Annotated in this window: 99 protein-coding genes (2 of these 99 running past the window's edge); 52 read left to right on the top strand and 47 right to left on the bottom strand. The window is 68.0% G+C overall.

What is annotated here, in order from left to right; all coding sequences use genetic code 11:
• From ACZ5V4_RS14505 to ACZ5V4_RS14490, 4 genes are all read left to right on the top strand, one after another.
• On the top strand, window positions 1-2,819 hold the 3' portion of the coding sequence (locus tag ACZ5V4_RS14505; protein ID WP_464315578.1) for a UvrD-helicase domain-containing protein. Its footprint begins 367 nt before the window's first position; 2,819 of the gene's 3,186 nt are visible here — the last part of the coding sequence; the start codon falls outside the window, past its left edge; the stop codon is at window positions 2,817-2,819.
• Between the two features lie 82 nt (window positions 2,820-2,901).
• Window positions 2,902-3,651, top strand: coding sequence for an N-acyl homoserine lactonase family protein (locus ACZ5V4_RS14500; RefSeq protein WP_464315577.1), 750 nt, complete (start codon window positions 2,902-2,904; stop codon window positions 3,649-3,651).
• A gap of 156 nt (window positions 3,652-3,807) precedes the next feature.
• On the top strand, window positions 3,808-4,821 hold the full coding sequence (locus tag ACZ5V4_RS14495; RefSeq protein WP_464315576.1) for a transporter substrate-binding domain-containing protein: 1,014 nt from the start codon (window positions 3,808-3,810) through the stop codon (window positions 4,819-4,821).
• 73 nt (window positions 4,822-4,894) lie between these two features.
• On the top strand, window positions 4,895-6,232 hold the full coding sequence (locus tag ACZ5V4_RS14490) for an ArsB/NhaD family transporter (RefSeq protein WP_464315575.1): 1,338 nt from the start codon (window positions 4,895-4,897) through the stop codon (window positions 6,230-6,232).
• Window positions 6,233-6,236: 4 nt separating this feature from the next.
• Here ACZ5V4_RS14490 and ACZ5V4_RS14485 read toward each other — a convergent pair whose 3' ends face one another.
• The 4 genes from ACZ5V4_RS14485 to ACZ5V4_RS14470 all read right to left on the bottom strand — a co-directional run bounded on the left by ACZ5V4_RS14485 (window position 6,237) and on the right by ACZ5V4_RS14470 (window position 12,530).
• Complete coding sequence (locus ACZ5V4_RS14485) at window positions 6,237-7,952, bottom strand: FAD-dependent oxidoreductase (protein ID WP_464315574.1); 1,716 nt, start codon at window positions 7,950-7,952, stop codon at window positions 6,237-6,239.
• A 136-nt stretch (window positions 7,953-8,088) separates the two neighbouring features.
• A complete protein-coding gene (locus tag ACZ5V4_RS14480) occupies window positions 8,089-8,820 on the bottom strand; it encodes a DUF1194 domain-containing protein (RefSeq protein WP_464315573.1) in 732 nt (243 codons plus the stop codon).
• A 241-nt stretch (window positions 8,821-9,061) separates the two neighbouring features.
• Window positions 9,062-9,430, bottom strand: coding sequence for a response regulator (locus ACZ5V4_RS14475; protein ID WP_464315572.1), 369 nt, complete (start codon window positions 9,428-9,430; stop codon window positions 9,062-9,064).
• Between the two features lie 250 nt (window positions 9,431-9,680).
• On the bottom strand, window positions 9,681-12,530 hold the full coding sequence (locus ACZ5V4_RS14470; protein ID WP_464315571.1) for an EAL domain-containing protein: 2,850 nt from the start codon (window positions 12,528-12,530) through the stop codon (window positions 9,681-9,683).
• A gap of 243 nt (window positions 12,531-12,773) precedes the next feature.
• On the opposite strand from ACZ5V4_RS14470, the gene ACZ5V4_RS14465 reads away from it, so the two are divergent.
• Window positions 12,774-13,985, top strand: a complete 1,212-nt coding sequence (locus ACZ5V4_RS14465) for a methyltransferase domain-containing protein (protein ID WP_464315570.1) — start codon at window positions 12,774-12,776, stop codon at window positions 13,983-13,985.
• Between the two features lie 134 nt (window positions 13,986-14,119).
• On the opposite strand, the gene ACZ5V4_RS14460 is transcribed toward ACZ5V4_RS14465, so the two are convergent.
• The 13 genes from ACZ5V4_RS14460 to treS form a co-directional block, all read right to left on the bottom strand.
• On the bottom strand, window positions 14,120-14,650 hold the full coding sequence (locus ACZ5V4_RS14460; protein ID WP_464315569.1) for a bacterioferritin: 531 nt from the start codon (window positions 14,648-14,650) through the stop codon (window positions 14,120-14,122).
• A 624-nt stretch (window positions 14,651-15,274) separates the two neighbouring features.
• Window positions 15,275-16,303, bottom strand: coding sequence for an SDR family oxidoreductase (locus ACZ5V4_RS14455; protein ID WP_464315568.1), 1,029 nt, complete (start codon window positions 16,301-16,303; stop codon window positions 15,275-15,277).
• 170 nt (window positions 16,304-16,473) lie between these two features.
• Window positions 16,474-16,956 carry an asparaginase domain-containing protein gene (locus ACZ5V4_RS14450; protein WP_464315567.1) on the bottom strand — a complete coding sequence of 161 codons (483 nt, stop codon included), beginning with the start codon at window positions 16,954-16,956 and terminating at the stop codon, window positions 16,474-16,476.
• Complete coding sequence (locus ACZ5V4_RS14445) at window positions 16,953-18,470, bottom strand: aspartate ammonia-lyase (protein ID WP_464315566.1); 1,518 nt, start codon at window positions 18,468-18,470, stop codon at window positions 16,953-16,955. Before ACZ5V4_RS14445 ends, ACZ5V4_RS14450 begins: the two co-directional genes overlap by 4 nt.
• Window positions 18,471-18,537: 67 nt before the next feature.
• Entirely contained in the window at window positions 18,538-19,242 is a 705-nt protein-coding gene (locus ACZ5V4_RS14440; RefSeq protein ID WP_464315565.1) for an ABC transporter ATP-binding protein, read from the bottom strand.
• The gene (locus ACZ5V4_RS14435; protein ID WP_464315564.1) at window positions 19,235-20,020 is read right to left on the bottom strand and encodes an ABC transporter ATP-binding protein; all 786 of its coding nucleotides are present in this window, start codon (window positions 20,018-20,020) and stop codon (window positions 19,235-19,237) included. The genes ACZ5V4_RS14440 and ACZ5V4_RS14435 overlap by 8 nt, the downstream gene beginning before the upstream one ends.
• Complete coding sequence (locus tag ACZ5V4_RS14430; RefSeq protein WP_464315563.1) at window positions 20,017-21,060, bottom strand: branched-chain amino acid ABC transporter permease; 1,044 nt, start codon at window positions 21,058-21,060, stop codon at window positions 20,017-20,019. Before ACZ5V4_RS14430 ends, ACZ5V4_RS14435 begins: the two co-directional genes overlap by 4 nt.
• The gene (locus ACZ5V4_RS14425) at window positions 21,060-21,953 is read right to left on the bottom strand and encodes a branched-chain amino acid ABC transporter permease (RefSeq protein WP_464315562.1); all 894 of its coding nucleotides are present in this window, start codon (window positions 21,951-21,953) and stop codon (window positions 21,060-21,062) included. Before ACZ5V4_RS14425 ends, ACZ5V4_RS14430 begins: the two co-directional genes overlap by 1 nt.
• Before the next feature lie 92 nt (window positions 21,954-22,045).
• Window positions 22,046-23,179, bottom strand: a complete 1,134-nt coding sequence (locus ACZ5V4_RS14420; RefSeq protein ID WP_464315561.1) for an ABC transporter substrate-binding protein — start codon at window positions 23,177-23,179, stop codon at window positions 22,046-22,048.
• A gap of 86 nt (window positions 23,180-23,265) precedes the next feature.
• Entirely contained in the window at window positions 23,266-24,033 is a 768-nt protein-coding gene (locus tag ACZ5V4_RS14415; RefSeq protein ID WP_464315560.1) for an IclR family transcriptional regulator, read from the bottom strand.
• Window positions 24,034-24,352: 319 nt separating this feature from the next.
• Window positions 24,353-25,381 (bottom strand): L-threonine 3-dehydrogenase, encoded by a 1,029-nt coding sequence (gene tdh / locus ACZ5V4_RS14410; protein WP_464315559.1) that lies wholly within the window; start codon window positions 25,379-25,381, stop codon window positions 24,353-24,355.
• A 26-nt stretch (window positions 25,382-25,407) separates the two neighbouring features.
• Window positions 25,408-26,610: a glycine C-acetyltransferase gene (locus tag ACZ5V4_RS14405; protein ID WP_464315558.1), complete on the bottom strand. Its 1,203-nt coding sequence runs from the start codon at window positions 26,608-26,610 to the stop codon at window positions 25,408-25,410.
• Between the two features lie 164 nt (window positions 26,611-26,774).
• Window positions 26,775-30,035 (bottom strand): maltose alpha-D-glucosyltransferase, encoded by a 3,261-nt coding sequence (gene treS, locus ACZ5V4_RS14400; protein ID WP_464315557.1) that lies wholly within the window; start codon window positions 30,033-30,035, stop codon window positions 26,775-26,777.
• 347 nt (window positions 30,036-30,382) lie between these two features.
• Here treS and ACZ5V4_RS14395 point away from each other — a divergent pair, with 347 nt between their 5' ends.
• Complete coding sequence (locus ACZ5V4_RS14395) at window positions 30,383-31,081, top strand: OmpA/MotB family protein (RefSeq protein ID WP_464315556.1); 699 nt, start codon at window positions 30,383-30,385, stop codon at window positions 31,079-31,081.
• Between the two features lie 104 nt (window positions 31,082-31,185).
• Here the strand turns inward: ACZ5V4_RS14395 and arsS are convergent, their stop codons facing one another.
• The 4 genes from arsS to rarD all read right to left on the bottom strand — a co-directional run bounded on the left by arsS (window position 31,186) and on the right by rarD (window position 34,309).
• A complete protein-coding gene (gene arsS, locus ACZ5V4_RS14390) occupies window positions 31,186-32,118 on the bottom strand; it encodes an arsenosugar biosynthesis radical SAM (seleno)protein ArsS (RefSeq protein WP_464315555.1) in 933 nt (310 codons plus the stop codon).
• Window positions 32,115-32,456 carry an arsenosugar biosynthesis-associated peroxidase-like protein gene (locus ACZ5V4_RS14385; RefSeq protein ID WP_464315554.1) on the bottom strand — a complete coding sequence of 114 codons (342 nt, stop codon included), beginning with the start codon at window positions 32,454-32,456 and terminating at the stop codon, window positions 32,115-32,117. The genes arsS and ACZ5V4_RS14385 overlap by 4 nt, the downstream gene beginning before the upstream one ends.
• Before the next feature lie 18 nt (window positions 32,457-32,474).
• Complete coding sequence (locus ACZ5V4_RS14380; protein WP_464315553.1) at window positions 32,475-33,158, bottom strand: TVP38/TMEM64 family protein; 684 nt, start codon at window positions 33,156-33,158, stop codon at window positions 32,475-32,477.
• A 248-nt stretch (window positions 33,159-33,406) separates the two neighbouring features.
• Window positions 33,407-34,309: an EamA family transporter RarD gene (gene rarD / locus ACZ5V4_RS14375; protein ID WP_464315552.1), complete on the bottom strand. Its 903-nt coding sequence runs from the start codon at window positions 34,307-34,309 to the stop codon at window positions 33,407-33,409.
• Window positions 34,310-34,610: 301 nt separating this feature from the next.
• Between rarD and ACZ5V4_RS14370 the strand changes: the two genes are divergently transcribed.
• Window positions 34,611-35,177 carry an RNA polymerase sigma factor gene (locus ACZ5V4_RS14370; protein WP_464315551.1) on the top strand — a complete coding sequence of 189 codons (567 nt, stop codon included), beginning with the start codon at window positions 34,611-34,613 and terminating at the stop codon, window positions 35,175-35,177.
• A 282-nt stretch (window positions 35,178-35,459) separates the two neighbouring features.
• Entirely contained in the window at window positions 35,460-35,741 is a 282-nt protein-coding gene (locus ACZ5V4_RS14365; protein ID WP_464315550.1) for an anti-sigma factor family protein, read from the top strand.
• Between the two features lie 386 nt (window positions 35,742-36,127).
• Here the strand turns inward: ACZ5V4_RS14365 and fliD are convergent, their stop codons facing one another.
• The 7 genes from fliD to ACZ5V4_RS14330 form a co-directional block, all read right to left on the bottom strand.
• Window positions 36,128-37,807 (bottom strand): flagellar filament capping protein FliD, encoded by a 1,680-nt coding sequence (fliD, locus tag ACZ5V4_RS14360; protein ID WP_464315549.1) that lies wholly within the window; start codon window positions 37,805-37,807, stop codon window positions 36,128-36,130.
• Between the two features lie 30 nt (window positions 37,808-37,837).
• Window positions 37,838-39,328 (bottom strand): flagellar hook-associated protein FlgL, encoded by a 1,491-nt coding sequence (gene flgL / locus ACZ5V4_RS14355; protein ID WP_464315548.1) that lies wholly within the window; start codon window positions 39,326-39,328, stop codon window positions 37,838-37,840.
• Between the two features lie 12 nt (window positions 39,329-39,340).
• A complete protein-coding gene (gene flgK / locus ACZ5V4_RS14350) occupies window positions 39,341-41,413 on the bottom strand; it encodes a flagellar hook-associated protein FlgK (RefSeq protein ID WP_464315547.1) in 2,073 nt (690 codons plus the stop codon).
• A gap of 55 nt (window positions 41,414-41,468) precedes the next feature.
• A complete protein-coding gene (locus ACZ5V4_RS14345; protein WP_464315546.1) occupies window positions 41,469-43,037 on the bottom strand; it encodes a flagellar hook protein FlgE in 1,569 nt (522 codons plus the stop codon).
• Between the two features lie 24 nt (window positions 43,038-43,061).
• The gene (locus ACZ5V4_RS14340) at window positions 43,062-43,736 is read right to left on the bottom strand and encodes a flagellar hook assembly protein FlgD (RefSeq protein WP_464315545.1); all 675 of its coding nucleotides are present in this window, start codon (window positions 43,734-43,736) and stop codon (window positions 43,062-43,064) included.
• A 35-nt stretch (window positions 43,737-43,771) separates the two neighbouring features.
• A complete protein-coding gene (locus tag ACZ5V4_RS14335) occupies window positions 43,772-44,044 on the bottom strand; it encodes an anti-sigma factor (RefSeq protein WP_464315544.1) in 273 nt (90 codons plus the stop codon).
• Window positions 44,045-44,143: 99 nt separating this feature from the next.
• Window positions 44,144-44,707: a sigma factor-like helix-turn-helix DNA-binding protein gene (locus tag ACZ5V4_RS14330; protein ID WP_464315543.1), complete on the bottom strand. Its 564-nt coding sequence runs from the start codon at window positions 44,705-44,707 to the stop codon at window positions 44,144-44,146.
• A gap of 480 nt (window positions 44,708-45,187) precedes the next feature.
• On the opposite strand from ACZ5V4_RS14330, the gene ACZ5V4_RS14325 reads away from it, so the two are divergent.
• From ACZ5V4_RS14325 to tsaA, 14 genes are read left to right on the top strand one after another with little or no spacing between them, the layout of a single operon-like run.
• On the top strand, window positions 45,188-45,565 hold the full coding sequence (locus tag ACZ5V4_RS14325; RefSeq protein WP_464315542.1) for an NADH-quinone oxidoreductase subunit A: 378 nt from the start codon (window positions 45,188-45,190) through the stop codon (window positions 45,563-45,565).
• The gene (locus tag ACZ5V4_RS14320) at window positions 45,544-46,092 is read left to right on the top strand and encodes an NADH-quinone oxidoreductase subunit B (RefSeq protein WP_464315541.1); all 549 of its coding nucleotides are present in this window, start codon (window positions 45,544-45,546) and stop codon (window positions 46,090-46,092) included. Before ACZ5V4_RS14325 ends, ACZ5V4_RS14320 begins: the two co-directional genes overlap by 22 nt.
• Before the next feature lie 2 nt (window positions 46,093-46,094).
• Complete coding sequence (locus tag ACZ5V4_RS14315) at window positions 46,095-46,625, top strand: NADH-quinone oxidoreductase subunit C (RefSeq protein WP_464315540.1); 531 nt, start codon at window positions 46,095-46,097, stop codon at window positions 46,623-46,625.
• Window positions 46,622-47,794: an NADH-quinone oxidoreductase subunit D gene (locus ACZ5V4_RS14310; protein ID WP_464315539.1), complete on the top strand. Its 1,173-nt coding sequence runs from the start codon at window positions 46,622-46,624 to the stop codon at window positions 47,792-47,794. Before ACZ5V4_RS14315 ends, ACZ5V4_RS14310 begins: the two co-directional genes overlap by 4 nt.
• Window positions 47,791-48,774: an NADH-quinone oxidoreductase subunit NuoH gene (gene nuoH / locus ACZ5V4_RS14305; RefSeq protein ID WP_464315538.1), complete on the top strand. Its 984-nt coding sequence runs from the start codon at window positions 47,791-47,793 to the stop codon at window positions 48,772-48,774. Before ACZ5V4_RS14310 ends, nuoH begins: the two co-directional genes overlap by 4 nt.
• Complete coding sequence (locus tag ACZ5V4_RS14300; protein ID WP_464315537.1) at window positions 48,774-49,331, top strand: 4Fe-4S binding protein; 558 nt, start codon at window positions 48,774-48,776, stop codon at window positions 49,329-49,331. Before nuoH ends, ACZ5V4_RS14300 begins: the two co-directional genes overlap by 1 nt.
• Window positions 49,328-49,840 (top strand): NADH-quinone oxidoreductase subunit J family protein, encoded by a 513-nt coding sequence (locus ACZ5V4_RS14295; RefSeq protein ID WP_464315536.1) that lies wholly within the window; start codon window positions 49,328-49,330, stop codon window positions 49,838-49,840. Before ACZ5V4_RS14300 ends, ACZ5V4_RS14295 begins: the two co-directional genes overlap by 4 nt.
• The gene (locus ACZ5V4_RS14290; RefSeq protein ID WP_464315535.1) at window positions 49,837-50,145 is read left to right on the top strand and encodes an NADH-quinone oxidoreductase subunit NuoK; all 309 of its coding nucleotides are present in this window, start codon (window positions 49,837-49,839) and stop codon (window positions 50,143-50,145) included. Before ACZ5V4_RS14295 ends, ACZ5V4_RS14290 begins: the two co-directional genes overlap by 4 nt.
• Window positions 50,146-50,147: 2 nt before the next feature.
• Entirely contained in the window at window positions 50,148-51,632 is a 1,485-nt protein-coding gene (locus tag ACZ5V4_RS14285; RefSeq protein WP_464315534.1) for a monovalent cation/H+ antiporter subunit D family protein, read from the top strand.
• A gap of 36 nt (window positions 51,633-51,668) precedes the next feature.
• The gene (locus tag ACZ5V4_RS14280) at window positions 51,669-51,890 is read left to right on the top strand and encodes a hypothetical protein (RefSeq protein ID WP_464315533.1); all 222 of its coding nucleotides are present in this window, start codon (window positions 51,669-51,671) and stop codon (window positions 51,888-51,890) included.
• Window positions 51,880-53,673, top strand: a complete 1,794-nt coding sequence (locus ACZ5V4_RS14275) for a proton-conducting transporter transmembrane domain-containing protein (protein WP_464315532.1) — start codon at window positions 51,880-51,882, stop codon at window positions 53,671-53,673. The genes ACZ5V4_RS14280 and ACZ5V4_RS14275 overlap by 11 nt, the downstream gene beginning before the upstream one ends.
• A 52-nt stretch (window positions 53,674-53,725) precedes the next feature.
• Window positions 53,726-55,267, top strand: coding sequence for a complex I subunit 4 family protein (locus tag ACZ5V4_RS14270; RefSeq protein WP_464315531.1), 1,542 nt, complete (start codon window positions 53,726-53,728; stop codon window positions 55,265-55,267).
• 1 nt (window position 55,268) lies between these two features.
• Window positions 55,269-56,690, top strand: a complete 1,422-nt coding sequence (locus ACZ5V4_RS14265) for an NADH-quinone oxidoreductase subunit N (RefSeq protein WP_464315530.1) — start codon at window positions 55,269-55,271, stop codon at window positions 56,688-56,690.
• A 9-nt stretch (window positions 56,691-56,699) separates the two neighbouring features.
• Window positions 56,700-57,107: a tRNA (N6-threonylcarbamoyladenosine(37)-N6)-methyltransferase TrmO gene (gene tsaA, locus ACZ5V4_RS14260; RefSeq protein ID WP_464315529.1), complete on the top strand. Its 408-nt coding sequence runs from the start codon at window positions 56,700-56,702 to the stop codon at window positions 57,105-57,107.
• Between the two features lie 25 nt (window positions 57,108-57,132).
• Here tsaA and ACZ5V4_RS14255 read toward each other — a convergent pair whose 3' ends face one another.
• From ACZ5V4_RS14255 to ACZ5V4_RS14195, 13 genes are all read right to left on the bottom strand, one after another.
• Entirely contained in the window at window positions 57,133-58,464 is a 1,332-nt protein-coding gene (locus ACZ5V4_RS14255; protein ID WP_464315528.1) for a sigma-54-dependent transcriptional regulator, read from the bottom strand.
• Window positions 58,457-59,680: a PAS domain-containing sensor histidine kinase gene (locus ACZ5V4_RS14250; protein WP_464315527.1), complete on the bottom strand. Its 1,224-nt coding sequence runs from the start codon at window positions 59,678-59,680 to the stop codon at window positions 58,457-58,459. Before ACZ5V4_RS14250 ends, ACZ5V4_RS14255 begins: the two co-directional genes overlap by 8 nt.
• Window positions 59,674-60,816 (bottom strand): iron-containing alcohol dehydrogenase, encoded by a 1,143-nt coding sequence (locus ACZ5V4_RS14245; protein ID WP_464315526.1) that lies wholly within the window; start codon window positions 60,814-60,816, stop codon window positions 59,674-59,676. Before ACZ5V4_RS14245 ends, ACZ5V4_RS14250 begins: the two co-directional genes overlap by 7 nt.
• Before the next feature lie 9 nt (window positions 60,817-60,825).
• Complete coding sequence (locus ACZ5V4_RS14240) at window positions 60,826-61,662, bottom strand: hypothetical protein (RefSeq protein ID WP_464315525.1); 837 nt, start codon at window positions 61,660-61,662, stop codon at window positions 60,826-60,828.
• A 37-nt stretch (window positions 61,663-61,699) separates the two neighbouring features.
• Window positions 61,700-62,176: a ferritin-like domain-containing protein gene (locus ACZ5V4_RS14235; RefSeq protein WP_464315524.1), complete on the bottom strand. Its 477-nt coding sequence runs from the start codon at window positions 62,174-62,176 to the stop codon at window positions 61,700-61,702.
• 22 nt (window positions 62,177-62,198) lie between these two features.
• Complete coding sequence (locus ACZ5V4_RS14230) at window positions 62,199-63,035, bottom strand: FAD/NAD(P)-binding protein (RefSeq protein WP_464315523.1); 837 nt, start codon at window positions 63,033-63,035, stop codon at window positions 62,199-62,201.
• Window positions 63,032-64,102 (bottom strand): 4Fe-4S dicluster domain-containing protein, encoded by a 1,071-nt coding sequence (locus ACZ5V4_RS14225; protein ID WP_464315522.1) that lies wholly within the window; start codon window positions 64,100-64,102, stop codon window positions 63,032-63,034. The genes ACZ5V4_RS14230 and ACZ5V4_RS14225 overlap by 4 nt, the downstream gene beginning before the upstream one ends.
• Complete coding sequence (locus ACZ5V4_RS14220; protein WP_464315521.1) at window positions 64,102-65,061, bottom strand: 4Fe-4S dicluster domain-containing protein; 960 nt, start codon at window positions 65,059-65,061, stop codon at window positions 64,102-64,104. The genes ACZ5V4_RS14225 and ACZ5V4_RS14220 overlap by 1 nt, the downstream gene beginning before the upstream one ends.
• Window positions 65,048-65,503 (bottom strand): hydrogenase iron-sulfur subunit, encoded by a 456-nt coding sequence (locus ACZ5V4_RS14215; RefSeq protein WP_464315520.1) that lies wholly within the window; start codon window positions 65,501-65,503, stop codon window positions 65,048-65,050. The genes ACZ5V4_RS14220 and ACZ5V4_RS14215 overlap by 14 nt, the downstream gene beginning before the upstream one ends.
• Window positions 65,491-67,449, bottom strand: coding sequence for a 4Fe-4S binding protein (locus tag ACZ5V4_RS14210; protein WP_464315519.1), 1,959 nt, complete (start codon window positions 67,447-67,449; stop codon window positions 65,491-65,493). Before ACZ5V4_RS14210 ends, ACZ5V4_RS14215 begins: the two co-directional genes overlap by 13 nt.
• Complete coding sequence (locus ACZ5V4_RS14205; RefSeq protein WP_464315518.1) at window positions 67,446-68,366, bottom strand: CoB--CoM heterodisulfide reductase iron-sulfur subunit B family protein; 921 nt, start codon at window positions 68,364-68,366, stop codon at window positions 67,446-67,448. Before ACZ5V4_RS14205 ends, ACZ5V4_RS14210 begins: the two co-directional genes overlap by 4 nt.
• Window positions 68,363-68,926 (bottom strand): 4Fe-4S dicluster domain-containing protein, encoded by a 564-nt coding sequence (locus ACZ5V4_RS14200; protein WP_464315517.1) that lies wholly within the window; start codon window positions 68,924-68,926, stop codon window positions 68,363-68,365. The genes ACZ5V4_RS14205 and ACZ5V4_RS14200 overlap by 4 nt, the downstream gene beginning before the upstream one ends.
• A gap of 86 nt (window positions 68,927-69,012) precedes the next feature.
• On the bottom strand, window positions 69,013-70,194 hold the full coding sequence (locus ACZ5V4_RS14195) for an iron-containing alcohol dehydrogenase (protein WP_464315516.1): 1,182 nt from the start codon (window positions 70,192-70,194) through the stop codon (window positions 69,013-69,015).
• Between the two features lie 968 nt (window positions 70,195-71,162).
• Here ACZ5V4_RS14195 and ACZ5V4_RS14190 point away from each other — a divergent pair.
• The 13 genes from ACZ5V4_RS14190 to ACZ5V4_RS14130 all read left to right on the top strand — a co-directional run bounded on the left by ACZ5V4_RS14190 (window position 71,163) and on the right by ACZ5V4_RS14130 (window position 86,328).
• Window positions 71,163-72,185 carry a molybdopterin-binding protein gene (locus ACZ5V4_RS14190; RefSeq protein ID WP_464317837.1) on the top strand — a complete coding sequence of 341 codons (1,023 nt, stop codon included), beginning with the start codon at window positions 71,163-71,165 and terminating at the stop codon, window positions 72,183-72,185.
• 67 nt (window positions 72,186-72,252) lie between these two features.
• Window positions 72,253-74,973 carry a molybdopterin-dependent aldehyde oxidoreductase gene (locus ACZ5V4_RS14185; RefSeq protein WP_464315515.1) on the top strand — a complete coding sequence of 907 codons (2,721 nt, stop codon included), beginning with the start codon at window positions 72,253-72,255 and terminating at the stop codon, window positions 74,971-74,973.
• Window positions 74,974-75,065: 92 nt separating this feature from the next.
• Window positions 75,066-77,573, top strand: coding sequence for a pyridine nucleotide-disulfide oxidoreductase/dicluster-binding protein (locus ACZ5V4_RS14180; protein WP_464315514.1), 2,508 nt, complete (start codon window positions 75,066-75,068; stop codon window positions 77,571-77,573).
• 1 nt (window position 77,574) lies between these two features.
• Window positions 77,575-78,252, top strand: a complete 678-nt coding sequence (trsM, locus tag ACZ5V4_RS14175) for a DVU_1556 family methyltransferase (RefSeq protein ID WP_464315513.1) — start codon at window positions 77,575-77,577, stop codon at window positions 78,250-78,252.
• Window positions 78,249-78,698, top strand: a complete 450-nt coding sequence (locus ACZ5V4_RS14170; protein WP_464315512.1) for a DVU_1555 family C-GCAxxG-C-C protein — start codon at window positions 78,249-78,251, stop codon at window positions 78,696-78,698. Before trsM ends, ACZ5V4_RS14170 begins: the two co-directional genes overlap by 4 nt.
• A 4-nt stretch (window positions 78,699-78,702) precedes the next feature.
• Window positions 78,703-80,064, top strand: a complete 1,362-nt coding sequence (trsS, locus tag ACZ5V4_RS14165; protein WP_464315511.1) for a radical SAM (seleno)protein TrsS — start codon at window positions 78,703-78,705, stop codon at window positions 80,062-80,064.
• Window positions 80,061-81,113 carry a DVU_1553 family AMP-dependent CoA ligase gene (locus ACZ5V4_RS14160; protein ID WP_464315510.1) on the top strand — a complete coding sequence of 351 codons (1,053 nt, stop codon included), beginning with the start codon at window positions 80,061-80,063 and terminating at the stop codon, window positions 81,111-81,113. Before trsS ends, ACZ5V4_RS14160 begins: the two co-directional genes overlap by 4 nt.
• Window positions 81,110-82,129 (top strand): XdhC family aldehyde oxidoreductase maturation factor, encoded by a 1,020-nt coding sequence (locus tag ACZ5V4_RS14155; protein ID WP_464315509.1) that lies wholly within the window; start codon window positions 81,110-81,112, stop codon window positions 82,127-82,129. Before ACZ5V4_RS14160 ends, ACZ5V4_RS14155 begins: the two co-directional genes overlap by 4 nt.
• On the top strand, window positions 82,126-83,304 hold the full coding sequence (locus ACZ5V4_RS14150; protein WP_464315508.1) for a DVU_1551 family NTP transferase: 1,179 nt from the start codon (window positions 82,126-82,128) through the stop codon (window positions 83,302-83,304). The genes ACZ5V4_RS14155 and ACZ5V4_RS14150 overlap by 4 nt, the downstream gene beginning before the upstream one ends.
• A complete protein-coding gene (locus ACZ5V4_RS14145) occupies window positions 83,301-83,951 on the top strand; it encodes a histidine phosphatase family protein (RefSeq protein WP_464315507.1) in 651 nt (216 codons plus the stop codon). Before ACZ5V4_RS14150 ends, ACZ5V4_RS14145 begins: the two co-directional genes overlap by 4 nt.
• A gap of 275 nt (window positions 83,952-84,226) precedes the next feature.
• The gene (locus ACZ5V4_RS14140; RefSeq protein WP_464315506.1) at window positions 84,227-85,027 is read left to right on the top strand and encodes a DUF2092 domain-containing protein; all 801 of its coding nucleotides are present in this window, start codon (window positions 84,227-84,229) and stop codon (window positions 85,025-85,027) included.
• The gene (locus tag ACZ5V4_RS14135; RefSeq protein ID WP_464315505.1) at window positions 85,024-85,719 is read left to right on the top strand and encodes a hypothetical protein; all 696 of its coding nucleotides are present in this window, start codon (window positions 85,024-85,026) and stop codon (window positions 85,717-85,719) included. Before ACZ5V4_RS14140 ends, ACZ5V4_RS14135 begins: the two co-directional genes overlap by 4 nt.
• Before the next feature lie 54 nt (window positions 85,720-85,773).
• On the top strand, window positions 85,774-86,328 hold the full coding sequence (locus ACZ5V4_RS14130; protein WP_464315504.1) for a hypothetical protein: 555 nt from the start codon (window positions 85,774-85,776) through the stop codon (window positions 86,326-86,328).
• A 144-nt stretch (window positions 86,329-86,472) separates the two neighbouring features.
• Here ACZ5V4_RS14130 and ACZ5V4_RS14125 read toward each other — a convergent pair whose 3' ends face one another.
• From ACZ5V4_RS14125 to ACZ5V4_RS14100, 6 genes are all read right to left on the bottom strand, one after another.
• Entirely contained in the window at window positions 86,473-86,694 is a 222-nt protein-coding gene (locus ACZ5V4_RS14125) for a hypothetical protein (protein WP_464315503.1), read from the bottom strand.
• Window positions 86,695-87,122: 428 nt separating this feature from the next.
• The gene (locus ACZ5V4_RS14120; RefSeq protein ID WP_464315502.1) at window positions 87,123-88,205 is read right to left on the bottom strand and encodes a tartrate dehydrogenase; all 1,083 of its coding nucleotides are present in this window, start codon (window positions 88,203-88,205) and stop codon (window positions 87,123-87,125) included.
• Between the two features lie 22 nt (window positions 88,206-88,227).
• Window positions 88,228-88,833 (bottom strand): L(+)-tartrate dehydratase subunit beta, encoded by a 606-nt coding sequence (gene ttdB, locus ACZ5V4_RS14115; protein WP_464315501.1) that lies wholly within the window; start codon window positions 88,831-88,833, stop codon window positions 88,228-88,230.
• Window positions 88,830-89,729 (bottom strand): L(+)-tartrate dehydratase subunit alpha, encoded by a 900-nt coding sequence (ttdA, locus tag ACZ5V4_RS14110; RefSeq protein WP_464315500.1) that lies wholly within the window; start codon window positions 89,727-89,729, stop codon window positions 88,830-88,832. The genes ttdB and ttdA overlap by 4 nt, the downstream gene beginning before the upstream one ends.
• 56 nt (window positions 89,730-89,785) lie before the next feature.
• The gene (mdh, locus tag ACZ5V4_RS14105; protein ID WP_464315499.1) at window positions 89,786-90,718 is read right to left on the bottom strand and encodes a malate dehydrogenase; all 933 of its coding nucleotides are present in this window, start codon (window positions 90,716-90,718) and stop codon (window positions 89,786-89,788) included.
• A 28-nt stretch (window positions 90,719-90,746) separates the two neighbouring features.
• Window positions 90,747-92,180, bottom strand: a complete 1,434-nt coding sequence (locus tag ACZ5V4_RS14100; RefSeq protein WP_464315498.1) for an anion permease — start codon at window positions 92,178-92,180, stop codon at window positions 90,747-90,749.
• Between the two features lie 183 nt (window positions 92,181-92,363).
• On the opposite strand from ACZ5V4_RS14100, the gene ACZ5V4_RS14095 reads away from it, so the two are divergent.
• The 17 genes from ACZ5V4_RS14095 to ACZ5V4_RS14015 form a co-directional block, all read left to right on the top strand.
• The gene (locus ACZ5V4_RS14095; protein WP_464315497.1) at window positions 92,364-94,253 is read left to right on the top strand and encodes a sigma 54-interacting transcriptional regulator; all 1,890 of its coding nucleotides are present in this window, start codon (window positions 92,364-92,366) and stop codon (window positions 94,251-94,253) included.
• A gap of 189 nt (window positions 94,254-94,442) precedes the next feature.
• Window positions 94,443-94,532 (top strand): potassium-transporting ATPase subunit F, encoded by a 90-nt coding sequence (locus ACZ5V4_RS14090; RefSeq protein ID WP_464315496.1) that lies wholly within the window; start codon window positions 94,443-94,445, stop codon window positions 94,530-94,532.
• The gene (gene kdpA, locus ACZ5V4_RS14085) at window positions 94,529-96,307 is read left to right on the top strand and encodes a potassium-transporting ATPase subunit KdpA (protein WP_464315495.1); all 1,779 of its coding nucleotides are present in this window, start codon (window positions 94,529-94,531) and stop codon (window positions 96,305-96,307) included. Before ACZ5V4_RS14090 ends, kdpA begins: the two co-directional genes overlap by 4 nt.
• A gap of 13 nt (window positions 96,308-96,320) precedes the next feature.
• Complete coding sequence (gene kdpB, locus ACZ5V4_RS14080) at window positions 96,321-98,393, top strand: potassium-transporting ATPase subunit KdpB (protein WP_464315494.1); 2,073 nt, start codon at window positions 96,321-96,323, stop codon at window positions 98,391-98,393.
• Window positions 98,394-98,402: 9 nt separating this feature from the next.
• Complete coding sequence (gene kdpC / locus ACZ5V4_RS14075; protein WP_464315493.1) at window positions 98,403-98,984, top strand: potassium-transporting ATPase subunit KdpC; 582 nt, start codon at window positions 98,403-98,405, stop codon at window positions 98,982-98,984.
• Window positions 98,985-98,993: 9 nt separating this feature from the next.
• On the top strand, window positions 98,994-101,681 hold the full coding sequence (locus tag ACZ5V4_RS14070; RefSeq protein WP_464315492.1) for a DUF4118 domain-containing protein: 2,688 nt from the start codon (window positions 98,994-98,996) through the stop codon (window positions 101,679-101,681).
• Window positions 101,653-102,339 carry a response regulator gene (locus tag ACZ5V4_RS14065; protein ID WP_464315491.1) on the top strand — a complete coding sequence of 229 codons (687 nt, stop codon included), beginning with the start codon at window positions 101,653-101,655 and terminating at the stop codon, window positions 102,337-102,339. Before ACZ5V4_RS14070 ends, ACZ5V4_RS14065 begins: the two co-directional genes overlap by 29 nt.
• A gap of 137 nt (window positions 102,340-102,476) precedes the next feature.
• Window positions 102,477-104,222, top strand: coding sequence for a sigma-54 interaction domain-containing protein (locus ACZ5V4_RS14060; protein WP_464315490.1), 1,746 nt, complete (start codon window positions 102,477-102,479; stop codon window positions 104,220-104,222).
• A 419-nt stretch (window positions 104,223-104,641) separates the two neighbouring features.
• Window positions 104,642-105,964, top strand: a complete 1,323-nt coding sequence (gene gabT, locus ACZ5V4_RS14055) for a 4-aminobutyrate--2-oxoglutarate transaminase (RefSeq protein WP_464315489.1) — start codon at window positions 104,642-104,644, stop codon at window positions 105,962-105,964.
• 69 nt (window positions 105,965-106,033) lie between these two features.
• Entirely contained in the window at window positions 106,034-107,278 is a 1,245-nt protein-coding gene (locus ACZ5V4_RS14050) for an ABC transporter substrate-binding protein (protein WP_464315488.1), read from the top strand.
• Between the two features lie 72 nt (window positions 107,279-107,350).
• Window positions 107,351-108,235 (top strand): branched-chain amino acid ABC transporter permease, encoded by an 885-nt coding sequence (locus tag ACZ5V4_RS14045; protein ID WP_464315487.1) that lies wholly within the window; start codon window positions 107,351-107,353, stop codon window positions 108,233-108,235.
• A gap of 11 nt (window positions 108,236-108,246) precedes the next feature.
• Window positions 108,247-109,269, top strand: a complete 1,023-nt coding sequence (locus ACZ5V4_RS14040; protein ID WP_464315486.1) for a branched-chain amino acid ABC transporter permease — start codon at window positions 108,247-108,249, stop codon at window positions 109,267-109,269.
• The gene (locus ACZ5V4_RS14035) at window positions 109,266-109,991 is read left to right on the top strand and encodes an ABC transporter ATP-binding protein (protein WP_464315485.1); all 726 of its coding nucleotides are present in this window, start codon (window positions 109,266-109,268) and stop codon (window positions 109,989-109,991) included. The genes ACZ5V4_RS14040 and ACZ5V4_RS14035 overlap by 4 nt, the downstream gene beginning before the upstream one ends.
• Window positions 109,978-110,688, top strand: coding sequence for an ABC transporter ATP-binding protein (locus tag ACZ5V4_RS14030; RefSeq protein ID WP_464315484.1), 711 nt, complete (start codon window positions 109,978-109,980; stop codon window positions 110,686-110,688). Before ACZ5V4_RS14035 ends, ACZ5V4_RS14030 begins: the two co-directional genes overlap by 14 nt.
• Before the next feature lie 8 nt (window positions 110,689-110,696).
• Window positions 110,697-112,469 carry an aldehyde ferredoxin oxidoreductase family protein gene (locus ACZ5V4_RS14025; RefSeq protein ID WP_464315483.1) on the top strand — a complete coding sequence of 591 codons (1,773 nt, stop codon included), beginning with the start codon at window positions 110,697-110,699 and terminating at the stop codon, window positions 112,467-112,469.
• A gap of 53 nt (window positions 112,470-112,522) precedes the next feature.
• Entirely contained in the window at window positions 112,523-113,179 is a 657-nt protein-coding gene (locus ACZ5V4_RS14020; protein ID WP_464315482.1) for a CBS and ACT domain-containing protein, read from the top strand.
• Between the two features lie 164 nt (window positions 113,180-113,343).
• Window positions 113,344-113,871 carry the 5' portion of an NAD-dependent succinate-semialdehyde dehydrogenase gene (locus ACZ5V4_RS14015; RefSeq protein ID WP_464315481.1) on the top strand. It continues 927 nt past the right edge of the window, so only the first 528 of its 1,455 coding nucleotides appear in the window; the start codon lies at window positions 113,344-113,346; its stop codon lies beyond the right edge, outside the window.

Raw genomic sequence — 113,871 nt, 5'->3', positions numbered from 1 at the left:
AGAAGCTCAACGAAAAGCTCGCCCGCGTGGGCAACCTGGCCTCGGACGGCAGGCCCATCCTCGGCCTGGACAGCAGGCACCTCCTGGAGATGGTCCTGGAGACAGACCCGTTGGCCTTTCTCGTGCCCGCCCACATCTGGACGCCCTGGTTCTCCATCTTCGGCTCCAAGTCCGGGTTCGACTCGGTGGAGGAGTGTTTCGGCAGCCTCTCCGAGCACGTCTTCGCCCTGGAGACCGGCCTCTCCTCGGACCCGGAGATGAACTGGCTCAACTCGAAGCTGGACCGCTTCCGGCTCATCTCCAACTCCGACGCGCACTCGGGCGACAAGCTCGGGCGCGAGGCCAACCTCTTTTCCGGGCCGGTGGGCTACGAGGGCATCTACCGCGCGCTTCGCGGCGAAGGCGTGGGCCACAATTTCCTGGGCACGGTGGAGTTCTTCCCCGAGGAGGGCAAGTACCACCTGGACGGTCACATGGACTGCGGCGTGGTCATGGACCCCCACGAGACCAAGGCCAAGGGAGGGCTGTGCCCGGTGTGCGGCAAGCCCCTGACCATCGGCGTGCTGCACCGGGTCATGGAACTGGCCGACCGCGAGCAGCCCGTTCACCCGCAGGGGCAGCCGGGCTTCGTCTCGCTCATCCCCTTGAACGAGGTGCTGGGGGAGATCCACGGGGTGGGGCCCGCCAGCAAGAAGGTCAAGGCCCACATGGCCAGGCTGCTCGGCAGGCTGGGGCCGGAGCTGCACATCCTCTCGGACGTGCCCCTGGAGGACCTGGCCAAGGACTCCCCCGTGCTGGCCGAGGCCGTGGGCCGCATGCGCCAGGGCAAGGTCTTCCGCCAGCCCGGCTTCGACGGCCAGTACGGGCGCATCCGCGTGTTCAGCCCGGAGGAGCTCACGCGCCTGGTGCGCGGCGCAAGCCTGGTGAGCGTGCCGGATACGGCATCCCCGGGGACCAAGCCCAAGGCCCGCCGCGCCCCGGCGGACGCCTCCCTGGCCTCGGCCGCCGAACTGGCGGCCGCGCTCTCGCCCGTGGAGCCCGCCAGGCCCGAAGAGCCCGGCTCGTGGGAGGCCTCGCTCAACGAGCGCCAGCGCCACGCGGCCACGGTCAAGGACCCGCGCCTGCTCGTGCTGGCCGGACCCGGCACGGGCAAGACTCACACGCTCATGGCCCGCATCCGCCACCTGCTTCAGTCCGGCGCGGACCCGGCCACGCTCCTGGTGGTCACCTTCACCAGGCGCGCGGCCCAGGAGCTGAAGGACCGCCTGGGCGAGGCCCCGGTGCGCGCCGACACCCTGCACGCCATGGCCCACGACTACTGGACCGAGGCCTACGGGGAAAAACCCGTGATCCTCTCCGAGGAAGCCGCCAGCCGCCTCTTCGCCGAGGTCAACCCGGACCTCACCGGCCCCAGGCTCAAGCAGGCCTGGCAGCAGCTGACCATCGACCGCGAGCGCATGCGCCGCCGCCCGCTGCCCGTGTGGCCCAAGGCCCCGGGCCAGCCAGCGCCCGCCCCCGAGGCCCCCTCCCCCGAGGACCACGCCGCGCTCTACGCCCGCCAAAAGGCCTCCTGGAACCTGGCCGACTACACCGACCTCCTGGAATTCTGGCTGGAGAAAATCGAATCCGGCATCTACGAGCCGCCCTTCAAGCACGTGCTCGTGGACGAGGTGCAGGACCTCTCGCCCCTGCAGCTGGCCATCATCCGCGCCCTGGCCAGCGGCCCCACGCGCACCTTCTTCGCCATCGGCGACCCCAACCAGTCCATCTACGGGTTCAGGGGCGCGGTGCGCGACGTTGCCCGCGAGCTCAAGGACTTCTGGCCCGAGCTCTCCGTGGTGGCCCTGGAGGAGAACTACCGCTCGTCCCAGCCCATCCTGGACCTGGCCCACGGCCTGTTCCCCTCCGAGCCCAGGCTCACGGCCATGCGCCCGCCGGGCAGGAGCGAGATCATGGAGTTCACCGCGCCCCAGGCCCTGCGCGAGGTCTCCTGGATGGCGGAGAAGGTCAGGCAGCTTCTCGGCCCGACCTCGCTCACGCTGACCAAGGGCCAGGGCAGCGCGCTTTCCCCGGGCGACATCGCCATCCTCGTGCGCTTCAAGGGGCTCATGGCCCCCATCCGCAAGGTGCTGGACCGCTTCGGCGTGCCCTGCTCCGTGCCCGAGGCCGAGGCCTTCTGGGCGGACTCGCGCGTGAAGGCCGTGCTCAACGCGGCCGGGCGCTTCCTCGGCATGGCGGCCATGGACGGGGCGCTCACCCTGGCCTGCCCGGACAGGGTGCTGGCCAAGGGGCCGAAGGAGATCGCCTTCTACCTGCGCGACGTGCCGCCCTTCGACCACCTCTTCTGGCAGAGCCCCGAGTTCGGCCAGCTGGTGGAGGCCTACGCCAGCCACGCCGGCTGGGCCGGGCTTCTCTCCCACGTGAACGCCCAGAGCGAGCTCGAGCTCGTGGGGCGGCGCTCCGAGAAGGTGCGCATCATGACCCTGCACGCGGCCAAGGGCTTGGAGTTCGAGGTGGTCTTCCTGCCCGCCCTGGAGGACGGCATCCTGCCGTTCGCGGGCATGGGCAGGCTCACGGGCAAGCTCTCGCCCGCCGAGGTCCCGCCGGACGAGGCCGAGGAGGAGCGGCTCTTCTACGTGGGGCTCACGCGGGCCAAGTCCGCCCTGTACCTGAGCCACGCGGCCAAGCGCGAGCTCTACGGACGGCTCCTCATGCTCAAGCCTTCGCGGTTCCTCAAAAAGCTCGACCTGGACGGGGCCAAGCGCTCGCACCTGGTGGCCCGCACCGTGCGCAAGGAGAAGCAGCTGGACCTGATCTAGCATGCCGCCGCGAGGGGCTTGCCCGTCCGCGCGCGGTGATTATCTTGAATACTTCGCAACCTCACGCAATCCCGGAGAAAACATGTCCCAGACATACAAGATCCACCCCATCGTGGTGGGCTCCAAGCGTTTCGACAAGGGCTTCATGACCTACCAGCACGACATGGGCACGCCCTACGTGATCCCTCTCTACGTCTGGTACATCGAGGGCGGGGACAAGAAGATCGTCGTGGACACGGGGGAACTGAGGCCCATCGTCACCCCGGACCGCGAGGAGTTCATCGGCGGCAAGATCGAGACCATCGAGGAAGGGCTCGGGCGCTTCGGCCTGACCCCCGAGGACATCGACATCGTCATCCACACGCACCTGCACCGCGACCACTGCGAGAACGACTACAAGTTCACCAACGCCAAGTTTTACGTCCACTCCAAGGAGCTTGAGGTGGTCCACGACCCGCACCCCCTGGACTACCGCTACCAGGAGGACTTCATCCTGGACGTGGAGGAGAACGGCCAGATCGTCCCCGTGGACGGCGACACCGAAATCGTGCCCGGCGTGAAGATGATCCACACCCCAGCCCACACCGAGGGCACCATGAGCGTGCTGGTGGACACGGCCAAGGGCAAGGCGCTGATCACCGGGTTCTGCTGCATCATGGACAACTTCTACCCGCCCAAGGAAGTGAAGGGCCTGGGCATGGAGGTGCTGCCGCCCTCCACCTGCCTGGACCTCAAGCAGGCCTACGACATCGTGCTCGAATGCCGGGACATGGCGGACATCATCATCCCCATCCACGAGCCCCGCTTCGCCAAGGGCGACCCCATCGGCTAGCCTCCTTCCAGGCGTGCAGCCTTGCCCCGCGCGGCCCCAAGCGGCCGGGCGGGGCTTTTTTTCGTCCGTGTTTTCCGGATTCCAAAGCCCCTTCCTTGCGCCAACCCCCTTTTCCTGCAATAAAAATGCATCGTCATCCGACCGGAGGGCCGCCGCGTGCGAACACTGCTCCTCGCCCTAGCCGCCGTTCTCGTTTTTGCGCCAGCCTGCCCCGCAGGGGAAACCTTCGACCTCGTGCGCAAGCGGGGCCAGGTGCGCTGCGGCGTGAGCGAGAACACCCCCGGCTTCTCCGCGCGCTCCCCGGACGGCAAATGGTCCGGCATGGACGTGGACTTCTGCCGCGCCGTGGCCGCCGCCGTCACCGGGGACGCGGGCAACGCGCAGTTCGTGCCCTTGTCCTCGGGGGCGCGCTTCACCTCGCTCATGGCCAGGGAGGTGGACGTGCTGGCCCGCCACGCCAGCTGGACGCTTTCGCGCGAGGCCATGCTCGGGCTCGGCTTCGTCGGTCCCCTGGCCTACACGGGCATGGGCTTCATGGTGAACAGGAGCAGGCAGGGCGAAGGCCTGGAGGCCCTGCGCGGGGCCAGCGTCTGCGTGGTCAAGGGCACCACCCACGAGCGCAGCGTGGCGACCTACCTGGCCGAATTGGGGCTGGACGCCAGGGCGGTCCCGGCCGAGAGCGTGGAGCAGGCCCTGTCCATGCTCTTCTCCGGGCAGTGCGAGGCCTTCGCCGACGACGCCCTGTTCCTGGAGGCCCACTTGGCGAACAATCCGGGCGAAGCCGGAAAATTCAGGACCGTCACGGGCTCGTTCTCCCGCGAGCTTCTCTCGCCCGTGGCGCGCAGGGGCGACGAGCAGTGGCTCCTGGTGCTAAGGAGCGTGCTGGCCGCGCTGATCCACGCCGAGGACACCGGCGTCACGGCCGGGGCGCTGGCCTCGGGGGACGCCTTCGCGGAAAATCCCCGGGCCAGGGTCTTTCTCGCCCGGGCGGACGCGGTCTCGAAGGCCCTGGGCCTGCCTCCGGGCTGGGCCGTCCGCGCCGTGGGGGCCGTGGGCAACTACGGCGAGATGTTCGAGAGAAACCTCGGCAAGAAGAGCCCGCTCAAGCTGGGCAGGGGCGAAAACCAGCTGTGGTCACGGGGCGGGCTGATCCAGGCCCCGCCCTTCTAGGCCTCGCGAGGGTCTAACGCGCGACAGGCGGCGTACCAGGTCCCCCTTCACCCCCGGCCGGGAGAGCCTCCCCATGCCAGAGCTGCATTTCTACGCCATCTACGCGGTGTTCGCCTGCGTGATCCTCTGCATCGCCTTCAACCTGCTGGACATGATCCTGGCCGCCCTGCTCGGGCTGTGCCTGCTGACCATCATGGGGATCATCACCCACCAGGACGTGATCAACACCGTGGTCAACTCCCAGGGGGCGGTGTCGCTTCTCTTCGGGGGCATGGTGGTGGCCAGGGTGCTCGCGCCCACCGGGCTTTTCGAGAACGTGGGCACGCGCTTCCTCATCCTCACCCGGGGCAGCGGCAGGCGCTTCCTGCTCTTTCTCACGGTGATGGTCTCGCTGGTCTGCGCCGTCCTGCCCAACGCCACGGCCGTGATCCTGCTCGCGCCCGTGATCATCAGGGTCTGCCGCGAGTTGGACGTGGACTTCACCGGCCCCATGGTCCTCACGGCCATGCTGAGTAACGCCGCCGGATTGCTCACCCTGGTGGGCGACCCCGCGACCTTCCTGGTGGGCCAGGCCATCGGCCTGGGCTTCACGGAGTACCTGGCCAAGGTCAGCCTGGGCGGCGTGCTGGCCATCCTCACGGTCCTCCCGCTCATGCCCCTGCTCATGGGGGAGGTCTGGCGGGCGCGCAGGCCGCTGCCCCAGGGGCTCCAACCCGGGCCCATCGAGCGCCCGGGGTTCTGCGCGTTCGCGCTCGCGGTGCTGGGGCTCATGGTGGGGCTCTTCCTCGTGGGCGAGCACATGCCGAACCCGGTGGTGCCCCCGGAGGCGGCCATCATCGGCGCGAGCCTGGCGCTTTTGGCCATCCATTCCTCCAGGGTGGAGCCCGTGGAGAACGTGCTGCGCGACGTGGACTGGAAGACCATCCTCTTCATCTTCTGCATGATGCTCTACGTGGAGGAGGTGACCAAGACGGGGATACTGGGCGGGCTCGCGAGGCTCATGCACCACAGCTTCGGCCAGAATCTGCTGCTGGCCGGGATGGGGCTCCTCGCGGCCATCGGGCTGGCCTCGGGCTTCCTGGCCAACATCCCGGTGGTGGCGGCGGCCGTGCTCATGACCAAGGGCTACTTCGTGCTCCTGGAGATGGTGCCCGAGGAGGCCCTGGGCGCGGCCTTCACGGGCTGGCCGGACGCGGCCCTGCCCGTGTTCGTGGCCATGATGTTCGGCGGGACCCTCGGCGGCAACGCCACGCTCATCGGCTCCTCGGCCAACCTGGTGAGCGCGGGCGTGTGCGCGGCCAACGGCCGCCCCGTGAGCTTCGCGCGCTTCCTGCGCTACGGAGTCCCGGTGACGGCCTGCCAGCTCGTGGTGTCGGCGTTCTACGTGTGGGCGCTCTCGCGCCTGATGTGAACGCTCAGTCGTGCTTCAGGGGGTCGAGCCCGCTCTGCCTGAGCCCGGCCATGCCGCCGTGCACGTTCTGCACGTCCTTGAACCCGGCCTCCTCCAGGGTGATCTGCGCCTCGTAGGAGCGGATGCCCGTGTTGCACATGAGCACCACCTGCCTGTCGCGGGGGACCTCATCCAGGCGCGCGCGCAACTGGCCCTGGGGGATGTTCTCCCACTTGCCCGGGAAGGCCTGCTGGTAGGGCCCGGCGTTGTCGGGCTCGCGGCAGTCCAGGAAGAAGCAGGACTTGCCCCCGGTTTCGAAGAGCCTGGCGAACTGCTCGGGCGAGATGCCCTGGTTCAGGCCGGCCAGCATGTTGTCCGCCACGGTGCCCACGGTGTTCACGATGTCCATGGCCGAGGAGAACGGCGGGGAATAGGGGTACTCGAGCACGCTGAGGTCGTCCACGGTGCAGCCCTTCTGCATGAGCGCGGCGATGGCCCCCACGCGCCCCACCAGCGCGTCCCCGGCCGGGCCGAAGCCCTGGACGCCGAGCACCCGGCGGGTCTTCCTCTCGGCCGTGAGCTCGAGCGTCATGAGCTCCTTACCGGGGTAGAAGTGCGCCCTGTCGAACTGGATCACCAGCGCGCTCACCGCGTCCAGCCCGGCCTGGGCGGCCTGCCCCGGCGTGAGCCCGGCCCCGGCGATGCTGCGCTCGAAGAGCTTCACCGCGAACGAGCCCACGGCCCCGGGGAAGCGCGCGTCCCCGCCCGCCAGGTTGGTGCCGACCACGCGGCCCTGGCGGTTGGCCATGGAGCCCAGGGGCAGGTTCATGGTCCCGCCGGTGACGAGGTTTCGTATCTCCACGCAGTCTCCTCCCGCGAAGACGAGCGGGTCCGAGGTGCGCATGGTCTCGTCCACCAGGATGCCCCCGCGCGGCGAGACGTCGAGCCCCGCGTCCCTGGCCAGGCCCCCGTTGGGGATCACCCCGACGGCCAGGACAACCAGGTCGGCCTCGAGCGTGCGCTTGTCCGTGACCACGCGCTCCGCCCTGCCCGCGCCCTCCACTGCCAGGACCTTCTCGCCGAAATAGAGTTCCACGCCCTTCTCGCGCAGGTGCGCCTCGGCCATACGCGCGAGCTCCGGGCTGATGTTGCGGGGCAGCACGTGGTCCATGAGCTCCACCACGGCCACCTCCAGGCCCCACATGTCGGCCAGGGCCTCGGCCACCTCCAGGCCGATGAAGCCCGAGCCCACCACCACGGCGCGTCCGGCCTTGCCGGAGCTGACCATGTCGCGCACGGCCGTGGCGTCGTGCAGGTTGGCCACGGCGTGCACGCCGGGCAGGTCCTCGCCCGGGATGTTCAGCCTGCGCGGCGAGGCCCCGGTGGCCAGCACCAACTGGTCGTAGTGGACGGCCTCCTCGGCCCCGGTGTCCAGGTTGCGCGTGAGCACGGTCCTGGCGGCGCGGTCGATGGAGACGGCCTCGGTGCGCGTGCGCACGCAGACGTCCTTGCAGTCGCTGAAGAAGGACTCGTCGCGCACCAGCTTGAAGCTGGTGGTGCGCAGCTCTTTTAGGTCCGAGACGTCGCCGGAGATATAGTACGGGATGCCGCAGCCGCCGTAGGACACGATGGCGTCGCGGTCGATCATGGTCACGCTGGACTGGGGTTCGAGGCGCTTGAACCGGCAGGCGGCCTTGGGGCCGAGGGCCACCGCGCCGATGATGACGACGTGCTGCGGCATGGCTTGTCTCCTGAAGTGTTTCAGGGGGTTGTACGGCACTTGGGCCGTCAAGCCAAGCGAGCCGGGACCATATTTCGCAGGGCGCGAAAAAGGCCCCGCCTGGGCGGGGCCTTCGCTTTGCTGAGGCGATGGAGGCTTAGGCCTTGCGGCGCTTGCGCATGAAGGCCGCGCCGGCGGCGCCCAGGCCCATGAGCAGCATGGTGCCGGGCTCGGGCACGGTGGGAACGATTTCCTGCTGCAGCTTCTGGAACACGGCGGTCTCGAAGGAGTTGAAGTCGGCGGCCACGACGATGAACCCGTTGGGGGTGATCACGTTGTTGGTGTACCAGGTGTCGAGGCCGGACTCGCTGCCCAGGATGGGCAGGCCGTTGATGGTGACGCCGTCGGCGAAGGCGTTGTTGCTGGCGGTCTTGGTGTTGGCGCCGTCGTTCTCGGAGCCGTCGCCGGAGATGTCCATGACCATGCGGGTGCCTTCGTAGCCATTGGCGAACAGGGTCGCGCCGAAGTTGATGGCGGAGCCCACGGCGGTCATGCCGCCGAAGGCGCGGGAAGTCGCGCCGATGGCGGTGGCGAAGGCGGCCGCGTCAGCGGCGTTGTTGATGAGCGTCCAGCCGACCAGTTGGCTCTGCTCGCTGGCGCCCGACCATTCGAAGTAGGTCACCGCGAAGGGAGAGAACGCGCCGAAGGCGGTGATGTTGTTGAAGGCGTTGATATAACCTTGCTTCTGGAGGGCGTACTCGGTGTTGTCCACACTGCCGGACACGTCGACTCCGAGGACCAGTTCGAGGGCTACGGGGACGGCGTGGGCCGAAGTCGCCATGACCAGGAACAGCGAGAGAACGACGGAGAACAGTTTGAACTTGCGCATGAGATTCCTCCTGGGATGGACACAATTTGCGTTTTGCTCCTGATAGCAAGTTGTGTTCCAGCAAAACGAAACCCTATCCATCTGAAAAAGCTGGCTTTCACCCCAGGCCTGTTCGCGTGTGGGTGTAAACCCGCCCGACAGGTGTCGTGCGGCATTACATGTCCGAAATTCATGGACACAAATACAGGCAAGCCCGCAGCAGTTGCGGTGAGGCCGGGCTGGCGAGGGGGCGGACAGCGGGTCAGTTGATCGTGAAGCCGTCCAGGATGTCCTTGAGCAGTCCGATGTCCAGGGGCTTGTTGATGAAGGCCAGGGGGCGCGTGGCGTCGGCCCTGGCGCGGGTGGAGTCGTCGGAGTAGGCGGTGACGAAGATCACGGGCACGTCGCGCTTGCGCTTGATCTGCGCGGCCGTCTCGATGCCGTCGAGCTCGCCGTCCAGGCGGATGTCCATGATGACGATGTCGGGATCCTTGCCGTCGAACTCCAGCAAGGCCTCCTCCCCGGAGGTCACGTTGCCGCACACGTCGAACCCGAGCTTCCTGAGCATCTTTTCGGTGGCCAGGGCGGCTATCACCTCGTCTTCGACGATCATGACCTTTGTAAGGCGCATTCTGCGAAACTCCTTGGGCAGGAAACCACCCGGCCCAACGCCTGACAGCGGCCAAGCGGAGGTTCCGGCCCCTCGCGGGCAATCCCACTATTCAGGCAAATACTCCCCAAGGCGCCGCCGCGTCAACCAGACAGAAGAAAATCAGTTTCCGCATGCCCTGGGTGTGTATTGTTTACAGGACAGGGGTATTCTTGACAACCTCAAAGGTGGTGAAAAGCCCCTTCTTCCCGTGGCAGGCCGGATCAGCCGGTCAGGAACGCCCGGGCAGCCCGGCCAGCAGGGCCAGGGCGGCGTCCCCGGCCAGGGGCCGGGCGTGCAGGAAGCCCTGCTGCATGCCGCAGCCGAGTTCCAGGAGCAGGTCGCGCTGGCGGACGGTCTCCACGCCCTCGGCCACCACGCTCAGGCCCAGGGCGCGGGCCATGGTCACGATGGCCCGGACAACGGCCAGGTTGCCGGGCTTGTGGTCCATGGCCATGACGATGGACAGATCGATCTTCAGGTCGGACACGGGCAGGCGGGTCATCAGGGCCAGGTTGGAGTAGCCGGACCCGAAGTCGTCGATGGAGAGGCGCACGCCGAGCCCGGCCAGCTGTTGCAGGCGCTCGATGTTGTGCGGGGATGCGTCCATGATCGCGGTCTCGGTGATCTCCAGGTGCAGCTGGCGCGGGTCCAGGCCGTACCAGTCCAGCACGTCGCGCACCTTGTCCGCGAAGCCCGGGTCGCCGAGCTGCAGCGGCGAGACGTTCACCGACACGAACACGCCCCCGGCGGCGGCGTGCTTGCGTTTCCAGCGCGAGAGCGTGCGGCAGGCGGCGTCCAGCACCCAGTCGCCCAGGCGGATGATGAGCCCCGTCTCCTCGGCCATGCGGATGAAACGCATTGGCGAGATGAGCCCGTGCTCCGGGTGGTACCAGCGGCAGAGCACCTCGAAGCCCTCGGGGGCCCCGCCCCTGGAGGCGTCCACTATGGGCTGGAAGGCCAGCTGCAGCTGCCCGTTCTCCAGGGCCAGGGGCAGCTCCTGCTCCATGAGCCGGATGGACTTGACGTCCTCCAGCAGGCGCGCGGTGAACACCTTGGGCCTGCCCTTGCGCGACTGCTTGGCGTGGTGCATGGCCAGGTTGGCGTTGCGGATCAGTTCGTCCGCCGTGGCCTCCGGGGGCGGGTTGAGCTCGATGCCCACGGAGGCGTTGATGGTCACCTCGCTTCCGTCGATGTCCATGGGCCCGGCCAGGGCCGAAGCGAGCCTGCGCGCCAGCCGGACGGCCTCCCTGGCGATGCTCACGCCCCGGGCCAGGACCACGAACTCGTCGCCACCGTAGCGGGCGAGCGTGTCGCCCTCGCGCAGCACGGACTGGAAGCGCTCGGCGGCCTGGCGCAGCACGGCGTCGCCCGCGCTGTGCCCCAGGCTGTCGTTGATGACCTTGAAGCGGTCCAGGTCGATGAACAGCAGGGCGAAGCTCCACTCCCGCTCGCGCCTGGACCAGGCCATGGCCTGGGCGATGCGGTCGCGCAGCAGGGCGCGGTTGGCCAAACCGGTGAGCGGGTCGTGCAGGGCCATGTGCCGGAGCCTGGACTCCATCTCGTGGCGCTCGGTGATGTCGCGGCCCTCGGCGATGAGCAGCACGGGGCCGCCGTCGTCGCCCGGGACCGCCTGCACCGAAAAATCCACGTGGATGACGCCGCCGTCCGGGGCGGTGTGGGTGGTCTCGAAGCGGGGCCTGCCGCCGCCGGCGGCCTCGGCCAGGGCCATGCGCAGCTGGAGTTGCTTCTTGGGGTCGTCGTTCCACCAGGGGGTATCCTCGAAGGGGAGCCCGGCCACGTCCTCCAGGCGCGCGCCCACGGCCCCGAGCCCTGCCGGGTTGACCTGGATGAGCACCCCGTCCGGAGTCAGGAGCCCGAAGTAGCCCTGCGTCTGCTCGAAGAGCGTGCGGAATTTCTTCTCGCTGGCCGAGAGCCTGGCCTCGGCCTCGCGGCGCTCGGCGTCTCGCGTGGCCAGCTTGTCCGCCATCTCGTTGAAGGTCTTGCCGAGAACGCCGAGTTCGCCGCCCAGCCGCGTCCAGCGGGCCCTGGCCGTGAGGTCCCCCTCGCCCAGGCGCCGCGCGGCCTGCACGAGCCTCGCCGCCGGTTCCGCCAGGTTGCGCAGGCTGAGGAAGCGGGCCAGCCAGAGCGCGGCCAGGGCGGCGGCCAGCAGCCAGCCCAGGTTGCGCGCCAGGGCCTGGCGCGACTGCGCCTCCACGGAAGCCACGGGGATGGTCAGCATCAGCGTGGCGTAGGGCTCGCCCCCGGCGGGCAGGGTCAGGCGCTTGAAGGTGTAGAACCTGAGCCTGCCGTCGCTGCCCGTGGCCCTGAAGAACCCCGACTCCCCGCCGGAGCGGACGTGCCCCATCACCTCGGCGGACACGGGTGCTCCCTCGGGAAACCCGGCGGAAGCAGGATGGCGGTGCAGCCTGATGCCTTTCTCGTCCACGAGTTGGACGGACTCTTCCGGCGGCAGGCGCAGGCTGGCCAGGTGGCCCTCGGCGAAGCCCAGCGGCACCGCCGCGACGAGCATGCCGTCGAACCGGCCCGAACGGTCCTTCCTGGGCCAGGCGAAATGGAAGGCGGGCTGGCTCGTGGATTTGCTGTGGGAGAACTCCCCCGCGGAGAAGCGCATGGTCGCGACGCCCTGCTTCCAGTAGCGCTCGGCGGTCACGCTCGCGCCCAGGGGCAGGGGCCTGGCCCCGGCGATGAGGCGGCCTTCGCGATCGGCCAGGGCGAAGGTGATGTAGGCGGGGTTGGCGGTGAGGAAATCGCGCAGGATGCGTTCACGCCCGTCCTGGCCGGATTCGGGCAGGGCCTGGATGAGCTGGTCCATGGTGGCCAGGAGCTTGCGTGTCTCGTCGGCGAACTGGAGCTGGAGCGCCTGGAACGACTCCGCCACGTTGAGCGAGGAGCGCTCGAAGTCCTCGGCGTAGCGCCTGTCCTGCTCGATGCTCAGGTAGAAGACCAACGCCAGGGCCGGGGCCAGGGACGCCAGCGTGACAACGACGAGCGTGCGCCGGATGTGGCCGGTCAGCAGGGGCTTGCGCTGCGTGCTTGCCTGATCGGTCCTCTGGCTCATCGACCGTCCTGGTGAAAACGGTGGTTGCGGCTGGCCTCAGACGAATCGACGGTCCAGGTGGGACGGCCCCCCCGTATCGTGTGGAGATTCCCTACATAATTATCCCGTGGATTTCCAGAAGTTCCACGCCCTCCGGCATTTTTGACAATACGGTGCAAGGGGTTATATCAAGCAAGATGGAGCGGGCCATGGCCGGGCCGCGTGAACCTCGAACCCAATCCAGGGTGAGCAAAGAAGGAGAGTTTGGCGCCCATATCCGACAACACGTTCGCGGTGCTCGATTTCACCCTTTCCTGGCAAAGCGCCGAAGCCCTCCACGAGGAGCGCTTCCTGGCGCGCAAGGTCAACCCCTGGCGGGACCTGTTCCCCCCCGGCTTCAGGGAGGCGCTCGAGGGGCTTGGCCCCGGGGGCTCGGCCCGCATGGATTACGAGCCGGGCGAGGCCCTTCCGAGCCGGGACGCCTCGCTCCTGGCCAGCGTCCCGGCCGCGCTGCCCGTCCCCCCCGTGGTGGCGGGCCGGATGGTAACGCTCGAGCGCGGGCGTTTCTACCCGCGCGGGCTCTTTCACTCGCTTCCGGGCGTTTTCCCGCAGGACGCGCGCCCTGCGCGGGTCCTGGACGCCTCCGAAGACAGGATCGTCCTCGACCTCAACCACCCCATGGCCGGGCGGGCCTTTACCCTTGAGGCCCGGGTGGCCGAAGTGGCGGCCAAGGCGTCCGACACCGGGGGCAGACTCTCCTGCTGGATCGAGGAGATCTGCGACTTCGGCCCGGGCATGCAGGTCCGCGTGGCTGATGGCCGCCCGACCTGTTTCGCCGGCGAGGGCGGATTCTCCCGCCTGGACGAATCCCCGGATACCCTCTTCCACGCCGCGCCACGGCTCGTGGCCCACATGGACAAGACAGCCTCCGCGCACCTGCGGGACATCTACGCCGCGAGCCTGGGCCCGGAATCCACGGTGCTCGACCTGATGTCCTCCGTGCACTCGCATCTGCCTGACGGGCTCGCCCTGGACGTGACGGGCCTGGGCCTCAACGCCGAGGAGATGCGCGCCAACCAGGCGCTGGCGCGCCACGTCGTCCAGGACCTCAACGCGAACCCCACCCTGCCCTTCGCGGACCACAGCTTCGACGCCGCCACGCTCTCGCTCTCCATCGAGTACCTGGCCCGCCCCGGCGCGGTGCTGCGCGAGGCGCGGCGAGTGCTCAAGCCCGGCGGCCAGCTGATGGTCGGATTCTCCAATCGCTGGTTTCCCACCAAGACCGTCGCCCTCTGGCTGGACCTGCACGAGTTCGAACGCATGGGTTTCGTGCTGGACCTTTTCCTGCAAGATGGCGGCTTCACCAGCCTGTGGACGAAGAGCGTGCGCAACTGGTGGCGCCCCGCCGAAGATCCGCACGTGGGCAAGACCTGGACCAGCGACCCGGTCTACGTCGTGGGGGGCCAAAAGGCCTGAGCCGGACCGGGCGCGCGACCTTATCCGGTTCGCTACGCGTGCCCGGTTCATGCCCCGCGCAAGGAAGCCGCACGCAAAAGGCCCCGCCCGGAGCGCGCTCCGGGCGGGGCCTTGCGGTCGTGGCCGGCGGGGGCTTACGCGCCGCCGCCGATGACGAAGCCCTTGGTGGTGCCGCCCGTGGAGGCGGGGGTGCCGGCGATCTTGGAGAGGTAGGTGTCGCCCAGGGACTTGATGTGGCCGTCAACGTTGTCGAAGTAGTTGAAGTGAGCCTGCTCCTCGTCGATGATGGTCTCGAAGAGCTTGGCGCTGATGCTGTCGCCGTTCTCGCGGCAGACGTTCAGGAACTTGTTGTACTGGTCGATGGTGTCGTCCTCGAGGCCCGAGTCGAAGGGATAGATGACCTTCACGTCCTGGCCCTTCTCCACCTTTCCGGGGGCCGAGGACACGGGCTCTCCGCCCAGTTCCTTGACGCGCTCGGCGAACATCTCGGCGTGGCGCATCTCGTCGATGGCGATGAGCTTCATGTTCTTGGCCAGCTCGCCGTAGTCCATGCTGTCCAGGTTGTAGTGCTGGTTCATGTACTGGCTGATGGCGTGGAGTTCCATGCCGCGGGCGGTGTTCAGGGCCTCGATGACCTTTTCCTTGCGGGCCTGTTTGTCAGACATCTTGCGCTCCTTGTGAAATTGTATGTGGTCCTGCTTTTCCTACCGTAACAGGGGCTTCCCTCGTGAGAGGTACCCGGCTTCTAACACTTTTCCCGGCCAAACCCAAGCGGATTAGAAAATCTCCCGCCCCCCCACTCGCCTAGGAAACGGCCCTCCTGGGCCTTGCCTCCGCCGGCGGGCGGGCCGTTTCAGGCTCGTTTCCTTGGCGGACGGTGGGGCTTTCGCGGTTTGCCATGAAATATTCCTAACAAGGAATCAGCCGTCAATGCAAGCAGTATATTACAAATCATGATTGTTTGAGAACACATGGAGTCATCCACCCGCCACCGGAGAGAAGCGCGAGAGTGCCGTGCTTCCGGCAATTTGGCGCGGCCCGGCCGAGCCCGGGCCGCAAGATGAAAAAAAATTCATGAATGAAGCAGAGCGCATGAGAAAGGCCACGCCCGAGGCGGCGGAGGCAAGGCCCGGGAAGCGCGCTTCCAGACGGGCGGCATGTCATGGCAAAGGGTGATACCAGCGAAGCGGAAAGGCGGGGTCCGGGGGCAGATGCCTGCCCCCGGCGGGTGCAGGGCGGAGCCCTGCCGGGGCGTGGGGCAGCGCCCCACTTCAAAAAATCCTGAAGGCTTACGCCTTCGAGCTCTGCTCGAAGTAGAACTCGGCCGCCATGGCCAGACCTTCCTTGACCAGCACGGCGGGCTCGTACCCCAGGAGGTTCCGCGCGGCCGAGATGTCGGCCAGGGAGTGGCGCACGTCGCCCGCACGCTCGGCGCGGTGCGTGGGCTCGGCCGAGGCCGCCTCGGGCTTGCGGCTTGCCACCAGCTCGCGCAGCATCACGTAGAGTTCATTGAGCGTCGTGCGCTCGGCGCAGGCCACGTTGTAGGCCCTGCCCGTGGCCCCGGGGCGGCTGGTGAGCGCGGCCAGCAGGTTGGCGCGCACGGCGTTCTCCACGTGGCAGAAGTCGCGGCTGGTCTCGCCGTCGCCGTTGATGAACACGGTCTGGCCGGTGAAGAGCGCGTCGAACCACTTGGGGATGACCGCCGCGTAGGCCCCCTCGGGGTCCTGGCGGGGGCCGAAGATGTTGAAGTAGCGAAGCCCGATGGCCTCCATGCCGTAGCAGGAGCCGAACACGCTCGCGTAGAGCTCGTTGGCGTACTTGGTCACGGCGTAGGGCGAGAGCTGGTTGCCGATGCGTTCCTCGAACTTGGGCAGCTCGGGGTGGTCGCCGTAGACGGAGCTGGACGAGGCGTACACGAAACGCTTCACCCCGGCGTCCTTGGCCGCCGTGAGCATGGCCACGAAGCCGCCGGTGTTCACGGCGTCGGTGGTCACCGGGTCCTCGATGGAGCGCGGCACGCTGCCCAGGGCGGCCTGGTGCAGCACGTAGGAGACGCCGGAGCAGGCGTCCTTGCAGGCCTCGGGGTCGCGGATGTCGCCCTCGACGAAGCGCAGGCGCTTCCAGGCCTCTTCGCCCACCAGGGCGCGTACGGCCTCCATGTTGGACCGGTGCCCGGTGGCGAAGTTGTCCATGGCCGTTACTTTCTGGCCGAGCGAAAGCAGGCGTTCGACCAGGTTGGAGCCGATGAACCCGGCCGCGCCGGTGACCAGCCAGGAGCCGGGATTGGCTTGAAGCGATTGTGCTGCGGACTCGTACACGTGCGATGCCTCCTTGGGACCTGCGCGGCGGCCGGACCAGGGCCGCCTGGCGTGATGAAAGCGCCGCCCCTGCCCTGCCGTGGCCTCGGCGGACGGACGCCCGGCTCATGTGAAACACTTTGCGGGTCTTGGCAACGAAAAAGCGCCGGAAGATGGAAAGAGCCCGGGCGTCAGACCGCCTCGAAGCGCCCGGCGTCGCGATTCTTGCGCACCTTGCCCGCCTCGAACACCTGCCCGCTCATGGCGATGTACACGCCCTCCTTCAGGCTCTGCACCGCGCCCACGGCGCAGCCCAGGTTGAAGGGGGCGTCCGAGCCCTTGAAGCGCGCCGGGCTCAAGGCCCCGGTGAACACGATCACCTTGCCGGGCAGCCCGAAGAGCGCGGCGGCGGTGTCGGTCATGGTGTCGGTACCGTGGGTCACGATGACGTGGCGGCAGGGGTCGGCGGCGATGAGCGAGCGCAGGAGCCCCCTGTCCCCGTCGGTCAGGTGCAGGCTGTCCTTGCGCAGCACCTCGCGGACCTCGAAGTCGAAGGCCACGTGGGCCTCCTTGAGGATCTCGCCCGCCTGGGGCTCGCCCACCTCGTAGTCGGAGAGGTCGTCGAAGTAGACCTTGTCGATGGTTCCGCCCATGGAATAGATGGATATCTTCACGCGTGTCCTTCCTTGCATGCGCCTTGCGCGGCCGAAGCTTCCTGCCCTTCCCCGCCCGGCAGGAAGCAGACGTATTCCTTTTTGGCGGCCGTGGGCTTGAGCATGGCCGAGGGGTCGAGCACCTCGTCCAGGCGCGCATCGTCCCAGCCCAGGAGCTCGCGCGCGGCCTCGCGCACGGCCGCGCCCGTCCGGGCGGCGTGCTTGGCCACCTTGGCGGCCATGTCGTAGCCCACGTAGGGGCAGAGCGCCGTGGCCAGGCCGAGGCTCGCCTCCACGTACTCGCGGCAGCGTTTCTCGTCGGCCTCGATGCCGGCCACGCACTTCTCGGCCAGCACCAGGCAGCCCCGGCGCAGGAGCATGAGCGAGTTGAACAGGTTGTGCGCCAGCACCGGCTCCATGGCGTTCAGCTCCAGCTGCCCGGCCTCGGCGGCCATGGTCACGGTGAGGTCCGAGCCGATGACCTGGAAGGCGATCTGGTTGACCACCTCGGGGATCACCGGGTTGACCTTGCCGGGCATGATGGACGAGCCCGGGGCCATCTCGGGCAGGCGTATCTCCCCGAGCCCGCAGCGCGGCCCCGAGGAGAGCAGGCGCAGGTCGTTGCAGATCTTGGAGAGCTTCACCGCCGTGCGCTTGAGCACGCCCGAGAACTGCACGTAGGCCCCGGCGTCCTGGGTGGCCTCCACCAGGTTCTCGGCCAGGATCATCCTGTGGCCGCCCACCTGCGTGAGCAGGGCCACAACCAGCGGCGCGTACTCGGGCGGGGCGTTGATGCCCGTGCCGATGGCCGTGCCGCCCAGGTTGATCTCGCGCACCAGGTCCAGGGCCTCCAGCAAGCGCTGGCGGTCCTCCTCCACCATGACTGCCCAGGCCTTGAATTCCTGGCCCAGGGTCATGGGCACGGCGTCCTGGAGCTGGGTGCGCCCGATCTTGATCACGTGGGCGAACTCGCCGGCCTTGGCCTCGAAGGCCTGGCTCAGGCGGCCCATGGCCTTGTGCAGGGCCTTGCCCATGATGATGAGCGTCAGGCGGATGGCCGAGGGGTAGACGTCGTTGGTGGACTGGGAGAGGTTGACGTGGTTGTTGGGGTGCAGGAAGGCGTAGTCCGCCCTGGGGCGCCCGAGGATCTCCAGCGCCAGGTTGGCGATGACCTCGTTGGCGTTCATGTTGCTGGAGGTGCCCGCCCCGCCCTGGATCACGTCCACGCGGAAGTGCCCCCGGTGCTTGCCCGCCATGATGGCGTCGCAGGCCTCGCAGATGGCGTCCGAGCGCGTGCGGTCCAAAAGCCCCATGCGCTCGTTGGCCATGGCCGAGGCCTTCTTGATGGCGGCCAGGGCCTTGATGAACTCCGGGTAGTGCGAGATGCGCACCCCGGTGATGGGGTAGTTGTCGATGGCGCGCTGGGTCTGCACGCCGTAGAGCGCGCCCAGGGGGACAACCACCTCGCCAAGCGAGTCCGACTCGATGCGGTGCGGCTTGAGCGCCCGCTCGGCCGCTGAGTTCTTGAGAGGCATGCCGCGTCCTTTTGGCTCGTGTTCGCTCGGTACCCGGCCGGGATCGCGGCCGGGCGGCCGCCAGGGGTCATCCGCCCAGGTAGGCCTCGCAGACGCGCTTGTCCTTGAGGAGCTCCGCGCCCGTGCCGTCCAGCACGATGGAGCCGGTCTCCAGCACGTAGGCGCGGTGTGCCACCTTGAGCGCGGCGAAGGCGTTCTGCTCCACGAGCAGCACGGTCATGCCCTTGGCGTTGATGGTCTTGATGATCTCGAACACGTCGCGCACCAGGAGCGGGGCCAGGCCGAGGCTCGGCTCGTCGAGCATGACCAGCTCGGGCTTGCTCATGAGCGCGCGCCCCACGGCCAGCATCTGCTGCTCGCCGCCGGAGAGCGTGCCGCCCTTCTGCTGCCTGCGCTCGAACATGCGCGGGAAGAGCTCGAACACCCAGGCCATGTCCTTCTCGATGCCGTCCTTGTCGTCGCGGCTGTAGGCCCCGAGCATCAGGTTCTCGTACACCGTGAGGTGCGGGAATATCCGCCTGCCCTCCGGGGACATGACGATGCCGGACTTGACCACGTCCACGGGGCTCGCGGAGCCGATGTCCTTGCCGTCGTAGGTGATGGAGCCCTTCTTGTTCTTGATGAGCCCGGCGATGGCCCGCAGCGTGCTCGACTTGCCCGCGCCGTTGGCCCCGATCAGGGTGACGATCTCGCCCCTGGGCACGGTGAGCGAGATGCCCTTGAGCGCGTGGATGCCGCCGTAGTGGACGTGGAGGTCCTTTATCTCAAGCATCGCAATGGGCCTCCTCGCCCAGGTAGGCCTCGATGACCTTGGGGTTGGACTTGATGGCCTCCGGCGGCCCCGACGCGATGGTCACGCCGTAGTCCAGGACCCAGAGGTTCTCGCAGATCTCCATGACCAGCTTCATGTCGTGCTCGATGAGCAGCACCGTGAGCCCGAAGCGGTCGCGGATGTCGCGGATGAAGCGGATGAGCTCCTGCGTCTCCTGGGGGTTCATGCCCGCGGCGGGCTCGTCCAGCAGCAGAAGCCCGGGGCGCGTGGCCAGGGCGCGCGCGATCTCCAGGCGGCGCTGGGCGCCGTAGGGCAGGCTCGCGGCCTTCTCCCCGGCAAGGCCCGCCAGGCCCACCACGTCCAGGAGCTCCATGGCGGTCTCGCGCATGGCCGCGTCTTCCTTCAGGTAGCCGGGCGTGAAGAACACGGCCTGGAGCCAGTTGGTCTTCTGGCGCAGGTGCCCGCCGATGAGCACGTTCTCGAGCACGGTCTCGTTGCCGAAGAGGCGGATGTTCTGGAAGGTGCGCGCGATGCCCTCCTTGCAGACCAGGTGCGGGGGCAGCCCCGTCATCTCCCGGCCCTTGTAGAAGGAGCGGCCCGAGGTGGGCTTGTAGAAGCCCGTGATCATGTTGAAGCAGGTGGTCTTGCCCGCGCCGTTGGGGCCGATGAGCCCGGAGATGCTGCCCTTGCGCAGCTCGGCGCTGAATTCGCTCACGGCGGTGAGGCCGCCGAAGCGCATGGTCAGCTGTTCGACCTTCAGGACCGTCTCGGAGCTCATTTGGACTTGCCTCCCTTGCCGAACACGCCCGCCACGTTTTGCCAGGAGAACTCGCGCATGCCCATCAAGCCCTCGCGCCTGAAGAGGATGATCACGATGAGCGCCAGCGAGAACACCACCATGCGCATGCCCGGGATGCCCGCCATCTCGAACCCGCCGAAGCTGATGGGGTTCTCGACCACGCGCAGCCACTCCAGGAGCACCGTGATGCCGATGCCCGCCAGCACCGAGCCCGTGATGGAGCCCAGGCCGCCCGTGACCACGATCATGAGCACGTTGAAGGTGAGCGTGAAGAGGAACATCTTGGGGTCGATGGTGGTGAGCATGCTGGCCAGGAGCGCCCCGCCGACTCCCGCGAAGAACGAGCCCACCGAGAAGGAGAGCAGCTTGTAGCGGAACACGTCCACGCCCATGGCCTTGGCCGCGGTTTCGTCGTCGCGGATGGCCTTGAGCACGTTGCCCGTGTTGGACTTGAGCAGGCGCACGATCACGTAGAGCGTCACCAGCATCCAGCCCGCGTTCCACCACAGGTCGGCATGGGCCGGGATGCCCTTGAAGCCGAGCGCGCCGTTGGTGATGCCGGTCAGGTTGGTGGCCAGCACGCGCACGATCTCGGCGAAGCCCAGGGTGGCGATGCCCAGGTAGTCGTCGCCGAGCTTCAGGAGCGGGATGCCCACCAGCGCGCCGAACAGCGCCGCCACGAGCCCGCCCGCGATCACGGCCACGAAGAACGGGGCCTGGGCGTTCAGCACCCACTCGTGCGCGCCGCCCAGGATGAAGAGCATGTCCTTCTGGTCGGGCGACATGATCAGGATGGAGCAGACGTAGGCCCCGATGCACATGAACCCGGCGTGGCCGAGGCTGAACATGCCCGTGAACCCGTAGATCAGGTTCAAGGACAGCGCCAGGATGATGTTCACCGCGATCAGGTTGAGGATCTGGAGCTTGTAGCCGTCCAGCGAGCCCTGGGCCCACCAGATGAACAGGCCCAGCGCGCCGACCGAGGCGATGTTGAGCAGGGAAGCGGTTGCGCGGTTCATCAGACCTTGTCCTCCGCTCTTTCACCGAAGAGCCCGGTGGGTTTGAACAAAAGGACCCCTATGAGCAGGATGAAGGCGAAGGCGTCGCGGTAGCCCGCCAGGTCCGGGAAGAAGGCCACGGTCATGATCTCGATGAAGCCCAGGGTCACGCCGCCGACCACCGCGCCCTGGATGGAGCCGATGCCGCCGAACACCGCCGCGATGAACGCCTTGAAGCCGGGGATGGCCCCCATGACCGGCTGGAGCTGCGGGTACCTGAGCGCCCACATGATGCCGCTGGCCGCGGCCAGGGCGGAGCCGATGCCGAAGGTGATGGCGATGATCCGGTTGACGGGCACGCCCATCAGGTAGCTGGTCTCGATGTCCTTGCTGATGGCGCGCATGCCGAGGCCCGTCTTGGTGCGGTAGACGATGTACATGAGCCCAAGCATCAGGAGCACCGAGAGCACCGGCACGAAAAGCGTGATGGGCAGGATGCGCACGTTGCCCACTAACAGTGGCTGTTCCATCCAATCGGGCCGGTACACGGCGCGGGGGATGGCCTGGAAGAAGACGACGCACACGTTCTGCAGGAAAAATGAGACGCCGATGGAGCTTATCAGCGCCGAGATGCGCGGAGCGTCGCGCAGGGGCCGGTAGGCCACGCGGTCCACCATGATGCCCACTCCGGCGGTGAGCAGGATGGACAAGACGATGACCAGCGGCCAGGGCAGCACCGTCAAGGTGACTCCCCAGAACACGAAATACGCACCGATCATGAAGATTTCGCTGTGGGCGAAGTTGATCAGGCGCAGGATGCCGTAGACCATGGTGTAGCCGATGGCGATGAGCGCGTACAGGCTTCCCAGGGTCAGGCTGTTGAGGGAGTGCTGAATGAAGGTTTCAACATTCATGGGAAAGTCCTTTTGCAGTGCCGGGGGAATGGGCGGGGATCCTTACGGGATCCCCGCCCTTGATCGTCGAATGAGTCGCTGACAGCTTACGCTTACAGCTCGGGAGCGATTTCGCCCACGTAGGTGTTCTTGCCGTCCTTGATCTCGAGCAGGCCGACAGGCTTCACGGCGTCGTGGGTCTCGTTGATGGTGGTGGAGCCGGTGACGCCGGGGAAGCCCTTGGTCTCGGCCAGGGCCTTGGTGATGGCGGCGGGGTCGGCGGAATTGGCGCGCTTGATGGCGTCGATGATGATCATGTAGGCGTCGTAGCCCAGGGCCGCGTTCACGTTGGGCTCCTTGGAGGGGTAAGCCTTCTTCCACTCCTCGGTGAACTTCTTGGCCGTGGCGTTCATCTCCTTCATCTCCGGATGGTAGGGGAACGTGGTCTGCACGAAGCCTTCCACGGCCTTGCCACCGATCTTGGTGATCTCCGGGTTGTCCATGGCGTCGCCGCCCATGATCTTGAAGGTGGCGCCCAGTTCCCTGGCCTGCTTCATGATGATGGCGCCCTCGGCGAAGTAGGAGGGGATGAACAGGACGTCAGGCTTCTCGGCGATGATCTTGGTCAGCTGGGCGGTGAAGTCCTGGTCGCCGGACTGGTAGTTCAGGGTGGCCACGACCTGGCCGCCCATCTTGGTGAAGGACTTCTTGAAGAAGCTGGAGAGGCCCACGGCGTAGTCGCTGGCCACGTCGACCAGCATGGCGGCCTTCTTCAGGCCCAGGGTCTTGTAGGCGTAGGTGGCGGCGCCGGCGCCCTGCAGGGGGTCGATGAAGCACACGCGGAAGATGTACTTCTTGCCCTGGGTCACCAGGGGGTTGGTGCAGCTGGTGCCGACCTGGGGGATGCCGGCCTTTTCGGAGTTCTCGCCGCCGGCCATGGCCAGGGAGGAACCGTAGGTGCCGATGATGGCCTGGACTTTCTCCTTCTCGATCAGGCGCTTGGTGGCGTTGGCGGCCTCGACCTTGTCGGACTTGTTGTCCACCACGAACAGCTCGACCTTCTTGCCGAGGACGGTTCCGGCTTCCTTGTGGGCCAACTGCACACCCTCGAGTTCGAGCTGGCCGCCGAAGGCGTTCTGGCCGGTCAGGGGCAGGAACACGCCGATGCGGACGGTGTCGTCCGCGGCCCAGGCCATGCCCGCGAAGGCGAAGATCATGGCCATGCACAGAGCAAGAATCCTTTTCATCGACTCCCTCCATGTTTGCGTTTACCGGCCTGTCGCCCCGCACCTGCGGGACGGCCGGATGAGTTGCGTACCCGAGGCTGGCGGCGCTAGAGCGTGACCACCGCCGAAATCTTCTTGGCCAGCTCCACCAGGTAGCCCGAGAAGCGCGCCTCGAACTCCTTCATGGAGTACTGGTCCGTGGTGGAGTCGAAGCTCACCCCGCCCACCACCTTGCCCGTGCGCAGCGAGAAAAGCGGCGCGCCGATGGCGATGAGCCCGGGCACGAACTCCTCGTTGTTCACGGCGTAGCCCTGCTCGCGGGCCTTTTTCAGCTCCGAGGCGAGTTCGGTCCTGTCCACGATGGTCCGCTCGGTCTTGGGCGAGAGCGCCAGCCTGTCCATGAAGCCGTCCAGGTCGGCGGGCTCCATGAAGGCCATGGCCGCCTTGCCCGTGGCCAGGTAGTAGGGCTCGGAGGAGTAGCTGAAGGAGCGGAACACCGAGGTGTCCTTGGATTCGTGGCGATAGATCAGGTAGATGGCGTCGCCCGAGAGGATGCCCACGTCCACGTGCACGCCGTGCTTGCGGAAGGCCTCCTCCACGAAGGGCTTCACCTGCTTGATCATCTCGCTCTTTTCCATGATGGCGTGGGCCAGCGAGAGCGAGCGCACGCCCAGGTGGTAGAGCCCGGTGCGCTCGTCGCGGCGCAGGTAGCCCAGCTCGCGGAAGGTGTTGACGTAGCGGTAGACGGAGGTCTTGTTCAGGCCCACCCTGGCCGCGATCTGGCTCAGGGTGAAGCCGGCGTCGCCCAGGCCGAAGATATCCAGAATGCGAAGACCCTTGGCGAGCGTTTCGGAGGCGTTGTCCTTGCCCTTCACCTAAACTCTCCTGACGGCTTTCGCGTGGTCTGCCTGGCAGGCCTGGCGCGGTTGTTCGCGAAGCGAAGTGTTTCTCTCAGTGAAACGTCGTGATTGATTTCGCTGCGGTCTAGACTTCCAGAGTAATTTTGTCAACAACAATAAAATCGACAAATGTGCAAAACGGACCGGCCGAATCGGCAGGTGGCGGAGGCGGGGCGGGATTCGGGACGATCGGCCGGGATTCGAGGGAGTTGCGAAGGCGCGGGGGGAGGAACCGGAAGCGCGGGACGAGGCCGGCGCATGCCGGACCCGCCCCGCTCGAAACGCGATCGACGCCTTACGCGCCCCAGTCCAGGATGACCTTGCCGCTGGCCCCGCTCATCATCACCTCGAAGCCCTTCTGGAACTCCTCCACCGGGAAGTGGTGGGTGATCACGGGGCGGATGTCCAGACCGCTCTGGAGCATGGCCGTCATCTTGTACCAGCTCTCGAACATCTCGCGGCCGTAGATGCCCTTGATGACGAGGCCCTTGAAGATCACGTCGTTCCAGTCGATGCGGGTGTCCGAGGGCGGGATGCCGAGAAGCGCCACGCGCCCGCCGTGGTTCATGTGCCTGAGCATGTCCGCGAAGGCCTGCGGCGCGCCGGACATCTCCAGGCCCACGTCGAAGCCCTCGGTCATCTTGAGTTCCGCCATCACGTCTGCGAGCTTCTCGCGCGAGACGTTCACGGCCCTGGTGGCCCCCATCTTGCGGGCCAGGTCCAGGCGGTAGTCGTTGACGTCGGTGATCACCACGTGGCGCGCGCCAACGTGCCGGGCGATGGCCGCGCCCATGATGCCTATGGGCCCCGCGCCCGTGATCAGCACGTCCTCGCCCGCCAGATCGAAGGAGAGGGCCGTATGCACGGCGTTGCCGAAGGGGTCGAAGATGGCGGCCAGGTCGTCCTCGATGTCTACCGGGATCTTGAACGCGTTGAAGGCCGGGATGGAGAGGTAGTCCGCGAAACACCCCGGGCGGTTCACGCCCACGCCCACGGTGTTGCGGCACAGGTGCCTGCGCCCGGCGCGGCAGTTGCGGCAGAACCCGCAGGTGACGTGGCCCTCTCCGGACACGCGGTCTCCGATCGAGAAGCCGCGCACCTCCTGGCCCATGGCCACCACCTCGCCCACGAACTCGTGGCCCACGTGCATGGGCACGGGGATGGTCTTCTGGGCCCACTCGTCCCATTTCCAGATGTGCACGTCCGTGCCGCAGATGGCGGTCTTGCGGATTTTTATCAGCACGTCGTTGTGCCCGACCTCGGGTTTCGCGGTGCGGATGAGCTTGAGCCCGGGTCCGGCCTCGGTCTTCGCCAATGCTCTCATATGTTCGTTTCCAATATTGCGTTTTTTTATTTGATCGCGCCGAGCGCCCTGCCCACCTTGGCGAAGGCCTCGACGCAGCGGTCGACCTGTTCGGGGGTGTGGGCCGCGCTCATCTGCGTGCGGATGCGCGCCCTGCCCTTGGGCACCACGGGGTAGGAGAAGCCGATGACGTACACGCCCTCCTTGAGCAGTTGCTCGGCCATGCGCGCGGCCAGGGCCGCGTCCCCGAGCATCACGGGGATGATCGGGTGGCCCTCCCCGGCCAGGGTGAAGCCGAGGGCCTGCATCCCGGCGCGGAAGCGCGCGGCGTTGGAGCGCACGCGCGCGCGAAGTTCCGAGCCCTCTTCCCCGGCCAAAAGCTTCAGCACCTCCACCGAGGCCGCCGCGATGGACGGGGACAGGGTGTTGGAGAAAAGATACGGTCTGGAGCGCTGGCGCAGGATGTCCACGATCTCCTTGCGCCCGGACGTGAACCCGCCCGAGGCCCCGCCCAGGGCCTTGCCCAGGGTGCCGGTGATCACGTCCACGCGGCCCATGACCCCGCAGTGCTCGATGGAGCCGCGCCCGCCCTGGCCCACGAAGCCCACCGCGTGGGAGTCGTCCACCATGACCAGCGCGCCGTAACGGTCCGCCAGGTCGCACACGCCAGCCAAGTCCGCGATGATGCCGTCCATGGAGAACACGCCGTCCGTGGCCACGAGCTTGAACCGCGCGCCCTCGGCGTCGGCCTGCTTGAGCTTGGCTTCCAGATCGGCCATGTCGTTGTTGGCGTAGCGGAAGCGCTTGGCCTTGCACAGGCGGATGCCGTCGATGATGGATGCGTGGTTGAGCTCGTCGGAGATCACCGCGTCCTCGGGCCCCAGGATGGTCTCGAAGAGCCCGCCGTTGGCGTCGAAGCAGCTCGAATAGAGGATGGTGTCCCCGGTGCCCAAAAAGGCCGTCAGGTCGGCCTCCAGCTTCTTGTGCACGGTCTGGGTGCCGCAGATGAAGCGCACCGAGGCCATGCCGAAGCCCCAGCGGTCCAGGCCGTCCTTGGCCGCCTGGATCAGGCGGGGGTCGTCGGCCAGGCCCAGGTAGTTGTTGGCGCAGAAGTTGAGCACTCCCGCCCCGCCCTCCAGGCGGATCTCGGAGGACTGGGGGCTCGCGATGACGCGCTCGGGCTTGTAGAAGCCGTCCGCTCGGATCTGGTCCACCGTGCCCTTCAGGTGTTCGAGGAATTTCTCGCGCATGTGTGTCTCCCCGGGGGCGCGCGCATCGTCCGCGCCCGAGCCCCCTGCGAATGGCCGCAGTTAACCGCATCGTCCAGCGCAGGCAAGCCCTTCCGGCACGTCCGGTTCATTTGACAAATTACGCAAACCCGTGATCGTCTCTTTCGATTCTGTAATCGAAACGATCATTCCTTCTCCGGGAACACCCGCAGGTACGAGCCCACCAGGTCCAGAAGCATGGCCGCGTCCTGCCCGGCGTCGTCGATCTCCCTGACGAGCTGCCTGAGCAGCTGCTCGAGCAGGAAGAGCTCCAGAAGCCTTTGCGCGTCCCGGGGCTCCCTGGGCAGGCGCGCCGAACGGGCGTCCGCGTCCAGGTAGGAGCGCACGAAGGCGTGGCAGGCGCTCCAGCGCCACAGCGAGAGCCACGGCCCCAGGCCCTCGGCGTCCTTGGGGTTGCGCTCGCGCTCGCGGCGCATGGCCCGGGAGGCTTCCAGGAAGATGGACACGGTCATGCCCGCCACGTCCCGCAGGGGCGAGCGCTTGATCACCCGCTCGCCCAGGGGCAGGCGCGCGTCGCCGTCGAAGTCGCAGAAGAGGATGTCCTTGCCCCGGCGCAGCACGTTCGTAAGCCCGAAGTCGCCGTGGATGCGGATGCGCTGTCCCGAGGGCGCGAGCCCCGTGAGCGCGCCGAAGCGCCCGAGCACCGCCCGTAGGGGCAGCTCCGCGCCGTCCGGGAGAAGTCCGCCCGTGCAGGAGCCCACGGCCAGGGACGCCTTGTGGGCCATGTTGCGCATGCTCTGGTAGCTGGCGCGCAGGTAGAGCTTGGTGAAGGGCTCGGGCGCGAAGGCCTGGCCCGGCAGGCCCGCCAGGGCCTTGTGCAGCTCGGCCGTGCGCGCGCCCAGTCCCCGGAAGAACTCCAGCACGTATTCGCCCATGAGCTCGGCCTGGGCCGGGGTCGGTTCCGGCGGGGTCCTGGGGCCGAGGTTCTCCGAGTCCGGGGCGGGCTCGCCCGAGGCCAGCACGCGCTCGAAAAAGCTGGCCACGGCCTGGGCCGTGAAGGCGCGGCCGTCCTCGGCGCCCTGCACGAACTCCCTGGCCAGGGCCAGGGTCATGGAGCCGTGCCCGTCGGCGTAGGCCAGGGTGCCGAACAGCTTGGGGATGCCCGGGAAGCGGGCCTTGCCCAGGGCCTGCAGGAGTTCCAGGTCCTGGCTTTGCCCTTCCTCTGGGCGGCGGAATATCTTCACCATGCAGGCGTCGTCCAGCACCCAGCACACGGCCCGGCTGGTGCCGCGCATGAGCCTGTAGCGCTCCTCCGGCAGCCTGGAGAGCTGGCGCATGGCGCGCACGGCAAAGGCCTCGCCGGTGAAATCGCCGGAAATCCCCCTGCGCCTGCGCCCGGAGGCCATGAAGGCCACCAGCCGCGATACCGGCCCGGCCTGGGAGAGCCCGGAAACCACGCCCATGGGCTCGGGCCCGCCGGACACGCGCACGGCGATCCGGCCCGGGTCGCGCGCGGCCAGGTCCTCCAGGCGCTCGCCGGTCACGGGTTCGGAGAGCAAGAGGTGCGTGACCATGGGGTCCTGCCCGTGCAGGCCCTCGGCCAGGATGAGCTCCGTCCCCGGGTCCTGTCCGCCCAGGGGGCAGCGGTCCAGGAGCCTGACCTCGCGCGGGGGCTCGGAGGCCACGTCGCCCGGCCAGCCGAGGGCCATCAGGTGCGGGCAGACGTCCTTGACGGCCGCGTCCATGGCCTCGCGCAGGGTGCCCTTGCCCGCCCTGACGTGCGCCACCGGGGTTCGGCGCGCCTCGGCCTGGGCGGCCAGGGCGGCGGCCGGTTCCAGGCGCAGCCAGAAGTGGTCGTGGGGCCCAAGGGTGAAGAGGTAGGGCGTCTGCCCGATCTCGGGGAAGCGCGAGCCGCCGAACACGTCCACCGGGACGAACCCGGCGTGGGCCGAGAGGTCCAGGCGCGCGGCCTGGGCGAAGCGCGAGAGGTTCACCAGCACGAGCACGATCTCGTCTTCGTGGATGCGCAGGAAGGCCAGCACCCGGGTGTTCTCCCCGCGCACGAATTCGAGCCTGCCCCTGCCCAGCGCGGGCTGGGACTTGTACGTGGCCACAAGCCTGCGCATCCACCACAGGAGCGAGGTGGGGTTTCGCTCCTGGGTCTCCACGTTGACCACCTCGTAGTGGTACTCCGGGTCGATGACCACCGGCAAAAAGAGCGATTGCGGGTTGGCCCGCGAAAAGCCCGCGTTGCGGTCCGGGCTCCACTGCATGGGCGTGCGCACGCCGTTGCGGTCGCCCAGGTGGTAGTTATCGCCCATGCCCAGTTCGTCGCCGTAGTAGATGATGGGCGTGCCCGGGAACGAGAACAGCAGGAAGTTTATCACCTCCATGCGGCGGCGGTTGTTCTGCATGAGCGGGGCCAGGCGGCGGCGGATGCCCAGGTTGATGCGCGCCTTGGAGTCTCGGGCGTAGGCCCGGTACATGTAGTCGCGCTCCTCGTCGCTGACCATCTCCAGGGTCAGCTCGTCGTGGTTGCGCAGGAACATGGCCCACTGGGCGGATTCCGGGATGGGCGGGGTCTGCTCCAGGATGTCCACCACGGGGTGGCGGTCCTCCATCTGCAGGGCCATGAAGATGCGCGGCATCACCGGGAAGTGGAAGGCCATGTGGCATTCGTCGCCGTCGCCGAAGTAGTGCACGGCGTCCTCGGGCCATTGGTTGGCTTCGGCCAGGAGCATCCTGCCCGGATATTTCGCGTCCACGTAGGCGCGCAGCTCCTTGAGGAAGGCGTGCGTCTCGGGGAGGTTCTCGCAGTTGGTGCCCGCGCGCTCGAAGAGGTAGGGCACGGCGTCCAGGCGCAGGCCGTCCACGCCCATGGAGAACCAGTGGTCCATCACCTTGAGCATGGCCTTGCGCACGGCCGGGTTGTCGAAGTTGAGGTCGGGCTGGTGGGAGTAGAAGCGGTGCCAGTAGTAGGCCTTGGCCACCGGGTCCCACGTCCAGTTCGAATGCTCGAAATCCTTGAATATTATCCGCGCCTGCCGGTACTTGTCCGGGGTGTCGCTCCACACGTAGAAGTCCCTGGCCACGCTGCCCGGCCGGGCGCGGCGGGCGCGCTGGAACCAGGGGTGCTGGTCCGAGGTGTGGTTGAGCACGAGCTCGGTGATCACGCGCATGCCCCTGGCGTGGGCCTCGCGCAAAAAGCGCCTGAACGAGGCCAGGTTGCCGTAGTCGGGGTGCACGGAGGTGTAGTCCGCGGTGTCGTAGCCGTCGTCGCGCAAGGGCGAGGGGTAGAACGGCAGGAGCCACAAGGCCCCCACGCCCAGGCGTTCCAGATAGTCGAGCCTCGAAGTGAGGCCCTTGAAGTCGCCCACGCCGTCCCCATCGCCGTCGGCGAAAGAGCGCACGTGCAGTTCGTAGATGATCGTCTCTTTATACCACATGCTTGCCGTCCGTTGAGCGCGCCCAGGCCGGCATGGTGCGCCGGGCGCCTGGAAGGTGAAAAGGCCCGGGGCGGCGCGATGCGGCCACGGGACGCTTCTGAGGATGCTCCCGGAATACCCGCGCCGCATCGTTTTTTCAACAAAAGAACGTCCAGCATGCGCGGCGCGCACTGCAACCGCGACGCAACGCCGCCTCCCGGCCCTTCTCCTCAGCCCGCCAGACAAGGAAAAATATCCCGGAAAACCGGCTGGATGCTTTACAGTGCTGTCGCCATGGGAGTACGTTCCGGACAGATCGGAAAAAGATGCGGAGCGGGCCGGGTCCGCGCCGCTTCGGGGAGGTCCCCATGGCCCAGACGGGCAGGAAAGTGATGATGGTCCTCGCCGCGCTCGCGCCGGTGGTTGCCACGGTTGTCATCGTGGCCATGCTTTTCGGCGTTCGCGACCCCTTGGAGAAAGCCCGTCTCTGGGCCCTGGAGGCCCTGGGGGGGGCCGTGGCGCAGGCCCCGCGCGAGGCTCCTTCCGCGCCCGGGGCCCCCTCCCAGGCCGAGGCGGGCAGGCAGATGGAGAGCGCCTATTCGGAGCTGGTCAGGCAGCTCGAACCCCAGGTGAAGTCCGAGCAGATCGGCATCGAGCAGTCCCAGGGCAAGCTCGAGATACGCTTCCTGGAACAGGTGCTCTTCGATTCGGGCAGCGCGAAGATAACCCGCGAGGGCCAGGAGGTTCTGGAGAAGACCGGCCAGGCCCTGGCGCTCATCAAGGGCAGGCCCTTCACCATCCTGGGACACACCGACAACAGGCCCATCCAGACCGGGCAGTACCCCTCCAACTGGGAGCTCTCCACGGCCCGGGCCTCTTCCGTGGTGCGCTTCCTCTCGGAAAAAGCCGGGATCGAGCCCGAACGCTTCTTCGCCGTGGGCCGCGCCGAGTGCGACCCCGTGGGGGACAACGCCACCGACGCCGGACGCATGAAGAACCGCAGGGTGGAGATACTGGTGACGGACCTGGAATGCCTGGCCCTGCCCAGCCGGGCGGCCGGGCGCTGAGGCCGGGCAAGGCCCGCGCGGGAAAAGCCGGAACACGGCCCGGACCGGACCGCCTCGCGGGGACGCCGGGCAGGACGCCTGAACTAGGCGTCCACGGTCCCGCTTCAGGTGAAGCCCGAGCCTGCCGTGCAGGCGAAGCAGTGGTCCCCGGTGGCGATCTCCACGCCCTGCTCGCTTCCGGCGAACTCCTCCACGCGCCTGGCCCCCAGCGAGGGCAAACCGGCGGCCTGGTTGAAGTCGCAGTCGTAGAGGGTTCCGTCCCAGGCCACGGAGACGATATTGCGGCACATGAGCCCCGGGACAACGCCCGGGTTGAAGCGTTCGCGCAGCGAGTCCATGTAGGATTCGTGGTTGCCCGTGCGCTCGAGCCATTTCTTGAAGCGCCCGAGCGGCACGTTGGCGAACACGAAGAGCGAATCGAACTTCAGGCCGTGGCGGCCCGCGAGCTCGCGCTTGAAGGTCTTCTCGGCCGAGCACTGGCCCGGGGGCATGAACGCCCCGGCCGGGTTGGAGGCCAGGTGCAGCTCGAGCCCCCCGCCCATGCCGAATCCCGCCGCGTTGAGCGCGCGGATCATCTCGATGCTGCCCGCCAGCACCCCCTGGCCGCGCATGGCCGACACCTGCCCCTCCTTCACGGCGGGCAGCGAGGCGACCAGGGTCCAGCGGCCCTTCGCGAACGCGTCCACCAGCCAGGGCCGCCCGGCCAGGGCCAGCAGGTTGGTGCGGAAGATGCGCTGGGGGAAGAGCCGCGCCAGGGCGTCGAGGAAGCCCTCGATGCCGGGCACCATCTCCGGGGCTCCGCCCGTGACGTCCACGGCGTCGAAACGCATGCGCCCGGCCAGCGCCAGCACCTCGGCCATGGTCCGCGACCCCATCACCTCGGTCCTGGAAGGCCCGGCCTCCAGGTGGCAATGGCGGCATACCAGGTTGCACAGGTAGCCCGTGTTCACCTGGAGCGTGCGCGGCGCGTCCTTGAGGAGCACAAGCCCCTGCGCGGCCAGGGTGTCGCGGAAGCTCGGGCGCTCGGGTCCGCTCATGCGTCCTGCATGGTCAGCTTTTCGGCGATCTTGCGCATCTGCACCCCGTGCACCAGGGCCGCCCCGCCCCGGATGGCGTTGGCCACGTGCACGGCCTCGGTCATCTCGGCGAGGTCCGAGCCCTTCTCCAGGCAGCTCCTGGTGTAGGCGTCGATGCAGTAGGGGCACTGCACGGCGTGGGCCACGGCCAGGGCTATGAGCGCCTTCTCGCGCTCGGTGAGCGCGCCGTCGGCGAACACCGAGCCGTAGTAGTCGAAGAACTTGCGGGCCAGATCCGGCGCGTCCTTGCCGATCTCGGCGAAGCGGGCCAGGTCCTTCGAGTCGTAGTAGTCGGACATCCGTCTCTCCTTTTCGCGTCACCGCGCCTTGGCCCGGCGCGCCTTCACCGCCTCCATGACCTTCTTCACCGCCAGGGGAAACACCCCCAGCAGCGCAAGCGAAACCAGCAGCCCGGGCGAGAGGATCGACGACGGCGACTCGATCCTGCCCAACTGGCTGCCTGCGTTGACGAAAACCATCGTTCCCGGGAGCATGCCCAGCTGCGACACCCAGTAGAACGTGCGCAGTGGCATGGGCGTGAGCCCCATGAGCAGGTTCACCAGAAAGAACGGAAACACCGGGATGAGCCTGAGCGTGAACAGGTAGTAGGCCCCCTCGCGCCGGAAACCCTCGTCCACGCGCGAGAGCCTGCCGCCGAAGCGGGCGCGCACCCAGTCTCGCAGCACGTAGCGCGAGGCGAAGCAGGCCAGGGTGGCCCCGATGGAGCTGGCGAAGGAGACAACCACGAGGCTCGTCCAGAACCCGAAGAGCGCGCCCCCCACAAGGGTCATGGCCACGGCCCCGGGCAGGCTCAAGGCCGCCACCAGCACGTAGAGCCCGAAGTACGCGCCGACCAGCAGCGCGCCGTGCGTGACGTAGAGGTCCTGGAACTCGCGGCGCGAGGCCTTCAGGTGCTCGAAGCTCAGGTAGCTGTCGAGCCCCAGGGCGAAAAAGAGGGCCACGGCCGCTACCGCCGCCAGGACCAGGAGCAGTTTCTTCATCGTTCCGCCTTGGCGAGCCTGGATGGGGCCGCACCGGAAAACACCGCGAGGCGAGGCCCACCGGACCATTCTCTACACGCGGCGGGCCCGCGTGGCAATCGAGGCCGGACATCGATGGATGGGGCGCGAAACCATTTGCAAACAGCGAAATCCCGACTCATCAGGCAGGAGAAGCCGCCGCCAACCGGCGGCCCGACGGGGGGGGCCTGGAGCGATCCAGGCCCTCTTTCGTTGGAGCCCGTCCGGGCTCAGGCCTTGTTCCGGGCCTTCATCCACCTGAGCTTGCGCGCGCCGTCGAAGGTGTAGAGCGCCACCCCGGCCCAGATCAGCGCGAAGGTGACGCCCTGCGCCACCCCGAAGGGCTCGCCGTAGACCAGCACGCCCAGCAGGAACATCCCCGTGGGCCCCAGGTACTGGAGCACCCCCAGCGTGGTCAGGGTGATGCGCCTAGCCCCGAAGGCGAAGGCCAGGAGGGGCAAGGCCGTGACCAGGCCCGCCCCGGCCAGCAGTACGTCCGTGCCCGCGCCCATGTGCCCGAAGGCCCCCTGGCCGCCCGCCCCAAGCCAGGCGAGGTAGACGCCGGCGGGCACGGAGAGCGTGAGCGTCTCCACGAAGAGCCCGGGCAGGGACTCCACGGCCATCACCTTGCGCACCAGCCCGTAGAGCCCGAAGGTCACGGCCAGCACCAGCGCGATCCAAGGCAGCCGGCCCTGCAACCCGACCTGCACGGCCACCCCGGCGGCGGCCAGGCCCACCGCGATCTTCTGGGTGCGGCTCAAGCGGTCCGAGAAGAACAGCACGCCCAGCACCACGTTCACCAGCGGGTTCAGGTAGTAGCCCAGGCTGGCCTCCAGCACGTGCCCGCTGTTCACGGACCAGACGTAGAGAAACCAGTTCACGCCGATCAGGCTCGACCCGCACAACAAGAGCCCGAGCGAGCGCGCCGAGCGCATGGCGCTCTTCACCTCGCCCAGCCTGCCCAGGACCAGGAGCAAAATGCCCGTGCAGGCCAGGGACCAGACCATGCGGTGGCAGATGATCTCCAGGGCGGGCACGCCCGAGAGCGATTTCCAGTAGATGGGCAGAAGCCCCCAGCACAGGTAGGCCGAAGAGGCCGCGATGACGCCGGAGGCGGATTGTCTTTGCTGCATGGTGCACACCTCGAAAAGGGGGTCGGATACTGCCTTCTTCGGGCCGGTTTGTGAAGCCCAAGCATCGTGCCCGTAACGAAGCCGCGCCGAGCGGGAAATATCCCCGGGGATGAAACCGGACGCCCTGTTTCGCGTCTCTAGATTCTCAAGGGCGTTTTCCAGCCCGGCCGCGCCCTGGGCGCTCGCGGCTGGCACGGCTCCTGCTGCATCTCCCTCGGGGAAATATGTGCCCAGCGGCCCACCCGGCTGGCCGCAGCGAGGCGACAATACATTTTCACAAGCTAATTCAAGGTGTTGTGCGATGTCTGAAGAGAAAGGACCAGACGAAGGGATCGACGTTTCCAGGGTGGCCTCGGGCGAAAAAGCCGCCTGGGACCACTTCGTGGAAAAATTTGCCGGGTTGCTCCACGGCGTGGCCATGCGCACCCTGCGCGCCAGGGGCGCGGGCAACGACCGCGAGGCCGCCCGCGACGTGGTCCAGGATATCTTTCTGCGCCTGGTGAAGGACGACTTCAGGCTGCTCAAGACCTTCGACGCATCCCGCGCCTCGCTCCCCACCTGGCTCACCGTGGTGGCCCGCTCCACGGCCATCGATTCGCTTCGCCGCCCCTCCCCCACTCGCGACGGGGTGGAGTTGGACGAAACCCTCGCCGCCAGGGAGGACGCGCCCTTCTCCGGCAAGCTCGAACTGCCGCCCGGGCTTCTCTCCGAACGCCAGGGGCAGATCCTGCGCATGCTCTTCGACGAGGACATGGACGTGGCCGAGGTGGCCGGGGCGCTCAACGTGCAGGCCCAGACCGTGCGCAGCCTCAAGCACCAGGCCCTGGAGCGGCTGCGCGCGCACTACGCCGCCAACGGCGCCGCCTGACACGCTCGGCTCGAACGCGCCGATATCTTTACAATACGTCAATGACCGTTTTTTAATCCGCGCCCGTCACGGTTCAATACCCACGCCCGCCGGGCGCCGCAGCCTCCGTCCGTCCGGCCCCAAGGCCCGGGAAACGCCTCCCGCCCCGCCTTTGCCCCCCCTCAAGTTCCCGCCAGGACGGCCGATACTCTCCCCGTGGGGTTCTTGACCGCTGATTTAGTGCGGGCTACGAAGCGTGCACGCCAAGCGGAACACGGCGAACCGACACCCACGGGAGACGGCATGCCCAAGGACGGCGGCACAAACGGACCCAGGCCCCAGGACGAGGCGATAGACGCGGCGGCGGACCGCTGCCCGGACGAGATGACCCTGGCCTCCTACCTGGACGGACGGCTCTCCGGCGACGAAGAGGCCGTGATGGCCCTGCACCTGGCCCGCTGCCGCAAGTGCGCCACGGCCGTGGCCGAGCTTCGCGAACTTATCGCGGGGATCGATTCCGGCGTCGAGGACGAGGACGAAGCGCGCGCCGCCGCCGAGCGGGCCAAGAAGATCATCGACGGCTGAACGCCGCCCCCCTGCCCTTTCAGGCCCGCGACAAAACAAGCAAGCAACGCAGGGCTCCGCCCTGCACCCGCCAGGGGCAGTGCCTGCCCCTGGACCCGGCGACAGCTTCGCGGGCTTCACCCTTCACACGAACGTTTTCGCCCGCTGATTCGCGCTTTGCGCGAATCAGCGGGCGTTTTTTTCAATGAATAAAACCCTCGCCGCTCGCGGCGACGGCGGTCCGCCGGGATGAGCGCCGCCTTGGGCGCGTTCCCGGCGGTCCCCTCCCCCGCGCCCCTGTCCGGGCCAGCCGGTGAAACCCGCGAAGCTAAACGCCGGGGTCCGGGGGGAGGCACTCCCCCCGGCGTGTCCGGGCGGAGCCCGGCGGGTGCAGGGCGGAGCCCTGCCTAGCTTTCGAGCTGCGCCAGCTGCGACTCCAGGCTGGTCTGGAGCTGTTCGTACTGCCCGAGCAGCGTGTCCAGTCGCGAATACCTGTCGCGCAGGCGTGTCTCCATGTTGGCGATGCGCACGTTCTCGTCGTCTATCTTCTTCTGGATGTTGTTGGAAATGCTCGTGTAGTTGTCTTCCAGGATGGCCAGGGGGCCGGTGTTGGCGTTGGTCAATTCCGCCAGTTCGTCCACGAGTTCGCCGGTCTTGCCCTGGCGCAGGAACACCTTGTGGCTGTAGCCGCCGTCGGCCAGGTTGGCCACGTCGAGCACCAGGCCCGCCTCGGGGTGGCCCGAGGCCCCGGTGATGGTCGAACCGTTGGAGGAGAAGATGGCCGCGTGCCCGTTGATGGAGGCCGAGACGATCTTGCCGTTCTTCACGGTGTAGCTCACGCCGTGCTCGCCGGCCTTGGTGATGCCGCTGACGTACGACGAGTAGCGAATATCCCCGCTGTCGGTGTCGCCGATGAACTGGGCCGAGAACACGCGGCCCACGGCGCTGGCGTTGGACGCCAGCACGGCCCTTAGCCTCTCCTCGTCCAGGAGCAGCTGGCCGAAGGTGTCCGAGCCTTCGGTGGCGTCGGTGCTTATGCCCACCGAGGCCAGGGAGATGATGGAGTCGCGCGAGGAGTCGAAGCCCAGGCCCGGCGCGGCCGTGATGTTTTTCAGCATCGAGTCGATCATCTGCAGGCCGTAGTTGCCCGTGAGAAGAGACGCCGTCTGCGTGGAGGAGTCGTACTTGGTCAGCTCGCGCAGCATGGACTTCACGTTGTTCACCTGGTCGATGAAGCCCTGCACGTTCTCCACCACGGCGTCCACGTCCGTGTCCACGGTGATGGTCCCGGTTCCGGCCGAGCGCAGGTTCAGGGTGATGCCCGCGACCACGTCCGTCACGGTGTTGGAGGCCCTGGCGATCCAGGCGTCGGACTTGGGCCAGCCGTTTATCTTGACGAGCGCGTCCTGGTTCTCCTGGGTGACCTCGAAATTGGCCGCGCCGAAGCCCGAGAGCGTGGTCGCCCCGGAGACCACCAGGGAGTTTGCCGCGCCCGTGTCCAGCCCCTTGAGCTGGAGGTGGTAGCTCGAGCCGTCGTGGATGGTGGAGGCGCGCACCCCGGTGTTGCCGGAGTTGGTGTTGATGATGTTCACGATGTCGGTGAGCGTCGCCCCGGCGGGGATGGTGTTGGACACGGTGACGCCCGCGTAGGTGTAGACCATCCTGGTGGATGCGTTGGAGGAGTTGGCCACCGAGGTCAGCGACGAGTAGCCCGTGGTGGTGACCATGGTCTTGTTCTGGGCCAGCTGCTTGACGCTGCAGGAGTACGTGCCGTTCTCGGCCTCGCCCGTGGCCGAGGCCGAGGCCACGTCCGAGTTCGAGGAGGAGGCGGCCTTGGCCAGGAACTCGTTGATGGAGTCCATGCCCTGGAGCGAGGTGCGCAGGCTGAGCATGGCGCTGTTCAGCTCCTGGAAGGCGGTCTTCTTGTCCTCCCAGGTCTGCTTCCAGGTTTCGTAGGTGGTCACGCGCGACTGCTCCACCTGCACCAGCTTGGTGATCAGGGTGTCGAAGTCCGTGCCGCTGCCCAGGCCCGTGAAGTAGATCGCTCCGGCCGTGCTCATCCCGGAAGTGGCGTCGCCGATGGCCATGCTGGCGCTCCTTTGCTGTTCCCGAAGGCGCTAGATGTAGTTCAGAAGGCTCATGCCCATGATCTTGGAGGACGAGGACAGGACGCTCTGGTAGGCGTACTGGTACTTGGCCAACTCCAGGAGCAGCTGGGAGAGGTCCGCGTCCTCCACGGAGGAGAGCTGCGACACCGCGTTGTCGCGCAGCACCTCCACGGTGTTCTCCGCAAAGTCGAGCTTGTTCTCCCGCGCCCCCACCGAGGCCGCGCACGTCTCCAGGTGGGCCTGGGCCGTGGTCAGCTTCTCCAGGGCCTCGCCCACCCCGTCCATGTCGTTGGTCTCCAGGCAGCCGATCAGGTCCCCCACCACCTCGAATATGTTGGTCCCGCTGTCCGCGCCGAACACGGGCGAGGCGTTGCTCGCCCCGGCCTCCCTGTAGAGCCCGCCGAACACGTCCTTGCCCACGTTGTTCATGACCACCGAGCCGTTGGGGCCGATGTCCACGGAGATGTCCGCCGTGTTGGGCACGATGGTGAACATGTCCCCGGCCGCAAGCGTTCCGCCCGCGCCCGAGGAGAGCGCGAGGTAGCCGCCGGGCACGGAGAGCCTTCCGCTGGCCACGTTGCCCGAGACCCAGTTGGTCCCGCCGTCCACGCTGTAGGAGTAGGACACGGGGCCTGGCAGGCCCGCGTTGGAGTCGATGCGCACGCTCACGTTGAGCGAGAACACCCCGTCCGCGACGGCGTTGGCCATCTTGCTGCCGTAGGAGCGCACCGTGGCCCCGTCGTTGTCGTCGCCCAGGTAGAGGGCCGAGGGCCGGACCACCAGCGACGTGCCCGAGCCGCTGCCCGTCTCGGTCACGGCCGAGCCCGCCTTCAGGGTCACGGAGGCCCCGCCCAGGTTCAGGGTGTCCTGACCGGCCGCGAGCGTGGCCGTGGCCCAGGTCTTGCCGCCGTCGGAGGAGTAGCGGTAGCCGATGTCCTGGCCGCCCCCCACCGTGCCCGAGGACGTGAACTCCACCATGACGCTGGAGGCGCTCTCCCCTTGCACCTTGACCACCGCGTCCTGGGTGAGGGTTGCGTCGTTCACCGAGGCGTGGAGCGTCTGCGTGAAGGCCGGGCTGCCCGTCTTCTGGCCGCCGAAGATGCTGTTGCCGGAGACGGACGTGTTGGCCAGGGTGATCATCTGCTCGAAGTAGGCGCGCACCTCGGAGGCGACCTGGACCCGGTTGGCGTCGGTCAGCGTGCCGGTGGCGGCCTGGGTTGCCAGGCCCTTGATGCTCGTCATGAGCGTGCTGGCCGAGACCAGGGTGGAGTCGGCCTGGTTAAGCCACGCCCGGGCCGTGTCGATGTTCGAGGAGTACTGGTCCAGGCTCGAGACCACCGAGTCCAGGCGGCGGGCCTGGGCGTAGCCCGATGGGTCGTCCGAGGGGCGGTTGATGCGCAGCTGCGTGGAGTTCTGCTCGTTGGCCTGGGTGAGCCTGAGCAGGGAGTTGTTCATGTAGCGCAGCGAGTTGGAATAGATCATGTTCTGGGAAATCCGCATGGCGCGCGCTCCTTATTTGAGGCCCATGACCACGTCGAACATCTCGCCCGCGGTCTGGATCAGCTTTGCGGCAGCCTGGTAGTACTGCTGGTACTGCATGACCCTGGTCATCTCCTCGTCCAGGCTCACGCCGGAGACGGCCTCGCGCTGGGCGTAGAGGTCCTCGGCCAGGGTGGAGGCGTAGGTGGCCTGGGCGGAGACGGAGCTCTTGTCCGAGCCCACCTTGGAGCACAGCGCGGTCATGTAGTCCTGGAGCGTGGACGTGGTGGTGGTCTGCGCGCCCCGGAAGCTCACGCCCTGGGTGGCCAGGGCGGCCATGGCCTTGGCCGTGGTGTTGTCGCCCACGTTCACCTCGCCCGCGCCGTTGACGTGGCCCGCGCAGAGGCGGTTGGGATCCGCGGCCACCACGGCGGAAACGGCCACGCTGGAGGCGTCCGTGCCGGAAAAGAGCGTGTTGATGCCGAGGCCCGCCAGAAGCCCGGAGGAGTCCTCGGCGAACTGGAACGCCACGCCGTCCCGGGCCTTGATCTCGAGCTTGCCGTTCTGGATGGAGGCCGTGAGGCTGCCCGGAAAGCTCGCGTTGATGGCGTCGCGCACGTCCTCCAGCGAGTGCACGGAGGGGTCGAAGCTCGAAGTGCCGGGCGTGACGGAGCTGAAGTCCAGGGCGCTCACCGAGATGTTCTCGCCGGTGGAGGCGTCGTAGAGGGCGATGGAGACGTTGCCGGGCTTGAGGTAGTCCGCCCAGTGCAGGCCGCTTTTGGCCAGGGGGGCGCCCTGGTCGGCCACGGCGTACTCGCCGGTGGCCTCGGTGAAGTTCGTAAGCCCCGCGCCCTGGCTGTGGGCGCGGTTCACGCTCCAGATGAGGCCTTCGGCGAAGGCGTCCAGCTTGTCCTGGTAGGCGCCCGCGTACTGGTCGCGAAGCGCCAGCAGCCCGGCCAGCGAGCCGCCCGAGAGCCGGTTGGAGGAGTCGTTGCCGGAAAGCGGGGTCACGTTCACGGTGCCGCCCGTGGCCGTCACCCAGTAGACGCCGCTTTTCGGCATGACGTTGAACCTGTCGCCCGCGCTTATGGGCGTGGACGGGGCAGTGTCCGGGTCCGAGGCCGTGCCGAACCAGATGGAGACCCCGTCCGCCTCCGCCTTGTTTGAGCTGTCCCCGGCCGCGAAGGTCTTAACAGCCCCGTTCTCGTCCGTGACCCAGGTCTTGCCGCCGTCCAGGGACACCTGGAACGTGGCCGCCGCGGCCCCGCCCGAGGTGTCGCCGGCGGTCACGAACTTCACGGTGAGCTCGTTCGAGGAGGAGCCCTCGAAGTAGAGCTTGCCGTCGAACGAGGACGAGGGCGTGAGCGCCGCCGTGCTCTTGGGGCCCTCCACGCTGAAGGAGTAGGCGCTCGCCCCGTCTACCAGGGCCTGGCCCTCGGCGGTGAGCACGCGCACCTGGCCGTCGTCCTGGGCGATGACGTTGATGTCCACGTACCCGGCCAGGTCGCGCAGCATCTGGTCGCGCTGGTCCAGCAGGCCGCTGGCGTCGCTGCTCTGGGCCACGGCCCTGTTCATGGCCGCGATGCTCTCGAGGAGCGAATTGACGGTCTTCACCTGGCTCTCGATGGCCGAGTTCACCGAGGTGACGATGGAATCCAGATTGGCGTCCATGGAGTTCAGGGTCTCGGCCAGCGAGGCGGCGGCGGTCAGGGTCTCCTGGCGCACGGCCGCGTTGGAGGACCCGGCGGCCAGGTTCGAGAGGCTTGTGATGAAGGTGTCCAGCGAGGAGGAGATCCCCGAACTGGAGGTGCTGTTGAAGAGCGCCTCGATCTGGGCCAGGTTCGTGTTGAGGGTGGAGTAGTAGGTGCTGGCCGAGGACTGGGTCAGGTAGCGCCGCTCCAGGTAGGAATCCAGGTTGCGCACGATGGAGGAGATGTTCGCGCCAACGCCGATCCTGCCGTCGGGGTAGCCGTCCGTGGTGAAGTTCACCGTGCGCCGGACGTAGCCCTCGGTGGAGGCGTTGGCGATGTTGCCCCCGTGGACGTTGAGCGCCGTCTGGAAGTTGGAGAGGGCGGACTGGCCGATGGTCAGGAGGTTGTTGAGCATGGCTTTCGCTCCCGGCCCCGGCCGGGGTCACCGGCCGGGGCGGATGTTTCGCGCCCTAGCGCTTCAGTTGGATGACTTCCTGAAGCATGGTGTCCACGGTGCTGATCACCTTGCTGTTGGCCTGGAAGCCGCGCTGGTAGGTGATCATGCTGACGATCTCCGTGGCCGTGTCCACGTTGGACTGCTCGAGCTTGCCCGAGGCCACGCTGCCCATGCCCGCGTTGCCCGCCGTGCCGATGCGCGGGTCGCCCGAGTCCAGGGTCTTGCTGTAGAGGTTGTTGCCCTCGCGCTGGAGGCCCTGGAGGTTGGTGAAGTCCGCCAGGCCCAGGACGAAGAGGCTCTTGTTCTGGTTGTTGGAGTAGTTGCCCACCACCACGCCCTCGGAGGTCACGGTGACGCCCTGGAGGAACCCGCTGCCGTAGCCGTCCTGGCCCTCGTCGTTGATGCTGAAGGCGTTGGTGTAGCTGGTGGTCGTGGTGTTGCTGGTCTTGATGCCGGTCATTTGGGGCAGGCTCGAGAAGTCCGTGCCCACGGCGGCCGCGCTGGCCGCGCCGCCGGTCCAGCCGCCGTACTGCTGGGTGCTTCGGAGGCCCAGGTCCAGGCTGATGTTCTTGGCGTTGGCCGACCCGGCCGTGCTGGCGTTGGAGGAAGCCGTGAAGTTGGGCGTGATCACGGGGTAGCCGTCCTGCGAGAAGGACGCGGGCACCCAGTTGGAGAGGTCCTTCATGTCGCCGGAGGCGTTGGAGCTCAGGGTGAAGGCGCTCATGTTGGTGATGCGCCCGGCCGAGTCGAAGGTCAGGGTGCCGGTCATGAGGATGCCCGCGGCCGAGGTGGCGGCCAGGCGCGCGCCGTTTATGGTCCGGCCGTCCTCGCCGGGGTTGCAGGTGACCACGAACTCCCAGACGTTCTTGTTTGCCGCGTTGCTGGCCTTGTCGAAGTAGATGGTCACGTCGTGGGAGGTGCCCGACTCGTCGTAGATCTTGAGCGTGCTCTGGTAGCCGTAGGTCGAATCGGCCAGCGGCGTGTCGGACTGTCCGTCCCAGCTCTTGAACAGGGCGAAGAAGGGATCGGCGGCGTCGGTGGTCTTCTCCTCGGCCTTGGAGTTCAGGTTGGTGACCATGCGCAGCTTGGTGGTGGCCGAGGGGGCCAGCTGGAAGCTGTCGAGCTTGATGTCCTTGAGCGAGCCGATGTTGCTCACCTGGCCGCTGGAGGGGTCGGTGTAGGCGTCCCAGCCCTGGACCACGTAGCCGTTGGGGTCCTTCAGGTAGCCATACTTGTCGAAGGCGAAGTTCCCGGCGCGGGTGTAGAAGAGGTTGCCGGTGTTCGGGTTGGCGACCATGAAGAAGCCGTTGCCCGAGAGCGCCAGGTCCGTGGACGAGCTCGAGTCGATGAAGGCCCCCTGCGAGAAGTCGCCGTAGATGCTGGCCAGCCCCGCGCCCATGCCCACCTGGCCGAAGGTGTTGCCCGTGGTCACGTTGGTGTAGAAGAAGTCCTCGAACTGCACGCTCGAGCGCTTGAAGCCCATGGTGCTGGTGTTGGCCAGGTTGTTGCCTACCACGGACATGGCCTGGCTGTGGATGCCGAGGCCGGAAATGCCGGTATACATGGCGGACATGAGCGACATGGCTTACCTCCTCGCTTGCCCGGCCTAGGCGTCGGGGTTGGTGATGCTCTGGACGCTGGTGAGGTTCACCTTCCGGCCGTCCTTGAGCGTGAGCATGATGGAGCCGCTTTCCACGGACACGCCGTTGACCACGCCCGAGATGGACGTGTCGGCCTTGAGCTCGGCCCCGGCCGAGTCCGTGCCCACGATGGCGATGGAGTAGGTGCCGTCCTCCACGGCCCCGCCGTCGTCGTCCAGGCCGTCCCAGCTGAACGTGTGCTCGCCCGCGTCCCTGCCCCCCAGGTCCACGGTGCGCACGGTGTTGCCGTCCTCGTCGTAGATGTAGGCCTTGAGGGTCTTGGCGTCCGAGCCCAGGGTGTAGCTGGTGGCGGAGGCCGCGCCGTCCTCCACGGTGACCTCGTAGCCCGAGGCCATCACGGTCCTGCCGATGTAGGAGGCCGCGTTGGTGGCGGTCTGGAGCGTCAGGGCCGAGAGCGCGGAGGTGAGCGTGTCGTTCATGTTGGTCATCTGCTCGAGCATGGAGAACTGCGTGAGCTGGCCGATCATCTCCGTGGCGTCCATGGAGTTGAACGGGTCCTGGTTCTCCAGCTGGGCCACGAGGATGGTCAGGAAGTCGTCCTTGCCCATGGACGTGGACGCCGCGTCCGACGTGCTGTTCTGCTTGATGCTGTTGAGGTAGGATGTGGTGTCCACGTACATTGCGTTCGCCTCCTGGGGCTTTGCGCCGTGATGTTTCAGTTGCACCGGGCGGACGGACCGCCGGGGGCCGTTCCTTCGTTCACGAGGGGCCACGCGCCCGGGGCCTCCCCGCCCACTAGGGCCTTGCAGCGCCCCAGGCATCCCGGCCCCGGGTCCTGCGGGACGGTGAGCATGAGCGCGGCCAGCTCCTCCAGGGCCTTGCGGCACTTTGCGCAGCAGCCGAAGTGCTCGCGCCAGCGGACCCTTTCCCCCCCGGTCATGGCCTGGTCGAGCCAGGCCGCCATCTCCATCTCGTCGGGGCAACGCACGATTTCTCCCTCCCCCGGGGCTTTCGCCCCCATTTTTGCGGGCCTCGCGCGGCCCGCGCGCCCGGCCGGACCCCCCAGCCCGGCCGGGCAACCGCCGCTTCAGCAGCGTCCCCCCTTCTTCAGGGCCACCCACTCGTGCTGGAGAAGCTCCATGGCCTCCCACTGGAGCGAGCGGACCTCCTGCACCGTGACGCCGAGCATCCCGGCGGCCTGCACCGCCGTGCACCCCTCCCCGAAGATCAGGCGCAGCACGCACTTCTGCGAAGGCGTGAAGAGCTGGTCCAGGCCGTCCAGGTAGTCCTCGGCCCCGGTCACATCCACGTTCATGGCCTTGAACACGTCGGAGAGCCGCGACTGGGCGTAGTGGGAGCGGCGCACGTAGGTGAGCGTCATCTCCCTGGTCATGACCACGATGCACGTCTGCACGGAGCACCTTTCCGAGGCGTCGTAGTAGGAGGGGTTGTCCACCTCCTGCACCAGCCTGCTCATGATCATGCGCTTCACCTGGAGCACGTCCTTGGGGTTCTCCGAGCCGGTGTGCTTGGAGAGGCACATTCTGATGACGCGCTCCATCATCCGCCATGAATCCCTCGCGGAGTTCATGTCGATCATGAACACCTTGGCCAGAAGCTCGGTGGTGAATTCCTCGATGATTTTCTGCATGTCCGTCTCCGTGCGTAAAAGTCGCGGCGCTTTGGCCGGACGCGTTTTCGCGTCTCTTGAAGGGAGGTACGGACGGGAAATGCGAAACATCCACGCGGAGGCGAAAAAAGTGCGGATTATTTCGGCGGGAGGCCGCGAAGCGGCCTGGGACGGGGCTTGGCTGATTTCGAGGCGGACGGGGAACGGGATGCGCGCGCCAGGGCGTCCCGACGGAGGCGGCGGAAGGCCTTACTCCACAGGATAAGGCCTGGGATTCAAGGCTGATATCTTGAAATTACATATCTCGATCGAATAGAATCAAATCATAGACATACGCATCACACCAACGTGGTTGCACCCCGGATTAACTCCTACCCTCCAGGTTCCACGTTGGGAAAAAACGCACATTGCCTTGTTTTTCTTGACAGATATTTCCGAAAATTACATAGACTGAAACAAACGTCACCAAACCCCGGGATAAATCGAAAGACAGGGGGAACAATGGTATTCAGCTGGCTGAACGTGGCCGTGCTCGCCTGCCTGGCCGCCGGGATCGCCTTCGCGGCGGGGCCCCTGGCGGCGTCCTGGCTCCTGGCCCCGCGCACGCGCGGAGGCGCCTTCGCCGAGCCCTACGAGTGCGGCATGGTCCCGCGCGGGCAGGCCTGGACGCGCTTCGGCATCAACTACTCCCTCTACGCGCTCATCTTCCTCTCCTTCGACGTGGACGTGCTCTACCTCTTCCCGGTGGCCGCCCACTATCCCGACAGCCGCGGCTGGGACGCCTTCGTCGCGGTGGCCGTGTTCGTGGCCGTGCTCGGCCTGGCCATGGCCTACTTCCAGAGAAAAGGGGTTTTCACATGGCCCAGGCGCATTCAGTAGTCTCCTGCCCTCCCCCGGCCCCGAGCACAGGCGAGATCCTGCCTCCGAGGCTCGATTTCGAGCTGCCCCGGCAGGTGTTCGACCTCTGCCGGTCCATGTCGCTTTGGCCCATGACCTTCGGCCTGGCCTGCTGCGCCATCGAGATGATGGCCGTGACCATGCCGCGCTTCGATCTGTCGCGCTTCGGGGCCGAGGTCTTCCGCCCCTCGCCGCGCCAGAGCGACCTGATGATCGTGGCCGGCACCGTGACCAGGAAGATGGCCCCGGCCCTGGTGACCCTCTACGAGCAGATGCCCGCGCCCAAGTACGTGCTGGCCATGGGCAACTGCGCCATCTCCGGCGGGCCCTTCAAGTACCCGGACCAGTACGCCGTGGTGGAGGGCGTGGACAGGCTCGTGCCCGTGGACGTGTACGTGCCCGGCTGCCCGCCCAGGCCCGAGGCCCTCATGGAAGGCATCTTCCGCCTGCAGAAGATCATCACGGGCAAGCGCTTCTGGCCCGTGCCCGCCCTGGTCGAGGAGGACTGAACATGCCGGAACTGACTTCCCGCCTGGGCCTGGCCCTGCCTTCAGGCTCCTCGGGCCGCGACGCGGCCCTGGTCATCGCGCCGGAGGACCTGCGCCTGGTGGCCGAGCGCATGCTCTGCCAGGACTGGTTTTTGGAGGACATCACCGGCCTGGACGTGGCCGAGGGGGTGGCGCTGCTGTACCACTTCGCCCACTGGGAGCGCCCCGGGCGCGTGGTGCTGCGCGTGCTCCTGCCCCACGACGACCCGGTGTGCCCCTCCATCGAGGGCATCTACCCCGGGGCGTCCTGGCACGAGCGCGAGACCCGCGACTTCTTCGGCGTGGAGTTCACGGGCGCGGCCAACGACACCCCGCTGCTCCTGGCCGAGCGCCTGGACCCGCCGCCGCTTCTCAAGGCCCCCATAGCCAGGGTCTCCACCAACCAGCTCTGGCCCCACGGCGAGTGGGTGGGCCACGGCACCGGGCATTCCCTGGCCGAGGAGCTCATGGCCGCGTGCGGCCCCGAGGACGCCCCCGGGGAGGAGCGCTCATGAGCTTCACCGCTCCCGACCCGTGCGCCGGGCTGGAAGGCGACTTCTACGCCCGGCACTTCGCCCTGGAAGCCAAGGACGATTCGCTGATCCTGAACATGGGGCCGCAGCACCCCTCCACCCACGGCGTGCTGCGCGTGATCCTGGAGCTCGACGGCGAGTACATCCTCAGAAGCGAGCCCGTGCTCGGCTACATCCACCGCATGCACGAGCACATGGCCCAGAACAGGGCCTACATCCAGTTCTTCCCCAACATGGGCCGCGTGGACTATCTGCACGCCCTGGCCTGGAACTGGGCCTGGGCCGGGGCGGTGGAGCGCCTGGCCGGGATCGAGGTGCCCGAGCGCGCGGAGTATATCCGCGTGATCTGCACGGAGCTCAACCGCGTCAACTCGCACCTGCTCTGGTGGGGAGCCTACCTTCTGGACCTGGGGGCGGTGACGCCCATCATGTACGCTTTCGAGGACCGCGAGCTGATCATGGACATCCTCCAGGAGCTCACGGGCTCGCGCCTGACCTACGCGGCGTTTCGCTTCGGCGGCATGTGCGCGGACATAAGCCCCACCTTCGCGGCCCGCACCCGCAAGCTTCTCGAGCGCATGCCCGAGCGCCTGGAGATGTACCGCGAACTGGTCACGGGCAACGTGATCCTGCGCGGCCGCCTGGAGGACGTGGGGCACATCGACCGCGTCACCGCCCTGCGCTACGGGGCCACCGGCCCGGTGCTGCGCGGCTCGGGCGTGCCCTACGACGTGCGCCGGGCCGAACCCTACGGCGTGTACCACCGCTTCGACTTCGCCGTGCCCGCCTACCCCCAGGGCGACTCCATGGCCCGCTACATGGTGCGCATGGACGAGATAGAGGCCTCGCTCGAGATCATCCGCCAGGCCTTGGACGGCCTGCCCGAGGGCCAGTTCATGAACCCCGACGCCCCGCGCGGCAAGTGGAAGCCCCCGGCGGGCGAGACCTACTTCGCGGTGGAGGGCGCGCGCGGCAAGATCGGCGTGTACCTGGCCAGCGACGGCAGCGAGATACCCTACCGGGTCAAGCTGCGCTCCCCCAGCTTCTCCAACCTGAGCCTGTTCTCGGAGATCGCCCAGGGCACCCTGCTTTCAGACGCCGTGGCCATCCTGGGCAGCCTGGACCTCGTCATCCCGGAGATCGACAGATGAGCGACTTCATCCCCGGCGAACTGATCCGCCTCGTGGTCGCGCTGGTGGCCATCATGGGCTTCGTGGCGGCCAACGGCATGATGCTCCTCTACGTGGAGCGCAAGGTGGCGGGCCACGTGCAGCGCCGCCCCGGCCCCTTCGAGGTCGGCCCCCACGGCCTGTTCCAGGCCCTGGCCGACGCGGGCAAGCTGGTGGGCAAGCAGCTGGCCACCCCGGCGGGGGCCGACGCCCTGCTCTTCTGGACCGCGCCGCTCATGGCCTTCATGCCCGTGCCGCTCTCCTTCATCGCCATGCCCTTCGGCGAGAACCTCTGGGGGTTGGCCACCAACGTGGGCATCCTGCTCATCCTCTCCTTCGCGGGCTTCAACGTGCTGGCCTTGTGCCTGGCGGGCTGGGCTTCCAACAACAAATGGTCGCTTCTGGGGGGAGCGCGCGCCGTGTCGCAGGCCGTGGCCTACGAGATTCCCCTTCTGCTCTCGGTGCTGGCCGTGTGCATGATGTCCGGCAGCCTGGACCTGCGCGAGATGGCCGCGCACCAGGGCCACTGGCCCTGGCAGTGGAACGTGCTGGTGCAGCCCCTGGCCTTCTTCATCTACTTCGTGTGCGCCGTGGCCGAGACCAACCGCGCCCCCTTCGACCTGCCCGAGGCCGAGTCCGAGCTCACGGCGGGCGTGCACACCGAATACTCGGGCATGGGCAACGGCATCATCTTCCTGGCCGAATACGCCAACATGCTGGTGGTCAGCTGCGTGGCCACGGTGCTCTTCCTGGGCGGGTCCAACGGGCCGTTCGCGCCCGGGCCGTGGTGGTTTTTGGCCAAGATGTACGCCCTGGTCACGCTGATCATCTTCATGCGCTGGACCTATCCGCGCGTGCGCTTCGACCAGCTTCTGAACCTCAACTGGAGATGGCTCATGCCCCTGGCCCTGGCCAACCTGGTGCTGACCGCGTTCTTCACCAAGCTCTTCGGGGGCGCGTGATGAACCTGGCAACAGCCGTCAAGCAGGCCCTCATTGGGCTTGGCAGCATGTTCACGGGCCTCAAGGTCACCGGGACCAACTTCTTCAGACCCCAGGAGACCATCCACTACCCCCGCCAGGAGGTGGACACCCTCTCCACCTTCCGGGGCCACATCGAGCTGGTGGGCGAGGACGCGGACCCGGCCAAGGCCCGCTGCGTGGGCTGCGGGCTGTGCATGGAGCTCTGCCCATCCAACTGCATCCGCGTGGAGGCCGAGGACCCGCCGCCGAGCAACGGCATCTGCTACCCCTCCCAGGTGGCCTCGGAGATGCTCATGCCCACCCCGCGCTTCCGGGCCGCGCCCCCGAGCCAGGAGCCAGTGGCGCGAAAACTCCTGGGCTACCATCTGACCTACCACACGTGCAGCCTGTGCGGGCTGTGCGTGCAGAACTGCCCGGCGGGGTCGCTGCGGTTCTCCTCCAACGTCTACTTCGCCGGGACCTCGCGCTCCACCTTCGAGATCGACCTCATGGCCCGCCTGGAAAAGCAGGCCGGAAAAAGGGGGCATCGCCCATGAAAGAGCTGGTTGTTCAGGCGTCGTTCGCGCTCTATGCCTTGATGTCGCTCGGCGGCGCGGTGTGGGCCGTGACGGCGAAAAGCCTGGTGCGCGCGCTCCTGGGGCTCGTGGTCTCGCTCATGGGCGTGGCCGCGCTCTACGTGCTTATCGCGGCCCCGCTGGTGGCGCTGATGCAGATGCTCATCTACGTGGGCGCGGTGGTGGTGCTCATCTTCTTCGCCATCATGCTCACCAGGGCCCAGGCCGAGGCCGAGGAAAGCTCCGGCAAGGGCCGGAGGGCGCTCGTGGTCGCGGGAGCGGCGGCGCTCGGCGTGGCGGGATTTCTCGCGGCGGCCGTCATCAAGCACGGCCCGGCCGAGTCGCTCACGGCTTCGGAGACGGCCCCGGGCGAGTTGGGGAAGCTCTTCCTCAACGAATACGTGCTCGGCTTCGAGGTGATCTCGGTGGTGCTCTTCGCGGCCATGGCCGGGGCGGTGCTTTTGACCTTCGAAAGGAGGAAGGGACGGTGAGTTCTCTCGCCCTGTATCAACTGGTGGCCTTCGGGCTCCTGGCCGTGGGGCTCTTCGGGCTGTTTTCGCGCTCGAGCCTGGTGGGCATGCTCATAAGCGTGGAACTGATGCTGAACGGCGCAGGGCTCTCCGTGGTGGCGGCCGGGCAGCTGACCCCCATGCCGGACGCTGTCAGCCAGGCGACCACGCTCTTCATCATGGGCCTGGCCGCTGCCGAGTCCACGCTGGTGCTGGCCATCGTCTACGTGGTGCGCAAGCGCTTCGGCCAGGCCCAGAGCGAAACCGTTTCCGAGCTCAAGGGGTGATCATGACCGACTTCATCGAAAGCCCCCGGCTGCTCCTGCCCCTGGCCATCACCTTCGCGGCCCCGCTCCTGGTCTGGCGCATGGGCAAGAACCCCAACGCGCGCGAGGCCGTGAGCTTCGCGGCGGGCTTCCTGGCCTTCGCCTGCGTGCTCTGGCTCGCCCCGGCGGTGCTTACGGGCAAGGTGTGGACGTGGCGCATGTTCACCCTGCTGCCGGGCGTCACCGTGAGCTTCTGCGCGGACGGGCTCTCGCTCATCTTCGCGCTGGTGGCCTGCTTCCTGTGGATGTTCGCCACCAGCTACAACATCGGCTACATGCGCTCGCTCAACGAGCACGCCCAGACCCGCTACTTCTTCTGCTTCGCCGTGGCCATCTTCGGCGCGCTCGGCGTGGCCTTCTCGGCCAACGTCTTCACGCTCTACCTGTTCTACGAGCTCATCACCATCTTCACCTACCCCCTGGTGGCCCACCACCAGGACGAGGAAGGGTTTGCCGGCGCGCGCAAGTACATGGTCTACCTGATGGGCTCCTCCAAGCTCTTCCTGCTGCCCGCCATGGTGCTGACCTACGTGCTGGCGGGCACGCTGGACTTCAACCTCCAGGACGCGGCGCGCGGCATGTTTCCGCCGGACGCCAACCCCACGCTCGTCTCGGTGACGTACTTCCTCTACCTCTTCGGGCTGGCCAAGGCGGCCATCATGCCCCTACACAACTGGCTGCCCGGGGCCATGGTCGCGCCCACGCCGGTCTCGGCCCTCTTGCACGCGGTGGCCGTGGTCAAGGCGGGCGTGTTCTCTCTCAGCCGCGTGATGCTCTCGGGCTTCGGGGTGGAGCTTCTGGACAAGCTGGGCCTGGGCATGGCCACGGCCTACCTGGCGGCCTTCACCCTGGTGGCCGCCTCGGTGATCGCCCTGACCAAGGACGACCTCAAGGCCCGCCTCGCCTACTCCACGGTGAGCCAGCTCTCCTACGTGATCCTGGGCGTGGCCCTGCTCACGCCCATGGCCGTGAGCGGGGGGCTCACGCACATCGCGCACCACGCCTTCTCCAAGATCACGCTCTTCTTCGCCGCCGGAGCCATCTACGTGGCCGCGCACGTGAAGAAGATAAGCCTGATGGACGGGCTCGGGCGCAGGATGCCCTTCACCTTCGGGGCCTTCGCCCTGGCCAGCCTCTCCATGATCGGCGTGCCGCCCTCCTGCGGGTTCGCCACCAAGTGGCTGCTGGCGGGCGGGGCGCTCGAAGGGGGCAAGATGGTCATCCTCGTCGCCCTGGGGCTCTCCACGGTGCTGAACGCCGCGTACTTCACGCCCATCATCTACCGGGCCTTCTTCAAGCCCGCGCCCGAGGGCGGGGAGCACCACCACGGGGGCGAGGCTCCCCTGACCATGGTGGTGCCGCTCTCGCTCACGGCCGCCATCTCCATCTACCTGGGGCTTTTCCCCGAAACCTTCCTTCGCTTCGCCAAGGCCATGGGAGGCTACTAGCATGCACGCAACCGCAACCTCCTTCAGGACCAAGCCATGCTGAAATCCACAGCCGCGCGCATATTCCTGGCCGCCCTGGCCGCGCTCCTGGCCGCGAACCTGTTCATCCGGCCGGACCATCCGCACTTCGGGGCCGAGAGCGCGTTCGGGTTCTGGGCCGCCTTCGGCCTGGCGGCGGGCCTGGCCCTGATCGCCCTGGGCGGGCTCGGGCTCGGACCCCTGACCCGCTTCCCGGAGGAGGACTCCAATGAGCGCTGATGCGGGCTTCTTCTTCAATCCGGCGCTCGCGTTCATCGTCGTGGCCGCCGCGCTGCCCTTCCTGGAGCGCTTCAAGGGCTGGCGCTGGCTCACGCTCGTGCCTCCCGCGCTGACCCTGGGCCTGGCCGCCTCGCTGACCGTGGCCGTGCAGGCGGGCCCCCTGGAACTCGGATCGTTCGAGTGGATGGGCATGCATCTCTCGACGGGCCGGGTGGACAAGCTCTGCCTGGTGTTCGTGTGGGTGTTCGCGATGCAGTCGGTGCTGGCGGGCGTGTATTCGCTGGACGCCAGGACCCCGGGGGAACCGGCCGCCGCCGCGCTGCACGCGGGCGGGGCCTTCGGCTGCCTCTTCGCCGGGGACTACGTGACGCTCTTCATCTTCTGGGAAGTGACCACGCTCGGCTCCACGCTGCTCATCTGGCTCAGGCGCTCGCCGTCGGCCATCGCCGCCGGGTACCGCTACTTTCTCTTCCACATCTTCGGCGGGGTGCTCCTGCTCTTCGGCCTGATCCTTCGGGCCAAGGCCACGGGCAGCTTCGCCTTCGGCCAGATGGACGTGGCCAGCCTGCACTACTACGATTGGCTGATCCTGGGCGGTTTCGCGGTGAACGCCGCCGTGGTGCCCCTGCACGCCTGGCTCTCCGACGCCTACCCCGAGGCCTCGGCCATGGGCGCGGTGTACCTTTGCGCCTTCACCACCAAGACCAGCGTGTACGTGCTGGCCCGGGCCTTCCCGGGCCTCGAGGTGCTGACCATGCTGGGCGCGGCCATGACCCTCTACGCCGGGCTCTACGCCATCGTGGAGCACGACGCGCGCCGGTCGCTGGCCTACCAGACCATCGCGCAGGTGGGCTTCATGGTGGCCGGCGTGGGCATCGGCAGCGAGCTGGCCATCAACGGGGCCTGCGCCCACGCCGTGGCCCACGTGGTCTACAAGGGGCTCATGTTCATGACCGTGGGCGCGGTGCTCACCAGCGCGGGGACCACGCGCATGGACCTGGTCGGCGGGATCGGGGCGCGCCTGCCCCTGGTGGCCGCCTGCTACATGGCCGCCGCCGCGAGCACGTCCGGGCTGCCGCTGTTCTCGGGCTTCACCACCAAGTCCATGACCATCTCCGCCGCCTTCGAGCACGCGAAGTGGCTGGGCGTCGTCCTGGAGCTCGGGGCCCTGGCCGCCATCGTGGGCGTCGGGATCAGGCTGCCCTGGCTGCTCTTCTTCGGCGAACGCAAGGGGCCTGAAACGCTCGAGCCCGTGAGCGTAAACCGCAAGGCCGCCATGGTGGCCGCCGCCGCGCTCTGCCTGGGCATCGGCGCGGCCCCGGGGGTTGTCCAGTCCATCCTGCCCTTCAAGAGCGACTTCCACTTCTACTCGGGCTTCACGGTGCTCCAGTCGCTCACGCTCACGGGCTTCGCGGGCCTGGCCTACATGCTCGGCCGCAAGTGGGTGGCCCCGGTGCCGGGACGCCTGGCGGACTTCGACATGTTCTTCGCCATGCTCGGCAGGATCTTCTTCAGAATCGTCTCCACCCCTCTGGCCTGGGTGGACGGAGTCTGGAGCGAGGTCTACCGCACCCAGGGCCTGCGCGGGCTCATGGTCCAGGCCCAGGCCTCGGCCGTGTTCGACCGCAAGGGCATCGACACCGTGGTGGACGGGGCGGCCCACCTGACGGCCCACGCCGGGCGCGCGGCCGCATCGGCCCAGACCGGCAGGCTCCAAGCCTACCTGACCGCGTCGGCGGCCATCGCGGCGGCCGTGTTCGCGGCTGTGTGGCTTTTCTCGTGAGGGCGCGAGCGAACGTGACCCGGCCCATCACAGCGATCAACCAGGAGAACGCATGACTTCCTCCGGCGGATTCCCCATCCTCTCCGCGCTCATGATCCTGCCGCTCGTGGCGGCCGTGATCGTTCCCTTCCTGCGCGGCGACCTGGCCGTGCGGGGCTTCACCCTGGCCGTGGGCCTGGCCGAACTGCTCCTGAGCATCCCGCTCTACGGGTTCGACCCGGCCCTGCCCGGGTTCCAGTTCACGGAGCTTCGCGCCTGGGTGCCCCAGTGGGGCCTCCACTACCACCTGGGCCTGGACGGGCTGAGCCTCTTCATGGTCATGCTCTCGGTGGCGCTCCTGCCCCTGTGCGTGCTCTGCTCCTGGACGTACATCAAGGCGCGCATCAAGGAGTTCCACATCTGCCTGCTGGTGATGACGGCCGCGTGCGTGGGGGTGTTCTCCGCGCTCGACTTCGTGCTCTTCTACATCTTCTGGGAGGCCATGCTGGTCCCCATGTTCCTGCTCATCGCGGTGTGGGGCGGCCCCGAGCGGCGCTACGCGGCCCTCAAGTTCTTCCTCTACACTTTGGCTGGCAGCACGCTTCTTCTGGTGGCCATCATCGCCTTCCGCGCGGTGGGCGGCAGCTTCTCCATCCCGGAGCTCATGGGCCAAGGGTTCTCGGAGTCCTTCCAGCGCTGGACGTTCCTGGCCATGGCCCTGGCGTTCGCCATCAAGGTGCCCATGTTCCCCTTCCACACCTGGCTCCCCGCCGCGCACGTGCAGGCCCCCAGCGCGGGGAGCGTGATCCTGGCGGCCGTGCTCCTCAAGATGGGCACCTACGGCTTCATGCGCTTCTGCCTGGGGCTCACGCCCGAGGCCAGCCAGTTCTTCGCGCCCATGATGATCGCGCTCTCGGTGATCTCCATCCTCTACGGCGGGCTCACGGCCCTGGGCCAGACCGACCTCAAGCGCATGGTGGCCTACTCCTCGGTGGGACACATGGGCTTCGTGACCTTGGGCATCTTCATGTTCAACATCCAGGGACTGGCCGGGGCGCTCTTGCAGATGCTCAACCACGGCATCACCACGGGCGCGCTCTTCATCATGCTCGGCCTGGCCTACGAGCGCAGCCACAGCCGCGAGATGGCCGACCATCAGGGCATGGGCAAGTACCTGCCCGCGTTCATGGGCATGTGGGGGCTTTTCGCCATGTCGTCGCTGGCCTTCCCCGGAACCAACAGCTTCGTGGGCGAACTCCTGGTGCTCACCGGGGCCTTCTCCGCGAACCTCTGGGCCGCGTTCCTCTCAATCCCCGGGGCCATGCTGGCCGCCGCCTACATGCTGCGCGCCACCCGGACGATGGCCTGGGGAGCGCCCTCCACGGCGAAAAACTGGGCGGACCTGAACAGGCGCGAGTGGGCCACGCTCATTCCCCTGGCCGCGCTGGTGCTCTACCTCGGGTTCGCCCCGGGGCTGGCGCTCAGGACCATCGAGCCGTCGCTTGCGCGCCTGCTGGCCGGAGTGAACAAGCCCCAGGCCGCCGAGCGCCTGACCACCCAGGCCGCGCCGCCAGCGCCCAGGCCTGCAAGCCCCATCGTGGCGGAGGTGAACTGACATGAGCGCCACGCTTTTCCTGCCCGAGATCGCCATGGCCCTTGTGGTCCTGGCCTTCTTCCTGGAGACGCTCGGTTTCGAGTCCCTGGCCTGGCTCAAGGGAAAGATGGTCCCGCTGGCCGCGCTCGCGGCGCTGGTGGCGGCCTCCAGCATGGGCGCGCGCGGCGAGGCCTTCGCGGGATGCTACCGCGTGGACGCCCTCTCGCAACTCTTCAAGCTGGCCGTGGCGACTGGCTTCGCGGTTGTCTGCGCCATGGCCCCGGCCCCGGCGCAGGTGGCCAAGGAGAAGAGGCCGGACTACTTCATGCTCCTGGCCGTCTCGGCCTTCGGGCTCATGCTCCTCTCCTCCGCCGCCGAGCTGACCACCATGTACCTCTCGCTGGAGCTGGCCTCCCTGAGCCTCTACGCCGTGGTCCCGCTGCGCGCCGAGAGCCGGGGCGCGGCCGAGGCCGCCGTGAAGTACATCCTCTACGGAGCCATGGTCTCGGCGCTCTCGCTCTATGGCCTATCCTTGATCATGGCCTCGCAGCACAGCACCATGCTGGCCGAGCTCGCCTCCAAGCCCTGGAGCATGGCCCAGGCCCCGCTGGCCGTGCTGGGCCTCAGCCTCTACCTGTGCGGGTTCTTGTTCAAGCTGGCGCTGTTCCCGTTCCACTTCTGGGCCCCGGACGTGTACCAGGGCGTGGGCAACGAGGCCGCCGCGTTCGTCTCCACCCTGCCCAAGCTTGGCGCGGTGGCCGTGCTGGTGCGCCTGGTGGGCGAGGCGGGCCTGAGCGCCCAGACCGGCACGGTGCTCGCCGTGCTGGCCGCGTTCTCCATGACCGTGGGCAACCTCTCGGCCCTGGTGCAGAAGGACCTGAAGCGCCTGCTGGGCTACTCGGCCGTGTCCCACGCCGGGTACGCCACCATGGGCCTGGTGGCGGGCGGCCCCGAGGGCCTGGCCTCGGCCGCCTTCTACGGCGTGTGTTACCTGCTCATGAACCTGGCGGCCTTCTTCGTGATCTGCCGCTTGTCGCCCGACGGCTCCAACCTGACGCTCGAGAGCCTGAACGGCCTGTACAAGCGCTCGCCGGGCCTGGCCTTCGTGCTCCTGGCCGCCGCGTTCTCGCTGGTGGGCCTGCCGCCCACGGCCGGGTTCACGGGCAAGTTCTTTTTGCTGGCCTCGCTGTGGGGCAAGGGCCACGACTGGCTGGTGATCGTGGCCGTTCTGAACACGGCCATCGCCATCTACTATTATCTGAACATGGTGCGCCACGCCTACACGGCCGAACCCGCCGAGTTCGCCCAGGGGGCGATCGACCCGGCCCCGGCCTCGCGCCCGCTGCTCGGCGGGGTGCTGGCCGTGGCGCTGCTGGCCGCCGGAATCTTCCCGGCCCCGCTCTTCTCCCTGGCCCAGGCCGCGGCGCAGCTGGCCCTGCCCTAGAAGGATGACGTGGAGAACGTGAGCCTGCCCGTGATCGGCGTGATCCGCACGCCCGTCACCCACCGCGAGGACCTGCCCCGCCAGGCAAGCATGCGCAAGGATTTGACCGGCCGCGCCGAACTCAAGCCCGAGTACGCCGCCGGGCTGGACGGCGTGGCAGGATGCGGCAAGGTCTGGCTGTTCTTCGCCTTCCACGGGATTGGGGAGGATGACGTGGAGCTCGTCACACGCGCGCGCCACGACGGGATCGTCAAGGGCGTGTTCGCCACGCGCTCGCCCAAGCGGCCCTCGCGCATGGGCGCGACTTTGGTGGACGTGATCCGCGTGGACGGCCCGGTGATCGAGTTCGCCGGGGTGGACATGCTGGACGGCTCGCCGCTTCTGGACGTGAAGCCCTTCCTGGACGAAGAGGGCTAGAGGCCTCGACGCCCGTTCGGGCGCATCACTCCAGCGAATACTCCAGAATCTTCCTGTAGAGGGTCTTGCGGCTGATGCCCAGCGACTGGGCCGCCAGCGAGCGGTTGCCGCCGTGGTGCTGGAGCACGCGCTTGATGTGCGCGCGCTCCACGGCCTCCAGCGAGAGCGTGCCCTGCTGGTCCTCCCCCTTGTCCAGAAGCTCGCGCGGCAGCGCCCGCTCCGTGATCAGCCGGTTCTCGGCCAGGATCATGCCCCGCTCGATCACGTTGCGCAGCTCGCGCACGTTGCCCGGCCAGGAATAGCCCATCAGGCAGCGCATGGCCCCTTCCGTCACCGTGCAGGCGGCCTGGCCCGCGCCCAGGCGGCCCAGGAAGTACTCCACCAGGAGCGGGATGTCCTCCTTGCGCTCGGCCAGGGTGGGGATGTGGATGTTGAAGACGTTGATGCGGTGCAGGAGCGCCTCGTGGAAGCGTCCCTCCTCCACCTCTGTCTGGAGGTTGCGGTTGGTGGCGAACAGCAGGCGGATGTCCGTGTGGCGTTCATCCTTCTCGCCCACGCGGCGGTAGCTCTTGCTCTCCAGCACCCTGAGCATGGAGCCCTGCACCTCGAGCGGCAGCTCGCCGATCTCGTCCAGGAAGAGCGTGCCGTGGTGCGCGAAGGTCATCAGGCCTTCCTGGTCGTCGGTGGCCCCGGTGAACGCGCCCCGGCAGTGGCCGAAGAGCTCGCTGCGCGCCAGCTCCTTTTGCAGTGTGGCGCAGTTCTTTATGATCAGCGGCTTGTCCGCGCGCCCGCTGGCCGAGTGGATGGCGTGGGCCACCACGTCCTTGCCCACGCCGGAGTCGCCGGTGATGAGCACGGGCACCTCGGTGGGGGCCACCTTGTCCACCAGGTAGCGGATCTCCTTGATGGCCTGGGACACGCCGATGAGCCTGGGCGGCTTCACGTTCATCTGCGAGTGCTTGAGGCTGCGGTTCTCGCGCCCCAGGCAGACCCGCTGCCAGGCCCGCTCGATGACGATCTCCACCTCGTCGAGCTTGAAGGGCTTGGTGATGTAGTCGTAGGCGCCGTGCTTCATGGCCTCCACGGCGCTGTCGATGTTGCCGTGGCCGGTGATCATGATCACCTCCACGTCCGGGATGCGCCCGCGCATCTCCACCAAAAGGTCCAGGCCGTTGGCGTCTGGCAGGCGCAAATCCAGCACCACCACGTCGTACTGGGTCTTGCGGCAGAGGTCCCTGGCCTGGCGGCCGGACGAGGCCGTGTGCACCACCCGCGTGGGCGTGGAGAGTTCCTTCTTGAAAAGCTTGGTCAGGGACTGCTCGTCGTCGACCACGAGAACGGTATAGGCGCTAGTCACGATTCTGGTCCTGGTTGGAGGGGAGCCTGACGATGAAGCGCGACCCCTTTCCGGGCTCGCTGAACACCAGGATTTCGCCGCAGTGCTCCTTGACGATGGTGTAGCACGTGGACAGCCCGATGCCGATGCCCTTGCCCACCGGCTTGGTGGTGAAGAAGGGCTCGAAGAGCTTGTCCTGGTGCTCCTTGGGGATGCCGCAGCCCGTGTCCGAGACCACCAGGCCCACGCCCTCGTCCGCCTCGGGGTAGGTGCGGATGGAGATGGAGCCCGCGCCGCGCCCGGTCTGGTCCACGGCGTCCAGGGCGTTGATCAGCAGGTTGAGCAGCACCTGCTTGAGCTGCGGTTCGTCGCCCCGGATGTGCGGCAGGTCCTCGGCCAGGTCGGTCACGAGCTTGATGCGCAGGTCCTTCTGCTTCAGGTGGCTGCGCAAAAGCTTGAGCGTGTCCTCCACCACGGCGTTCAGGTTCACCGGGGAATAGCCGGCGGAGGTGGGCCTGCTGAAGGTCAAAAGCGTGCGCACGATGTCGCGGCAGCGCGTGCACTCCTGGAGGATGGTCTGCACGTAGTCGTTGATGTCGTCCAGATCGGGCCCCGGCTGCAACTGCATGCGCGAGACGCGGCGCTGGATGCCCTCGGCGAAGCCGGAGATGGAGGCCAGGGGGTTGTTCACCTCGTGGGCCACGCCCGCGGCCAGCATGCCCACGGTGGCCATCTTCTCGGCCTGGTAGAACTTGGCCTGGTACTCCTTCTCCATGGTCACGTCGCGCTTGAAGATCAGGATGCGCCGCTCGTTCTTGTCCGGGTCGCGGATGGGCGAGGCCACCATCTCGAACTGGCGGTTCTTGCTGCCCACCTTGAAGATGGCCGTCTCGCGGCAGATGCCGCCGGTGACGAAGGAGCGGTGCGCCGGGCACTCCGGGCAGGGGTGGGTCTCGTTGCGGAAGATCTCGTAGCAGTAGCGGCCCTCGGGGTCCTCGATGCCCATGGCCTCGCGGAAGACGTGGTTCACGGAGATGATGCACAGGTCCTCGGAGAGGACCATCATGATGTCCGTGATGCCGTCCAGGATGGCCGCGATCTCGCGGCGGCTGCGCTCGGACTCGAGGTTGGCGTCCTGGAGTTCCTCCAGCTTCTGGCGCAGCTCCTGGTAGAAGCCCAGCTTGCAGTGCTCGATGCCGATCAGGTCTTCGACCGAGGTCTGGCGGGAACTCACCATGCAGCCTCGCAGATGGACAGAAGGCTCTGCGCGTCGGCCTGGCGCGGGTTGGTCAGGTTGCAGGCGTCGCCCACGGCCGCTCCGGCCAGCTTGCCCAGGGGCGAGCGGTCCGGGAGGATGTCGCGCAGGCGCACGGGCACGCCGAGCTTGGCGAAGTACCCGCGCAGCCCCTCGATGCCCTCCTCGGCGGCCGCCTCGTCCGTGAGGCCCTCGCGCCTGAGGATCAGCCTGCCGATGGCCCCCATCTTCTCCGGGCAGGAGGGCGCGTTGAAGCGCATCACCTCGGGCAGCAGGATGGGGTGCACCAGCCCGTGCAGGATGTCGAACATGCCGCCCAGCGAATGCGCCAGGGCGTGCCCGGCCCCGAGGCCCGCGTTGCTGAAGGACATGCCCGCGGCCGTGCTCGCTATGGAGAGCTGCTCCAGGGCGTCGATCGAGCGCTCCTCCACGGCGGCGTTGAAGTGCCTGAGGATCAGCTCGATGGCGCGCAGGGCCTGGAGTTCGGTGAACGGCGAGGCGATGCGCGACACGTAGGACTCCACGGCGTGGGCGAAGGCGTCGATGGCCGAGGCGATGATCAGTTCCTGGCTCTTGGTCAGCAGGATGAGCGGGTCGATGATGGAGATGTTGGGCACGAGCGAGCGGCTGATGATCGACATCTTGAGCTGGCGCGAAACGTCCGTGATGATGCAGAACTGCGAGATGTCCGAGCCGCTGCCCGCCGTGGTGGGCAGGAAGATCATGGGCGGCAGGGGCCGCTCCACGCGGTTCGCGCCCTCGTAGTCCGCGATGAGCCCGCCGTTGCCCGCCACGATGGCGATGCCCTTGGCCGCGTCGATGGGGCTGCCCCCGCCGATGGCTATGATCACGTCGGCCTTGGCGTCCAGGTAGAGCTCCGCCCCGGTGTGCACCTGGTGGTCGCGCGGGTTGGAGTTGACGTCGCCGTAGTAGACCCACTCCAGGCGGTCGGCCTCCAGGATGGCGGTCAGGCGCTCCACCCAGCCCGAGCGCTCAAGGCCCTCGTCGCTGACCAGGAGCACCCTTTTCGCGCCCAGGCGCCTGGCGCACTGGGCCGCGTGGACGATGGCCCCCCGGCCGAAGATGATCTCGGGAATCGCGAACTTCGTGGCGTTCATGCTGGCCCCTTAGCGCACCATCTGGCACTGCCCCGCCGCGCGCCTGCCCGGATGGCGCAAAACCACGACGCGGCCGTCCTGGCGCTGGCGGAAGGAAGCGATATACCCCAGGTCGGCCAGGGTGCTCAAGGCCGGAAGGGCCTGTCCGGCGAACACGGCCGGGTCGGTGGCGCATCTGCCGCAAAGAAGGCGTAGCCTGTCCAGGTCCAGGAGGCAGGCCTCGGTGCCCAGCACGCAGAGAAGCCCGGCCAGCCACTTGGTCAGAGGCCGTTGCCCCAGGCCGAAGCGCAGCAGGGCCAGGGCATTCAGGCCCTCCACCTCGCGCAGCGCGGCCAAGGCCTCGCCCGAGACCTTCACCCGGCAGACTCCGAGGCCCCTGTCCACGAGCACGGATTCGAGCAGCTGCAGGCAACAGCCGAAGCGCTGGTCCTCGATCTCGATCCTGGCCGAGGCCAGCCTGAAGAGGCTCGCCTCCAAACGCACGACGTAGGACGGCGTGGCCTTGCGCCCGATGCCGAGCAGAAACTCGCGCATGAGTTGCCGCCCCGGGCGGCCGCGCCTGAGCTCCCGGAGCACGCAGCCCAGGAACACGTCCAGGTCGAACTGGTCCAGCACGTCGCCGGAGTAGCGCGCGCCGGCCTGGCCGGGCAGCACGTTCAAGGGAGCGCGGTGCGCCCTGGCGGCCTGACGCACGTGCAGGGCGGGAAAGAGGTCACAGGCCAGAAAGAGCGCGCCGTCCGCGCCCAGGAGCGACCCCGGGGAGGGCAGCGCCGGGGCGCGGTTCGGGTTGACCGGAGGCGGCTCGAAGACGCCTGCCGCGTCGAGGGCGAATTCTTCGAGAAACATGCTTCCTCCCGGGCCGCCGCATGGGCGGGCGAAAAGCCTACCCCTTGAGCAGCGCGGCCAGTTGCCTGAGGTGCCGGCGCTCCTCCTCGATGCACTCCCAGATGTGCGGGTGCTCGGAGCCGGGCACGAGCTGGAGCATCTCCTGGAAGAAGAGCATGGAGTCCTTCTCGAGCTTCATGGCCGCGTGCACGGCGTCCTCCAGCGAGCCCGCCGCGTCCATGAGCGCGCCCGCCTGCTTGGGCGAAAAAAGCGCGTGGGAGTCGAGCAGGGCCGAGAGGTAGTCGCCGTACTCCTCCATGGTGCTCCACGCGGGCAGCTCGGCCTTGCCCACGCGGGCGGCCATGGCCGAGAAGAGCTGCTCGTGCCTGGCCTCCTCGGCGGCCAGCCCCTCGAAGAAGCGCTTCACCTGCGCGTCCGGGCTCACCGAGGCCATCCTGCGGTACACCACCTGACCGCGCTTCTCCATCTCCACGGCTGCGCCGATCACGTCGGCGGCGCTGAAGAATTCAGCCATTTTTCCTGTCCTTTGCGGTTCGTTACAGTTCGTTGGGAAGCCCCTTGAGCTGGGCGCGGGTGAACACCGGGCCGTCCACGCAGACGTAGCTCTCGCCGATGTTGCACCGCCCGCACAGGCCCACGCCGCACTTCATGCGCTTCTCCAGGGTGGTCACGATCTGCTCGTCGCCGAAGCCCAGCGCCGTCAGGGCCTCCAGCGTGAACTTGATCATGATCGGCGGGCCGCAGGTGACGGCCACGCAGTTGTCCGCCTTCGGGGCCATCTCGCGCAGCACGTTGGGGATGAGCCCAACGCGGTGCTCCCACCCTTCGGCCTCGCGGTCGATGGTCAGAACGGTGTCCAGGTCGTCCCGGCCGAGCCACTCGGGCAATTCGGCCGAGAAGGCCATGTCCTGCGGGCTGCGCGCGCCGTAGAGCAGGGTGATCCTGCCGTAGTCCGCGCGGTTGTCCAGCATGAAGAGCAGAAGCGTGCGCAAGGGGGCCATGCCTATGCCTCCGCCAACGAATACCACGTCCTTGCCCTTCATGTCTTCCCAAGGGAAGTGATTTCCCAGGGGGGCGCGCACGCCCACCTTGTCGCCCGGCCGCAGGCCGTGCAGGGCCGTGGTCACCTCGCCCGCGCGCATCACGCTGAACTGGAGGTACTCCATGCGCGTGGGCGGGGAGTTGATCACGAAGGTGGACTCGCCCACGCCGAACACGGAGAGTTGGCCCACCTGGCCGGGTTGGAAGCTGAAGGAATCCATGCGCCCCGGGGCGTCCAGGCGCACGCGGAAGGTCTTGATGTTGGCGGTCTCCTGCACGGTCTCCACGATGGTGGCCATCTCGGGCAGAAGGGGATTGGGCACTCCAGTCATGACGCTTGCTCCTGGGTCTTGCCGTGGGCGCGCTCGATGGCCGCGAGCACGATCTCGCGGATGTCCACCCCTGCCGGGCAGCTCCTGATGCAGCGCCCGCAGCCGCAGCAGGCCACGGCTCCGCCGTGCAGCCCGGGGTAGTAGCTGAACTTGTGGCCCACGCGGTTTTTCAGCCTGTGGGCCTTGGTGGGCCTGGGGTTGTGGCCGCTGGCCTCCAGCGTGAACTGAAAGGACATGCAGTTGTCCCAGGTGCGGATGCGCCTGCCCTCGAGCCCGGTCGATTCGTCCGTGATGTTGAAGCAGTAGCACGTGGGGCAGAGGTACGTGCAGGCCCCGCAGCTTACGCACTTGGCCGACATTCGGGTCCAGAAATCCATGTCGTCGAAGACCGCCAGCAGGCTCTCGCGGCTGGGCGCCACGTCCGGGGCGTGGCCCAGGGTTTCGAGGGCCTTCTCGCGCGTGGCCCGGGCCTCGCCCTCGTACTTGGCCGCGTCCTTCAGATGCGGCGAGCCAAGCAGGGCCTCGCCCTTTTCCGTGACGGCCTCGGCCACCCAGCCGCCCTTGACCGGGGTGAGCAGCACGTCCGAGCCCCTGGGGTCGGCCGGGCCGGAGCCCACCCAGTGGCAGAAGCAGGCGCTTCCGGCCTCCTCGCAGGCCAGGGTGACGAAGGCCGTGGACGCGCGCCTGGCCGCGTAGCAGGGGTCGCGCACCGCGTCGGTGTCGTAGACCCTGTCGTACACGGTGAAGCCGCGCGCGCCGCAGGGCCTGGCCCCGAAGACCACGGTCTGGCCTTCGGGCAGGGTCTCGACGACGCTCAGGTTCGTCCTGGAGGGGTCCTCGGGGTCCTTGGCGCGCGAAAACCTGAGGATCTCCTCGCAGGCCGGGAACACCGGGTCCTTGGGCGCGGTGACCGCGTCCCTGGCCATCTCCACCCGCGCCCCGGGGGCGTAGTCGACGAAGACCACCACTCCGTCCTTGCGCACCGGGGCCACCAGGCGGCGCCCCTCGGCCAACTCGTCCAGCCAGGCGGTCAGGGACGTGTCCGGCAGAAACCTCGTGGAGCCCATCACCACCCCCGTTCGTTTATTCTGGCCTCCTCCACCTGGAAGGTGAAGAGCGGAGGCACGGCCTGGGGATCGACCCCGGCCTGGTAGTCGAAGAGTTCCTTCACCACCTGGGCGGTCTTTCGCTTGAGCGCCAGGATGGGGATGCCCACGGGGCAGGCGCGCTGGCACTCGCCGCACTCGGTGCAGCGCCCGGCCAGGTGCATGGCGTGGATCATCTGGAACATGAGCTTTTCCTTGGCAGTGTCTTCCTGGGTCAGCCAGTGCGGGTCTCGGGTCTGGGCGATGCAGTGGTCGCGGCAGACGCACATGGGGCAGGCGTTGCGGCAGGCGTAGCAGCGGATGCAGCGCTCCATGACCCTGGCCCAGTAGGCGAAGAGCTCGCCCGGGGCCATGGCCTCCAGTTCGCCCAACTGCTCGGCCGCCGCGTCGCGGCCCATGGCCGGGGCCAGGGGGTCGCCCGCGAAGTGGTCGAAGACCAGGGCGTTGGGGAACTGGCAGTTCAGGCACTTGTCGGCCTTGGCTTCCTCCCAGGGGATCAGCGTCACGCCGTCCGGCGTGGTCAGGCTCACGTTCGCGCCCTCCCGCGAGGCCGCGCTCACCCGGTCGAGCCCGCCCACCCTGGCCGCGATCTTGGAGTGGTCCACCACGCCCTCGCAGGGCAGGCCGAAGATCACCAAGTCCTCTCGGGCTACGAGCTTTTCTTGCAGCAGTTGCACCACGGAGCGGCTGTCGCAGCCCTTGAGCAGCACGCCGACCTTCTTGCCCTTGAACCCGGTCAGGTAGGTGGCCGGGTTGTGCACGTTGAACGCGCCCCAGACGAGCCTGTCCACGTCCTTTTCGCCGCGCATGAAGAGCGGCGTGGACGAGGCCGGGCTCCAGCCGCGCTCCCAGCCGATCACGCAGTCCAGCCCGGGCAGGGCCTCGCGGATCTTCTCCTTGATCTCGTCAAGCGGCTGCACTTTCGCCTCCCTTGCCCGCGAACGCGGCGCGTACCGGCGACGGCCCCAGGGCGTGCACCTGCTCCGTGAAGGTGGTCACCACATGCTGCCAACGCTGGCCCTCAGAGGCCGAGACCCAGGTGTACTCGAAGCGCCCCGGCTCAATGCCCAGGATGGGCAGCGTGCGTTTCAGGACTTCCAGGCGGCGGCGCGCGTAGAAGTTGCCCTCGGCGTAGTGGCAGTCGCGCGGGTGGCAGCCCGAGACGAGCACCCCGTCCGCCCCGCCCAGGAGCGCCTTGACGATGAACAACGGGTCGATGCGCCCCGAGCAGGGCACGCGCACGATGCGCAGGTCCGTGGGCTGGGTGAAGCGGCCCACGCCCGCCGTGTCCGCCCCGCCGTAGGAGCACCAGTTGCAAAGAAACCCGATGATGCGCAGCTCCCTGCCTGCTAGAACCGGCATAAGGCCTCCACCTCCGCGAGAATCTGGTTGTCCGTGAAGTGCTCGAGTTGCACCGCGCCCTGCGGGCAGGTCACGGCGCAGATGCCGCAGCCCTGGCAGACCGTCTCGATCACCTCGGCCTTGACCTGGCCACGCACGTCGATCATGTGGATGGCCCCGAACGGGCAGGTGGACTCGCACTTGGCGCAGCCCACGCAGCGGGAGATGTTCACGTGGGATATCTGGGGGTCGCTCTCGAGCTTCTCCTTGGAGAAAAGCCCGAGCACCTTTGCCGCGGCCGCGCTGCCCTGGGCCACGGAGGACGGGATGTCCTTGGGGCCCTGGGCGCACCCGGCCAGGTACACGCCCGCCGTGTTGGTCTCCACGGGTTTCAGCTTGGGGTGGCCCTCCATGAAGTAGCCGTAGGCGTCGTAGGAGATGCGAAGCTTCTCGGCGAGCTCCGGCGAGCCCTTGGCCGCCTCGGCCCCGGCCGCCAGCACCACCAGGTCCGCCTCCACCTCCACCTGCGTGCCCAAGAGCGTGTCCGCCCCGCGCACCAGGAGCTTGTCGCCCTTGGGATAGATCATGGACACGCGGCCGCGCACGTACCTGGCCCCGTACTCCTCCATGGCCCGGCGGGTGAACTCGTCGTACATCTTCCCGGGGGAGCGGATGTCCATGTAGAACACGTAGGACTGCGAATCCGGGATGTGGTCCCTGGTCAGGATGGCCTGCTTGGCCGTGTACATGCAGCAGAAGCCCGAGCAGTACGGCCTGTTCACGGACTTGTCGCGCGAGCCCACGCACTGCACGAAGACCACGGTCCTGGGTTCGCGGCCGTCGGAGGGGCGCTTCACGTGCCCGCCGGTCGGTCCGGAAGCCGAGAGCAGGCGCTCGTACTGGAGCGAGGTGATCACGTCCGGGTAGCGCCCGGCCCCGTACTGGCCGTATTTCGTGTGGTCGAAGAGGTCGAAGCCCGTGGCGGCCACGATGGCCCCCACCTTCTCGGCCACCACCTCGTCCTCCATCTGGTAGTTGATCGCCCCCGTGGGGCAGACCTTGGCGCACACGCCGCACTTGCCCTTGACGAACTGGCGGCAGAACTCGCGGTCGATCACGGCCTTCTTGGGGATGGCCTGCGGGAACGGGATGTTGATGGCCGGGGCCCCGCCAAGGCCCTCGTTGAAGCGGTCCAGGGACTTCTTGCTCGGGCACTTCTCCATGCAGGCCCCGCAGCCCGTGCACTTGGACCAGTCCACGTAGGAGGCCTTCCTGCGCACCTTCACGTCGAAGTTGCCCACGTAGCCCGAGACTTCCTCCACCTCCGCGTAGGCGTACAGCGTGATGTTCGGGTGCTGGGCCACGTCCACCATCCTGGGACCCAGGATGCAGCTGGAGCAGTCCACGGTGGGGAAGGTCTTGTCGAGCTTGGCCATCTTGCCGCCGATGGAGGAGGTCCTCTCCACGAGGACCACCTCCATGCCGCCGTCGGCGCAGTCCAGCGCCGCCTGGATGCCCGCCACGCCGCCGCCGATGACCATCACCCGCCGCGTGATGTCGAAACGTTTCGCCGTGAGCGGCCTGTCGCGCCGAAGCTTCTCCACCGCGATGCGCACCAGGTCCGTGGCCTTGTTGGTGTTGGCCACGCGGTCCTTGCCGATCCAGGAGACGTGCTCACGGATGTTGGCCATCTCCAGCATGTAGCGGTTGAGCCCGGCGCGCTCCACGGCGCGGCGGAACGTGGGCTCGTGCATGCGCGGGCTGCACGAGGCCACCACCACGCCGTCCAGGCCCTTGTCGCGCACCGCCTGGATGATGCCCTCCTGCCCGGGCTCCGAGCAGGAGTACATCACGTCCTCGGCGTGGACCACCTCGGGGAACTCCATGGCCGCGCGGGCCACGGAGGCGGTGTCCACCGTGCCCTCGATGTTGCTGCCGCAGTGGCAGACGAAGACGCCTATCTTCATGCCTTGACCCCCGATGCCCCGGCGTGGGCCGCCTGCACGTTGGCCGCGGCCACGGCGCAGAGCACGCGCGCCGGGCTCACGCAGATCTTGTCGAACCCGAGCGAGGACTCGGGCAGGCCCAGGGCCAGGCCCATGAGCTGGGTGAAATAAAACACCGGCATCCCGAAGGACGTGTGGTGCGCCCGCGCGGCCTGGTCCTGGCGCAGGTCCAGGTTCATCTGGCACAGCGGGCAGGCCGTGACGAGCGCGTCCGCGCCCAGGGCCCTGGCCATGCGCAAAAGCCTGCCGGAGAGCTCGGCCACCACGTCCCTGCGCGGCACCCCGAACGAGGCCCCGCAGCACTCCACCTTGAGCGGGAACGGCACGACCTCCGCGCCCATGGCCCGCATGATCTTGTCCATGGCCGTGGGGTTCTCGTGGTCGTCGAAGTCCATGAGCTCGGGCGGGCGGTTCATGATGCAGCCGTAGTACGGCGCGAGCTTGACCCCGCGCAGGGGCTTGCGCGTGGCCCTGGCAATGGCGTCCGCGCCCACGTCCTCCAGAAGTATCTGGAGCACGGACTTGGCCTGGACCCTGCCCTCGCAGGGCGTATCCAGCAGGGCGTTCACCCTGGCCCTGAAGGCCGCGTCGCGCATGCGGTGCTCGGCCGTGCGCAGGTTGGTCAGGCAGCTCGGGCAGGGCGTGGCCACCACGCCGTGGCCCATGGACTCCACCCTGGCCAGGTTGCGCGCGGACAGGGCAGCCGACAGCGCGTGGTCCACGGTGTGCGCCGGGGTGGAGCCGCAGCAGCTCCAGTCCGGCACGTCGGCAAGCTGAACGCCCAGGGCCGCGCACACCGCGCGCGTGGAGCGGTCGTACTCCACGGAGGTGCCGAGCCCGGAGCAGCCGGGATAGTAGGCATAGGAGAGCGTGCTCACAGCCGCCCCCCCTGCTCCTCGAAGCGCCTGAAAATCTTTTCCATCTCCTGGACTCCCTTGATGGGGTGGGGCCTAAGCGACAGCTTGCCCTTGGGCAGGATGCGCGGGGCCAGGTCGACGTCGGTCCAGACCCGTCCGGTGCGGGCCACGTAGGAGGCCAGGAGCCCGGCCTCGAAGACCCGGCCGTGCCTGCGCACCGAGCCGAGGAAATCGTCCCAGAACACCTTCACTGCCCGCTCCGGGGCCTTGCCCGCGCGCCTGGCCATGTGGCGCAGCACGTCCACGACCCTGGCCACGTCGATGCCGTTGGGGCAGCGCGTGGTGCAGGACTCGCACGTGGCGCACAGCCACAGCGACCGGCAGGAGAGCACGGCCTCGCGCTGGCCTGCCTGGACCAGGCGCATGATCCTGCTCACGGGGATGTCGTAGGCGAAGGTGTAGGGGCATCCGGCGGTGCAGTTGCCGCACTGGTAGCACAGGTCCACGTTCTGGCCGCTCTCGGCCTGGACCTCGGCGATGAAGGCCGCGTCGCGGCTCGCGTTCAGATCGATGACGTCCATGGTGCGCTTCCCGGGCCTTGGGCTGTTTGCCCGGCCGGCCGGGGAGGGGCGGTCCTCCCCGGCGCGTCCGGAATTGAGGGCGGATGCTAGAGGGCCGCGGTGTAGATGGCGGCGACGTCCTTGTCGGTGGGGCAGCGGGGGTTGGTGAGGCCGCAGGCGTCCTTCTGGGCGTTCTTGGTCATGGTGCCGATGTCCTCGGCCTTCACGTCCTTGCCGTAGCGCTTGCCGAGCTCCACCAGGCCGGCGGGGATGCCCACGTCGGAGGAGAGCTGGCGGATGGCGGAGAGGGCCAGTTCGGCGGCGGCGCGCGGCGACAGGCCGGAGATGTTCTCGCCCATGAGCTCGGCCATCTTGGAGAAGCGCTCCACCTTGGCGATGAGGTTGAACTTCTCCACGTGGGGCAGGAGGATGGCGTTGCACTCGCCGTGGGGCAGGTCGTAGAAGCCGCCCAGCTGGTGGGCCATGGCGTGCACGTGGCCCAGGCTCGCGTTGTTGAAGGCCATGCCGGCCAGGTACTGGGCGAAGCACATGGCCTCGCGGGCTTCCAGGTCGCTTCCGTTGGCCACGGCCTTGCGCAGGTACTTGAAGACCAGCTCGATGGCCTTTTCGGCGCAGGCGTCGGTCATGGGGTTGGCGATGGTGGACACGTAGGCTTCCACGGCGTGGGTCAGGGCGTCCATGCCGGTGGCGGCGGTGAGCGCCGGGGGCATGCCGACCATGAGGATGGGGTCGTCGATGGCTATGTTCGGGGTCACGCGCCAGTCAACGATGGCCATCTTCACCTTGCGGCTGGTGTCGGTGATGATGCAGAAGCGGGTCATCTCGGAGGCGGTGCCCGCGGTGGTGTTCACGGCCAGGTAGGGGGGCATGGGCTTGGTGGACTTGTCCACGCCCTCGAAGTCGTGGATCTTGCCGCCGTTGGCCACCACGAGGCCCACGCCCTTGCCGCAGTCGTGCGAGGAGCCGCCGCCCAGGGTGATCAGGCTGTCGCACTTGTTCTTCTGGTAGACCTCGACGCCCTTGTGCACGTTGTCGTCGGTGGGGTTGGGGATGGTGTCGTCGTAGACCACGTAGGACATCTTGGCCGCGTCGAGCAGGTCGGTGATCTGCTTGCAGATGCCGGCCTTCACGATGCCCTTGTCGGTGACGATGAGGGGCTTGGAACCGCCCAGGGCCTTGATTTTCTCGGGAATGGCCTTGGAGGCGCCAATGCCGATCAGGGTGACGCTGGGAATGAAGAAACCGTAAACCTGTTCGATCACAGCCATGATGTCCATCTCCTTGGGGTTGGGGTTGTGGACTGAAGTCTTGAACCTTTCGCCATTCCCCTAGGCAACAATCAGGCCAACGATTTTCATCAATAATTTTAATATATTGAAAAAGCGCGGACATCCGCGCGTCCCCTGCCGGTCGCAAAATGTCTTCCCGGCCCGGCCCGGCCCGCGTCCGCGAGCCCTCCGGAAACCGACCCAATTAAAAATAAAATCGTGATTTTAAGCTGATAGCCGCGAGTGTGGCATAATGACCTAGCGGAAGCGGCCCGTGTGGCAAAATGCCCCTTCCTCGGCGCCGCGAGGCTGGCCGGGAGGGCGACGGCAGGAGTCGAACAGCGCCGTTTCCTTTTGACCCAAATCCCGGGGCGCGTGGCTCCTTTTTTCACACCCCGCCAAGCCGAGCATCCACGCGCCCTCTCCCGCTCCTTGGGGGGCCGCGCCCCGGCCAGCGCGGCCGTGATTGGGTGTTTTTGTCTGTCCTGACCGGTGTTTCCCGCCCGCCCAGCACGTATCACGCTGGAATGTCACGATTTGATTTTTTGGCGTGCTCTTTGCTCGGACAAACTGATACGGCAATCATGTTAAAGTTAGCATAATGCCAGCCGGATTGATCCCAAGAGGTATCCGTACGCGAGACGCCATGACCATGACTGCATTTCGCCAGAACTCGATCCGCATCGTCGCGGATACCGCGTCGTCATTCCCCTCATCTGGCGCTCCCGGACGGGCTTGTGAATCTGCCTTTCCCCGTTTCCACGCAATAAACACCGTCACAGTCTGATTTTAATTTTCTTGACTTCAAGACAAAGCAAAGCCATGCCCACAAACATGCCAAAAGTGATATATATCACGACAGACACAACCAAAGTCCGCCCCTCGCGCCCACGGGCGCAATGGGCGCGCCCGGCGGCATCCTGCCTTGCCCTCCGCAAAGGAGCGACCCCATGCGCATGATGAAAGGAATGAAGGCCATCCCCGTGGAGGACGCCGTGGGCGCGGTGCTCTGCCACGACATCACCCGCATCGTGCCCGGCCAGGCCAAGGGCGCGGCCTTCCGCAAGGGCCACGTGATCACCCGCGACGATATCCCGAAGCTCCTCACCGTGGGCAAGGAGCACATCTTCGTCTTCGACCTGAGCCAGGGCTTCGTGCACGAGGACGACGCGGCCGTGCGCCTGGCGCGCCTGGCCGCCGGGCAGGGCTTGAGCTTCTCGACCCCGTGCGAGGGCAAGGTGAGCCTCACGGCGTCCCGCCATGGCCTCCTCAAGGTGGACGTTGAGCGCCTGGCCGCCCTCAACTCCGTGCCGGACATGGTCTTCGCCACGGCCCACTCCAACCAGGCCGTGGAGCCGGGCCGCGTGGTGGCCGGGACGCGCGTGGTGCCCCTGGTGATCGAGGAGGAGAAGCTCACCCGGGTGGAGGTGCTCCTCGCGGGTGGCCCCATCATCGAGGTGAAGCCCTTCAAGTCCGCCAGGGTGGGCATGGTCACCACGGGCAGCGAGGTCTTTTCCGGGCGCATCCGCGACGGGTTCGGCCCGGTGGTGCGCCGCAAGTTCGAGGAGCTCGGCAGCGAGGTCTTCCGCCAGATCGTGGTCAACGACGAGATCCCCATGTGCGTCTCGGCCATCCGGGAGCTTCTGACCGAGGGCGCGGAGATGATCGTGGTCACGGGCGGCATGTCCGTGGACCCGGACGACCAGACCCCGGCAAGCATCCGCGAGGCCGGGGGCCGCGTGGTCAGCTACGGAGCGCCCGTGCTGCCCGGGGCCATGTTCATGCTGGCCTTCATCGGCGAGGTTCCCGTGCTCGGGCTGCCCGGGTGCGTGATGTACCACAAGGCCAGCATCTTCGACCTGCTGGTCCCCAGGCTTCTGGCCGGAGAGAAAGTAGAGGCGCGCGACATCGCGGCGCTCGGCCACGGCGGGCTGTGCATGGCCTGCCCCGAGTGCCGCTATCCCACGTGCCCGTTCGGAAAGGGACGCTGACGCGCCCCGCCGTCAGGGCGGGGGCGACGACACACAGACCATAACCGATGCGACAAGGAGGCAGGGAATGATCAAGCGCAGTCTCGTCATCAACAACAAGACCCAGAACCTGGTCGTGGACCAGGACGAGACCCTGGCCAACGTCCTGCGCAAGCAGCTCAAGCTCACCGGCACCAAGGTCGGCTGCGGCGAGGGCCAGTGCGGCGCGTGCAACGTGATCGTCAACGGCAAGCTCACGCGCTCCTGCGTGACCAAGATGAAGCGCGTGCCCGACGGCGCCGAGGTCTGGACCGTCGAAGGCCTGGGCCAGCCCGGCAACCTGCACCCGATCCAGCTGGCCTGGATGGTCCACGGCGGCGCGCAGTGCGGCTTCTGCTCGCCGGGCTTCATCGTCTCCTCCAAGGCCCTGCTCGACGCCAACCCGGACCCCACGCGCGAAGAGGTGCGCGACTGGTTCCAGAAGAACCGCAACGCCTGCCGCTGCACCGGGTACAAGCCCCTGGTGGACGCGGTCATGGACGCGGCCAAGGTGCTGCGCGGCCAGATGAAGATGTCCGACCTGGCCTTCAAGCTGCCAAAGGACGGCCGCATCTGGGGCACCAACTTCCCCCGCCCCTCGGCCGAGGCCAAGGTCACGGGCACCTGCGACTACGGCGCGGACCTGGGCGCGAAGATGCCCGAGGGCACCCTGCATTGCGCCCTGGTGCAGGCCACGGTCTCCCACGCCAAGATCAAGGGCATCGACACCTCGGAAGCCCTCAAGATGCCCGGCGTGCACAGCGTGGTCACGCACAAGGACGTCAAGGGCAAGAACCGCATCACCGGGCTGATCACCTTCCCCACCAACAAGGGTGACGGCTGGGACCGCCCGATCCTCTGCGACGAGAAGGTCTTCCAGTACGGCGACGCCATCGCCATCGTCTGCGCCGACACCGAGAAGCAGGCCAAGGCGGCCGCCGCCAAGGTCAAGGTGGACCTGGAGGAACTGCCCGCCTACATGTCCGCCCCGGCGGCCATGGCCGACGACGCCATCGAGATCCACCCCGGCACCCCCAACATCTATTACATCCAGAAGATCGCCAAGGGTGCGGACACCAAGCCCATCTTCGACAAGGCCGACGTGGTGGTGGAGGACGACTTCTACGTGGGACGCCAGCCCCACATGCCCATCGAGCCCGACGTCGGCTTCGCGTACATGAACGAAGAGGGCAAGCTGGTCATCCACTCCAAGTCCATCGGCCTGCACCTGCACCTGTACATGATCGCCCCGGGCCTGGGCATCGAGGCGGACAAGCTGGTCATGGTCCAGAACCCCACGGGCGGCACCTTCGGCTACAAGTTCAGCCCGACCATGGAAGCCCTGGTGGGCGCGGCAGCCCTGGCCACGGGCCGGCCCGTGTTCCTCTGCTACGACTACCACCAGCAGCAGACCTACACGGGCAAGCGCTCGCCCTTCTTCGTCAACGTGCGCTACGCCGCCGACAAGAGCGGCAAGCTCCTGGCCATGGAGTCCGACTGGAGCGTGGACCACGGCCCCTACTCCGAGTTCGGCGACCTGCTCACCCTGCGCGGCGCGCAGTTCATCGGCGCGGGCTACAACATCCCGAGTATCCGGGGCGAGGGCCGCACGGTCTGCACCAACCACGCCTGGGGCTCGGCGTTTCGCGCCTACGGCTCCCCGCAGAGCGAGTTCTCCTCCGAGGTGCTCATGGACGAGCTGGCCGAGAAGCTCGGCATGGACCCCCTGGAGCTGCGTTACGCCAACTGCTACCGCAAGGGCGACAAGACCCCCACGGGCCAGGACCCCGAGGTCTACAGCCTGCCCGAGATGATCGACATCCTGCGGCCCAAGTACCAGGCCGCCCTGGCCAAGGCCAAGAAGGCCTCCACCGCCGGGGTCAAGCGCGGCGTGGGCATCGCGCTGGGCGTGTACGGCGCGGGCCTGGACGGCCCCGACGCCTCCGAGGCGTTCGTGGAACTGAACCCCGACAACACCATCACCATCTTCAACTGCTGGGAGGACCACGGCCAGGGCGCGGACATGGGCACCCTGGGCACGGCCCACGAGGCCCTGCGCCCCATGGGCGTCAGGCCCGACCAGATCAGGCTGGTGATGAACGACACCAGCATGGCCCCCAACTCCGGCCCGGCGGGCGGCAGCCGCTCCCAGGTGATGGTGGGCAAGGCCATCGTGGCGGGCTGCGAGCTGCTCATGGGAGCCATGCGCAAGGCCGACAAGACCTACCGCACCTACGACGAGATGGTGGCCGAGAAGATCCCCACCAAGTACACCGGCAAGTGGACCGCCCCGGCCACCCACTGCGACGAGAACGGCCAGGGCAACCCCTTCAGCTGCTACATGTACGGCGTCTTCATGTGCGAGGCGGCCGTGGAAGTGGCCACCGGCAAGGTCGAGGTGGAGAAGATGACCCTCGTGGCCGACATCGGCACCATCTGCAACAAGCTGGTGGTGGACGGACAGATGTACGGCGGCCTGGCCCAGGGCATCGGCCTGGCCCTGACCGAGGACTTCGAGGACATCAAGAAGCACTCCACCATGGTGGGCGCGGGCTTCCCCTACGCCTCCATGATCCCGGACGACATGGAACTCATCTACGTGGAGACCCCGCGCGAGCACGGTCCCCACGGCGCTTCCGGCGTGGGCGAGCTGCCCCTGACCTGCCCGCACGCGGCCGTGATCAACGCCATATACAACGCCTGCGGCGTGCGCATCACCAAGCTGCCCGCGCTGCCCGAAAAGGTGCTGGCGGGCCTGAAGGCCAAGTAGTACGCTTGAAGTATCCCCAGGTGACGTAAGAAAAGCCTGAAACCGGGGAGCGGGGTCCGTTGACGCCCCGCTCCCCACTTCATGGAAGACGCATGGAACAGAGCCAGCTGCGCGACTGGGAGAGGCGGTGCATCCAGGAGGAGCAGCCCTGGTGCCAGGCGGCGTGCCCGCTGCACGTGGACGTCCGGGCCTTCATGGCCCGCATGGCCTCGGGCGACCCGGACGGTGCGCGCAAGGTTCTGGAAAAGACCATGCCCCTGCCGGGCGTCCTGGGCCTCATTTGCGACCACCCGTGCGAGGCCCGCTGCAAGAGGGCCGAGGCGGGCTCCCCCCTGGCCGTGGGCGAGCTCGAACGCGCCGCGATCCGCCTGGGCAGGCCCGGCCCCAAGCCCTTGGTGCTGCCCTCGAAAGGCAAAAAAGCCGCCGTGTTCGGCGCGGGGCTCGCCGCGCTCGCCTGCGCGTGGGACCTCACGCGCAAGGGCCACGGCGTCACGCTCTTCTGCCCCGGGGCCAAGCCCGGCGGCAGGCTCTCCACCCTTCCCGAATCAATCCTGCCCCCGCAGGCCCTCACCCGCGAAATCGAGCGCCTGGCCGCCATGGGCGTGACCCTGCGCGACGACGGAGGCTATCCATCCGGAATACTTGAAGAGGTTCTGGCCGGCTTCGATGCCGTGTTCGCGGAATGGGGCACTCCCTTCTGCCCGCCCGGGCGCGCCCAGGCCGATCCCGTGACCCTTCAGGCCACGGGATCGCCCGTGTTCTGCGGCGGCTGGCCAGGCGAAGGCGGGCGATTCTCCGCCATGGCCGAGGCCGCCGACGGCAGGCGCGCGGCCTCCTCCATGGACCGGTTGATGGCCGGGGCCTCGCTCACGGCCGAGCGCGACAGGGAAGGCCCCTGCGAGACCAGGCTTTTCACCTCCCTTCAAGGCGTGGAGAGCCTGCCCAGGGTGGAGCCCTCGGGGCCGCAGGGCTACGCGGACGCGGCCGAGGCGGCCCGCGAAGCCGCGCGCTGCCTGGACTGCCAGTGCCTGGAGTGCGTGAAGGCCTGCGCCTACCTCGAGCGCTACAAGGGCTACCCCAAGAAGTACGCCCGCCAGATCTACAACAACGCGGCCATAGTCCAGGGCGTCCACCAGGCCAACAGGATGATCAACTCGTGCAGCCGGTGCGGGCTGTGCGCGCATGTCTGCCCCGAGAACTTCGACATGGGCGCGCTGTGCATGGAGGCGCGCCGCGACATGGTGGCGCGCGGCAAGATGCCCCCCTCGGCCCACGAGTTCGCCCTGGAGGACATGGCCTTCAACTGCGGCCCGGACTTCTTCCTGGCCCGCAACCAGCCCGGGTTCGCGTCCAGCGCGCACCTCTTCTTCCCGGGCTGCCAGCTGGCCTCGTCGTATCCGCACCACGCTGTGAGCGCCTACGCCTTCCTGCGCGAGCGCCTGTCCGGCGGGGTCGGGCTCATGCTCTCCTGCTGCGGCGTCCCTGCCGAGTGGGCCGGGCGCGAGGACCTCTTCGAGGAGGCCGCCGGGCGGATCGTGGAGTCCTGGAAGGCCCTGGGCTCGCCCCGGGTGGTGGCGGCCTGCGCCTCCTGCCTGGCCACGTTCCGGCAGCGCCTGCCCGAGCTTCGCGCGGTCTCGCTCTGGGAGGCCCTGGCCGAGACCGGCCTGCCCGAGGCCCGGGGCGCGCGCCCGCGAGCCCCGGTGGCCGTGCACGACCCCTGCTCGCTTCGCCGCGAGCCCGAGGTGCGCGGCCGTGTGCGCGCGGTGCTGGGCGAGCTCGGCCTCGCCTTCGAGGAGCTTCCCCGGGGCGGGTCCGAGACCGAGTGCTGCGGCTACGGCGGGCTGATGTCCAGCGTGGACCCGGGGCTCGCCCGCGAGCTCGCCCGGCGCAAGGCGGCCGAAAGCCCGCTCGATTACGCCGCGTCCTGCGCCATGTGCCGCGACAGGCTGGCGGCCGAGGGCAAGCGGGCCTGGCACGTGCTCGATTTCGTGTTTGAAGGCCCAGCTCCCGACCCCGCGCTCAAGGGGCCGGGCTTTTCCGAGCGCCACGAGCGCCGGGCCAGGCTGAAAAGGGCGCTCCTCCGGGACGTCTGGGACGAGGCCCCCGAAGAGGCGGGCCAGGCCCCCATGGACCTGGTTTTCGTTCCGGGCGTGGCCGGGATGCTCGAAGACCGGCGCATCCTGGTCGAGGACGCGCGGGCCGTGCTGCGCGCGAGCCTCGGCTCGAACGAAGGTTTCAAGGACCTGGAGACCGGGCGCGTGCTGGCCGTCAACCGCCCGCGCAAGGTGACCTACTGGGTGGAATACTCCCGGGACGGCGGCGCGGCCACGGTGCACCGGGCCTGGAGCCACCGCATGGAAATCCAGCGCGCCTCGGCCGGAGACCCGGGCAGCAATCCGCTGGTCTACCTGCCCGAGTCCGGGCAATGGTCCTGCCTGTGCGGCGAGCCCCTGGTGGCGCGGCCGGTCGAGGCCTCCTACCTGGGCAGCGGGTTCACCATCACCCTGCTGGCCTGCCCGCGCTGCGGCCTGGCCCTGGTGCCCGAGAGCCTGGCAACGGGCAAGATGGCCGAGGTGGAAATGCTCCTGGAGGACAAATAGCGTGCCCGGAACTCGACTGTTCGAGCGCGAGGACTTCCTGCGCGCGGCCGGCCCGGCCCTGAGGCCCGGAGGCACGGCCCTGACCGAGGCCGCCCTGGACCACTGCCGCCTGCCCGAGGGCGCTCCCGTGGCGGACGTGGGCTGCGGGCGCGGGGCGTCGCTGGCGCTTCTTTGCTCCCGGGGGTTTCGCGCCGTGGGCGTGGACCCGTCGCGCGTTCTCCTGGCCGAGGCCCGGGCCTTGGCCCCGGGAGCGCGGCTCGTCTGCGGCGAGGCCGGGAGCCTGCCCCTTCGCGACGGCGTTTTCGCGGCCGTGTTCTGCGAATGCGTGCTCACCCTCACCGCCGACCCGGACGCGGCCCTGGACCAGATGCGGGGCATCCTGGCCCCCGGCGGCTTCCTCGTGCTCTCCGATCTCTATCTGCGCGACCCCGTGGACCACGCCTGCGCCCACGCCCCGGGCTGCGCGTCCGGGGCCGAGGCACGCGCCGTGATCGAGTCGCGCATCTCGAGGGCGGGCTTTCGCCCGCGCGTCTTCGTGGACCACAGCCGCCTGCTGGCGGAGCTGGCGGGCAAGCTCGTGTTCGCGGGCATCCCCCGGCAGTCGCTGGGCGTGTGCGGCGCGTCCGGAGGCAGGCCCGGCTACTACCTGTGCATCGCCCAAAAGGAAGCCCCCGAATGAGCCAATACCTCCTGGACATCCTGCCCCTGGCCGCCAAGGGGTACTGCTGCAGCCAGATCCTGGCGCTGCTCTCGCTTTCGGCCCAGGGCTCCTCGAACCCGGGGCTCGTGCGCGCGCTCGGCGGGCTCTGCCACGGCATGGGCCAGTGCGGCCTGACCTGCGGCGTGCTCACGGGCGGGGCCTGCGTGCTCTCCCATTACCTGGGCAAGGGAGCGGACGACGAATCCCCCTCGGACAAGGCCGACCTTGCAATATCCGAATTCGTGGACTGGTTCACGGCGCGCACCGCCCAATACGGCGGCACAACCTGCGCGGACATCCTGGGCGAGTGCTACCAGGAGAAACCCGACATGAGCCGCTGCGGCGAGCTCATCGGCGAGGCCTGGGGCCAGATCCTGACCATCCTGACCGGGCTCGGCGTGGACCCGTCCGAATCCAGGGAGTAGCCGCGTGCCCGAGGAAGTCCTGGGGACCACCCGCAGCCTGTGCCCGGTGTGTTTGCGCGTGCTGGACGCCGAGCGTGTCCTCTCGGGCGGCGTGGTGCGCCTCGCGCGCTCCTGCCCGGAGCACGGCGAGGCAAGCGCGCCCATCTGGCGCGGCGAGCCCTCCATGGCCTCTTGGAAGCGGCCCAAGAAGCCCTCGCCCCCGACCCCGGACGCGCCCAAGGGCACGGACTGCCCCAGCGGCTGCGGGCTGTGCCCGGAGCACTCCCAGCACACCTGCACGGCCCTGGTGGAGGTCACGGGCCGCTGCGACCTGTGCTGCCCTGTCTGCTTCGCCTCGTCGGGCGCGCACGGTCCGGCCGGGCCGAGCCTTGAGAACCTCGCGCGAAGGTTCGCGGCCATCCGGGCCAGGGCCGGGGCGTGCAACCTCCAGCTCTCGGGCGGCGAGCCCACCACTCGGGGCGACCTCGCGGACGTCGTGCGCGCCGCCCGCGCCGCCGGTTTCGGCTTCGTGCAACTGAACACCAACGGCTTGAGGCTTGCGCGCGAGAACGGCTACGCGCAGGAGCTGGCCCGGGCCGGGCTCTCCTCGGTATTTTTACAGTTCGACGGCTCGGACGCGGCCTGCCTGGCCCTGCGCGGCCGGGCGCTCGCGGACGTGAAGGCCCGGGCGGTCAAGGCCTGCGCGGACGCGGGGCTCGGCGTGGTGCTGGTGCCCACGCTCGTTTTGGGCGTCAACCACGGCCAGTGCTGGGACATCGTGCGCCAGGCCCTCGCCTTCGGCCCGGCCGTGCGCGGGGTGCATTTCCAGCCCATGGCCGCGTTCGGCCGCCACCCGGGCGCGGCCATGCGCGGCCCCACCCTGCCCGAGGTGCTCACGGCCCTCGTCACCCAGTCCGGCGGCGTGCTCGCGGCGGAGCATTTCCACCCGCCCGGGTGCGAGCACGAATTGTGCTCCTTCTCGGGCGTGTTTTTACGCCGGGGGGAGGGGCTCGCGCCCGCGCCCGGCTCCGGGGGCTGCTGCGAGCCGCCCGCGAAAGCGCCCGTGCCCTCGGCCCTGGACGGGGCCAAGGCCTCCCGGGCCTTCACGGCCAGGCAGTGGGCCGCGCCCGGCGAGGCCTCGCGCCAAGCCCCTCCCCTGGCCGACGATTTCGACCGCTTCCTGGCCGAGGCAGGCGCGCACAACCGCTTCAGCATCTCCTGCATGGCCTTCCAGGACGCCTGGAGCGTGGATTTGGAGCGCCTCCGCGGCTGCTGCATCCACGTGGGCGCGCCGGACGGGTCGCTCGTTCCCTTTTGCGCCTACAACCTCACCTCGGCCTCGGGCGAACCGCTGCACCGTGGCCGCCACGGGGAGGACGCCCCGTGAGGAGCCCCCTGGACGCCTGGATCGAACGGCTGACCGGCATAGCCGGGCCGGACCCGGCCGCGCTCAGGCGCTGGCAGGTCGATAAGCTCTTCGCCACGGCGCGCCGGGCAGCGGCCAAGAGCGCCTTCCACGCCGAACGGCTGCGCGACTTCACGGCCCGCGACGCCAAGGGCCGCCCGAGCGTCACGGCCATCCCCATGACCACGGCCCGGCACCTGCGCGACCACGGCGAGAAGATGCTCTGCGTGAGCCTGGGCGACGTGGAGCGCGTGGTCACCCTGAGCACGTCCGGCACCTCGGGGCGGCCCAAGAGGCTCTATTTCACGGCGCAGGAACTCGAGGACACCATGGGTTTCTTCCGCGTGGGCATGTCCACCTTCACGCGCCCGGGCGACACCGTGCTCATCCTCCTGCCCGGGCGCAGGCCGGACGGGGCCTCCGACCTCTTGGCCAGGAGCCTGCCCGGCATCGGCGCTTCGGGCGTGCTCTCGCCCTGGCCGTGGGAGCCCGTGCAGGCCGCTTCCCTGGCCAAAAGCCACGGCGCGTCCTGCCTGGCCATGACCGCCTCCGGGCTCCGCGAGCTGCTGGAGAACGCCCCGGCGCGCAGGGCCGTCGAGGGCCTGGCGCGCACGGCGCTCCTCTCCGGCGAGCCCGTCCCAAGCGAGCTTCGGCGTGACGCCGGGCTTGCGGGCATGGAGGTTTTCGACCACTACGGCCTCACGGAGACGGGCTTCGGCGGCGGCGTCGAGTGCTCGGCCCACGCGGGCTACCATCTGCGCGAGGCCGACCTCATGGTGGAGATCGTGGACCCGCTCACGGGCCAGTCCCTGGCCCACGGCCGCGAGGGCGAGGTGGTGGTCAGCACGCTCTCGCGGCGCGGCATGCCCCTGTTGCGCTACCGCACCGGCGACGTGGCGCGCATGTTGCCCGGCCCCTGCCCGTGCGGAAGCATGCTTGCCCGCCTCGGCCCCGTGGCCGGGCGCATCGAACGAACCCGGGACGGCTTCCAGGTGATCCGGCCCGAAAAAGGAACGGCGAACACCCCATGACGGACATCCTTGCCACGCTTCTCGAATGGACCGGCGCGGGCGCGCCCGTGGCCGTGGCCACCATCGTCACCCACGAGGGCTCCACCCCGCGCTCCGCCGGGGCCAAGATGCTCCTGGACCCGGCCGGGCGCATGGCCGGGACCGTGGGCGGAGGCCTCGTGGAGGCCCGGGTGCTGGAGGCCTGCCGGGAGGCGCTCGGCGGCGGCCCCTCCCGCCTGGTGGACTTCGACCTCACGGGCGAGCTGGCCGCCGGGGCGGACATGATCTGCGGGGGCAGGCTCCGGGTCTTCGTGGAGCGCGTGAGCCCGGGCGAGGAAGCCCGGGTTTTCGCCGAACTGGAAGAGCTTCTGCGCGAGGGCCAGCGCTGCCTGCTGGCCGCCGGGCTCACGGGCGGCGAACGCGCCCTTCTGGCCCAGCCCGGCGGGGAAACCGGCGGGGAATTCCCCGAGTCCGCGGCCCGGGCCCTGCGCGAGGCCGGGCGGTCCATCCAGGCCCCGGTGCTCGTGGAGATCGAGGGCGCGCGCTGGTTCCTGGAACCCTGGACCGGCCCGTCGCCCCTCTACATCGCCGGGGCCGGGCACGTCTCGCGGCCCACGGCGGCCATCGCGGCCATGGCCGGGTTCGCCGTGACCGTCATGGACGACCGCCCCGAGTTCGCCAACGCCCAGCGCTTCCCCCAGGCCGCCATCTCCACCCGGGCCATGGAGACCTGCCTGGAGGGCCTGGACCTGGGCCCGGGCGCGTCGGTGGTCATCGTCACGCGCGGGCACGTGCACGACGCCGTGGTGCTGGCCCAGGCGCTTCGCAGCCAGGCGGGCTACATCGGCATGATCGGCAGCCGCCGCAAGCGCGACGCCCTGTACGAGCGCCTGCGCGGCCAGGGTTTTTCCGACGCGGACTTCGCCCGGGTGCGCTGCCCCATCGGACTTTCCATCGGCGCGCAGACGCCCGAGGAGATAGCGGTGAGCATCGCGGCCGAGCTCATCGAGGCCAGATCCGCCAGGCAGGGCTCGTGAGCCGGGCCGGGCAAGGCCGCATCGCGGCGCTCGTGCCCGCCGCCGGGCTCTCCTCGCGCATGGAGGGCGGCTTCAAGCCGCTCATGCCCCTGTCGGGCTCCACGGTGCTGGGCTGCGTCACCCGGGCGCTCCGCCTGGCGGGCGTGGAGGACATCGTCGCCGTGGCCGGGCACAACGCCCTGGAGGTGCACGCCGAGGCCGCCAGGCTCTTGATCGGCTGCGTGGTCAACCGCGAGTACGAGCGGGGCATGTTCAGCTCGATCCTCACCGGCATCGAAGCCCTGCCAGGCGGCATCGACGCCGTGTTCGTGCTGCCCGTGGACATCCCCCTGGTCCGGCCGCGAACCCTGCGCGCCCTGGGCGAGTGCCTGGGCGACGCGCCCGTCCTCTACCCGAGCTTCCGGGGCGAGCGCGGCCACCCGCCGCTCATCGCCGCCGCCTGCCTGCCCTTCATCAAGGCCTGGAGCGGCGAACAGGGCCTGCGCGGTGCGCTGGACACCCTGGAGGCCCGCCTGGGCGCGCAGGACGTGCCCGTGGCCGACGCCAACATCCTCTTCGACCTGGACACCCAGGAGGACTACCGCGAGGCCCTGCGCCGCGTGCGCGTGCGCCACCGCCCCAGCGTGGAGGAGGCCCTGGCGCTTCTTGAAATAAACGGAGTGAACGAGCGCGGCATGGCCCACGCCCGCGCCGTGGCCCGGGTGGCCCTGTCCCTGGCCAAGGCCCTGGGCGAGGCCAGGGGCTGGCCCATGGACCTGGTGCTGGTGGAGGCGGCCGCGCTGGTGCACGACGTGGCCAAGACCCGCAAGGACCACGAGGCCCTGGGCGGGCGCATCCTGGACGCGGCCGGGTTTCCGGACGCGGCGCGCATCGTTGAGGCGCACCGGGACTTGAGCCTGCCCGCGTCCTCGCCCATCACGGAGCGCGAGGTGGTCTACCTGGCGGACAAGCTGGTCTCCTGCGACAGGCCCGTGAACGTCGCCCGGCGCTTCCAGGAAAAGCTCGACCGCTTCGGGCACGACCCGCGCGCCCGCGCGGCCATCACCGGCAGGCGCGACCGGGCCCTGGCCCTGCTTTCGCGCCTGGAGGCCGAAGCCGGAAAAAACGTGCGCGAGATGCTGGAGCAGGCCGGGCTCTACATCCCCGGAGAGAAGACAGGAGGAGGCGCGCCGTGAGCAAGGACGGCCTCACGCTCCTGCTCATGCGCCACGGGGCCACGGTCAACGAAGCCCCCTGGCGCTTCGTGGGCAGCCGCGACATCGGGCTGAGCGAGGCCGGGCGCGAACAGGCCCGCTCCTGGAGCACGGTCCTGGCCGGGCTTGACCTGGACGCGGCCTGGTGCTCGGACCTTTCTCGCGCCCGCGAGACCGCGAGGCTGGCCCTCGAAGCCAGCAGGATCGAGGTCACGGAGCTGCCCGGCCTGCGCGAACTCACCCTCGGGCAGTGGGAGGGCCTCCAGGTCGAGGAGGTCCGGGAGCGCTTCCCCGGAGCCCACGAGGCGCGCGGCGCGGACCTGGCGAACTACCGGCCCCACGGCGGGGAGAGCTTCGCGGACGTGGCCGCCAGGGCGCTCGAAACGCTTGCGTTCATCCGTGAAAGCGCCTTGCGCCAAGGGGCCGGGCGCGTGCTGGCCGTGGCCCACGCGGGCTTCAACCGCGCGCTCGTCTGCGCGCTTCTGGGCGTCAGCCTTTCCAAGGTCTTCTCCCTGGGCCAGGACCACGCCTGCCTGAACGTCATCCGCCTGGAGCCGGGCCCTCCCGTCCTTAAAGCGCTCAACCTCCCCCCGGGCACCCTGCCCTGGCCCCTGTCCGGGCGGAAGTAGCGCCAGCTCGCGGACGGCGGCGCATCCGCCGTGGCGACACCACTCCTCCCTTGTGTTTTGTCGACAACCCGTGCGATAGAAAGAAGCAGACTTTTCGCGTTGCCTCGAGAGCATTTTGCCGCGCTCCGAATGCATCCGGAGGGACGTTTTCCGGCCGCAACGGCGGATGATGTCGTGGCGCAATCGGCCTGATGGATTCGACATCGTATCGTCGACATCGCACCCATGTGGAGTTCCAATGCTGCCCGGAACGCAGCAACAGCCAGGAGGCATGAATGTTTCATCCAAGAAAAGCGTCTGTATTCATTCTTGTCATCACGGCGATCATTCTCTTTTCAGGACCGGCCGCCGTCGCGAAAGAGAAAAAGAAAGCCGCCCCCGAGTCCGAGCCGGCCGTCGAGGAAAAGGCCCAGCTCATACTGGACAAGACCTGCAAGGCCCTGACGGACCTGAAGGCCTATTCGTTCATGGCCGACGTCACCCTGGACCGCGTCCACGAGGACGGATCGAAGATCCAGGTCGGGCGCAGCATGGACGTGAGCGTCAAACGCCCGGACTCCTTCGCCGTGAACACCGTGGGCGACGACATCCAGGTGCGCAGCGTGTTCGACGGCAAGGAGTTCACCCTGGCCCTGCCCGACCGCAAGATCTACGGACGGATCGAGGCCGCCATGGACACCGATGCGCTCATGGACGTGCTGGCCACGCGCTACCGCATCGAGTCCGCGCTGGGGGACCTGCTCTCCAACAAACCCTGCGCGCAGATGGACCTGAAGGCCGGTTTCTACGTGGGCAAGGCCCGCGTGGGCGGAGCCATGTGCGACCACCTGTTCTTCCAGGGCAAGGACGTGGACTGGCAGCTGTGGGTGGAGGACTCGCCTTCCGCGCTGCCCCGCAAGGTCGTGATCACCGAGAAGAAGCAGTACGGCATGCCGCAGTTCAGCGCGGTCCTCTCCGGCTGGAAGACCGGACCGCCGGCCGAGGGCGCGTTCGCCTTCACTCCGCCCTCGGACTTCACCCGGGACGACGGCGTGATCACCGGCCGCGCCCCGGAAACCAAGCGGGCGCAGCCATGAGCGCGACCGCACCACGCACCGCGCGGGAAAGCCGCCCGCTTTTCCCGCTGATGGTTTCGGCGCTGCTCGCACTTGGGCTCATGCTCTCCGGCGACTGGCTGGTCTTCGCCCTGTCCGCCGAGGCCAGGGGCGGCCGGGGCGGAGGAGGCGGAGGAAGGGTCTCCGCCGGGCCAAGGGGAGGCGTGGCCAGTTCGCCTCGCGGCAACTTCGCCGCCGGGCCAAGGGGCGGGGCCGCCATGACCGGCCCCCGCGGGGGAGCCGCCGTGCGCGGACCGCGCGGAGGCGAGGCCGTGCGCGGACCGCGCGGCAACGCCGCCGCCCGGGGACCCGAAGGAGGAGCAGCGGTGAGAGGCCCCTACAACAGCGCCGTTCGCGGCCCCAACGGAAACGTGGTGGCCGGTCCGCGCGGCAGGGTCGCCCCGCCGCCACCGCCACCTCCGCTGCCCACCCCCGTGCCCGTCCCGGTGCCGGTGCCGGTGGCCCCCGGCTACTACGGCGGCTACTACGGGGGCTACCCCGCCTCGGGCGTGGCCGCCGGGATGGCCCTGGGCGCCATGCTCACGGTGCTGCCCGCCACGGCCATCGCCATATCCAACTCGTCCAAGGAAACCGTCTACATAGTCGAGAACAAGTGCTACAAGGAAGTGTACGAGGGCGGAAAGACCGTGTACAGGGAGATCAGCTGTCCGTAATGCGTAAAACAAACACAACGCCGAGCGACATCATTCAATAACGAGGAGATTTCGATGCGACATGCCTTGCCTGTCCTTGTCCTCACCGCCATCCTGGCCTTCGGCTGCGCCAAGACGGACGGCAAGCCCGGAAAATGGTCCGCGACCACCAACAGCTGGAGCGCCACGGTGGTCGCCCTGGACTACAAGACCCGCTTCGCCACCCTCAAGGACCAGTCCGGCAACGTCTTCACCTTCAGGGTCCGCGACGAGGTGAAGGACCTGGAGAACGTGAAGCCCGGCGACACCGTGGACGTGGAGAGCGTCGAGGCCTACGCCATCTACGTGCGCAAGGCCACGGACGAGCCTTCGCTCAACTACGTGGAGGACGTGGAATACGAATCGCGCGACGGTCTGCCCATGAAGACCGTGGTGGCCTCCATCGAGACCACGGGGCTCATCCTGGCCGTGGACCACGGCGCGCGCGTGGTGGTGCTCAAGTGCGCCGACGGCAAGACGTTGACCATCCGCGTGCCGGACACCGTCAAGAACTTCGACCGGATCAAGGCCGGGGACGAGGTCGTCACGCGCTACACGCACAACACCGTGTATTCGGTGAAGAAGAAGTAGCCCTGCCGCCCGGCGTCGGACGGCGGTGAACCAGTCAGCCGGTTTCGGTGCCGCGCACCGAAACCGGCTGCTTTTTGATGCGCCCGGTTCGCGCAAGCGCGGAGACGGCGCACGCCCGGCGGCAGCGGCCCCAAGGCGGGCGGGTCACTCGGTCAGGAGCCAGGCCAGCGCCTGCGGTTCGTCCGGGAAGACCATGATGTCCACGCCACGGTTCCTCGCGACCGTCTCGGCGAAGCGGTTGATCGCCCCGGCCCTGGTGAAGGCGGCGATCCTGTATGGCGACAGGAAAGCCTCGGCCAGGCGGACGCCCGAGAAATACCGCGTCATCTCCGACTCGCACAGGATGTACTCCTTCAAATCAAGCAACAGCTTCCTGGCTTTTCTTTTCTCGCACTCGTGCTTTATCGCATCTATCAAAATGCAAGCACTGTCCTCCGTCCAATCCCCAGACACGGAAAACTTCAGGTAATCTCCACGATCAGAAACCATGATTGACGCATTCATCTTTGTTCCGGCAAGCTCCTCTCAGGATTATAAATTCAGCCTGGGCCGATAAACTAGTTCCGGACGGGTTGTAAACAGCAAAAGAAAAAAAGGCCGCGAAGCGTGCCGGAAAACCGTTCACGCCGCGCGGCCCCACGTCCGTTCCCCCGGCCCGGCCCGCCTGGCCGGACGGCGAGCCTTTTCTGGTGTGGCGTCCACAAAACAAATGCTCATCTATTTTGTGGATAACAAGCTGAAACAACTACCCTTGTCCTTGAAAAAACAAATCCGGTTTTTTCTAGGACGCGGCCTTAGCCCTTGGCCAGCTTGTTCACCTTTTCGATCAGGGCGTCCGTCACCTGCGTGGTGCTGGCCTTGCCGCCCAGGTCCGGGGTGAGGGCCTTGGCCTCGGAGGTCACGGCCGTGATCGCTCCCTCGATGAGCTCCCCTGCGCGCTTCTCGCCCAGAAAGTCCAGCATCATGGCCCCGCTCCAGGCCATGGCGATGGGGTTGGCGATGCCCTTGCCGTAGATGTCCGGGGCCGAGCCGTGCACGGGCTCGAACATGGAGGGGTAGCGCCGCTCCGGGTCGATGTTGCCGCTGGCCGAGAGGCCCAGGCTTCCGGTGATGGCCCCGCCGATGTCGGTGAGGATGTCGCCGAAGAGGTTGGAGGCCACCACCACGTCCAGGCTCTCGGGCTTGAGCACGAAGCGGGCGGACAGGGCGTCCACGAGCATGCGCTCGGTCTTCACGTCGGGGTATTCGCGGGCCACCTCGTCGAAGATCTGGTCCCAGAAGGTCAGGGTGTGCTTCTGGGCGTTGGACTTGGTGGCGTGGGTCAGGAGCTTGCGCGGGCGCGAGCGGGCCAGTTCGAAGGCGTAGCGGATCACGCGCTCGACTCCCGTGCGGGTGAAGACCGAGGTCTCCACGGCCAGTTCCATGGGCTGGCCCGGGTGCATGCGCCCGCCCGCCCCGGCGTATTCGCCCTCGGTGTTCTCGCGCACGGTGATGATGTCGATGTCGCCGGGCTTCTTGTCCTTGAGGGGGCTCGGCACGCCGGGCAGGAGCTTGTTGGGGCGCAGGCAGATGTACTGGTCGAAGCCCAGGCGGATTTTGATCAGAAGCCCGTGCAGGGAGATGTCGTCCGGCACCAGTTCGGGATAGCCCACGGCCCCGAAGTAGATGGCGTCGAAGCCCTTGAGGGTCTCCAGGCCGTCGTCGGCCATCATCCTGCCGTGCTCCAGGTAGTATTCGCAGCCCCAGGGGAAGTACTCGTACTCCAGGGCGAAGTTGCCGCAAGCGGCGGCGGCCGCGTCCAGCACGCGCACGCCCTCGGGGGCCAGTTCCTTGCCGATGCCGTCGCCGGGAATCACCGCGATCTTGTATTTCTTCACGTCGTTTCTCCTGTGAGTGCAGCTATTTGATGAACCGCACCTGGCGGTTGATGTCCTCGATGATGGGCAGCTTCTTCTCGTTGAACTGGGCCTTGTTGGCCTCGAAGAGGTTGCCGCCGTGGGTGTCGATGGAGATGATCAGCGGCCCGAAGCCCTTCACGCGCGAGACCCAGAGGGCCTCGGGCATGCCCAGGTCCTGCCATTCCACGCGCTCGATCTCCTCCACCTCGGTGGCGGCCAGCACCGCGCACCCGCCCGGGAACACCGCGTGCAGGGCCTTGTGGCGCTTGCAGGCCTCGGCCGTGGCCGCGCCCATGCCGCCCTTGCCGATGATCAGCTTCACGCCCGTGCGCTCGATGAACTGGTCCTCGAAGGCCTCCATGCGCATGCTGGTGGTGGGGCCGATGGAGATCATCTTCCAGGCGTCGCCGTCCTTGGCCACGATGGGCCCGGCGTGGAAGATGGCCAGGCCCGCGAGGTCCACGGGCAGCTCGCGCCCGAGCTCGATCAGCCTGCGGTGGCCCACGTCCCGGCAGGTGACCAGGTGGCCGTCCAGGTACACCACGTCGCCCACGCGCAAAGACTCGATGTCCTCGGACTTGATGGGTGTGGTCAGGACCTTTTTCACAGCACGGCCTCCTTGTGCGAGAGTATTTCGTAGGACAGGTCCGGGGCGATGCGGATGGTCCCGCGCCTGTGCGCCCAGCAGCCCACGGACACGCCCACGCCGATGGTGGAGGGGTGCCTGGCCGAGGACTCGATGTGCACGCCGAGCACAGTGGAGTTGCCCGAGAGGCCCTGGGGGCCGAGGCCCACTTCGTTCAGACCCTTTTCCAGAAGGAGCTCCATCTCGGCCGCGCGCGGGTCGGGGTGGCGGGTGCCTATGGGGCGCAGGATGGCCTTCTTGGAGAGGAGCGCGGCCGTCTCCACGGACGTGGACACGCCGACCCCCACCAGGAGCGGCGGGCAGGCGTTCACGCCGTACGAGGTGATCACGTCGAACACGAACTGCACCACTCCCTCGTAGCCTGCCGAGGGCATGAGCACCTTGGCCGCGCCGGGCAGGCTGCACCCGCCGCCCGCCATGTAGACCTCGATGACGGCCGAGTCGCCGTCGCCGTCGATCTCCCAGTCGATCCAGGGCACGCGGGTGCCGGTGTTGTCGCCGGTGTTCTTCTCGATGAACGTCTCCACCGCGTTGTGGCGCAGGGGGGCGTCCTTGGTGGCCTGGCGCACGGCGTCGGCCAGGATGCCGGGCAGGTCGCCAAGCAGCGGGAAGTTCGCCCCGGCGCGCACGAAGTACTGGATCACGCCGGTGTCCTGGCAGCAGGGCCGGTCGAGCTTGTCGGCGGCCTCGAGGTTGTCGAACATGGAGTCGTAGACCACGCGGGACAAGGGGCTGTCCTCGCCCTCGCGCAGCTGGGCCAGCTTGTCCAGCACGTCCTGGGGCAGGCGCTTGCCCACGTATCCGGTGAATCTGGCCATGATGCCGGTCAGGGACCGCCGGGCCTCTTGCTTGTCCATTCGCAAGCTCCTCCTACTTGTCTGTGCGCCCATGGAGCGCGTTGGGGGCAAGGCCCTCAGCAGGCCTCGCCTATCGTCTCAAGCTGCTTGCGTATCTTCTCGGCGCTCCTGGCCAGGGCCTGGCTCTCGTCGCCGGTCAGCTCGATCTGCCTGATCTCCTCCACGCCGTTGGCCCCGAGCTTCACGGGCACGCCCACGAAGGCCCCGTTGATGCCGTATTCGCCGGTGAGCAGCGTGGCGCAGGGCAGGATCTTCTTCTTGTCCATGACCACGGCCGAGACCATCTGGGTCACGGCCGAGGCCGGGGCGTAGAAGGCGCTGGTCTGCATGAGCCTAATTATCTCGGCCCCGCCGTCGCGGGTGCGGCTGACCAGCTCCTCGATCTTCTCCGGGGGCAGAAGCTCCGTGATGGGCACGCCCGCCACGGTGGAGTAGCGCGGCACGGGCACCATGTCCTCGCCGTGCTCGCCGAGCACCATGGCGTGCACGTTCTCCACCGAGACATTGAGCTCCTTGGAGATGAAGTACTGGAAGCGGCAGGCGTCCAGCACCCCGGCCATTCCGGTCACGCGGGTGCGTGGTATCTGGCCCGCGCGCATGGCCACGTGGCACATGACGTTCAGCGGGTTGCTCACGATGATGTAGAACGCGTACGGGCTGAAGTGCGCGGCCTTGGACACGCACTCGCGCACGATGTCCGCGTTGATGCGCAGGAGGTCGTCGCGGGTCATGCCCTCCTTGCGCGTGGCCCCGGCCGTGATGATCACGATCTCGGAGTTGCGGCTCTGCTCCAGGTCCTCGCCGGAGATGCACACGGGTTCGAGCAGGTCCACGGGGCTCGCCTCCAGGATGTCCAGGGCCACGCCCTGTGCCTTGCCCGGGTTGCGGTCCACCAGGACCACCTTCTTGCAGAGCTTGCGCTCGATGAGCCGCCTGGTGACGGCTCCGCCGACGTTTCCCGCGCCGAAGACAGTGATTTTCCCGTTCATGCGGTTGCCTCCATGAGTCCGCCCGGGCCTAGGGCGCGAGCATCAGCAGGTAGGGGAAGTTGATGCCCACCAGCGCGCCGATGAAGATCACGCCGAAGACGAAGCCCAGGGTCCAGAATTCCTTGCGGGTGATGTAGCCGCACCCGTAGTACACCGGGCTCGGCCCCGTGGCGTAGGGGGTGAGGATGCCCATGAGGCCCAGGGTGGCGCAGATGAGGATGGAGAAGGTCTTCATGGGGATGCCGGGGATGCTCATGGCCGTGGCCAGGATCACGGGCAAGAGCGCCGTGGTGTGGGCGGTCAGGCTCGCGAACATGTAGTGGATGAAGAAGAAGAGCAGCACCAATGCGATCATCAGGGCGTTGACCGAGAACCCGGACATGGCCCCGGCGGCCAGGGCCGCGAACCACTTCAGGAAGCCCACCTTGGCCAGGCCGTCGGCCAGGGCGACCAGGGTTCCGAACCAGCAGAGCACGTTCCAGGCGGTCTTGTGCCCGATGATGTCCTCCCAGGTGACCACCTTGGTCAGGATCATCAGCGACAGGGCCATGAGAGCCACGGTGGTGGCGTCGAAAAGCTTGGGCCCGAAGATCCAGAGCAGCAGGGCGAACAGGGCCAGACCGGCCATGATCAGTTCCCTGGCGGTGACGGGGCCCATCTTGGAGAGCTCCGCTCCGGCCCACTTGGGGGCGTCCTCGCTGCGTTTGATCTCGGGCGGATAGATCACGTAGATCAGGTACGGCAGGGTGATGAACAAGAGGATGCAGGCCGGGGCCAGGGCCGTGAACCACTCGGTCCAGCCCACGGTCATCTTGGTGGTCTTCTCGAGGATCGAGAGCGCCAGCAGGTTCGGGGCCAGGGCCGTCAGGAACATGGTGCTGGTGACGCAGGTGGTGGCCAGGGCGGTCCACATCAGGTAGCCGCCGATCTTGCGCGCCCCGCTCTCGGGCGTGGAGCCGTAGAGCGGCGGGATGTTCTTGATGATCGGGAAGATCACGCCCGCGCTACGCGCCGTGTTGGAGGGCGTGAACGGGGCCAGGGTCAGGTCGGCCAGGGCCACGGCGTAGCCCAGGCCCAGGGTGCTCTTGCCGAGCTTTTTTATGAGGATGAGCGAGATGCGCTTGCCGAGCCCCGTCTTCTCGTAGCCCATGGCGAACATGAAGGCCACGAAGATGAGCCAGACCGTGTTGTTGGAGAAGCCGGACAAGGCCCAGCGCACGGCGTCCGAGGTGGTGGGCGCGGCGTTGGGCTGGGCGGGCACGAGGTTCAGGGCCGCGGCCAGGGTGATGCCCATGAGCCCTGCCGCGGCGGCCGGGATGGGCTCCAGCACCAGCGCGGTGATCACGGCCACGAACAGGGCGAAGTATTGCCACGCGTAGGGTTGCAGGCCCTGGGGCGTCGGGACGAGCCAGAGGGCCACCCCGACGATCACGGGCAGGACCGCCTTCCAGTTCAACTTCATGTGCTGCTCCTTTTGTTTGCCGGTTCTTGGGCGTGTCGCGGATGCTCAAGGCCCGGAAAGCAGAAATCGTTCCAGAAGTATCAATGAATTATTTTAGTATGTTATACACTTGGCTGCTCCGGATGAGACGATTATGTTGCATCTTGTCTTAAAACGTCTCATCATGTTGCACGAGTGAAACAAATGAACACCATCGCCTTTATCGCCCTGAACGAACGTATGCTGGAGACGGCCCGCCAGGTCCTGGTGCGCGAGCACCCGGACGTGATCCTGGCCGAGGGCCTCATGGCCGGGGCCGCCGACACCGCCAGGACCCTGGCCGCCGCCGGGGTGGAGGTGGTCATCTCGCGCGGGGCCACGGCGCGCTGCGTCCGCGCGGCCCTGCCCGACCTCTCCGTGGTGGACGTCTCCACCTCCGGGCTCGACCTGCTCTCGGCCATCCACAAGGCCAGCCTGCGCGCCAGGCGCGTGGCGGTGGTGGCCTTCCCGCCCATGTCCGACGGGGCCTTGGAGATCGGGGCCATGCTCGGCGTGGACGTGCGCTCCTACGAATGGCGCGAGGAGGAGGACATCGCCTCCACGGTGCTCAGGGCCAGGGACGACGGGGCGGACATCGTGGTGGGCGGCTACATCATGGCGCTCATCGCGGGCAGGCTCGGCGTGCCCTGCCAGCCGGTGGAGACAGGCCCGAGGGGCATCCTCGCCGCGGTCAACGAGGCCAAGCGCATCGTACACGGCAGAAGCGTGGAAAAGGCCAAGAGCTCCCTCATGCGCGCGGTGCTCACCTCCACGGACAACGGCATCGTGGCCGTGGACCGCCGGGGCGTGGTCACGGTGTTCAACCCCGTGGCCGTGAGGCTTTTGCGCCTGACCGAGGCCGACGCCCTGGGCAGGCCCGTGGCCCAGGTCTGGCCCAAGTCCGGCCTGGAGCGGGTGCTCGTTTCCGGGCGCGAGGAGGCGGGGCAGATAAAGCGCGTGTTCGACCAGGAGATCATGTGCAGCGCGGCCCCGGTCACCGTGGGCGGCGAGACCGTGGGCGCGGTGGCCACCTTCCACGACGTGCGTCAGATCCAGAAGATGGAGGCCACGGTGCGCAGGCGCATCATGGCCTCCGGCCACGTGGCGGGCTCGCGCTTCCAGGACGTGGTGGGCTCGAGCCCGGCGCTGCGCAAGGCCATCGCCATGGGCATGGACTACGCGCGCACCTCGGCCACGGTGCTCATCCACGGCGAGACCGGCACCGGCAAGGAGCTCTTCGCCCAGGGCGTGCACAACGCCAGCGCCAGGAGCGGCGGGCCGTTCGTGGCCGTGAACTGCGCCGCCCTGCCCGGGCAGCTGCTCGAAAGCGAGCTCTTCGGCTACGAGCCCGGGGCCTTCACCGGGGCCAGCCAGAAGGGCAAGCCCGGGCTCTTCGAGCTGGCCCACGGCGGGACGATATTTCTCGACGAGATCGCGGAGATGGAGCCCTCCACCCAGGGCAAACTCCTGCGCGTGCTCCAGGAGAAGAAGGTCATGCGCCTGGGCAGCGACCAGGTGATCCACGTGGACGTGCGCGTGGTGGCCGCCAGCAACAAGGACCTGGGCAGGCTGGTGGCGGACGGGCGCTTCCGCGACGACCTCTTCTACCGGCTGAACGTGCTGCGCCTGCGCCTGCCGCCCCTGCGCGCGAGGCCGGAGGACATCCCGGAGCTGGCCGCGCGCTTCCTGGCCCAGGCCTCGGGGCGGCCCGGCAAGTACTCGCTGCCGGACGGGGCCATCGAGGCCCTGCGCGCGCACCCCTGGCCGGGCAACGTGCGCGAGTTGCAGAACGTCATGGCCCGGGTGGCGGCCACGCACCACGAGCACGCCGTCACCCCGGAGCTTCTGAGGACCCTGCTGGATCAGGCCCCGCAGCCCCAAACACAGGCGGGGCAGGGCCGGGACGAGCCCGGGCCGGGCCTGCCTCCCGAGGAGGAGCGCATCCGCGACGCCCTGGCCGGGGCGGGCGGGCGCGTGGGCGAGGCCGCCAGGCTCCTGGGCGTGAGCCGCTCCACGCTTTGGCGCAGGATGCGCGCGCTGCGGGGGGGGGCGTAGCCTCTCCCCGGCAACACTTTTTTTACGCCCCCGCCCCCGGTCTTTACACCTTCTTTACGCGCCCCTGCTTATCTTCGCTCCATCGACTCCCAAGGAGGAACCGATGGACATCCTTCTCGTCGCCCTCATCCTGGCCCTGGTCTTCGGGCTTTTCGGCCTGATCGCCGCGATCTCCCGCCTGGAGGGAAAATGACCATGGACGCCCTGGCCCTGACGATAACGGCCGCCCTGTTCGTGTACCTGCTGGCGGCCCTGTGCAAACCGGAGTGGTTCGAATGAACGTCACCGACATCATCCAGTATCTGTTTTTCCTGGCCCTGCTGCTCGGCGCGTCCTGGCCCCTGGGCCTGTACATGGCCCGGGTCTACCAGGACCAGCCCTGCGGCTTGAGCCGCGTGCTCGGCCCCGTGGAGCGCCTGCTCTACCGGCTGTGCCGGGCGGACGCGGACGCGGAGATGGACTGGAAAACCTACGCCGTGGCCGTGGCCGCCTTCAACGCCCTGGGGCTCCTGGCGGCCTACGCCCTGCAACGCCTCCAGGGCGTGCTGCCGGAGAACCCGGCCGGGCTCCCCGGGGTGGACCCCTTCGTGGCGCTGAACACCGCCGTGAGCTTCGCCACAAACACCAACTGGCAGGCCTACGGCGGCGAGACCACCATGAGCCACCTCACCCAGATGGCGGCGCTCACCGTGCAGAACTTCGTCTCCGCCGCCACGGGCATGGCCGTGATGGCCGCCTTCATCCGCGGGCTCTCGCGCCGCGAGACCGACAGGCTGGGCAACTTCTGGCGCGACCTCACCCGGTCCACGCTCTACGTGCTGCTGCCTTTGTCCGTGGCGCTCTCCCTGGCGCTCATCTGGCAGGGCGTGCCCCAGACTCTGGAGGGCTCGGCCACGGCCAAACTCCTGGAGCCCGTGGCCTACGAAGCTCCCGTGCTGAACGGCTCTGGTAGGCCGGTCCTGGGAGAGGACGGCAAGCCCAGGACCGAACCGGCCACGCAGGCGCTACAGACCATCGCGCTCGGCCCCGTGGCCTCCCAGGTGGCCATCAAGCAGCTGGGCACCAACGGCGGCGGCTTCTACAACACCAACTCCGCCCATCCCCTGGAGAACCCCACGCCGCTGACCAACCTGCTCGAGATGCTGGCCATCCTGCTCATCCCGGCGGCGCTGTGCCACACCTTCGGGATCATGGCGGGCGACCGGCGGCAGGGCTTCGCGGTGCTGGCGGCCATGACCATCCTGTTCGCCGGGTTCGCCCTGTTGACGATCCAGGCGGAATCCTCGGCCAACCCGCTCCTGACCCAGGCCGGGGCCGCGCCCGCGCCCAGCCTGGAGGGCAAGGAGGTGCGCTTCGGCGTCGCGGGCTCCGCCCTGTGGGCCGCCGTGACCACGGCCGCGTCCAACGGCTCGGTGAACTCCATGCACGACAGCTTCACCCCGCTTGGCGGGATGTGGCCCATGCTCCTCATGCAACTGGGCGAGGTCGTCTACGGCGGCGTGGGCTCGGGGCTCTACGGGATGCTCGTGTTCGCGGTGGTCACCGTGTTCGTGGCCGGGCTCATGGTCGGGCGCACGCCCGAATACCTGGGCAAGAAGATCGAGCCCTTCGAGACCAAGATGGCCGCGCTGGTGATCCTGATCCCGCCTTTCCTGTGCCTGATGGGCACGGCCCTGGCCAGCGTGATGGGTCCGCCCGACGCCATCCCGAACCCCGGGCCGCACGGATTCAGCGAGGTGCTCTACGCGTTCTCGTCCATGGGCAACAACAACGGCAGCGCCTTCGCCGGGCTCACCGCCACCTCGCCCTTCTGGACCATCGCCGGGGCCGTGGCCATGTTCGGCTCGCGCTACTGGCTGATCGTCCCCGTGCTGGCCCTGGCCGGGTCGCTGGCGCGCAAGAAGCGCCTGCGCGAAGGCCCCGGCACCCTGCCCACCCACGGCCCCGTGTTCGTGGCCCTGCTCATGGCCGTGGTGCTGGTGGTGGGCGCGCTCACCTTCGTCCCCGCGCTCGCCCTCGGCCCCGTGGCCGAGCACCTGGCGCTCTTCAGATAGCGAGGTTTCCGTCATGTCCAAGAAAGACAAGGCACGCCCCCTGTTCGACCCGGCCATAGTCAGGCAGGCCTGCGCGGCCAGCCTGCGCAAGCTGGCCCCGGCCAGCCAGGCGCGCAACCCGGTGATGTTCACGGTCTACGTGGGTTCCATCCTGACCACGGGCCTGGCCGCCCAGGCCTGGGCCGGGCACGGCGAGGCCCCCTTCGGGTTCGTGGCCTCGGTCTCGGCCTGGCTGTGGGCCACGGTGCTCTTCGCCAACTTCGCCGAGGCCATGGCCGAGGGCCGGGGCAAGGCCCAGGCCGAGGCCCTGCGGGGACTCAGGCGCGAGGTGGCGGCCAAGAGGCTCACGCACCCGGGGCGCGGCGCGCCCTTCGCGCACGTCCCGGCCAAGGCCCTGCACAGGGGCGACTTCGTGCTGGTGGAGGCCGGGGACACCATCCCCTCGGACGGCGAGATAGTGGAAGGAATCGCCTCGGTGGACGAATCGGCCATAACCGGCGAGAGCGCCCCCGTGATCCGCGAGGCCGGGGGCGACCGCAGCGCGGTGACGGGAGGCACGCGCCTGCTCTCGGACTGGCTGGTGGTCAAGGTGGCCGCCGAGCCGGGCGAGACGTTCCTCGACCGCATGATCTCGCTGGTGGAGGGCGCGAAACGGCGCAAGACCCCCAACGAGATCGCCCTGAACATCCTGCTGGCCTCGCTGACCCTGGTCTTCCTGGTGGTCTGCGCGACCCTCAGGCCCATGTCCGCCTTCGCGGTGGAGCTTTCCGGGCAAGGCGCGGCCGTGACCATCACCGCCCTGACCGCCCTGTTCGTGTGCCTGGCCCCCACCACCATCGGGGGGCTCCTCTCGGCCATCGGCATCGCGGGCATGGACCGGCTGATCCAGTCGGGCGTCATCGCCACCTCGGGCCGGTCCGTGGAGGCGGCCGGGGACGTGGACGTGCTGCTCCTGGACAAGACCGGCACCATCACCCTGGGCAACCGGCAGGCCACGGCCTTCCTGCCCGTCCCGGGCGTGGACGAGCGCGAGCTGGCCGAGACGGCCCAGCTGGCCTCCCTGGCGGACGAAACCCCGGAGGGGCGCTCCATCGTGGTGCTGGCCAAGGAGCGCTTCGGCATCCGGGGCCGCGAGCTGCGGGACCTTAACGCCACCTTCGTGCCCTTCACGGCCCAGACCAGGCTCTCGGGCGTGAACCTGCCCGAAAGGTCCCTGCGCAAGGGCGCGCCCGACGCCATCAGGGCCCTGGCCGGGCAGTCCGGCGAGCGCTTCCCGGAAGAGCTCGAACGCTCGATCCACGAGATCGCCAAGTCCGGCGGCACGCCGCTGGCGGTGGCCGAGAACGGCAGGCCGCTCGGCGCGGTCTGGCTCAAGGACATCGTCAAGGGCGGCATCCGCGAGCGCTTCGCGGAGCTTCGGGCCATGGGCATCAAGACCATCATGGTCACGGGCGACAACGCGCTCACGGCCGCGGCCATCGCGGCCGAGGCAGGGGTGGACGACTTCCTGGCCGAGGCCACGCCCGAGGCCAAGCTCGCGCGCATCCGCAAGTACCAGGCCGAGGGCAGGATGGTGGCCATGACCGGCGACGGCACCAACGACGCCCCGGCCCTGGCCCAGGCCGACGTGGGCGTGGCCATGAACTCCGGCACCCAGGCCGCCAAGGAGGCCGGGAACATGGTGGACCTGGACTCCAACCCCACCAAGCTTCTGGAGGTGGTGGCCATCGGCAAGCAGCTCCTCATGACCCGGGGCTCGCTGACCACCTTCTCCATCTCCAACGACGTGGCCAAGTACTTCGCCATCATCCCGGCCGTGTTCGCGGGCATCTACCCGCAGCTGGGGGCGTTGGACGTGATGGGCCTGGCCACGCCCAAGTCGGCCATCCTCTCGGCCGTGGTGTTCAACGCCCTGGTCATCGTGTTCCTGATCCCCCTGGCGCTCAGGGGCGTGAAGTACGTCCCCGCCCCGGCGGCCACGGCGCTCAGGCGAAACCTGCTCGTCTACGGCCTGGGCGGGCTTCTGGCGCCCTTCGCGGGCATCAAGCTCATCGACATGATACTCTCCGCCCTCGGCTGGACGTAGGAGCCGCGCATGTTCCGGATACTCATGAAACAGCTGGCCCCGGCCTTCCTGATGCTCTTCTGGATGACCCTGCTCACCGGCCTGGCCTACCCCCTGGCCGTGACCGGCCTCGGCCAGGGGCTCTTCCCCTTCCAGGCGGGCGGCAGCCTGATCGGGAAGGGAGGGGAGGTGGCCGGGTCGGCCCTGGTGGGCCAGCCCTTCTCCTCGGACCGCTACTTCCACGGCAGGCCCTCGGCCACCGCGCCATACGAGTACAACGCCGCCGCCTCGGCCGGGTCCAACCTCGGGCCTTCCAACCCGGCCCAGGCCGTGGCCGAACGCGCGGCCAGGCACGCGGCGCGAAACGGCCCCGGCCCCGCGCCCATGGATCTGCTCACGTCCTCGGGCAGCGGCCTGGACCCGCACATCTCGCCGGAGGCCGCCGCCAGCCAGGCAGGACGAGTGGCCAGGGCCCGGGGCATTCCGCCCGAGGCCGTGGCCGGGCTGGTGGCCGCGCACACCTCGGGGCGGCTGTGGAATTTCTGGGGCGAGCCCAGGGTGAACGTGCTGGAGCTCAACCTGGCCCTGGATGCGGCCGCGAAGAAGGAGTAACGTCCGGCCATGCGCGACGAGGACCAACGTCCCGATCCGGACGCCCTGCTGGCCATGGTCCAGCGCCAGGAAGCGGAGAAGCGCCGGGGGCGGCTGCGGATCTTTCTCGGCATGGCCCCGGGCGTGGGCAAGACCTACGCCATGCTGGAAGCCGCGCGCCTCAAGATGGCCGAAGGCCTGGACCTTTTGGCGGGCGTGGTGGAGACCCACGGCCGCGAGGACACCGAGGCCCTGATGTACGCCATGCCGGTGCTCCCGCGCAGGGTCATCGAATACAAGGGCCACCCGCTTCAGGAGTTCGACCTGGACTCCGCCCTGGCCAGGCGGCCGGCCCTGATCCTGGTGGACGAATTGGCCCACGCCAACGTCCCCGGTTCCCGCCACCCCAAGCGCTGGCAGGACGTGGACGAACTTCTGGAGCACGGCCTGGACGTTTGGACCACGCTCAACGTGCAGCACCTGGAGAGCCTGAACGACGTGGTGGCCCAGATCACGGGCGTGCGCGTGCGCGAGACCGTGCCCGACGCCATGCTGGAGAAGGCCGAGTCGGTCATCCTGGTGGACCTGCCCCCGGAGGACCTGCGCCAGCGCCTGAGCGAGGGCAAGGTCTACCTGCCCAGGCAGGCCGAGTGGGCCGGGGAGAACTTCTTCCGCTCCGGCAACCTGAGCGCGCTTCGCGAACTGGCCCTGCGCTCCACGGCCAACCGGGTGAACACCGAGGTGCTGGTCTACCGCCAGGGCCACGCCATCCAGACCACCTGGCCCACGGCCGAGCGCATCCTGGTGTGCGTGGGCCCCTCGCCCACCTCGGCCACGCTGGTGCGCGCGGCCAAACGCCTGGCCGACGGCCTGCGCGCCCCCTGGCACGCCCTGTACATCCAGCAACAGCCCGAAGGCGACGCCACGGCCAGAGCCCTGGCCAACCTGAACCTGGCCCAGGAGCTCGGGGCCCAGACCCACGTGCTGGCCGGGGGAGACGTGGCCCGGCTCATCGTGGGCTTCGCCAGGCAGCGCAACATCACGCGCATCGTCATCGGCAAGCCGGTCAAGCACACGCTGGCCGACCTCGTCCGGGGCAGCCCCGTGGACCAGCTGGTCAGGCTCTCCGGCGAGATCGACGTGCACGTGATCAAGGGTCAGGACACCAAGGGCGTGCAGCCGCCCACGGCCGGGGCGCCCTCCCGGCGGCGGCGCAGGGGCTACGCCTGGGCTGTGGCCGTGGTCGGGCTCTGCACGGGCGCGTGCTTCGCCATGTACCCCTATTTCGCCCTGGCCAACCTGATCATGGTCTACCTCGTTGGGGTCATGGCCGTGGCGGTCTGGCTGCCGAGGCGAGCCTCGGCCCTGGCCTCGGTGCTCTCCGTGCTGGCCTTCGACTTCTGCTTCGTCCCGCCCAGGTTCAGCTTCGCCGTGTCGGACGCGGACTACCTCGTCACCTTCGCGGTGATGCTCCTGGCGGCCCTGGTGCTGAGCGGCATGGCCTCGCGGATCAAGGCCCAGGCCGACAGCGCGGGGCGGCTGGAGCGCCAGGCCTCGGAGCTCTCCGGCCTGTCGCGCCACCTGGCCTCCACGCGCGGGGCGGCCAGCCTCCTGGAGGTGGCCAGGGAGCACCTGGCCGGAGTCTTCAGGTGCAGGGCCTTCATGCTCATGCCCGGCGCGTCGGGAAGGCTGGAGACGGCCTTCATGCCCGACGGCGACGAGGCCCTGCCCGAAAAGGACCTGGGCGTGGCGCAATGGGTGTTCGACAACGGCAAGCCCGCCGGGCTCTTGACCCAGACGCTTTCGGAGTCGGAGGCGCTCTTTCTGCCCCTGCCCGGCACGGAGGAGACCCTGGGCGTCATCGGCCTGCGGCCCTTCGACGAGGAGGCGCGGGAGTCCCTGGCGCTGCCGGACAAGCGCAGGCTCCTGGAGGTGTTCGTCCAGCAGACCGCCCTGGCCCTGGACGTGGACCGGCTTGAGGAGAAGGCCAGGGCCACGCTCGTGGAGGCCGAGCGCGAAAAGCTCCGGGCTTCGCTCCTCTCCACCGTGACCCACGACTTCAAGACCCCCCTGGCGGCCATCTCGGGCTCGGCCGAGAGCCTCATGGCCCTGGGCGAGTCGGCCGGGCCGGAGGTGCGCCGCGCCCTGGAGGAGAACATCGCCGGGGAGGCCTCCCGCCTGGAGCGCCTGGTGGACAACCTGCTGCGCATCGCGGCCCTGGAGTCCGGGGCCGTGGTCCCGGACGTGAAGCCCGTCCCGCTGGAGGAGGTGCTGGGCAGCGCGCTCTCGCGCGTGGAGCCCCTGCTGGAGGGCCACGAGGTGCGCCTGGACATCCCGGCGGGCCTGCCCCCCGTCCCCATGGACGAGGTGCTCATGGAGCAGGTGTTCCTGAACCTCCTGGAGAACGCGGCCAAGTACACGCCCGAGGGCACGCGCATCGACATCGCGGCCCACACCCGCAGGAGGAGCGCGGTGATAGAGGTGCGCGACAGCGGCCCCGGGCTGCCGCAGGGCGACCCGGAAAAGCTCTTCGAGCGCTTCCAGCGCGGCGACAGGGGCGGCCCCGAAGGCTACGGCCTGGGCCTGGCCATCTGCCGGGCCGTGGTCAAGGCCCACGGCGGGACCATCTCCGCCCGGGGGAACGTCCCGGCCGGGGCCCGCTTCACCATCACCCTCCCCCTGGACGAGCATGAAGAAAGCCACCATCCTGATCGTTGACGACGAGGCGGCCATCCGCCGTTTTTTGAAGCCCTTCCTGGAGGCCGAAGGCTACGCGGCCCTGGAGGCGGCAACCGGGCGGGAGGCCCTGGCCATGGCCTCTTCCCGCGACCCGGACGTGATCCTCCTGGACCTTGGCCTGCCGGACATGGACGGCGAGGAGGTGCTCGAGTCCCTGCCGCCCTGGACGCGGGCGCGGGTGATCGTGCTCTCGGTGCGCGGGGGCGAGCAGGACAAGGTCGGCGCCCTGGACAAGGGCGCGAGCGACTATTTGAGCAAGCCCTTCAGCCTGGCCGAGCTCGCGGCCAGGATCAGGGCGCTCCTGCGCCGCGAGTCCTCGAGGGAGGCCTCGCCGCCGGACAGGTACGCGTTCGGCGGCCTCGTCATCGATCTGGAGGGCCGCGTGGTCAGCCTGGACGGCCGGGAGGTGCACCTGACGCCCACGGAGTTCAAGATGCTCGCCTTCCTGGCGCGCCACGCGGGCAAGGTGGTCACGCACGGGCAGCTCTTGCGCGAGGTCTGGGGCAAGCACAGCCAGGGCCAGGAGCACTACGTGCGCATCCACGTGCACAAGCTCCGCCAGAAGATCGAGAAGGACCCGGCCCGGCCCAGGCACCTGCACACCGAGACGGGCGTGGGCTACCGTTTCAAGGAGTGAACCGGGGCATTTCCTTCTTGATCGCTCCGTTTCTCTTGGCGCAACACTCCCGCCTCTCCCGGTTTCTTTCATTTCTGAAAAAAACGGACACGAGTTAATCGTTGCATGCCCTCATTTTTCAAGGCATTCCCTAATCTATGGCCGCGACGAACGCGTTGCACCCGGCGAACACATCCCAGGCCCCGTTCTTCCCCGAGGACATCCTGCAGAGCCTCGGGCGCGGCCTTTTGACCGTCGATTCCGACTGCCGCGTCGTCTCTTTCAACTCCCGCGCAAGGCGGCTTCTCGGCCTGGATGAGGCGCTCTCTTCCGGGGCGGCCATCCCCGAGACCCTGCCCGAGATCGCCCTGGGCCTGCGCGCCTGCCTGGCGGGGACCATGCGCGAGCCGTCCTTCTGCATGAGCGCGGGCGGGCGCAAGGTGCAGGTGGACATCCGGCCCGTGCGCCGCGAAGGCGCGGTGGTTGGGGCCGCCGCCCTGGTCAGCGAGGCGGAGACGGCCCCCCTGCCCGCCCCCGAGATATCGCTTCGCGCCGTGCTGGACTCCGTTTCCGAGGGCATCTGGATCTGCGACGGCGGGGGCACCATCCTGGACATCAACCGGGAGTCGCAGCGGCTCAACTCCATCGACGCCTCGGACTACATCGGGCGCAACATCAAGTGCATCATCGAGGAGAACCTCGTAGACCAGTCCGTGACCCTGGACGTCTTGCGCTACAAGCGCCAGTTCAGCATCCTCCAGTACATCTCGAAGACCGGCAAGCAGCTCCTGGTGACGGGCTCCCCCGTGCTGGACGAGGCCGGGGGCATCTCGCTGGTGGTGGTCAACGAACGCGACGTGACCGAGCTCTCGGCCCTGCGCGAGGGCTTGCAGAACGCGCGCAAGGTCGAGGAGAAGTACCGCAACGAGCTTGCCGAGCTCTCCATGCTGGAGCTCAAGCAGAAGGACATCGTGGCCGACAGCCCGTCCATGCGCCACTGCCTGCACGCGCTCTTGAAGCTCGCGCGCATGGACGCCTCGCGCATCCTGATCCTTGGCGAATCGGGCACGGGCAAGGGGCTTTTGGCCAAGTTCGTGCACGTGAACAGCCCGCGCGCCCAGAAGCCCTTCATCCCCATCAACTGCCCGGCCGTGCCCGAGAACCTCTTCGAGGCCGAGCTGTTCGGCTACGAGAAGGGGGCGTTCACGGGCGCGCTCAAGCAGGGCAAGGCCGGGCTCATCGAGCTGGCCAAGGGCGGCACGCTCTTTCTGGACGAGGTGGGCGACATCCCCCTGTCCGTGCAGGCCAAGCTGCTCAAATACCTGGACGACCACGAGCTCTGGCGGCTGGGCGGAGCCGAGTCCAAGCTGGTGGAGTGCGGGGTGGTGGCCGCCACCAACTGCGACCTGGAGCGCCTGGTGGAGCAGAAGCGTTTTCGCAAGGACCTTTTCTTCAGGCTGAACACCTTCATCGTGCGCATCGCCCCCCTGCGCGAGAGGCGCGAGGACATCTTCGGCCTGGCCGAGTTCTACCTGGCCGGGTGCAACACTCGCTACGGCAAACAGAAGCGGCTCTCGCCCCGGGCCATGCGCCTGCTTGAGTCCTACGACTTCCCGGGCAACGTGCGCGAGTTGGTGGGCATCATCCAGAAGGCCTTCGTCATGAGCGAGGGAGACGACCTGACCGCCGCCGTGGAGGAGGCCCTGGGCGCTGGCCCGTCCGGCTCGGCCGGGCAGGAGGCCGCCACGCGCAAGCTCTCGGAAACCACCGACCAGGCCAGCATCCGCGTGCTGCGCCAGGCGGCCGCGCGCTGCCGGACCACGCGGGAGATGGCGTCGTTTCTGGGCGTGAGCCAGTCCACGGTGGTGCGCAAGATGGCGAAGTACGGCATCCGGCAGGTTTGATTCATTTTTGGATCAAGCCTTGTCTTCAATAACGAAAGATTTTCCGAACGTCGTTTCAGGATGCCCTCAAGTGTTGGCAATAGCTGGCAGGATGGCGAGGGCGACATTTAGGGGCCTCCCTTTCCGGACGCCCTTCTTTTTCCTGTGGCGCGCATGTTTTTCTAATAATGTCAATTCTGACATGAGTCACTATTGAATCAAAGTCAACGTCCCGGGATCATGAGAATAGCTTGAATTCATGATTCAGAATCAACTCAAAACACCTGGCACAGGCAGGAGGCCGGTCGCGTAACCCCTCTTAATCACACGCACAACGCCCCCGCGAGAGTCTGGCTTGCTTCTTGCTCAACACTTCCGCCTTTTACAAAAAAGGTGAAGCAGAGGCCCCGACCGAAACCTTCCTTCAAAGAGGAATAAACGTGGGACAACAGACAAAATCCGCCGAAGACCTCCTGGCGCTGCGCGACCGCTACGTTCCCAAAGGCCCCTTCAACGCCTCCCGCTACGTGGCAGCCAAGGCCCAGGGCGCGCTCATCACGGACGCGAACGGCAATGAACTCATCGACTTCGCGGGCGGCATCGGCGTGGTCAACGTGGGCCACTGCCACCCCAGGGTCGTGGCCGCCATCAAGGACCAGGCCGACAAGTTCATCCACACCTGCTTCCACATCGTGATGTACGAGCCCTACATCAAGCTGGCGGAAAAGCTCTGCCGGCTGGCCCCGGGCTCCTTCGAGAAGATGGCCCTGTTCGCCAACTCCGGGGCCGAGGCCGTGGAGAACGCGGTCAAGATCGCCCGCAGCTTCACCGGCCGCCAGGGCGTGATCGTCTTCGACGGCGGCTTCCACGGCCGCACCCTGTTGACCATGACCATGACCAGCAAGGTCAAGCCCTACAAGTTCGGCTTCGGGCCCTTCGCCCCCGAAGTCTACCGCATGCCCTACGCCTACTGTTACCGCTGCCCCGTGGGCCAGAAGCGCGAGACCTGCGACGCCCAGTGCGCGGACCTGCTCAAGGATTTCTTCATCGGCTACACCGCCGCCGAGAACGTGGCCGCCCTGGTGGCCGAGCCGGTGCTGGGGGAGGGCGGCTTCGTGTCCCCGCCCGCCAAGTACTTCGAGCGGCTCAAGGCCATCTGCGCGGACAACGGCATCGTCTACGTGGCCGACGAGGTGCAGACCGGCTTCGGCCGCACCGCCAAGTACTTCGCCATGGAGCACCACGGCGTCGTCCCGGACATCACCTGCGTGGCCAAGAGCATGGGCGGCGGCATGCCCATTTCCGGCGTGGTGGGCAAGCGCGAGATCATGGACGCCCCCCAGGTGGGCGGCACGGGCGGCACCTACGGCGGCAACCCGCTCTCCTGCCGCGCGGCCCTGGCCGTGATCGAGGTCTTCGAGGAGGAGGGCCTGCTCGAGAAGGCCCGCGTGCTGGGCGAGAAGCTGGAGCAGCGCTTCATCGACTGGTCCTCGCGCTTCGAGGTCATCGGCGAGCAGCGCGGGCTCGGCCCCATGCGCGCGCTTGAGCTCGTCACGGACCGCGAGAAGAAGACCCCGGCCACCACCCAGGCCAAGGCCCTGGCCAAATTCTGCGTGGACAGGGGGCTTCTGCTGCTCTCCTGCGGTACGCACGGAAACGTCATCAGGACGCTCATGCCCCTGGTGATCACCGACGAACAGCTCGAACGCGGCCTGGCCATCCTGGAGGAAGGCTTCCAGGAGCTCGCGAAGGGCCGCCTGTAGGGAGGGTTCGCGCACCACAACCGAGGCTCGGCAACTACCCCGAACAACAGTCAACGAAGGGAGCGACGCATGAACAGGGTGTCTTTCGGCAGAAAACTGACCGGACTCATCGCCGCGGCCGTGCTTACCGCGGGCCTCTCGGGCCAGGCCTTCGCCCAGAAAACCGTCAAGATCGGCAACGTGGAGCCGCTCTCCGGGCCCTCGGCCTCGGTGGGCGTGCAGGGCAAGCAGGCCCGCGAGATGGCCGTTGAGGAGATCAACGCCGCCGGGGGCATCAAGTCGCTCGGCGGGGCCAAGCTCGAGCTGGTCTACGCGGACAGCAAGTCCGACCCCACGGTCGGCGTCACCGAGACCGAGCGCCTGATCAACACCGAGAAGGTGCAGATCATGACCGGCTGCTGGAACTCCGCCGTGACCTACCCCGCCACCCAGGTGGCCGAGCGCTACGCCGTGCCCTTCGTGGTGCCGGTGGCCGTGCGCGACACCATCACCGAGCGCGGCTTCAAGTACGTGTTCCGCATCGCGGCCAAGGACTCCTGGTGGGTGCGCGACCAGTTCCGCTTCCTGAAGGACATGCAGGAGGAGACCGGACAGAAGATGAAGTCCATCGCCTTCGTCTTCGAGAACGGCGACTGGGGCACCGGCTTCGCCGAGAAGTGGCGCGACCTGGCCAAGAAGGACGGCTACGAGATCGTGCTGGACGAGCCCTACCCCTCCACCGCCACGGACCTGACCCCCGTGGTCACCAAGCTCAAGGCCGCCAAGCCCGACGTGGTGATGCTCGTTTCCAACGCGGCCGACGCCATCCTGCTCACCAACACCATGGCCGAGATGAAGGTCAACCCCAAGGTGGTGCTGGCCAGCGGCGGCGGCCACGCCGACCCCAAGTTCCTGGAGAACGTGGGCAAGAACGCCCTCTACCTCTTCGACGAGGTGGAGTGGAACACCGACGTGAACAAGCCCGGCGCCAAGGAAACCAACGCCAAGTTCAAGGCCAAGTACGGCTACGACCTCACCGGCGAGTCCGTTGACGCCTACGCCGCCATGTACGTCATCGCCGACGCGCTCGAGCGCGCCGCCTCCACCGACCCCAAGAAGGTCCGCGACGCCCTGGCCTCCACCAAGCTGACCACCGGCCCGGCCATGATCGTCTCCTACAACGGCATCGAGTTCGACGAGTCCGGCCAGAACAAGAACGCCGGCATCGTCATCGCCCAGATCGCCGAGATCGACGGCAAGCTCGACCGCGTCACCGTGTGGCCCAAGGAAGCCCGCCGCGCGGGCTACAAGCCCGTCTTCCCGTCCGGCAAGTAGCCCAGGTCCCGCCAACGAAAGCCCCCCGGGCCGGGCAGTCGGCCCGGGGGGACAAACCACCGGAGACTCTACATGACCGCGGTGTTACAGGCGGCGCTGAACGGCACCATGATGGGGGCCATGTACGGGCTGACCGCCCTGGGACTGACCCTGATCTTCGGGGTGATGAAGGTGGTCAACTTCGCCCACGGGTCGCTGCTCATGGTGGGCATGTTCGCCGCCTACTGGCTGATCAAGCTCACTGGGGTGCACCCCTACCTGGCGCTTGTCGTGGTGCCCCCGCTGCTCTTCTTCTTCGGCTATTACCTGCAGGCCCTGGTGATCAAACCCGTGTTCAAGGCCGAGCAGCAGGTGCGCGAGCCGCTCACGGTGATCATCGTGACCACGGGCGTGTGGTACGTGCTGGACAACCTGGCCCTGATGCTCTTCGGCGCGGAGTACCGCACCGTGCGCACGGCCATCTCGGGCACGTCCTTCTCCCTGGGGGAGATCATCGTCTCCATCCCCAAATTTTCCGGGTTCGTGGTCTCGGTGCTCACGGCCGTGGGCCTGTGGCTCTTCATGCGCAAGACCCGCACCGGCAAGGCCCTCCAGGCCACCAGCCTGGACCGCGAGGCCGCCAACCTCATGGGCATCGACCAGTACCGCATCTACAACCTGGCCTTCGGCATCGGCACGGCCATCGCGGGCATCGCCGGATGCGTGATCATCCCCTTCTACTACGTCTACCCCTCGGTGGGCGTGGTCTTCGACATCCGCGCCTTCATCATCGTGGTGCTCGGCGGCCTGGGGAGCATCCAGGGGGCCATGGTCGGCGGGGTGATCATCGGGCTCATCGAGTCGGTGTTCTCGCAGTTCGTCACCTCCACGTGGACCGAGGCCATCATCTACGCGATCTTCCTGGTGATCCTCTTCGTGAAACCCTCCGGCATCTTCGGCCATAAACAGGACTGGTAGGAGGCGAAACCGTGAGCCGGAAACAACTGGACCTGACGCTCCTCGGCCTTGCCTTGCTGACGAGCTTCGGGCTGCCGCTGGTCATTGAGAGCCCGACGTACCTGCAAATTCTCATCCTCTTGTATTTCTACGCCTACCTGACCTCCGCCTGGAACCTGGTGGGCGGCTTCGCTGGCGTCCTGCCCATGGGGCACGCCGTGTTCGTGGGCATCGGGGCCTACACCTCAACTGTGCTCTCGCTGCAGTGGGGAGTCTCGCCCTGGCTGGGCATGATCGCGGGCGGGATCGTGGCCGCGTTCGTCGGCGTGCTCATCGGCAAGCCGACCTTCCGCATGCGCGGCGCCTACTTCGCGCTGTGCACCATCGCCTTCGCCGAGGGCATCCGGGTGATGATCGAGAACATCGACAGCCTTGGGCCAATCAAGCTGAACGGCCCCCGGGGGCTCCTCATCCCGCTCAAGGGCGACTCCTTCTGGAACTACCAGTTCATGCACAAGGAGCCCTATTACTACATCATCCTGGTGATGCTGGTGTTGGTGCTGGCGCTGACCTGGTTCATCTCCAAGTCGCGCATGGGTTACTACCTGGCGGCTGGCGGCGACGAGCCCGAGGCCGCCCAGGCGCTCGGCGTCAACGTGGCCAGGTACAAGCTCGTCTCCATGGCCATGAGTTGCTTCCTCACGGCCCTGGCGGGCACGTTCTACGCCCAGCTCATGCTCTACTTCTACCCCAAGGGGCTCCTGGGCCTTGACCTCTCCTTCGAGATCGCCTTCATCGCGCTCATCGGCGGCCGGGGCACCATCGCCGGGCCGCTCATCGGGGCGCTGGCCCTGCGCCCGCTGAACGAGTTCACCCGCATCTACCTGAGCGACCAGCTGCCGGGCCTGCACCTGGTGATCTTCGGGCTGATCCTCATCCTGGTGATGCTCTACCAGCCCAAGGGCCTCACCCCGCCCCTGGTCAGGCTCTACGACAGGTTCGCGGCCAAGGTCACCGGCGGCGCGGCCCAAAACGGCAAGGGAGGCGCGCGATGAACATCCTCGAGGTCAAAGGCCTGACCAAGCACTTCGGCGGCCTGACCGCCATCCACGACCTGGACCTGCACATCGCCAAGGGCGAGATCCTGGGGCTCATCGGCCCCAACGGGGCGGGCAAGTCCACCCTGTTCAACTGCGTGGCCGGGGTCTTCCCGCCCTCGGCGGGCGACATCAGGTTCAAGGGCGACTCCATCGCCGGGCAGAAGCCCTGGGACCTCTGCCGCCTGGGCCTGGCCAGGACCTTCCAGATCGTCAAGCCCTTCGCCTCCAAGACCGTGCTCTACAACGTGATGGTCGGGGCGTTCTTGCGCACCGGCTCCACGCGCAAGGCCCGGGAGAAGGCGCTCGAGGTGCTGGAGACGCTCCAACTGGCCCACCGCAAGGACCAGCTCTCCGCCACCCTGACCATCGCCGACCGCAAGCGCCTGGAGATAGCCAAGGCCCTGGCCACGGGGCCGGAGCTCCTGCTGCTCGACGAGGTCATGGCCGGGCTTCGCCCCACCGAGGTGGACGAGATGATCGACATCATCAAGAAGCTCAGGGACTCGGGCGTCACGGTGTTCGTCATCGAGCACATCATGCGCGCGGTCATGGCCCTGTCGGACCGGGTGGTGGTCATCCACTTCGGCGAGAAGATCGCCGAGGGCAAACCCGAGGACGTCACCAAGGACGAGAACGTCATCAGGGCCTATCTGGGGAGGGAGTATGGCGCTGCTTAGCGTTGAGAACATCAACGTCTCCTACGGCGACGTGCAGATCATAAACGGTCTCTCCCTCACCGTGAACGAGGGCGAGGTGGTGAGCATCATCGGCGGCAACGGCGCGGGCAAGTCCACGCTTTTGAAAACCCTCTCCGGGCTCCTGCACCCGACCAGCGGCCGGGTCCGCTTCAAGGGCGAGGAAATCCAGGACTTCCCGCCGGAGCGCATCGTGGAGCGGGGCATCATCCACGTGCCCGAGGGCCGCAGGCTCTTCTCGCTCATGAGCGTGGCCGACAACCTGGAGATCGGGGCCTACACCAAGAGGGCCTACACCCTGCGCGACAAGACCCTGCGCAAGGTCTACGACCTTCTGCCCAGGCTCAGGGAGCGCCAGGACCAGATGGCCATGACACTATCCGGCGGCGAGCAGCAGATGGTGGCCATCGGGCGCGGGCTCATGGCCCTGCCCGGGCTCCTCATGCTCGACGAGCCTTCGCTCGGGCTCGCGCCGATCCTGGTCAAGTCCATCTTCGACACCCTGCGCGTCATCGCGGACACGGGCACCACGGTGCTGCTCGTGGAGCAGGACGTGAACCACAGCCTGAGCCTCTCGGACCGGGGCTACGTGCTGGAGCACGGCCGCGTGGCCATGGAAGGCCCGGCCAGGGAGCTCATGGACAACAAGCACATCAAGGCCGCCTACCTGGGCATGTGAGGACAATCATGCACGGCTTTCACGGACGTGTGCTGACCATCGACGCAGGCAAACGGACGTTCTCCATCGACCCCGTGGAGGACGCGGTCTACGACGCGGTCCTCGGCGGCAAGGGCCTGGCCACGCGCCTGCTTTTGGAGCGCAACCCGGCCGGGGCCGACCCCCTTGGCCCCGAGAACCGCCTCATCTTCGCCACCGGCCCCCTGTGCGGGGGCTCGGCCTGGGGCGGCAGCCGCTACGGGGTGTTCACCAAGTCGCCCCAGACCGGGTTCTACGCCGAGTCCTACTCGGGCGGGCGCACGCCCGAGGCCATCGACGGGGCCGGGTTCGACGCCGTGGTCGTCGAGGGGGCGTCCGAGTCACCCCTGGCCCTGACCGTGCACCCGGACGGCTGCGAGTTCCACGACGCCTCCGGGCTCTGGGGCATGGACGTCTACGCCACGGAGGACGAGGCCCTGGCCCGCTTCTCCCGCGAAGGCGCGCCAGGCAAGCCCGGGGCGGTGGTCATCGGCCCGGCGGGCGAGAACCTGGTGCGCTTCGCCATGATCGCCAACGACAAGTGGCGCTGCGCGGGCCGCGCTGGCGTGGGCGCGGTGATGGGCTCCAAGAAGCTCAAGGCCGTGGTCTTCCAGGGCGGGCGCAAGCGCGCGCCCGCCGACCCCAAGGGCCTGCGGGAGTACGCCACGGCCTTCGCCAAGGCGGGCATGCAGAACAAGGGCGTCCAGGCCTACCGCGCCCAGGGCACCACCATGATGGTGGCGCTCATGAACACGGCCGGGGCCTTCCCGGCCAAGTACTGGACCCAGGGAAGCTGCTCCCACTGGCCGAACATCTCCGGCGAGACCTTCCACAAGGAGCACGACGTCACCCCGCACGCCTGCCTGAAGTGCTTCATGGCCTGCGGGCGCATGGCCACCCTGAAAAAGGGCCGCCACGCCGGGCTGACCCTGGAGGGCCCGGAGTACGAAACCATCTACGCCTTCGGCGGGCTGTGCATGATCGAGGACATGGGCGAGGTGGTCTACCTGAACGACCTCTGCGACCGCCTGGGCATGGACACCATCACCGCTGGCAACCTCTGCGCCTTCGCCGTCGAGGCTGCGGCGCGCGGGCGCGTTAACATCCCCATCGCCTACAACGACGCGGACGGCGCGGCGCGGCTGATCGAGGACATCGCGGCCAGGCGCGGCGCGGGCGAGGTGCTCTCCCAGGGCATCAGGCACGCCGCGCGCGAGTGGGGCCTTGAGGACCTGGCCGTGCACGTCAAGGGCATGGAGCCCGCGGGCTACGATCCGCGCGTGCTCAAGGGCATGGGCCTGGCCTACGCCACCTCGGACCGGGGGGCCTGCCACCTGCGCAGCACCTTCTACAAGCCCGAGCTGGCCGGGTTCATCAAGCCCGACGCAATCGAGGGCAAGGCGGCCATGTTCATCGACTACGAGGACCGCCTGAACATCTTCGACACGCTCATCCTCTGCCGCTTCTTCCGCGACCTCTACACCTGGGAGGAGCTGGAGAAGGTCATCACGCTGGCCACGGGCCTGGACGCATCGAAGGAGGCGCTCACGCGCCGCGCGGCCACCGTGGCGGACATGACCAGGACCTTCAACCTGCGCGAGGGCCTGACCCCGGCCGACGACCGCCTGCCCGCGCGCCTGCACAAGGAGCCCCTGCCCGACGGCAGGGCGCTCGGCGAGGACGAGCTGGCCTTCATGCTCGGCGAGTACTACCGGCTGCGCGGCTGGTCGCCCGAGGGCAGGCCCGCATCCGTGCCCGGCTGAGGACGAACCGCCGGACCACCCGGCCCTGAAATCTCCACCAGAAGGAGCGGCGTATGCTTGTGGGCGATTGGATGCTCAAGAACGTCACCACCGTTACCGAGGACGTCTCCATGATCAAGGCCGGGCGGATCATGCAACAACTGGGCGTCCGCCGCCTGCCGGTGGTCGACGGCGAGGGCCGCCTGACCGGCATCGTCACCGAACGCGACATCAAGGCCGCCTCGCCCTCCAAGGCCACGTCGCTGGACATCTACGAAATGACGCGCCTGCTCTCCGAGATCAAGGCGCGCGACATCATGACGAAAAAGCCCCTGCGCATCACCCCGGGCGACACCGTGGAGCGCGCCGCCGTGATCATGCGCGACAACAAGATCGGCGGCCTGCCCGTGGTGGACGTGGACGAGCGCGTGGTGGGCATCGTCACGGACACGGACATCTTCCGGCTCTTCGCGCTGGTCAGCGGCGTGGACTCGGGAGGCGTGCAGATGGGAGCCAGCCTGCCCGTGGAGAAAGGCCACCTCAAGCAGCTCATCGACGACATCCGGGGCATGGAAGCCAAGATCGTGAGCATCATCTCCTACCTGGACCCGGCGGACGAGTCCAAGCGCAACGTCTGCATCCGCCTGCGGGCCATGACCGAGGCGGAGGAGTACCGGATCCGCGACCACATCCGCGCGCGCCACAACCTGCTCTACTGGGTCAAGGACTAGCCGGGGCGGGCCTTCGGGCGTACAGGGCCCCTCGCGCGAAGCGCCCCTCGGGGACGGTCCCGCCCGGACACGGGCGGAGGCATTCCGGCCGCCCGGGCCGGGGTCTCGAGGCGCGCCATCGATACAACCGGGGAGGGCGAGCCCTCCCGTCACGGAGACAGGACATGCGACTTGACGATTTCAGGCTCTGGAAGACCCAGTGCTACATCGACGGCAAATGGGCCTCCGCCCTGGACGGCCGGGTTATCGAGGTATCGAACCCGGCCACGGGCGAAACCCTGGGCACGGTGCCCCGCTGCGGCGAGACCGAATGCTCCGTGGCCATCTCCGGGGCGGCGCGCTCCATGGCCGCGTGGAAGCTGCTCACCCCGGCCGAGCGGGGCGCGTACCTGCACAGGTTTTTTGAGCTCATCAAGGAGAACCTGGACGAGCTGGCCGCCATCCTGACCCTGGAGCAGGGCAAGCCCCTGGCCGAGGCCAAGGGCGAGATCACGCAGGGGGCCTCCTACTTCCCGTGGTACGCGGGCGAGGCCAAGCGCGCCTACGGCCGGGTGATCCCCAGCCCCCAACGGGGCAGGCGGCCCCTGACCATGCTCCAGCCGGTTGGCGTGGTGGGCATCATCACCCCCTGGAACTTCCCCTTCGCCATGATCCCGCGCAAGGCCGCCCCGGCGCTGGCCGCCGGGTGCACC

The sequence above is a fragment of the Fundidesulfovibrio sp. YSD1 genome, assembly GCF_055397115.1.
Note: the sequence above shows the minus strand (reverse complement) of the source record. Positions and strands in the feature narration are given on the sequence as shown.

Excerpts from the sequence above, each read along its gene's own strand:
- flgK (WP_464315547.1), bottom strand. The coding sequence starts at position 41,413 with ATGCTCAACAACCTCCTGACCATCGGCCAGTCCGCCCTCTCCAACTTC.
- ACZ5V4_RS14365 (WP_464315550.1), top strand. The coding sequence starts at position 35,460 with ATGCCCAAGGACGGCGGCACAAACGGACCCAGGCCCCAGGACGAGGCG.
- ACZ5V4_RS14440 (WP_464315565.1), bottom strand. The coding sequence starts at position 19,242 with ATGCTTGAGATAAAGGACCTCCACGTCCACTACGGCGGCATCCACGCG.
- ACZ5V4_RS14185 (WP_464315515.1), top strand. The coding sequence starts at position 72,253 with ATGATCAAGCGCAGTCTCGTCATCAACAACAAGACCCAGAACCTGGTC.
- ACZ5V4_RS14485 (WP_464315574.1), bottom strand. The coding sequence starts at position 7,952 with ATGCCGCAGCACGTCGTCATCATCGGCGCGGTGGCCCTCGGCCCCAAG.
- ACZ5V4_RS14445 (WP_464315566.1), bottom strand. The coding sequence starts at position 18,470 with ATGCCTCTCAAGAACTCAGCGGCCGAGCGGGCGCTCAAGCCGCACCGC.
- ACZ5V4_RS14490 (WP_464315575.1), top strand. The coding sequence starts at position 4,895 with ATGCCAGAGCTGCATTTCTACGCCATCTACGCGGTGTTCGCCTGCGTG.
- ACZ5V4_RS14380 (WP_464315553.1), bottom strand. The coding sequence starts at position 33,158 with ATGAAGAAACTGCTCCTGGTCCTGGCGGCGGTAGCGGCCGTGGCCCTC.
- ACZ5V4_RS14330 (WP_464315543.1), bottom strand. The coding sequence starts at position 44,707 with ATGCAGAAAATCATCGAGGAATTCACCACCGAGCTTCTGGCCAAGGTG.
- ACZ5V4_RS14240 (WP_464315525.1), bottom strand. The coding sequence starts at position 61,662 with ATGTTTCTCGAAGAATTCGCCCTCGACGCGGCAGGCGTCTTCGAGCCG.
- fliD (WP_464315549.1), bottom strand. The coding sequence starts at position 37,807 with ATGGCCATCGGCGACGCCACTTCCGGGATGAGCACGGCCGGAGCGATC.
- ACZ5V4_RS14095 (WP_464315497.1), top strand. The coding sequence starts at position 92,364 with ATGAACACCATCGCCTTTATCGCCCTGAACGAACGTATGCTGGAGACG.
- ACZ5V4_RS14100 (WP_464315498.1), bottom strand. The coding sequence starts at position 92,180 with ATGAAGTTGAACTGGAAGGCGGTCCTGCCCGTGATCGTCGGGGTGGCC.
- ACZ5V4_RS14190 (WP_464317837.1), top strand. The coding sequence starts at position 71,163 with ATGAAGGCCATCCCCGTGGAGGACGCCGTGGGCGCGGTGCTCTGCCAC.
- ACZ5V4_RS14215 (WP_464315520.1), bottom strand. The coding sequence starts at position 65,503 with ATGCCGGTTCTAGCAGGCAGGGAGCTGCGCATCATCGGGTTTCTTTGC.
- ACZ5V4_RS14475 (WP_464315572.1), bottom strand. The coding sequence starts at position 9,430 with ATGCGCCTTACAAAGGTCATGATCGTCGAAGACGAGGTGATAGCCGCC.
- arsS (WP_464315555.1), bottom strand. The coding sequence starts at position 32,118 with ATGAGCGGACCCGAGCGCCCGAGCTTCCGCGACACCCTGGCCGCGCAG.
- ACZ5V4_RS14340 (WP_464315545.1), bottom strand. The coding sequence starts at position 43,736 with ATGTACGTGGACACCACATCCTACCTCAACAGCATCAAGCAGAACAGC.
- ACZ5V4_RS14370 (WP_464315551.1), top strand. The coding sequence starts at position 34,611 with ATGTCTGAAGAGAAAGGACCAGACGAAGGGATCGACGTTTCCAGGGTG.
- ACZ5V4_RS14135 (WP_464315505.1), top strand. The coding sequence starts at position 85,024 with ATGAGCGCGACCGCACCACGCACCGCGCGGGAAAGCCGCCCGCTTTTC.
- ACZ5V4_RS14155 (WP_464315509.1), top strand. The coding sequence starts at position 81,110 with ATGACGGACATCCTTGCCACGCTTCTCGAATGGACCGGCGCGGGCGCG.
- ACZ5V4_RS14045 (WP_464315487.1), top strand. The coding sequence starts at position 107,351 with ATGACCGCGGTGTTACAGGCGGCGCTGAACGGCACCATGATGGGGGCC.
- ACZ5V4_RS14245 (WP_464315526.1), bottom strand. The coding sequence starts at position 60,816 with ATGAACGCCACGAAGTTCGCGATTCCCGAGATCATCTTCGGCCGGGGG.
- ACZ5V4_RS14345 (WP_464315546.1), bottom strand. The coding sequence starts at position 43,037 with ATGTCGCTCATGTCCGCCATGTATACCGGCATTTCCGGCCTCGGCATC.
- mdh (WP_464315499.1), bottom strand. The coding sequence starts at position 90,718 with ATGAACGGGAAAATCACTGTCTTCGGCGCGGGAAACGTCGGCGGAGCC.
- ACZ5V4_RS14395 (WP_464315556.1), top strand. The coding sequence starts at position 30,383 with ATGGCCCAGACGGGCAGGAAAGTGATGATGGTCCTCGCCGCGCTCGCG.
- ACZ5V4_RS14230 (WP_464315523.1), bottom strand. The coding sequence starts at position 63,035 with ATGACTGGAGTGCCCAATCCCCTTCTGCCCGAGATGGCCACCATCGTG.
- treS (WP_464315557.1), bottom strand. The coding sequence starts at position 30,035 with ATGTGGTATAAAGAGACGATCATCTACGAACTGCACGTGCGCTCTTTC.
- ACZ5V4_RS14470 (WP_464315571.1), bottom strand. The coding sequence starts at position 12,530 with ATGAGCCAGAGGACCGATCAGGCAAGCACGCAGCGCAAGCCCCTGCTG.
- tdh (WP_464315559.1), bottom strand. The coding sequence starts at position 25,381 with ATGAGAGCATTGGCGAAGACCGAGGCCGGACCCGGGCTCAAGCTCATC.
- ACZ5V4_RS14385 (WP_464315554.1), bottom strand. The coding sequence starts at position 32,456 with ATGTCCGACTACTACGACTCGAAGGACCTGGCCCGCTTCGCCGAGATC.
- ACZ5V4_RS14050 (WP_464315488.1), top strand. The coding sequence starts at position 106,034 with ATGAACAGGGTGTCTTTCGGCAGAAAACTGACCGGACTCATCGCCGCG.
- ACZ5V4_RS14200 (WP_464315517.1), bottom strand. The coding sequence starts at position 68,926 with ATGGACGTCATCGATCTGAACGCGAGCCGCGACGCGGCCTTCATCGCC.
- ACZ5V4_RS14210 (WP_464315519.1), bottom strand. The coding sequence starts at position 67,449 with ATGAAGATAGGCGTCTTCGTCTGCCACTGCGGCAGCAACATCGAGGGC.
- rarD (WP_464315552.1), bottom strand. The coding sequence starts at position 34,309 with ATGCAGCAAAGACAATCCGCCTCCGGCGTCATCGCGGCCTCTTCGGCC.
- kdpC (WP_464315493.1), top strand. The coding sequence starts at position 98,403 with ATGTTCCGGATACTCATGAAACAGCTGGCCCCGGCCTTCCTGATGCTC.
- kdpB (WP_464315494.1), top strand. The coding sequence starts at position 96,321 with ATGTCCAAGAAAGACAAGGCACGCCCCCTGTTCGACCCGGCCATAGTC.
- ACZ5V4_RS14030 (WP_464315484.1), top strand. The coding sequence starts at position 109,978 with ATGGCGCTGCTTAGCGTTGAGAACATCAACGTCTCCTACGGCGACGTG.
- ACZ5V4_RS14020 (WP_464315482.1), top strand. The coding sequence starts at position 112,523 with ATGCTTGTGGGCGATTGGATGCTCAAGAACGTCACCACCGTTACCGAG.
- ACZ5V4_RS14250 (WP_464315527.1), bottom strand. The coding sequence starts at position 59,680 with ATGGTGAGTTCCCGCCAGACCTCGGTCGAAGACCTGATCGGCATCGAG.
- ACZ5V4_RS14320 (WP_464315541.1), top strand. The coding sequence starts at position 45,544 with ATGGCCCAGGCGCATTCAGTAGTCTCCTGCCCTCCCCCGGCCCCGAGC.
- ACZ5V4_RS14405 (WP_464315558.1), bottom strand. The coding sequence starts at position 26,610 with ATGCGCGAGAAATTCCTCGAACACCTGAAGGGCACGGTGGACCAGATC.
- ACZ5V4_RS14140 (WP_464315506.1), top strand. The coding sequence starts at position 84,227 with ATGTTTCATCCAAGAAAAGCGTCTGTATTCATTCTTGTCATCACGGCG.
- ACZ5V4_RS14065 (WP_464315491.1), top strand. The coding sequence starts at position 101,653 with ATGAAGAAAGCCACCATCCTGATCGTTGACGACGAGGCGGCCATCCGC.
- ACZ5V4_RS14425 (WP_464315562.1), bottom strand. The coding sequence starts at position 21,953 with ATGAATGTTGAAACCTTCATTCAGCACTCCCTCAACAGCCTGACCCTG.
- ACZ5V4_RS14325 (WP_464315542.1), top strand. The coding sequence starts at position 45,188 with ATGGTATTCAGCTGGCTGAACGTGGCCGTGCTCGCCTGCCTGGCCGCC.
- ACZ5V4_RS14130 (WP_464315504.1), top strand. The coding sequence starts at position 85,774 with ATGCGACATGCCTTGCCTGTCCTTGTCCTCACCGCCATCCTGGCCTTC.
- nuoH (WP_464315538.1), top strand. The coding sequence starts at position 47,791 with ATGAGCGACTTCATCCCCGGCGAACTGATCCGCCTCGTGGTCGCGCTG.
- ACZ5V4_RS14460 (WP_464315569.1), bottom strand. The coding sequence starts at position 14,650 with ATGTCTGACAAACAGGCCCGCAAGGAAAAGGTCATCGAGGCCCTGAAC.
- ACZ5V4_RS14280 (WP_464315533.1), top strand. The coding sequence starts at position 51,669 with ATGCTGAAATCCACAGCCGCGCGCATATTCCTGGCCGCCCTGGCCGCG.
- ACZ5V4_RS14270 (WP_464315531.1), top strand. The coding sequence starts at position 53,726 with ATGACTTCCTCCGGCGGATTCCCCATCCTCTCCGCGCTCATGATCCTG.
- ACZ5V4_RS14170 (WP_464315512.1), top strand. The coding sequence starts at position 78,249 with ATGAGCCAATACCTCCTGGACATCCTGCCCCTGGCCGCCAAGGGGTAC.
- ACZ5V4_RS14180 (WP_464315514.1), top strand. The coding sequence starts at position 75,066 with ATGGAACAGAGCCAGCTGCGCGACTGGGAGAGGCGGTGCATCCAGGAG.
- ACZ5V4_RS14265 (WP_464315530.1), top strand. The coding sequence starts at position 55,269 with ATGAGCGCCACGCTTTTCCTGCCCGAGATCGCCATGGCCCTTGTGGTC.
- flgL (WP_464315548.1), bottom strand. The coding sequence starts at position 39,328 with ATGCGGATTTCCCAGAACATGATCTATTCCAACTCGCTGCGCTACATG.
- ACZ5V4_RS14035 (WP_464315485.1), top strand. The coding sequence starts at position 109,266 with ATGAACATCCTCGAGGTCAAAGGCCTGACCAAGCACTTCGGCGGCCTG.
- ACZ5V4_RS14435 (WP_464315564.1), bottom strand. The coding sequence starts at position 20,020 with ATGAGCTCCGAGACGGTCCTGAAGGTCGAACAGCTGACCATGCGCTTC.
- ACZ5V4_RS14275 (WP_464315532.1), top strand. The coding sequence starts at position 51,880 with ATGAGCGCTGATGCGGGCTTCTTCTTCAATCCGGCGCTCGCGTTCATC.
- ACZ5V4_RS14480 (WP_464315573.1), bottom strand. The coding sequence starts at position 8,820 with ATGCGCAAGTTCAAACTGTTCTCCGTCGTTCTCTCGCTGTTCCTGGTC.
- ACZ5V4_RS14310 (WP_464315539.1), top strand. The coding sequence starts at position 46,622 with ATGAGCTTCACCGCTCCCGACCCGTGCGCCGGGCTGGAAGGCGACTTC.
- ACZ5V4_RS14090 (WP_464315496.1), top strand. The coding sequence starts at position 94,443 with ATGACCATGGACGCCCTGGCCCTGACGATAACGGCCGCCCTGTTCGTG.
- ACZ5V4_RS14295 (WP_464315536.1), top strand. The coding sequence starts at position 49,328 with ATGAAAGAGCTGGTTGTTCAGGCGTCGTTCGCGCTCTATGCCTTGATG.
- ACZ5V4_RS14060 (WP_464315490.1), top strand. The coding sequence starts at position 102,477 with ATGGCCGCGACGAACGCGTTGCACCCGGCGAACACATCCCAGGCCCCG.
- kdpA (WP_464315495.1), top strand. The coding sequence starts at position 94,529 with ATGAACGTCACCGACATCATCCAGTATCTGTTTTTCCTGGCCCTGCTG.
- ACZ5V4_RS14300 (WP_464315537.1), top strand. The coding sequence starts at position 48,774 with ATGAACCTGGCAACAGCCGTCAAGCAGGCCCTCATTGGGCTTGGCAGC.
- ACZ5V4_RS14315 (WP_464315540.1), top strand. The coding sequence starts at position 46,095 with ATGCCGGAACTGACTTCCCGCCTGGGCCTGGCCCTGCCTTCAGGCTCC.
- ACZ5V4_RS14070 (WP_464315492.1), top strand. The coding sequence starts at position 98,994 with ATGCGCGACGAGGACCAACGTCCCGATCCGGACGCCCTGCTGGCCATG.
- ACZ5V4_RS14420 (WP_464315561.1), bottom strand. The coding sequence starts at position 23,179 with ATGAAAAGGATTCTTGCTCTGTGCATGGCCATGATCTTCGCCTTCGCG.
- ACZ5V4_RS14430 (WP_464315563.1), bottom strand. The coding sequence starts at position 21,060 with ATGAACCGCGCAACCGCTTCCCTGCTCAACATCGCCTCGGTCGGCGCG.
- ACZ5V4_RS14225 (WP_464315522.1), bottom strand. The coding sequence starts at position 64,102 with ATGGGCTCCACGAGGTTTCTGCCGGACACGTCCCTGACCGCCTGGCTG.
- ttdA (WP_464315500.1), bottom strand. The coding sequence starts at position 89,729 with ATGGACAAGCAAGAGGCCCGGCGGTCCCTGACCGGCATCATGGCCAGA.
- ACZ5V4_RS14235 (WP_464315524.1), bottom strand. The coding sequence starts at position 62,176 with ATGGCTGAATTCTTCAGCGCCGCCGACGTGATCGGCGCAGCCGTGGAG.
- ACZ5V4_RS14500 (WP_464315577.1), top strand. The coding sequence starts at position 2,902 with ATGTCCCAGACATACAAGATCCACCCCATCGTGGTGGGCTCCAAGCGT.
- ACZ5V4_RS14285 (WP_464315534.1), top strand. The coding sequence starts at position 50,148 with ATGACCGACTTCATCGAAAGCCCCCGGCTGCTCCTGCCCCTGGCCATC.
- ACZ5V4_RS14195 (WP_464315516.1), bottom strand. The coding sequence starts at position 70,194 with ATGGCTGTGATCGAACAGGTTTACGGTTTCTTCATTCCCAGCGTCACC.
- ACZ5V4_RS14025 (WP_464315483.1), top strand. The coding sequence starts at position 110,697 with ATGCACGGCTTTCACGGACGTGTGCTGACCATCGACGCAGGCAAACGG.